Source organism: Streptosporangium sp. NPDC000239 (assembly GCF_040300765.1).
Classification (GTDB): domain Bacteria; phylum Actinomycetota; class Actinomycetes; order Streptosporangiales; family Streptosporangiaceae; genus Streptosporangium.
In genome coordinates this window covers 1-111,807 of record NZ_JBEPEI010000021.1, presented here as the reverse complement: position 1 = coordinate 111,807, position 111,807 = coordinate 1, and the positions used below count along the sequence as shown (strand labels likewise).

At 70.3% G+C, this 111,807-nt stretch carries 109 protein-coding genes, 4 tRNA genes, 1 pseudogene and 1 riboswitch (1 of these 115 only partly in view); of the genes and pseudogenes, 42 read left to right on the top strand and 72 right to left on the bottom strand.

Annotation, left to right across the window (positions count from 1 at the left end; translation table 11 throughout):
• From ABT340_RS35675 to ABT340_RS35640, 8 genes are all read right to left on the bottom strand, one after another.
• Window positions 1-573, bottom strand: partial view of a DUF2637 domain-containing protein gene (locus ABT340_RS35675; RefSeq protein WP_352015317.1) — the 5' portion only. 555 nt of this gene lie to the left of the window's left edge; 573 of the gene's 1,128 nt are visible here — the first part of the coding sequence; the start codon lies at window positions 571-573; the stop codon falls past the left edge of the window.
• Window positions 574-658: 85 nt separating this feature from the next.
• Window positions 659-835 carry a hypothetical protein gene (locus ABT340_RS35670; protein ID WP_352015316.1) on the bottom strand — a complete coding sequence of 59 codons (177 nt, stop codon included), beginning with the start codon at window positions 833-835 and terminating at the stop codon, window positions 659-661.
• 64 nt (window positions 836-899) lie between these two features.
• Window positions 900-1,202, bottom strand: a complete 303-nt coding sequence (locus ABT340_RS35665) for an HU family DNA-binding protein (RefSeq protein ID WP_352015315.1) — start codon at window positions 1,200-1,202, stop codon at window positions 900-902.
• 211 nt (window positions 1,203-1,413) lie between these two features.
• Window positions 1,414-1,821, bottom strand: coding sequence for a RapZ C-terminal domain-containing protein (locus tag ABT340_RS35660; protein WP_352015314.1), 408 nt, complete (start codon window positions 1,819-1,821; stop codon window positions 1,414-1,416).
• Window positions 1,818-2,030 carry a hypothetical protein gene (locus tag ABT340_RS35655; RefSeq protein ID WP_352015313.1) on the bottom strand — a complete coding sequence of 71 codons (213 nt, stop codon included), beginning with the start codon at window positions 2,028-2,030 and terminating at the stop codon, window positions 1,818-1,820. Before ABT340_RS35655 ends, ABT340_RS35660 begins: the two co-directional genes overlap by 4 nt.
• Entirely contained in the window at window positions 2,027-2,215 is a 189-nt protein-coding gene (locus ABT340_RS35650; RefSeq protein WP_352015312.1) for a hypothetical protein, read from the bottom strand. Before ABT340_RS35650 ends, ABT340_RS35655 begins: the two co-directional genes overlap by 4 nt.
• A complete protein-coding gene (locus tag ABT340_RS35645) occupies window positions 2,212-2,475 on the bottom strand; it encodes a hypothetical protein (protein WP_352015311.1) in 264 nt (87 codons plus the stop codon). Before ABT340_RS35645 ends, ABT340_RS35650 begins: the two co-directional genes overlap by 4 nt.
• 80 nt (window positions 2,476-2,555) lie before the next feature.
• The gene (locus ABT340_RS35640; protein WP_352015310.1) at window positions 2,556-2,747 is read right to left on the bottom strand and encodes a helix-turn-helix domain-containing protein; all 192 of its coding nucleotides are present in this window, start codon (window positions 2,745-2,747) and stop codon (window positions 2,556-2,558) included.
• Window positions 2,748-2,909: 162 nt separating this feature from the next.
• Here ABT340_RS35640 and ABT340_RS35635 point away from each other — a divergent pair, with 162 nt between their 5' ends.
• Together ABT340_RS35635 and ABT340_RS35630 are read left to right on the top strand one after the other, a co-directional pair.
• Window positions 2,910-3,725: a GntR family transcriptional regulator gene (locus ABT340_RS35635; RefSeq protein WP_352015309.1), complete on the top strand. Its 816-nt coding sequence runs from the start codon at window positions 2,910-2,912 to the stop codon at window positions 3,723-3,725.
• Between the two features lie 134 nt (window positions 3,726-3,859).
• Window positions 3,860-4,948 (top strand): hypothetical protein, encoded by a 1,089-nt coding sequence (locus tag ABT340_RS35630; RefSeq protein ID WP_352015308.1) that lies wholly within the window; start codon window positions 3,860-3,862, stop codon window positions 4,946-4,948.
• A gap of 83 nt (window positions 4,949-5,031) precedes the next feature.
• Here the strand turns inward: ABT340_RS35630 and ABT340_RS35625 are convergent, their stop codons facing one another.
• Window positions 5,032-5,247 (bottom strand): hypothetical protein, encoded by a 216-nt coding sequence (locus tag ABT340_RS35625; protein ID WP_352015307.1) that lies wholly within the window; start codon window positions 5,245-5,247, stop codon window positions 5,032-5,034.
• Window positions 5,248-5,344: 97 nt separating this feature from the next.
• Between ABT340_RS35625 and ABT340_RS35620 the strand changes: the two genes are divergently transcribed.
• Together ABT340_RS35620 and ABT340_RS35615 are read left to right on the top strand one after the other, a co-directional pair.
• On the top strand, window positions 5,345-5,581 hold the full coding sequence (locus ABT340_RS35620; RefSeq protein WP_352015306.1) for a GntR family transcriptional regulator: 237 nt from the start codon (window positions 5,345-5,347) through the stop codon (window positions 5,579-5,581).
• Window positions 5,582-5,878: 297 nt separating this feature from the next.
• The gene (locus ABT340_RS35615; RefSeq protein ID WP_352015305.1) at window positions 5,879-6,292 is read left to right on the top strand and encodes a GntR family transcriptional regulator; all 414 of its coding nucleotides are present in this window, start codon (window positions 5,879-5,881) and stop codon (window positions 6,290-6,292) included.
• Between the two features lie 126 nt (window positions 6,293-6,418).
• Here ABT340_RS35615 and ABT340_RS35610 read toward each other — a convergent pair.
• Window positions 6,419-6,494: transfer RNA gene (locus tag ABT340_RS35610), tRNA-Lys, on the bottom strand.
• A gap of 116 nt (window positions 6,495-6,610) precedes the next feature.
• Here ABT340_RS35610 and ABT340_RS35605 point away from each other — a divergent pair.
• On the top strand, window positions 6,611-7,252 hold the full coding sequence (locus tag ABT340_RS35605) for a 3'-5' exonuclease (RefSeq protein WP_352015304.1): 642 nt from the start codon (window positions 6,611-6,613) through the stop codon (window positions 7,250-7,252).
• On the opposite strand, the gene ABT340_RS35600 is transcribed toward ABT340_RS35605, so the two are convergent.
• Window positions 7,243-8,400 carry an acyl-CoA dehydrogenase family protein gene (locus ABT340_RS35600; protein WP_352015303.1) on the bottom strand — a complete coding sequence of 386 codons (1,158 nt, stop codon included), beginning with the start codon at window positions 8,398-8,400 and terminating at the stop codon, window positions 7,243-7,245. The two genes, ABT340_RS35605 and ABT340_RS35600, sit on opposite strands and share 10 nt — an antisense overlap.
• Before the next feature lie 120 nt (window positions 8,401-8,520).
• Here ABT340_RS35600 and ABT340_RS35595 point away from each other — a divergent pair, with 120 nt between their 5' ends.
• Entirely contained in the window at window positions 8,521-8,991 is a 471-nt protein-coding gene (locus ABT340_RS35595; RefSeq protein WP_352015302.1) for a PspC domain-containing protein, read from the top strand.
• Between the two features lies 1 nt (window position 8,992).
• Here the strand turns inward: ABT340_RS35595 and ABT340_RS35590 are convergent, their stop codons facing one another.
• Window positions 8,993-10,228 (bottom strand): MFS transporter, encoded by a 1,236-nt coding sequence (locus tag ABT340_RS35590; protein ID WP_352015301.1) that lies wholly within the window; start codon window positions 10,226-10,228, stop codon window positions 8,993-8,995.
• A gap of 219 nt (window positions 10,229-10,447) precedes the next feature.
• The gene (locus tag ABT340_RS35585; protein WP_386191984.1) at window positions 10,448-10,798 is read right to left on the bottom strand and encodes a metallopeptidase family protein; all 351 of its coding nucleotides are present in this window, start codon (window positions 10,796-10,798) and stop codon (window positions 10,448-10,450) included.
• 34 nt (window positions 10,799-10,832) lie between these two features.
• On the opposite strand from ABT340_RS35585, the gene ABT340_RS35580 reads away from it, so the two are divergent.
• The 5 genes from ABT340_RS35580 to ABT340_RS35560 all read left to right on the top strand — a co-directional run bounded on the left by ABT340_RS35580 (window position 10,833) and on the right by ABT340_RS35560 (window position 13,565).
• A complete protein-coding gene (locus ABT340_RS35580) occupies window positions 10,833-12,353 on the top strand; it encodes a metallophosphoesterase family protein (protein WP_352015299.1) in 1,521 nt (506 codons plus the stop codon).
• A 92-nt stretch (window positions 12,354-12,445) separates the two neighbouring features.
• Window positions 12,446-12,518 (top strand) — tRNA-Glu (locus ABT340_RS35575).
• Between the two features lie 108 nt (window positions 12,519-12,626).
• Window positions 12,627-12,701: transfer RNA gene (locus ABT340_RS35570), tRNA-Asp, on the top strand.
• 28 nt (window positions 12,702-12,729) lie between these two features.
• Window positions 12,730-12,803, top strand: a tRNA-Phe gene (locus ABT340_RS35565).
• 228 nt (window positions 12,804-13,031) lie between these two features.
• Window positions 13,032-13,565, top strand: coding sequence for a hypothetical protein (locus ABT340_RS35560; protein WP_352015298.1), 534 nt, complete (start codon window positions 13,032-13,034; stop codon window positions 13,563-13,565).
• A gap of 76 nt (window positions 13,566-13,641) precedes the next feature.
• On the opposite strand, the gene ABT340_RS35555 is transcribed toward ABT340_RS35560, so the two are convergent.
• The 8 genes and pseudogenes from ABT340_RS35555 to ABT340_RS35520 all read right to left on the bottom strand — a co-directional run bounded on the left by ABT340_RS35555 (window position 13,642) and on the right by ABT340_RS35520 (window position 26,234).
• Complete coding sequence (locus tag ABT340_RS35555; RefSeq protein WP_352015297.1) at window positions 13,642-14,805, bottom strand: acyltransferase family protein; 1,164 nt, start codon at window positions 14,803-14,805, stop codon at window positions 13,642-13,644.
• On the bottom strand, window positions 14,798-15,538 hold the full coding sequence (locus ABT340_RS35550) for an alpha/beta hydrolase (RefSeq protein WP_352015296.1): 741 nt from the start codon (window positions 15,536-15,538) through the stop codon (window positions 14,798-14,800). The genes ABT340_RS35555 and ABT340_RS35550 overlap by 8 nt, the downstream gene beginning before the upstream one ends.
• Window positions 15,539-15,696: 158 nt before the next feature.
• A pseudogene (locus tag ABT340_RS35545) lies at window positions 15,697-15,890 on the bottom strand (response regulator transcription factor); the annotation flags it as partial.
• 115 nt (window positions 15,891-16,005) lie between these two features.
• Window positions 16,006-17,334 (bottom strand): sensor histidine kinase, encoded by a 1,329-nt coding sequence (locus ABT340_RS35540; protein ID WP_352015295.1) that lies wholly within the window; start codon window positions 17,332-17,334, stop codon window positions 16,006-16,008.
• Window positions 17,335-17,762: 428 nt separating this feature from the next.
• Window positions 17,763-18,575, bottom strand: coding sequence for an SDR family NAD(P)-dependent oxidoreductase (locus ABT340_RS35535; protein WP_352015294.1), 813 nt, complete (start codon window positions 18,573-18,575; stop codon window positions 17,763-17,765).
• Window positions 18,576-18,702: 127 nt separating this feature from the next.
• Window positions 18,703-19,041, bottom strand: coding sequence for an ArsR/SmtB family transcription factor (locus ABT340_RS35530; RefSeq protein WP_352015293.1), 339 nt, complete (start codon window positions 19,039-19,041; stop codon window positions 18,703-18,705).
• Window positions 19,038-19,487 (bottom strand): SRPBCC domain-containing protein, encoded by a 450-nt coding sequence (locus tag ABT340_RS35525; RefSeq protein ID WP_352015292.1) that lies wholly within the window; start codon window positions 19,485-19,487, stop codon window positions 19,038-19,040. The genes ABT340_RS35530 and ABT340_RS35525 overlap by 4 nt, the downstream gene beginning before the upstream one ends.
• A gap of 267 nt (window positions 19,488-19,754) precedes the next feature.
• A complete protein-coding gene (locus tag ABT340_RS35520; RefSeq protein WP_352015291.1) occupies window positions 19,755-26,234 on the bottom strand; it encodes a metallophosphoesterase in 6,480 nt (2,159 codons plus the stop codon).
• 410 nt (window positions 26,235-26,644) lie between these two features.
• Here ABT340_RS35520 and ABT340_RS35515 point away from each other — a divergent pair, with 410 nt between their 5' ends.
• Complete coding sequence (locus ABT340_RS35515; protein ID WP_352015290.1) at window positions 26,645-27,250, top strand: DUF1707 SHOCT-like domain-containing protein; 606 nt, start codon at window positions 26,645-26,647, stop codon at window positions 27,248-27,250.
• Window positions 27,251-27,265: 15 nt separating this feature from the next.
• On the opposite strand, the gene ABT340_RS35510 is transcribed toward ABT340_RS35515, so the two are convergent.
• Together ABT340_RS35510 and ABT340_RS35505 are read right to left on the bottom strand one after the other, a co-directional pair.
• Window positions 27,266-28,018, bottom strand: a complete 753-nt coding sequence (locus tag ABT340_RS35510; protein ID WP_352015289.1) for an SDR family NAD(P)-dependent oxidoreductase — start codon at window positions 28,016-28,018, stop codon at window positions 27,266-27,268.
• A 69-nt stretch (window positions 28,019-28,087) separates the two neighbouring features.
• Window positions 28,088-28,924, bottom strand: coding sequence for a helix-turn-helix transcriptional regulator (locus ABT340_RS35505; RefSeq protein ID WP_352015288.1), 837 nt, complete (start codon window positions 28,922-28,924; stop codon window positions 28,088-28,090).
• A 40-nt stretch (window positions 28,925-28,964) separates the two neighbouring features.
• Here ABT340_RS35505 and ABT340_RS35500 point away from each other — a divergent pair, with 40 nt between their 5' ends.
• The gene (locus ABT340_RS35500) at window positions 28,965-29,546 is read left to right on the top strand and encodes a TetR/AcrR family transcriptional regulator (RefSeq protein WP_352015287.1); all 582 of its coding nucleotides are present in this window, start codon (window positions 28,965-28,967) and stop codon (window positions 29,544-29,546) included.
• A gap of 3 nt (window positions 29,547-29,549) precedes the next feature.
• Here ABT340_RS35500 and ABT340_RS35495 read toward each other — a convergent pair whose 3' ends face one another.
• Genes ABT340_RS35495 through ABT340_RS35460 form a run of 8 tightly spaced genes read right to left on the bottom strand, consistent with a single transcriptional unit; the run spans window position 29,550 to window position 37,459 of the window.
• A complete protein-coding gene (locus ABT340_RS35495) occupies window positions 29,550-30,395 on the bottom strand; it encodes a hypothetical protein (RefSeq protein WP_352015286.1) in 846 nt (281 codons plus the stop codon).
• Window positions 30,396-30,418: 23 nt separating this feature from the next.
• Window positions 30,419-31,390 (bottom strand): acetamidase/formamidase family protein, encoded by a 972-nt coding sequence (locus tag ABT340_RS35490; protein WP_352015285.1) that lies wholly within the window; start codon window positions 31,388-31,390, stop codon window positions 30,419-30,421.
• On the bottom strand, window positions 31,383-32,213 hold the full coding sequence (locus ABT340_RS35485; RefSeq protein ID WP_352015284.1) for a carbon-nitrogen hydrolase family protein: 831 nt from the start codon (window positions 32,211-32,213) through the stop codon (window positions 31,383-31,385). Before ABT340_RS35485 ends, ABT340_RS35490 begins: the two co-directional genes overlap by 8 nt.
• A 36-nt stretch (window positions 32,214-32,249) precedes the next feature.
• On the bottom strand, window positions 32,250-33,053 hold the full coding sequence (locus ABT340_RS35480) for an ABC transporter ATP-binding protein (RefSeq protein ID WP_352015283.1): 804 nt from the start codon (window positions 33,051-33,053) through the stop codon (window positions 32,250-32,252).
• Window positions 33,050-33,994, bottom strand: coding sequence for an ABC transporter ATP-binding protein (locus tag ABT340_RS35475; RefSeq protein WP_352015282.1), 945 nt, complete (start codon window positions 33,992-33,994; stop codon window positions 33,050-33,052). Before ABT340_RS35475 ends, ABT340_RS35480 begins: the two co-directional genes overlap by 4 nt.
• A complete protein-coding gene (locus tag ABT340_RS35470) occupies window positions 33,991-34,851 on the bottom strand; it encodes an ABC transporter permease (RefSeq protein ID WP_352015281.1) in 861 nt (286 codons plus the stop codon). Before ABT340_RS35470 ends, ABT340_RS35475 begins: the two co-directional genes overlap by 4 nt.
• Window positions 34,848-35,810: an ABC transporter permease gene (locus tag ABT340_RS35465; protein WP_352015280.1), complete on the bottom strand. Its 963-nt coding sequence runs from the start codon at window positions 35,808-35,810 to the stop codon at window positions 34,848-34,850. The genes ABT340_RS35470 and ABT340_RS35465 overlap by 4 nt, the downstream gene beginning before the upstream one ends.
• Window positions 35,810-37,459 (bottom strand): ABC transporter substrate-binding protein, encoded by a 1,650-nt coding sequence (locus ABT340_RS35460; RefSeq protein ID WP_352015279.1) that lies wholly within the window; start codon window positions 37,457-37,459, stop codon window positions 35,810-35,812. Before ABT340_RS35460 ends, ABT340_RS35465 begins: the two co-directional genes overlap by 1 nt.
• Window positions 37,460-37,682: 223 nt before the next feature.
• On the opposite strand from ABT340_RS35460, the gene ABT340_RS35455 reads away from it, so the two are divergent.
• A complete protein-coding gene (locus ABT340_RS35455) occupies window positions 37,683-38,372 on the top strand; it encodes a GntR family transcriptional regulator (RefSeq protein ID WP_352015278.1) in 690 nt (229 codons plus the stop codon).
• Here the strand turns inward: ABT340_RS35455 and ABT340_RS35450 are convergent.
• From ABT340_RS35450 to ABT340_RS35440, 3 genes are read right to left on the bottom strand one after another with little or no spacing between them, the layout of a single operon-like run.
• Window positions 38,357-39,007: a response regulator gene (locus tag ABT340_RS35450; RefSeq protein WP_352015277.1), complete on the bottom strand. Its 651-nt coding sequence runs from the start codon at window positions 39,005-39,007 to the stop codon at window positions 38,357-38,359. The genes ABT340_RS35455 and ABT340_RS35450 overlap by 16 nt on opposite strands.
• Window positions 38,998-40,080, bottom strand: coding sequence for a sensor histidine kinase (locus ABT340_RS35445; protein ID WP_352015276.1), 1,083 nt, complete (start codon window positions 40,078-40,080; stop codon window positions 38,998-39,000). Before ABT340_RS35445 ends, ABT340_RS35450 begins: the two co-directional genes overlap by 10 nt.
• Window positions 40,064-40,681 (bottom strand): DedA family protein, encoded by a 618-nt coding sequence (locus ABT340_RS35440; RefSeq protein ID WP_352015275.1) that lies wholly within the window; start codon window positions 40,679-40,681, stop codon window positions 40,064-40,066. Before ABT340_RS35440 ends, ABT340_RS35445 begins: the two co-directional genes overlap by 17 nt.
• A 150-nt stretch (window positions 40,682-40,831) precedes the next feature.
• On the opposite strand from ABT340_RS35440, the gene ABT340_RS35435 reads away from it, so the two are divergent.
• Window positions 40,832-43,168, top strand: a complete 2,337-nt coding sequence (locus tag ABT340_RS35435; RefSeq protein WP_352015274.1) for a M28 family peptidase — start codon at window positions 40,832-40,834, stop codon at window positions 43,166-43,168.
• Here the strand turns inward: ABT340_RS35435 and ABT340_RS35430 are convergent.
• A complete protein-coding gene (locus ABT340_RS35430) occupies window positions 43,133-44,014 on the bottom strand; it encodes a LysR family transcriptional regulator (RefSeq protein WP_352015273.1) in 882 nt (293 codons plus the stop codon). The two genes, ABT340_RS35435 and ABT340_RS35430, sit on opposite strands and share 36 nt — an antisense overlap.
• A 101-nt stretch (window positions 44,015-44,115) precedes the next feature.
• Here ABT340_RS35430 and ABT340_RS35425 point away from each other — a divergent pair, with 101 nt between their 5' ends.
• Window positions 44,116-45,345 (top strand): MFS transporter, encoded by a 1,230-nt coding sequence (locus ABT340_RS35425; RefSeq protein WP_352015272.1) that lies wholly within the window; start codon window positions 44,116-44,118, stop codon window positions 45,343-45,345.
• Here the strand turns inward: ABT340_RS35425 and ABT340_RS35420 are convergent.
• Complete coding sequence (locus ABT340_RS35420) at window positions 45,271-46,677, bottom strand: MFS transporter (RefSeq protein ID WP_352015271.1); 1,407 nt, start codon at window positions 46,675-46,677, stop codon at window positions 45,271-45,273. The two genes, ABT340_RS35425 and ABT340_RS35420, sit on opposite strands and share 75 nt — an antisense overlap.
• Window positions 46,678-46,738: 61 nt before the next feature.
• Here ABT340_RS35420 and ABT340_RS35415 point away from each other — a divergent pair, with 61 nt between their 5' ends.
• Window positions 46,739-47,500, top strand: a complete 762-nt coding sequence (locus ABT340_RS35415) for an ArsR/SmtB family transcription factor (RefSeq protein WP_352015270.1) — start codon at window positions 46,739-46,741, stop codon at window positions 47,498-47,500.
• Between the two features lie 52 nt (window positions 47,501-47,552).
• Here the strand turns inward: ABT340_RS35415 and ABT340_RS35410 are convergent, their stop codons facing one another.
• Entirely contained in the window at window positions 47,553-48,293 is a 741-nt protein-coding gene (locus ABT340_RS35410; protein WP_352015269.1) for an HAD family hydrolase, read from the bottom strand.
• Window positions 48,294-48,584: 291 nt separating this feature from the next.
• Between ABT340_RS35410 and ABT340_RS35405 the strand changes: the two genes are divergently transcribed.
• Window positions 48,585-49,610 carry a hypothetical protein gene (locus tag ABT340_RS35405; RefSeq protein ID WP_352015268.1) on the top strand — a complete coding sequence of 342 codons (1,026 nt, stop codon included), beginning with the start codon at window positions 48,585-48,587 and terminating at the stop codon, window positions 49,608-49,610.
• An 83-nt stretch (window positions 49,611-49,693) separates the two neighbouring features.
• Window positions 49,694-51,613 carry a glycoside hydrolase family 15 protein gene (locus ABT340_RS35400; RefSeq protein ID WP_352015267.1) on the top strand — a complete coding sequence of 640 codons (1,920 nt, stop codon included), beginning with the start codon at window positions 49,694-49,696 and terminating at the stop codon, window positions 51,611-51,613.
• Between the two features lie 55 nt (window positions 51,614-51,668).
• Here the strand turns inward: ABT340_RS35400 and ABT340_RS35395 are convergent, their stop codons facing one another.
• The 5 genes from ABT340_RS35395 to ABT340_RS35375 form a co-directional block, all read right to left on the bottom strand.
• Window positions 51,669-52,514, bottom strand: coding sequence for a universal stress protein (locus ABT340_RS35395; RefSeq protein ID WP_352015266.1), 846 nt, complete (start codon window positions 52,512-52,514; stop codon window positions 51,669-51,671).
• Window positions 52,515-52,648: 134 nt separating this feature from the next.
• Window positions 52,649-53,467: a signal peptidase I gene (lepB, locus tag ABT340_RS35390; RefSeq protein WP_352015265.1), complete on the bottom strand. Its 819-nt coding sequence runs from the start codon at window positions 53,465-53,467 to the stop codon at window positions 52,649-52,651.
• A 379-nt stretch (window positions 53,468-53,846) separates the two neighbouring features.
• Complete coding sequence (locus tag ABT340_RS35385) at window positions 53,847-54,077, bottom strand: hypothetical protein (protein ID WP_352015264.1); 231 nt, start codon at window positions 54,075-54,077, stop codon at window positions 53,847-53,849.
• Between the two features lie 444 nt (window positions 54,078-54,521).
• On the bottom strand, window positions 54,522-55,280 hold the full coding sequence (locus ABT340_RS35380; RefSeq protein ID WP_352015263.1) for a phosphatase PAP2 family protein: 759 nt from the start codon (window positions 55,278-55,280) through the stop codon (window positions 54,522-54,524).
• A 135-nt stretch (window positions 55,281-55,415) separates the two neighbouring features.
• A complete protein-coding gene (locus tag ABT340_RS35375; protein WP_352015262.1) occupies window positions 55,416-55,799 on the bottom strand; it encodes a hypothetical protein in 384 nt (127 codons plus the stop codon).
• 171 nt (window positions 55,800-55,970) lie between these two features.
• Here ABT340_RS35375 and ABT340_RS35370 point away from each other — a divergent pair, with 171 nt between their 5' ends.
• Together ABT340_RS35370 and ABT340_RS35365 are read left to right on the top strand one after the other, a co-directional pair.
• Complete coding sequence (locus tag ABT340_RS35370) at window positions 55,971-57,038, top strand: quinone-dependent dihydroorotate dehydrogenase (RefSeq protein ID WP_352015261.1); 1,068 nt, start codon at window positions 55,971-55,973, stop codon at window positions 57,036-57,038.
• Window positions 57,039-57,080: 42 nt separating this feature from the next.
• Window positions 57,081-57,284, top strand: a complete 204-nt coding sequence (locus ABT340_RS35365) for a heavy-metal-associated domain-containing protein (protein WP_352015259.1) — start codon at window positions 57,081-57,083, stop codon at window positions 57,282-57,284.
• 220 nt (window positions 57,285-57,504) lie between these two features.
• Here the strand turns inward: ABT340_RS35365 and ABT340_RS35360 are convergent, their stop codons facing one another.
• The 4 genes from ABT340_RS35360 to ABT340_RS35345 all read right to left on the bottom strand — a co-directional run bounded on the left by ABT340_RS35360 (window position 57,505) and on the right by ABT340_RS35345 (window position 61,592).
• On the bottom strand, window positions 57,505-59,163 hold the full coding sequence (locus ABT340_RS35360; RefSeq protein ID WP_352015258.1) for a beta-N-acetylhexosaminidase: 1,659 nt from the start codon (window positions 59,161-59,163) through the stop codon (window positions 57,505-57,507).
• A 35-nt stretch (window positions 59,164-59,198) separates the two neighbouring features.
• Window positions 59,199-60,068: an N-acetylmuramoyl-L-alanine amidase gene (locus ABT340_RS35355; RefSeq protein WP_502992573.1), complete on the bottom strand. Its 870-nt coding sequence runs from the start codon at window positions 60,066-60,068 to the stop codon at window positions 59,199-59,201.
• 71 nt (window positions 60,069-60,139) lie between these two features.
• On the bottom strand, window positions 60,140-60,388 hold the full coding sequence (locus tag ABT340_RS35350; RefSeq protein ID WP_352015256.1) for a hypothetical protein: 249 nt from the start codon (window positions 60,386-60,388) through the stop codon (window positions 60,140-60,142).
• Window positions 60,389-60,506: 118 nt separating this feature from the next.
• Window positions 60,507-61,592 (bottom strand): LacI family DNA-binding transcriptional regulator, encoded by a 1,086-nt coding sequence (locus tag ABT340_RS35345; RefSeq protein ID WP_352015255.1) that lies wholly within the window; start codon window positions 61,590-61,592, stop codon window positions 60,507-60,509.
• Between the two features lie 200 nt (window positions 61,593-61,792).
• Here ABT340_RS35345 and ABT340_RS35340 point away from each other — a divergent pair, with 200 nt between their 5' ends.
• Window positions 61,793-62,488, top strand: coding sequence for a TetR/AcrR family transcriptional regulator (locus ABT340_RS35340; protein ID WP_352015254.1), 696 nt, complete (start codon window positions 61,793-61,795; stop codon window positions 62,486-62,488).
• Window positions 62,489-62,718: 230 nt separating this feature from the next.
• Here ABT340_RS35340 and bldC read toward each other — a convergent pair whose 3' ends face one another.
• Both bldC and ABT340_RS35330 read right to left on the bottom strand, forming a co-directional pair.
• Window positions 62,719-62,922, bottom strand: coding sequence for a developmental transcriptional regulator BldC (bldC, locus tag ABT340_RS35335; RefSeq protein ID WP_013133571.1), 204 nt, complete (start codon window positions 62,920-62,922; stop codon window positions 62,719-62,721).
• A gap of 322 nt (window positions 62,923-63,244) precedes the next feature.
• Window positions 63,245-64,102: a DUF8083 family protein gene (locus tag ABT340_RS35330; protein WP_352015253.1), complete on the bottom strand. Its 858-nt coding sequence runs from the start codon at window positions 64,100-64,102 to the stop codon at window positions 63,245-63,247.
• Window positions 64,103-64,288: 186 nt separating this feature from the next.
• Here ABT340_RS35330 and ABT340_RS35325 point away from each other — a divergent pair, with 186 nt between their 5' ends.
• Window positions 64,289-65,392: a Leu/Phe/Val dehydrogenase gene (locus ABT340_RS35325; RefSeq protein WP_352015252.1), complete on the top strand. Its 1,104-nt coding sequence runs from the start codon at window positions 64,289-64,291 to the stop codon at window positions 65,390-65,392.
• Window positions 65,393-65,542: 150 nt separating this feature from the next.
• Window positions 65,543-65,776 (top strand): DUF3073 domain-containing protein, encoded by a 234-nt coding sequence (locus ABT340_RS35320; RefSeq protein ID WP_352015251.1) that lies wholly within the window; start codon window positions 65,543-65,545, stop codon window positions 65,774-65,776.
• A gap of 182 nt (window positions 65,777-65,958) precedes the next feature.
• Here the strand turns inward: ABT340_RS35320 and purM are convergent, their stop codons facing one another.
• Window positions 65,959-66,984 carry a phosphoribosylformylglycinamidine cyclo-ligase gene (gene purM / locus ABT340_RS35315; RefSeq protein ID WP_352015250.1) on the bottom strand — a complete coding sequence of 342 codons (1,026 nt, stop codon included), beginning with the start codon at window positions 66,982-66,984 and terminating at the stop codon, window positions 65,959-65,961.
• A gap of 37 nt (window positions 66,985-67,021) precedes the next feature.
• The gene (purF, locus tag ABT340_RS35310; RefSeq protein WP_352015249.1) at window positions 67,022-68,458 is read right to left on the bottom strand and encodes an amidophosphoribosyltransferase; all 1,437 of its coding nucleotides are present in this window, start codon (window positions 68,456-68,458) and stop codon (window positions 67,022-67,024) included.
• A 719-nt stretch (window positions 68,459-69,177) separates the two neighbouring features.
• Here purF and ABT340_RS35305 point away from each other — a divergent pair.
• Window positions 69,178-69,921, top strand: coding sequence for a DUF4190 domain-containing protein (locus ABT340_RS35305; protein WP_352015248.1), 744 nt, complete (start codon window positions 69,178-69,180; stop codon window positions 69,919-69,921).
• A gap of 259 nt (window positions 69,922-70,180) precedes the next feature.
• Here ABT340_RS35305 and ABT340_RS35300 read toward each other — a convergent pair whose 3' ends face one another.
• Window positions 70,181-70,627: a sterol carrier family protein gene (locus tag ABT340_RS35300; RefSeq protein WP_352015247.1), complete on the bottom strand. Its 447-nt coding sequence runs from the start codon at window positions 70,625-70,627 to the stop codon at window positions 70,181-70,183.
• A gap of 136 nt (window positions 70,628-70,763) precedes the next feature.
• Here ABT340_RS35300 and ABT340_RS35295 point away from each other — a divergent pair, with 136 nt between their 5' ends.
• On the top strand, window positions 70,764-72,869 hold the full coding sequence (locus ABT340_RS35295; RefSeq protein WP_352015246.1) for a PhoX family protein: 2,106 nt from the start codon (window positions 70,764-70,766) through the stop codon (window positions 72,867-72,869).
• A gap of 62 nt (window positions 72,870-72,931) precedes the next feature.
• Here ABT340_RS35295 and ABT340_RS35290 read toward each other — a convergent pair whose 3' ends face one another.
• Window positions 72,932-74,371: an MFS transporter gene (locus ABT340_RS35290; RefSeq protein ID WP_352015245.1), complete on the bottom strand. Its 1,440-nt coding sequence runs from the start codon at window positions 74,369-74,371 to the stop codon at window positions 72,932-72,934.
• An 82-nt stretch (window positions 74,372-74,453) separates the two neighbouring features.
• Here ABT340_RS35290 and ABT340_RS35285 point away from each other — a divergent pair, with 82 nt between their 5' ends.
• Both ABT340_RS35285 and ABT340_RS35280 read left to right on the top strand, forming a co-directional pair.
• Complete coding sequence (locus tag ABT340_RS35285) at window positions 74,454-75,122, top strand: TetR family transcriptional regulator (RefSeq protein ID WP_352015372.1); 669 nt, start codon at window positions 74,454-74,456, stop codon at window positions 75,120-75,122.
• Between the two features lie 155 nt (window positions 75,123-75,277).
• Window positions 75,278-76,144 (top strand): collagen-like domain-containing protein, encoded by an 867-nt coding sequence (locus ABT340_RS35280; RefSeq protein WP_352015244.1) that lies wholly within the window; start codon window positions 75,278-75,280, stop codon window positions 76,142-76,144.
• A gap of 450 nt (window positions 76,145-76,594) precedes the next feature.
• On the opposite strand, the gene ABT340_RS35275 is transcribed toward ABT340_RS35280, so the two are convergent.
• Both ABT340_RS35275 and ABT340_RS35270 read right to left on the bottom strand, forming a co-directional pair.
• Window positions 76,595-76,753, bottom strand: a complete 159-nt coding sequence (locus ABT340_RS35275; RefSeq protein ID WP_352015243.1) for a hypothetical protein — start codon at window positions 76,751-76,753, stop codon at window positions 76,595-76,597.
• Window positions 76,750-77,118 (bottom strand): hypothetical protein, encoded by a 369-nt coding sequence (locus tag ABT340_RS35270; protein WP_352015242.1) that lies wholly within the window; start codon window positions 77,116-77,118, stop codon window positions 76,750-76,752. Before ABT340_RS35270 ends, ABT340_RS35275 begins: the two co-directional genes overlap by 4 nt.
• Window positions 77,119-77,184: 66 nt before the next feature.
• Between ABT340_RS35270 and ABT340_RS35265 the strand changes: the two genes are divergently transcribed.
• Together ABT340_RS35265 and ABT340_RS35260 are read left to right on the top strand one after the other, a co-directional pair.
• Complete coding sequence (locus tag ABT340_RS35265) at window positions 77,185-77,802, top strand: TetR family transcriptional regulator C-terminal domain-containing protein (RefSeq protein WP_352015241.1); 618 nt, start codon at window positions 77,185-77,187, stop codon at window positions 77,800-77,802.
• Between the two features lie 105 nt (window positions 77,803-77,907).
• The gene (locus ABT340_RS35260; RefSeq protein ID WP_352015240.1) at window positions 77,908-78,033 is read left to right on the top strand and encodes a hypothetical protein; all 126 of its coding nucleotides are present in this window, start codon (window positions 77,908-77,910) and stop codon (window positions 78,031-78,033) included.
• A gap of 97 nt (window positions 78,034-78,130) precedes the next feature.
• On the opposite strand, the gene purL is transcribed toward ABT340_RS35260, so the two are convergent.
• From purL to purS, 4 genes are all read right to left on the bottom strand, one after another.
• Window positions 78,131-80,416: a phosphoribosylformylglycinamidine synthase subunit PurL gene (purL, locus tag ABT340_RS35255; RefSeq protein WP_502992571.1), complete on the bottom strand. Its 2,286-nt coding sequence runs from the start codon at window positions 80,414-80,416 to the stop codon at window positions 78,131-78,133.
• Window positions 80,413-81,096, bottom strand: coding sequence for a phosphoribosylformylglycinamidine synthase subunit PurQ (gene purQ, locus ABT340_RS35250; RefSeq protein WP_352015239.1), 684 nt, complete (start codon window positions 81,094-81,096; stop codon window positions 80,413-80,415). Before purQ ends, purL begins: the two co-directional genes overlap by 4 nt.
• A 173-nt stretch (window positions 81,097-81,269) precedes the next feature.
• On the bottom strand, window positions 81,270-81,788 hold the full coding sequence (locus ABT340_RS35245) for an ATP-binding protein (protein ID WP_352015238.1): 519 nt from the start codon (window positions 81,786-81,788) through the stop codon (window positions 81,270-81,272).
• Between the two features lie 537 nt (window positions 81,789-82,325).
• Window positions 82,326-82,571 (bottom strand): phosphoribosylformylglycinamidine synthase subunit PurS, encoded by a 246-nt coding sequence (gene purS / locus ABT340_RS35240; RefSeq protein ID WP_352015237.1) that lies wholly within the window; start codon window positions 82,569-82,571, stop codon window positions 82,326-82,328.
• A 345-nt stretch (window positions 82,572-82,916) separates the two neighbouring features.
• On the opposite strand from purS, the gene pdhA reads away from it, so the two are divergent.
• The 4 genes from pdhA to ABT340_RS35220 all read left to right on the top strand — a co-directional run bounded on the left by pdhA (window position 82,917) and on the right by ABT340_RS35220 (window position 88,743).
• Window positions 82,917-84,008 (top strand): pyruvate dehydrogenase (acetyl-transferring) E1 component subunit alpha, encoded by a 1,092-nt coding sequence (pdhA, locus tag ABT340_RS35235; protein ID WP_352015236.1) that lies wholly within the window; start codon window positions 82,917-82,919, stop codon window positions 84,006-84,008.
• On the top strand, window positions 84,005-84,988 hold the full coding sequence (locus ABT340_RS35230) for an alpha-ketoacid dehydrogenase subunit beta (protein WP_352015235.1): 984 nt from the start codon (window positions 84,005-84,007) through the stop codon (window positions 84,986-84,988). The genes pdhA and ABT340_RS35230 overlap by 4 nt, the downstream gene beginning before the upstream one ends.
• A 12-nt stretch (window positions 84,989-85,000) precedes the next feature.
• Window positions 85,001-86,371 carry a dihydrolipoamide acetyltransferase family protein gene (locus tag ABT340_RS35225; protein WP_352015234.1) on the top strand — a complete coding sequence of 457 codons (1,371 nt, stop codon included), beginning with the start codon at window positions 85,001-85,003 and terminating at the stop codon, window positions 86,369-86,371.
• A gap of 464 nt (window positions 86,372-86,835) precedes the next feature.
• Window positions 86,836-88,743 (top strand): ABC transporter ATP-binding protein, encoded by a 1,908-nt coding sequence (locus ABT340_RS35220; RefSeq protein ID WP_352015233.1) that lies wholly within the window; start codon window positions 86,836-86,838, stop codon window positions 88,741-88,743.
• A 110-nt stretch (window positions 88,744-88,853) separates the two neighbouring features.
• On the opposite strand, the gene ABT340_RS35215 is transcribed toward ABT340_RS35220, so the two are convergent.
• Complete coding sequence (locus ABT340_RS35215) at window positions 88,854-89,141, bottom strand: hypothetical protein (RefSeq protein ID WP_352015232.1); 288 nt, start codon at window positions 89,139-89,141, stop codon at window positions 88,854-88,856.
• Between the two features lie 267 nt (window positions 89,142-89,408).
• Between ABT340_RS35215 and ABT340_RS35210 the strand changes: the two genes are divergently transcribed.
• Window positions 89,409-89,702: a Dabb family protein gene (locus tag ABT340_RS35210; protein ID WP_352015231.1), complete on the top strand. Its 294-nt coding sequence runs from the start codon at window positions 89,409-89,411 to the stop codon at window positions 89,700-89,702.
• Here ABT340_RS35210 and ABT340_RS35205 read toward each other — a convergent pair.
• From ABT340_RS35205 to ABT340_RS35195, 3 genes are all read right to left on the bottom strand, one after another.
• Window positions 89,692-90,918, bottom strand: coding sequence for an adenylosuccinate synthetase (locus ABT340_RS35205; RefSeq protein ID WP_352015230.1), 1,227 nt, complete (start codon window positions 90,916-90,918; stop codon window positions 89,692-89,694). The genes ABT340_RS35210 and ABT340_RS35205 overlap by 11 nt on opposite strands.
• A gap of 11 nt (window positions 90,919-90,929) precedes the next feature.
• A complete protein-coding gene (locus tag ABT340_RS35200) occupies window positions 90,930-91,877 on the bottom strand; it encodes a hypothetical protein (protein WP_352015229.1) in 948 nt (315 codons plus the stop codon).
• Window positions 91,878-91,968: 91 nt separating this feature from the next.
• Window positions 91,969-92,502, bottom strand: a complete 534-nt coding sequence (locus tag ABT340_RS35195) for a TetR/AcrR family transcriptional regulator (protein WP_352015228.1) — start codon at window positions 92,500-92,502, stop codon at window positions 91,969-91,971.
• Between the two features lie 94 nt (window positions 92,503-92,596).
• On the opposite strand from ABT340_RS35195, the gene ABT340_RS35190 reads away from it, so the two are divergent.
• Window positions 92,597-93,493 carry an LLM class F420-dependent oxidoreductase gene (locus ABT340_RS35190; RefSeq protein ID WP_352015227.1) on the top strand — a complete coding sequence of 299 codons (897 nt, stop codon included), beginning with the start codon at window positions 92,597-92,599 and terminating at the stop codon, window positions 93,491-93,493.
• 6 nt (window positions 93,494-93,499) lie between these two features.
• On the opposite strand, the gene ABT340_RS35185 is transcribed toward ABT340_RS35190, so the two are convergent.
• From ABT340_RS35185 to ABT340_RS35175, 3 genes are all read right to left on the bottom strand, one after another.
• A complete protein-coding gene (locus tag ABT340_RS35185; protein WP_352015226.1) occupies window positions 93,500-94,462 on the bottom strand; it encodes a lipopolysaccharide kinase InaA family protein in 963 nt (320 codons plus the stop codon).
• Window positions 94,459-95,199, bottom strand: coding sequence for an NUDIX hydrolase (locus ABT340_RS35180; protein WP_352015225.1), 741 nt, complete (start codon window positions 95,197-95,199; stop codon window positions 94,459-94,461). The genes ABT340_RS35185 and ABT340_RS35180 overlap by 4 nt, the downstream gene beginning before the upstream one ends.
• A gap of 116 nt (window positions 95,200-95,315) precedes the next feature.
• Window positions 95,316-97,139: an acyl-CoA dehydrogenase gene (locus tag ABT340_RS35175; protein WP_352015224.1), complete on the bottom strand. Its 1,824-nt coding sequence runs from the start codon at window positions 97,137-97,139 to the stop codon at window positions 95,316-95,318.
• Between the two features lie 225 nt (window positions 97,140-97,364).
• Between ABT340_RS35175 and ABT340_RS35170 the strand changes: the two genes are divergently transcribed.
• From ABT340_RS35170 to ABT340_RS35160, 3 genes are all read left to right on the top strand, one after another.
• Window positions 97,365-98,180, top strand: a complete 816-nt coding sequence (locus ABT340_RS35170) for a class I SAM-dependent methyltransferase (RefSeq protein WP_352015223.1) — start codon at window positions 97,365-97,367, stop codon at window positions 98,178-98,180.
• Window positions 98,177-98,243: riboswitch (guanidine-III (ykkC-III) riboswitch) on the top strand. (Overlaps the previous gene by 4 nt.)
• Before the next feature lie 11 nt (window positions 98,244-98,254).
• The gene (locus ABT340_RS35165; RefSeq protein WP_352015222.1) at window positions 98,255-98,578 is read left to right on the top strand and encodes a DMT family transporter; all 324 of its coding nucleotides are present in this window, start codon (window positions 98,255-98,257) and stop codon (window positions 98,576-98,578) included.
• A 74-nt stretch (window positions 98,579-98,652) separates the two neighbouring features.
• Complete coding sequence (locus tag ABT340_RS35160; protein ID WP_352015221.1) at window positions 98,653-99,006, top strand: VOC family protein; 354 nt, start codon at window positions 98,653-98,655, stop codon at window positions 99,004-99,006.
• A gap of 69 nt (window positions 99,007-99,075) precedes the next feature.
• Here ABT340_RS35160 and ABT340_RS35155 read toward each other — a convergent pair whose 3' ends face one another.
• Complete coding sequence (locus tag ABT340_RS35155) at window positions 99,076-99,546, bottom strand: hypothetical protein (RefSeq protein ID WP_352015220.1); 471 nt, start codon at window positions 99,544-99,546, stop codon at window positions 99,076-99,078.
• 193 nt (window positions 99,547-99,739) lie between these two features.
• Between ABT340_RS35155 and ABT340_RS35150 the strand changes: the two genes are divergently transcribed.
• Window positions 99,740-100,033, top strand: coding sequence for a hypothetical protein (locus ABT340_RS35150; protein WP_352015219.1), 294 nt, complete (start codon window positions 99,740-99,742; stop codon window positions 100,031-100,033).
• A 129-nt stretch (window positions 100,034-100,162) separates the two neighbouring features.
• Window positions 100,163-100,624 carry a GNAT family N-acetyltransferase gene (locus ABT340_RS35145; RefSeq protein ID WP_352015218.1) on the top strand — a complete coding sequence of 154 codons (462 nt, stop codon included), beginning with the start codon at window positions 100,163-100,165 and terminating at the stop codon, window positions 100,622-100,624.
• 20 nt (window positions 100,625-100,644) lie between these two features.
• Here ABT340_RS35145 and ABT340_RS35140 read toward each other — a convergent pair whose 3' ends face one another.
• The 4 genes from ABT340_RS35140 to ABT340_RS35125 form a co-directional block, all read right to left on the bottom strand.
• Window positions 100,645-101,370 (bottom strand): PadR family transcriptional regulator, encoded by a 726-nt coding sequence (locus ABT340_RS35140; protein ID WP_352015217.1) that lies wholly within the window; start codon window positions 101,368-101,370, stop codon window positions 100,645-100,647.
• A gap of 48 nt (window positions 101,371-101,418) precedes the next feature.
• Window positions 101,419-103,449 (bottom strand): molybdopterin-containing oxidoreductase family protein, encoded by a 2,031-nt coding sequence (locus tag ABT340_RS35135; protein ID WP_352015216.1) that lies wholly within the window; start codon window positions 103,447-103,449, stop codon window positions 101,419-101,421.
• A 60-nt stretch (window positions 103,450-103,509) separates the two neighbouring features.
• Complete coding sequence (locus tag ABT340_RS35130; RefSeq protein WP_352015215.1) at window positions 103,510-105,069, bottom strand: M28 family peptidase; 1,560 nt, start codon at window positions 105,067-105,069, stop codon at window positions 103,510-103,512.
• Window positions 105,070-105,422: 353 nt separating this feature from the next.
• On the bottom strand, window positions 105,423-105,860 hold the full coding sequence (locus tag ABT340_RS35125) for an RpiB/LacA/LacB family sugar-phosphate isomerase (protein ID WP_352015214.1): 438 nt from the start codon (window positions 105,858-105,860) through the stop codon (window positions 105,423-105,425).
• 73 nt (window positions 105,861-105,933) lie between these two features.
• On the opposite strand from ABT340_RS35125, the gene ABT340_RS35120 reads away from it, so the two are divergent.
• Entirely contained in the window at window positions 105,934-108,360 is a 2,427-nt protein-coding gene (locus tag ABT340_RS35120; protein ID WP_352015213.1) for a lysylphosphatidylglycerol synthase transmembrane domain-containing protein, read from the top strand.
• A gap of 4 nt (window positions 108,361-108,364) precedes the next feature.
• Here ABT340_RS35120 and mgrA read toward each other — a convergent pair whose 3' ends face one another.
• Together mgrA and ABT340_RS35110 are read right to left on the bottom strand one after the other, a co-directional pair.
• Window positions 108,365-109,393, bottom strand: coding sequence for an L-glyceraldehyde 3-phosphate reductase (gene mgrA, locus ABT340_RS35115; RefSeq protein WP_352015212.1), 1,029 nt, complete (start codon window positions 109,391-109,393; stop codon window positions 108,365-108,367).
• A complete protein-coding gene (locus ABT340_RS35110) occupies window positions 109,390-111,468 on the bottom strand; it encodes a S9 family peptidase (protein WP_352015211.1) in 2,079 nt (692 codons plus the stop codon). Before ABT340_RS35110 ends, mgrA begins: the two co-directional genes overlap by 4 nt.
• Window positions 111,469-111,807: the final 339 nt, after the last annotated feature.

The following is a 111,807-nucleotide window of genomic DNA, read 5'->3' as shown; positions in this document are numbered from 1 at the left end:
CTTCACCAGGACGTCGGTCCCCGGGACCGTGGCGAACGAGCCGAGTCCGTGCAGGTGGTTGATGGTGTAGCTGCTGACCGTGAACAGCGTCACCACGCCCAGGCAGTAGACCCGCGGCCACCGCTGGTGGCGCAGCACCACAGCGCCGACGAGGGCCAGGACGATCAGACCGTCCGGGGCGAACGGGTAGAGGAACGCGCCGGTGGGGTCGAAGTGGGCAGCCGTCGCGGCGTCCCGGTGCGCGGTCCAGGACCCGCGGAACGCCACGGCGACCACGGCCGCCAGGAGGAGGGCGAGCACGATGGCGATCCGGCGGGCCGTGGCGTTCTGGACCACCGGGATGGAGGTGGTCCGGGCCGGAGGCGCCGACGGTTCGGGGAGGGGTTCGGCGATCGGCCCGGGGGCCGGGCGGGTGGGCTCGACCGGGCGGTCGGCGGTGCGGGCCCGGCCGGTCAGGCGCGCCCAGGGGGAGGGGCGCGGATCGGCCTCGGCGGGGTGGTCCAGGGTGGGCGTGTCGTGGTCGTCGGCGCGCTCGGTGGGCGTCGCCTCGGCGGTGTCCGCGGCGTGCTCCATGATCGTTCTCCTGCTGGTCGGTAGGTCGGGTGAGTCGAGGAGACGCGGTCCGGGCCGCGGTGAAGTCGCGGCCCGGACCGGCGGGTCAGTCCGGGAGGACGTGGCAGTCGAGGGCGTGGGACTGGGCGTTGCCGTACGTGCCGTATTCGCCCTCCCTTCCGCATCCCGTGCAGTCGTAGTGGCCGTACACGCTTCCGATGCCGTCCCGCTCCCAGCGGACTTCGGCAGTGCCGGGGGTGTTCCAGCGCATGACGTCTTTCATGGGTGGTCCTTTCAGGTCCGGGCGCACCCGGCCGGCTAGGCCGGGCGCGACCCGCAACAGGCGGTCAGGCGGGGGCGAGGGCGGTGGAGCGGCTCTCCTTGACGAGGTCCTTGAAGTCGGAGCCCGGCCGGAATCTGGGCGCCCAGGACTCGGCGACCTTGATCTCGGCGCCGTTCTGCGGGTTCCTCGCGGTGCGGGCGGGCTTGTGCACCGCCTCGAACGAGCCGAAGCCGGTGATGGCGACCTTGTCGCCGGTGGCCGTCGCCAGCTGCACGGCATCGAGGATCCCGCCGAGGACCTGGGCGACGACGTCCTTGGTGACGCCGGTGTGCTCGGAGACGGTGTAGATGAGCTCGCGCTTGTTCATGTCTTCTCCTCAGAGATGGCCGGAGGCTTGAGCGTCCGGGGAGCGTCTGCTCCGGGCACCCGCCCAGCCGGGGGAGGCTGGGCGAGCACCCGCACAGTGCGCTACTCGGCCTCGTCGTCGGAGGTGTCGTCCTGCGTGGCGGGCTGCTGGATCATGGCGCTGTCCAGGGCGTTCTGGGCGGTGATGAGGGCGGCGAGCCGCTCGGCGGGCGTCATCGCGCTGCCTCCCTCTGGATCAGGGGGCGGTGGACGTCCCGGTGGGTGACGGCGGCGGTGATGTGGATTCGCCTGAGGACGGCGGCCACTGCCTCGGCGAGCGCGACGCTGCGGTGGCGTCCGCCGACGCAGCCGATGGCGATCTGCACGGGCCGTCGCCTGTCGGGGGCGTCGAGCGCAACCCGCAGGCCGAGCGCGGCGGAGGCGAGGCCGCGGACGCCGGAGATCGCGCCGCGTGTGGCAAGGACGTGCTCCTGGACCGCCTTGTCGAGGCCGGTCATCTGCCGCATCGCGGGGTCGACGTGGGGGTCGCGGAGGGAGGTGCGGACGTCCCATGTCAGGTCCGCCTGGGGTGGGGCGTCGTGGCCGTAGCCGAAGCTCACGATTTCGACCTCGGGGGTCACTGCTGCCCCCTTCCGGCGATCTCCAGCCAGCGCTCGTCGTGGGCCGTCGTGATGTAGTCCCTCAGCTCGTCGTCGGAGAGGGAGGCGTCGCGGGTGCTTTCCCGCTCCTGCGGGTCGTCGCTGCCGCACTCGTCGCACTCGTCGATGTGCTCGATCAGCTGGGCGCGGGTCTTCTCGTTGACGTCGAAGTCCGGGGGGAGGGTGGTCACTGGTTGCCGCCCTTCGTGCAGGCGCGGTCGCGGCAGATGCCGAATCGCTTGCCGTGCTGGCAGCGGGGGTCGGCGGCGAGCATGGCGTCGTAGGCGTCGCGGACGCTCTGCGGTTCGCCGGGCTGGGCGATGGCGGTGGTGGTGATCTTGCCCGCGTTGCGGAGGCGGTTGAGGGAGGCGTTCACGCGGCGACCGCCAGACCGGCGAGCAGCCCGTCAAGCGCGTCACGAACCTGCGCGGCCTGGGCGAGGGTGATCTCGCTGGGGATGGTGGTGAGGTCGAGGAGGGTGCCGTCGTCCTCGCGGTGGCTGAGGAGGAGGGTGCCGACGGGGGTGGGGATGGGGCGGAGGCAGAGTTGGTCGGTGTGGTGGCCGCCGTCGGCGTGGTGGGTGCACCACGGCTGATGGCTGCGGGAAGCGGAGATGAGCGCGGTACGCTGGTCCACAGGTCTTCCTTCCTGGTAGGCAGGTTGGGGTGGCTTAGGGCTCGTCCGGCGTTGCAGTCGCCGAGGCGGGCCTGCCCCGTTTAGGGGGTAGGGGCATCGTCGTTCAGTAGCCCTTCGACGTCGGCGGCGCGGAATCTTTGGAGTCGTCCGCCAGGCGTGGGGACCGCCTTGAGTGCGCCGGTCTTGGCCCACCGCTGGATCGTGCGCGGGGCGACGCGGTATACGGCGGCAACTTCTTTCACCGTGAGCAGCGGCTCCGGGACTGTGGGCATGTGAGACCTCCTTTCAGGCATGGCGGAACGAATCGGACACAGGAGTCGTCAGGCGAAGCTGCCTGCGTCGAGCGATTTGTTTGAACAAAAAGAATGTTGCACGACGGGAGGGGGCTGTCAATATGATTGAACAAATAGGCGCGGCAGGAGAGAGAGGGAGACATGGCCCCGAGGGAGCGATACCGGGAGATAGCAGACGACCTGCGCAAACGCATCCGCGAAGGGGAGTGGCCACCCGGCCAGAGGATCCCCAAGACGATCGCGCTCAGCGCTGAGTACCAGGCGGCTCGGGGGTCCATCTCTCGGGCAATCGATGAGCTGGAGGCCGAAGGGATACTCCTCTCGACTCCCCGCAGGGGCACCTTCGTCCTGGCGCAGAGACCTCGCCGTCGCGTCTCGCGCGTCCCCCGTGTGTACAGGCGACGCCTTGCCGGATACTCGTTCGGCGCCACCGCCCCTGGTGAGGTCTGGGTCAACCACATCCCTCCGTTCCGAAGCCTCGAGCCCATCCCGGCCCGCGCCGCAGAGCTCCTCGATGTCGCTCCGGGAACGCTCGTGTTGCGACGCCGGCGAGTCACCTCGCCGGAGGGGGAGCCGCCGTTTGGCCTTTCGGACTCCTGGATTCACCCGGAGGTCGCTGCGGAGGCGCCCAAGGTGGCCGAGCAGGGGGCGCCAGGCGGCTATTTGGACGCGATTGAGGCAGTGGGACATGGTCCGCTTGCCTGGCAGGAGATCACCCGGGCACGAACACCAGACAAGGAGGAGGCTTCTCTGCTGGGGATTCCGGCCGAGTTGCCGGTGGTGGAGATTTGCCGAGTCGCCGTCTCGGCGAGCACAGAGCGGCCGGTCGAGGTGACCATGACGGTCGTCCCAGCCGATCGCATCGAAGTCGTGGCCACGGTGGAGCGGGACGCTTCGGCGCGGTACGAGGTGTTGTCCCCTCCAGGGGGACGGCCAGACCACGGCAAGGAACCGTAATCCGCGTCTGCGACGCTGCCCAACGCCCTTCGACAGGGCCCTGATGACTGCAACGTCAGCGGCCCTGTGAACTACCTGCCTACCAGGAGAACCATGGGAGTGACCCGTGCTGCCCACCCAGGCGGCGACGTCCAATGACCGAGGAGATTCCGGCCAGGAGGCCGCCGACCTCCGCACAGCTCTACGCCGACGCCGTCTGGGACGCCGACCCCAACGACTTGGCCCAGGCCGAGCTGGCGATGGCGTTGTGCTACGCCAACCACGCCCACAAGGCGCCGTATGACCGCGCCTGGGTGACGAACGAGCGGCTCATGCAGCAGTGCAAGATTCGTTCCACGAGCACGGTCGGGCGGGTGAGGGACTCCCTCGTCGAGAAGGGGTGGCTCATCCCGCTGGATCCCAAGACGTTCATGCCCCTGACCGAGGCGGAGCGGCGGGACTTCCAGCGGAAGCGCAAGACCATCCCGTACCGTCTCGCCATTCCTCCGGCTTCTTCGATGGTCGAAGCAGCTTGTTCGATCACCGAAGAAGCGACTACTTCGACTGACGAAGTAGCTGACCCTCCGACTACTTCGCTCATCGAAACGACTACTTCGATGAGCGAATCTCACTACTTCGATGATCGATACCTACCCTCTTATTACCCTCTTCAGGACCCTCTCTCTTCTCTCAGCGCGCCAGAGCGAAAGATCATGAAGGCCGTCACGGCAACGATCGAGGAGACGAGAGAGATCATTTCCCTGATGGAGGACGAAGCCCTCAAGAAGGGCAACCCCATCGGCAACCTCGAACGCTACGTCGACACCGTGGCGGCCAACGACCACCTGCCTAGCTGGCTCGCCCGCGTTCGCGCCGTCCGGCGCGCGGCGGCCCCGACGCCAACCCCGCCGCCCTACGCCGAAGTTCACGCCCGCCAAGCCGACACCCGCGCCAGCGGCGCCTCACGGGACGAGGAACTGACGGACCGCGAGAAGGCCATCGCCCACGCTCGCGGCCGAGTCGGCCACAGCGCGCCCAAGGCCCGCCTGGCCATACCCGAACAGGCCGAGCCTGCGGAAGTCGCCGAGGCCCGCGCCGAGCTCGCCCAGTCCGGCGACTTCGACCGGTGGCTGGACGCCGCCGCCCACAGGCTCGGCAAGGACGCCCCACCCAACGAAGTAGTGATCCTCGCCGCGACCCTCCGCCGAACCGCGACCGCAGCCCTTGCCGGGGGAGCGCCATGACCCGATCGGGCGCAAAAAGGGCGGCCCCGCACCTCCCCTCCGAAGGGTGCGGGGCCGCCGTCCCCAACTCGACCTGATCGAGGTCAGGCCTGGCCGGGGGGCTTCATGGGGCGGGCGCAGTCGATCGCCTTCTTGAACTCGGCGAGGTCAAGGCGGATGCCCACCCGCCGGGCGAGCTCGCGCTCGTCGCCGCCCACCGACCGCAGAGCCGCCTGCCGGATGGCGTCCAGCTGCTCGGTGGGGGCGACGCCACGCGCCACCGCCCGGGCGTGCAGCCGGTCCAGCTCCTCAGGGGTCACGGGGTGACCGTACGTGACCCTATCTATACCTGTCCATAGACAGGGGCAGCTATCCATCTCTATGAGTGCACGTCACTGGCTACGTACCGTCAGGGACGTGGAGTATGACCCGACCCTGCCGAAGTGGACCCAGATCTACGAGGTCGTCCGCGGACGCATCGAGTCCGGGGAGTACCCACCCAGGAGCCTCGTCAGTGAGGTCAAGCTGGAGGCCGAGTTCGAGGTGACGCGGACCACGATCCGCAAGGTCACCCGGCAGTTGCGCGAGGACGGGCTGATCGTCACCCGGCCGTCCTTGGGAAGCTTCGTCGCCGACCAAGCCGCCGAGGAGTGAACCGCCGGCCAGTCCGGCGCGTCCCATAGTCCATTGCGCGGCGAAGGCCCGCTCCCTGCCGGGGGCGGGCCTTTTCGTGCGGGTGGACGGCTCCGCGTCGGCGCGCGGCGCGGGCCGTCCGACACCCGGGCGTGGTGCTCCTGGGCACGCTCGGGCGGGACCAGGGTGGCCACCCGCCGCGACGGCGCGCGGCAGGGTGAAGGGCACACGGTAACTCTTGTGCGCTTGTCAGTACAAGAGTACGAACGCTCTTAGTCACATAAGGAGGTGCGCACGTACGGACCTACCCTCAAGATCGTGATCGACCACGCCTCCTACACGCCCGTCTACCGGCAGCTCGCCGAGATCCTCAGGCAGCGCATCGCCTCCGGAGACCTCGCCCCGGGGGAGGCGCTGCCGAGCGAGACGCAGCTGATGCAGGAGTTCGGGATCGCCAGGATCACGGTCCGCGAGGCGATGAAGGCGTTGCGGGCGGAGGGGCTCGTCATCACCGCCCGGCGCCGGGGGTCGTACGTGCGCGGAGAGGGGGAGAGGGTGCCCGTGATCGTGCAGGGGACGGTGGACGTCAGCGCGCGGATGCCGACGCCGCAGGAGCGTCAGGAGCTGGGAATCCCGGAGGGGGTGCCGCTGCTGGTGGTCGAACGGGAGGGTCAGGAGCCGGAGTTGCTGCCGGCCGATCGGGTGGTGGTGAGGATGTCGGAGGGGACGTGACACCCCCGGCTTCCGCGTAGTTGCGCACAGCTCCGCGAGGTTCCGCGACCTCTCAAGCTGTCAACTTATGCTGTCACGCGTCCCCACCTGGCGATCTCCGAGAGGGAGTTTCGCCAGGTGGGGGACTGGTAGGGCGCCTGGGACTCGAACCCAGAACCTACGGATTAAAAGTCCGCAGCTCTAACCATTGAGCTAACGCCCCGCTTGAGACAGCGTACCGAGGATAGTGTCCACCAACGTCCGTTGCCAGGCCCGGAAGGGGCGGTGGTTGGACGAACCGTGTGTGGACGGGGGTAGGTGGATCATACAGTGGCACTCATGACGAGCTCGGGGCTTGAGTCCGCCGGAGGGGTCCGCGTGTCCTCCCGGCAAGGGTATGTCGTGGTCGACGTGGAGACCACGGGGTTCTCCCCGGCGAAGGGCGACCAGATCTGTGAGATCGCCCTCGTCTCCCTGAGCACCGAGGGCGAGGTCCTCGACGAGTGGCACTCGCTGGTCAACCCACGCAGGACGACCGGGGCCGTGCACGTGCACGGGATCACCGAGGCGATGGTCGCGCGGGCGCCGGTGATCGAGGAGGTGCTCGACGACGTCTGGCAGCGGGTCGCCGGGCGTGTCCTGGTGGCTCACAACACCTCCTTCGACCTCCGGTTCCTCCGGGTTCTGCCGGAAAGTCACTGGCTGACCGAGACCCTGTGCACGCAGAAGCTCGCCCCGGACTTCCTCTCCGAGGGGAAGTGGACCCTGGCCGCCTGCTGTGAACGGGCGGGCATACCGCTCTCCGGCGCCCACGCCGCGCTGGCCGACGCCAGGGCCACCGCCGAGCTGCTCCGCTTCTACATGCGCCAGGGCGTCTCCTGGCAGGAGAAACTGGCCAGGGCCGCACGGACTCCCCTCTGGCGCCCCAGCGGCAGGCCGCAACGCCCCGCACTCGGCCGACGACTCCAAGGTCAGCGGTAGGCGGGAATCCCGGTCAGGGCCTCGCCCAGGACGAGAGTGTGGATCTCCTGGGTGCCCTCGTAGGTCAGCACGCTCTCCAGGTTGTTCATGTGCCTGATCACGGGATACTCCAGCGTGATGCCGTTGCCGCCCAGGATCGAGCGCGCCTGACGGGCGATGTCCAGCGCGGCGCGGACGTTGGCGAGCTTGCCGAAGCTGACCTGCCGGGGGGTGAGGGTGCCCGCGTCCTTCAGCCGGCCCAGGTGGAGCGCGGTGAGCTGGGCCTGGCCGAGACCGACGTACATCCAGGCGAGCTTCTCCTGGGTCATCTGGAAGGCCCCGATGGGCTTGCCGAACTGGACACGGGTCTTCGAGTAGTCGACGGCGGCCTCCAGGCAGGCGCGAGCCGCCCCCACGACGCCCCACAGGATGCCGAAACGCGCCTCCGACAGGCACGAAAGCGGCCCCTTCAACCCCCGCACCCCGGGCAGTACGGCTGACGCGGGAAGACGGACGTCGTCGAGATACAGGGAGGAGGTCACCGAGGCCCTCAGGGACATCTTCCTGTGGATCTCAGGGGCGGAGAACCCGGGAGTGCCGGTGGGGACGACGAAGCCGCGGACGCCGTCCTCCGTCTGGGCCCAGACCACCGCGACGTCGGCGACGGAGCCGTTGGTGATCCACATCTTGGAGCCGTTGAGGACCCAGTCGCCCGAAGGGTCCTGCTTGGCATGGGTGCGCATCCCGGCGGGGTCGGAGCCGTGGTCGGGCTCGGTGAGGCCGAAGCAGCCGATCGCCTCGCCGGAGGCCATCCTGGGCAGCCACTCCTCCTTCTGCTCCGCGGAGCCGTACTTCCAGATGGGGAACATGGCCAGCGAGCCCTGCACGGAGACGAACGAGCGCAGCCCCGAGTCTCCCGCCTCAAGCTCCCGGCAGGCGACGCCGTAGGAGACGGCGTCCAGGCCCGCGCAGCCGTACCCGTCCAGGTGCATGCCGAGCAGGCCGAGCGAGCCGAGGAGCGGTGCCAGTTCGCGGGCGGGGAAGACCGCCTCCTCGAACCACTCGCCCACGTGGGGGAGCACCTTGTCCGCGACGAACTCACCGGTGGTGTCACGGATGAGCCGCTGTTCCTCGGAGAATGCGTCGTCGACGCGCAGGAGATCGTCCATGAGGTGTTCCTCTCTCGTCGGCCCCTGTCAGGGTATTGATGGCGTCTCAGGAAGGATGTCAGGGTCCTCCCAGGGGGAATCCCGATGTGAGCGATGTCCCTTCAGGGGCATTCTGAAGACATGAACGAAAACGAGTTCTCAAGCGTCAAGAAGCTCCGCAGGACCAGGAACGGGCGCGTCATCGCGGGTGTGGCCTCCGGGCTCGGACACTACGTCGGAGTCGACCCCAACATCATCCGCGCGGCCCTGGCCGTCGCCTCCTTCTTCGGTGGTCTCGGCGTCGGGATCTACGCGGTCGGCTGGCTGCTGCTGCCCGAGGAGGGCAAGGACTCCTCGATCCTGCAGGACCTGGTCGCCAAGAACAAGGACAACCCGGTGTGGCTGGACGCCAAGGCCAAGGCCGAGCAGGGGTGGGCGAAGGCCGAGAACTGGAGCAGGAACGCCGGTCACAACGGCTCCTACCAGGCTCCGCACCAGCAGGCCCCCTACCAGCAGGCCCCGCAGTACCCCACCCACCAGGACCCGGTCGCTCCCTACCCCACCCCCGGTACGGCCCAGCGAGACAACGGCGGCCCCGCCCCTCAGGCGTGAGTCAGGCGGACGTCTCCGTGCGAGCCATCTCGATGATCTCCTGGCGGGATCGGACCCAGAGCACGGCCAGCGCGGCCGCCAGAAGGAGACCGGCCGCGCCGGCCAGTGCCACCACGACCTCAGGGCCGAGTCTGTCGGCGGCGGCACCGCCCACCAGGATGCCGACGCCCTGTGACGCGAGCAGGCCCGAGTGCACGAGCCCGAAGGCCAGAGCCCGCCGTTCGGCGGGGACACACTGCACGAACGCGGCGTTCGCTGCGAGCTGGTAGGCCCCGCCGACCCCCGACAGGAACCACAGGACCAGCACCACGACCAGCGGCGGCCGTACGGCACAGGCGATCAGTGGCGCACAGGTCAGCATCGCCAGCCAGCCCATCAGACGCAGCCGGCTCGACGGGGTGACGTATCGGCCGAAGAGGAAGGCGCCGACGACCGTCCCGGTGGGCATCGCGGCCATCAGCAGGCCCGCGACGAAGGAGATCCGTTCCGGATCGTCGGTCAGCGTCGCGGCGTAGGGGGTGGCGATCCCCTCAGGAAGCACGTAGAAGCCACACAACCAGGCGAACATGACGAGCGTACGCAGTCGTCCGTCGCCGAAGACGAGTCTGGTGCCCGCACGGGTCATGGTCCACATCGAGGGCGAGGCCGTGTCGTCGCGGACGGGCGCGGGGCGGCGCCGTATGCCGGAGACCAGGATCAACGCCGAGGCCAGATAGGTCGCCGCGTCCAGAGCCAGCGCCCGGTACGGTCCCATACCCATGATCAGGGCGCCGCCGAGGGCGAAGCCCAGCATCTGGGCCCCCTGGTTGGTCATGTTCTGCAGGGCGGAACCCACGACGTAGCGGTCGCCCTCAAGGATCTCGGGTAACAGCGCGGCCCTGGCGGCGGAGAACGGGGCGCTGAGCAGCACCACGCAGAAGACCAGGGCGCACAGCGCCGCGAACGGTGTGCCGGGGATCGCCATGAGCGCGACCAGGAGTGCTCTGAGCAGGTCGCATACGATCATGATGTGTCGCCGGGCGTGCCGGTCGGCGAGTGCCGAGAGCAGCGGCCCGCCGATGATCGGGGGAAGGTAGGTCAGGGCATAGACCGAAGCCGTCGCCAGAGGCGACTCCGTGCGCTGGAAGACCAGCACGGACAACGCGACTCGGGAGAGCTGGTCACCCAGGAGGGAAAGCCCCTGGGCCATCCAGAGCGCGCGAAACTCTCCGATGGCGATTATCTCGCCATATGTCACTTGGGCTTCGGTGGGGCGGCGGTGCCGCCCGGGTAGCCGACCGGGCCGGGTGGCCGCCATATGACTCCGCTGGGCTGCAAGCACATTGACTGTGGGTGGTCAGTATGTAACCTACGGTGCCCGTTGAAGCGCCGTTGCGCAACCGAAAGCGACGAAGCCCATGCACAGCGTGGCGAAATATCATGATATTTCCCCGCATGGGAGGTTGTGTCGTTTCGATCACCAGCCGAGGTCGTGCAGCCTGTCGTCGTCGATACCGAAGTGATGGCCCACCTCATGGAGCACGGTGATGCGGACCTCGTTCACCACGTCACTTTCGGACTTACATATAGAAAGTATGGAGTTACGGTAGATCTCAATGCGGTCGGGTAGTACTCCTGCGTACCAGTCCCCGCGTTCGGTGAGTGGAATCCCGGTGTACAGCCCAAGAAGATCGGGTTCGGGCGGATCGTCCACAACCACCACGACCACGTTGTTCATCACTCTCGTCAGTTCGGGAGGAATCGTGTCCAGAGCCTCGGCCACGAGCTCCTCGAACCTTTCTCGCGAGACTTCGATCACACCCGCCATTGTGCCCCCGGTTTCCGGGTAGAGGGCGGAGCGGATGGATCTCAGCAAGCTCAGAAGCCTCACAAAGCGGGCCCAGGGAGGGCTTCGCAGCCTCGCCGTGGGGCGCGTCACGCGCGGCGCGGCGGTCGTCGCGGTGTCCATCGCCTCGGCCTGGCTCGGCATCATGCTCGGTGGCCCCGTACGCGCCAATGTCGGCCCCGTGGAACTCGGTATGACGGCGGAGCCGTCCTGGACGGGGGAGACCGTCCTCGACGCGCATCCGTTCGGAACGCTGCTGTTCGACACCCACGACGCGCCGGTCGGCCTGCGCGTCACCCTGGAGAACATCAACACCAGCAGGGTCGCCATGATCCTGGACAACCCGCGGATGTCCTCCCACCTGCCCAGCATGATGGAGAAGGAGTTGCGTGAGGGGGTCAGGACCCTGGTTGTCAGGGCTCTGGTGTGCGGCCTCGCGGGTGGCCTGCTCGGCTCGCTGATCGTCTTCCGCAGGCCGGGCCCCGCGCTGGCGGGCCTGCTGAGCGCCACGGTCGCCATCGCGGGTACGGGCGCGGCCGTCGCGCTGACCTTCCACCCGAGGGCGGTGGTCGAGCCGAAGTACACCGGCCTGCTCGCCGGGGCGCCCTCGCTGGTCGGTGACGCCGAGTCGATCGTGACGCGGTTCGAGTCGTACCGGACCCAGCTCGCCAAGCTGGTCAACAACGTCTCCCAGCTCTACGACACGGTCTCGGCCCTGCCGCTGTACGACTCCGACCCCGCCTCGATCAGGATCCTCCACGTCTCGGACATCCACCTCAATCCGATCGCCTGGAACGTCATCCGCTCGCTCACCGAGCAGTTCAAGATCGACGCGGTCGTGGACACCGGTGACCTGACCGACCATGGGACGGGCCCCGAGGACAAGTTCGCCGAGGAGATCGGCCGGCTCGGCCTGCCGTACGTGTTCGTCAGGGGTAACCACGACTCCGGTTCGACCCAGAAGGCGGTCGCGAAGCAGAAGGGCGCCGTCGTCCTCGACGACAAGGTCAAGACCGTGGCCGGGCTGCGCATCTACGGGCTCGGCGACCCCCGGTTCACCCCGGACAAGTCCGTTTCCGTCGACTCGGACCTGGAGGCGCTTGCGGCCACCGGGCGTGAGCACGCCGCCAGGCTCGCCCTGGAGAGCAAGCCCGTCGACCTCGTCGCCGTGCACGACCCGACGATCGCCAGGCAGTTCTCCGGCCGGACGCCCATGATTCTCGCGGGACACTCCCACGAGAGATCGACCGAACTGCTGCCCTCCGGTACCCGGCTGCTCGTCCAGGGTTCCACGGGCGGGGCGGGTCTACGGGCCCTGGAACACGACGAACCGACCCCCGTCGCGGCCTCGGTGCTGTACTTCGATCGCAAGTCACACCGCCTGCGGGCCTGGGACGACATCACCCTGGGAGGGCTGGGAGAGCAATCCGTCCAGATCGAGCGTCACGTCGAGAGCGCCCCTGGCCGTACAATTTCTCCTGGGCCGACTGTTTCCCCGTCTCCAACGGGGGCGACCGTCGGCGCCACGCCGCCTTAGCCGGAACGCCGCTTTGGCATCGGGGTCAAAAGTCCCCTATGCTTCAGAGGTCTCCAGCGGAAGACGGCAACGGAGCGGGACGCCAGTTCCGAGCCCCCATCGTCTAGTGGCCTAGGACACCGCCCTTTCAAGGCGGCGACACGGGTTCGAATCCCGTTGGGGGCACCTGCTGAGCGAAAGCTCACCGGGGAAACGGCAGGTCGAAGACCTCCGAAGAACTGGTAAGCTAAGCAAGGCAAGAAAGACGGAAGCGAAAACTTCCGACAAAAGCAAGGTCCTGTAGAGCAGTTTGGAGTGCTCGCCACCCTGTCAAGGTGGAGGTCGCGGGTTCAAGTCCCGTCAGGACCGCTCTGGTAGGTGTTCGATCCACCACCGAGGTCAGGTAGCTCAGTTGGTACGAGCGTCCGCCTGAAAAGCGGAAGGTCGGCAGTTCGACCCTGCCCCTGACCACAGCAACTGAGCAGTAGGGAAGCCCCGAACGAAATCGTTCGGGGCTTTTTTGATCTCGGCGGCAGCAAGTCGCCGCCCTCCGTTTCAGGTTCGTTCATGGCGCGCTGACGTGCGTGTGGTTATTTCCCTGGTCAGAGGCGAAAGGTTCGGGCCGGGGCACGACGTTGCCCAGGGCGCTTCGGACGGTTCGCGCCGTTGACACCGCGCGGGACTTCCATGTGTGGTCCCGTGATCACCGGCATGACCACGGTTGCGGTTCACCCGCGCTGCGTTGAGGAGCGTGAAGGCCACTGTGTCTGCCACACGTTCTCGGAAGACACACGGACAGCGCGTGACCGGCCCGCCGGATTGGAACGTGGTTCGGCGCAGGAGGCCGTCAGGGGCTTGATGGCCAAGGGGTTCGTGGAGATTCGTGCCGTCAGCCACCTGGCGGAGCGCGCGTTGGCCGATGGGGAGACCGATACGGCGCTGAGGCACCTGGAACACATGCGCATGATCGCTGACGTGTGTCACAACCTGCCGGGCGATTTTCTGCCCAAGAGGCGCGAGGTCCGCGAGCGGAAGGCCGTCAAGAGCCTCCGATTCCACTTACGGGAACTCGATCCCGACGATCGTGTGCCCAGTGGATCGCGGGGCACCTGGAAAGCCAGAGGTTCGACCACGTTCGCGTTCTCTGCGATCGGATCAAATGGAGGCATGCTCGGTATACGAGCGCCGACAGGCCCTCAAGAATGTCCATCAAGACGGCTGTGCAAGCCCTGATGTGTCTACCGAACTGGGGCGACTCCAGCCGCAGGGGCCTTTCGTGGCACAGCGTCACAAACATGCGAAGACCGCGTCAAGCTGATCGCGACACTCTGGCATTTAACCGCTTCGCCGCTGCCCCCGCCAGGGCGAGCAGCCCTCCGAACACCGGCAGCCAGCCCAGGCGCTCCGGCAGCCAGGAGAGGTGGGCGGGCGGGGTGAGCAGTCCCGGGACGGCGCCGAAGCGGAGTGCGGCCAGGGCGGTCACGGCAGCCACCGTCAGGTGCCAGAGGAAGATCGTCATAGCGGACAGGTTGAGCAGCGCCACCGCGGCCCAGAGCCGGGGCCTGCGCATCAGCCGCCCCAGCGGCCCGTGCGCCAGCAGCGCCAGCCCCACCTGGGCGAGCCCGAAGGCGACGGCGGCGAGCGTGGGCGGGCTGAGGTTCGAGACCCTCGCCCCCGGCACGCCCACCATGCTCGCGGGATAGCCGAACCCGGCCACCAGGACCGCCGCCCCGGCCGCCCCTCCGGCCAGCAGCGCCACCGCCGTCCGCCGGGAGGCGAGCCCGCCGCCCGCCCAGCCCACCCCCAGCATGTACGGCACCAGCCACCCGGCCGCGAGGTTCACCCACCCCAGCCAGGCCGGCCCGCCCAGGCCGAACCTGACCGCGTCCACCACGAGCACCACCGCGGCCGCCGAGGCGGCGGTGACGCCCGGCCGCAGTCTCAGCAGCAGGGGAGTGGCGGCGGTGAGCGCCGCGAAGACCGCCAGGAACCAGATCGGCCCGAGCGCCGGGAGCGCCAGCGCCCTGACCGTCGCGTACGGCGCGCCGTGCAGCGCCAGCCCCGCCGCGATCCCTGCCCAGACCAGCAGGAGCGGGCCCACCGGCCGCAGCAGCCGCCCCATCCTGGCCCGCACCCACGCCGGACCCACCGTCCGCGCCGGTCCCGCCGTCTCCGCCCGCGCCCGATCACCCGCAGTCCGCAGGCTCCGTGCCGCGGCGTACCCGCCCACGAAGAAGAACACCGCCAGCGTCTGCAACACCCACGACAGCGGCGCGAGCTCCGGCATGAACGCGAGCGGGCTGGAGACGGCGACCGTCCCCCGGGGCCCGGGCACCCACGCCGTGACGAGCCAGTGCCCCAGCACCACTCCGGCGATCGCCAGCGCCCGCAGCGCGTCCACCCCCCGGTCCCGCCCCGGCGGCGTCATCGCCTCGACCCGCGCCGCCGTACGGCGCCCGGCCGGGTCACGCATGGGACACCTCGGCGGTCCGCCCGAGGGCGATCAGGGTGAGGTTGCGCAGGGACTCGCCGCCGGGGGCGAGATAGTCGCTGTGCCCGGCGGCGCCGGCCGCGAACACCCGGGAACCGTAGCCGGGCTCGGCGGGATCGCGGCCGAAGCCCAGCGGGCCGAGCTTGATCTTGGGGATGTCGCGCGTCCAGTCCTCCGTGCCGCTGCCCGCCCAGAGGGGGACCCCGCCCAGTTCGGCCGCCGAGGAGATGCCGAGCCCGGGGCTGCCGAACACGGCCAGGTTGTCCGCCCGGATCCCCGGCGCGGCCTTGGCGCACACCACCGACCCGTAGCTGTGGCACAGCAGGCTGACTCGCTTGCCGCGGAGCGTCTCGTTCACGTAGCGCCGCAGCGCCGGGGCGCCCTTCTCCGCGGCCCAGCCGGTGGCGGACTCCAGGCTGACGGTCGCCGGGCTGTCGTACCCGAGCCAGGCGACCACGGCCAGCCGGGCTGCCGGATCCAGTTCCCGCGCCTGGGCGAGCACCGCCCGCGCCCCGCCTCCGGGGGTGCTGTACGGCTTGGCCCGCCCGCCGTCGAAGGTGGCGGGCGTGGTGTCAGCGCCGGGGACGATGACGGCCACGTGCTCCGCCGTACTGAGATCGCCGTAGACCTGGATGATCCGGTCACCCTGCGGCGAGGGGACGGCCAGGTAGGTGAGCGCTGCGGCGGTGGCGACGGCGAGCGAGGAGCGGAGCACGGAGGCCTCCTGTCCGGTTCGGGGGAACGAGACAGGACGCTACGAATCAAGATCGGTAACTCGCGTCACACCGCGGTGCTCACCTTCACATCACCCCCCGGAGGGAGGAAGGCGGCGCCGTCCCGGGGAGCGGGGCGTGGGACGGTCCCCTGGGGATCTCACTCGCCGGGGCGGACCGGTCCGGACTCGCAGGCGTACACGATCGCCTGGGCCCGGTCGCGCAGGTTCAGCTTGGTCAGGATCGGCCGATGTGGGTCTTGACCGTCTGCTCCGAGAGTACGAGCTCCTCGGCGATCTCCTGGTTGGAGCGGCCCCTGGCGATGGGGACGAGCACCTCGGTCTCGTGTTCGGTGACGCGCTCGACAGCCTCCCGCCCGTTCACCGCCTCGATGTCGGACCGGGCGTCCAGGAACACGGTGAAGCCGGTTCTGACCATGCCCTGGTCTCGGTGATGAGCACCCTGATCGTCATGTTTCCTCAGCGATCGGAAGTATCGCGGTGACCGCGAAGCCCTTTCCCGTCGGTCCCGCCCACACGCTCCCGCCGAGCATGGCGGCCCGTTCCCGCATCCCGATCAGGCCGTGTCCCGTGTGCTTCTCGCGCCCCGCCTTCGCCGCCTCCGCGGCGGCGCGGTCCCCGCCGTCGTCCGCCACGTGGATGTTCAGCTCGTCGCCCGAGCGGTGGATCCTCACCGTGACGGCCGAGCCGGGCGCGTGCCGCATGGCGTTGCTGAGCGACTCCTGCACGATCCGGTAGGCCGACAGATTCACCGCGGTGGGCAGGTCGAGCAGGTCGCCGCCCAGCTTGAGCTCCACGGAGAGCCCCGCGGAGCGCGCGGTGGCGGCGAGCTCCTCCAGGCGGCCCAGGCCCGGCTGCGGCGCGGTGTCCGTACGCCCGTCCCCGTCGCGTAGCACGCCCAGCACGCGGCGCATCTCGGTCATGGCGGCCAGCGAGAGCGCGCGGATCTCGCCGAGCCCCTCCTCCAGCAGCCGCGCGTCCTCCCGCGCCTGCAGCGGTATGGCCTCCGCCTGGATGGCGATCACCGACATGTGGTGCGCCACCACGTCGTGCAGCTCCCGGGCGATCCTGGCCCGTTCCTCCAGGACGGCCTGCCCGGCCAGCGCCTGCTCGCTGCGCCGTTCCTCCTCGGCCAGCCGCCCGGCGGCCGTCCTCCTGGCCTGGACGTTGTAGCCGAACAGGACGGTGACGGTCACCATGGCGATGCCGATGAACGTCACGCCGGGCAGGCTGGGGTCGGATTGGATGCCGAGGATCCACAGGGCGGCAGCCGAGATCATCCACACACCGATGATGACGTGCCGCTCGCAGCGGACCGCGACCGCGTAGACCACCAGCAGGTACATGATCACGGCGTCGGCGGAGAAGGCCGCCTCCAGGTCCTGGCCGCGGGTGACGATCCCCCAGGGAATCAGCACCACCGCGAGCCGCCAGGCCATCAGCGGCCAGCGGTCGCGCAGCGCCAGCGGCAGCGAGGAGGTCAGGGCGATGAACGCGATCTCTCCCTCGTCCAGAGGCGTCGCCATATACAGCGACTCGTGCCTCATGAGCGCCTGCACGGAGCGGAACAGGATGAAGGCCAGTACGAGATCGACGACGAGGACCAGGTTGATCGTGCGGAACGGCAGCAGACTCAGAAACCCCGGCACGCGGGGGGTCAGCCACCGGGGGCGGGGGTGCGACGGACCGGCCCTGCCGGTCCACACGGCTGCGGTGAGCGCGCGGCCCAGCCGGGCGACGGGCCGCAGCCGCGCCCGCTGGGCGGGGGGAGAAGCCATCCGGCCAGTCTATGGAGACCGCCAATCACCCAGATCACACCATGGAGGGATCTTTCGCCTCACCCCGGTGGGCCGGATCACGCCAGTTGGAACCGGCGGAGCGTTGCGACCTGGCGGGTAGGGTTCCCCGGACCAAGCTTGTCGGCACCAGTCGAGGAGTTCCCATGCCGGACGTCTGGGGCGTTGAGCCGTTCAACCGCCGGTTGCGCTCTGGCGACGGCTTCTCCGGCTGAGATGGGTAAGTGCGTGCGCCTACCGAGTGCTGCCGACGTTCAAGACGGTTGGACGGCGGTGATCCGGACGCCTGACCGCCCGTAGGGGCAGGTCACGACCACCGGGAAGCCCGCGTCGGCGACGGCCTGGGCGTTGGGCGGAACGCCCAGGAGGTGCGGGGAACGAAGTCGTCGGGTTGATCGGATGCGGCGGTCTCAGTCGACAAGTGCGCCGGCGGTCAGGTTGGCGATCGTTCCGGTCATGGCTCCGGCTCGGTCCGAAGCCAGGAACGCGGCCGTCTCCGCGATCTCGGAGAGCGTGGGCAGTCTCTTCAGAAGCGTTCCCTGCGCCATCGCTCCGCTTTCGAGCAGCTCCTGGACCGACTGCCCGGCCGCCGTCGCGGCTTGCTCGAAGAGGTCCTTGGTGTGGGAACCCGCCGCGGGCGCGTCGACGGCGGCGTGTGGACGGATGCCGATCACCCGGACGTTGCCCGGCGCCAGTTCCGCGGCCAGAACCCGGGAGAAGGCCTCCTTGCCCGCCGCGCTCACGGCGTGCCCCAGGATGCCGCCCACAGCCAGCTTGGAACCCGGCTCGGACAGCGTCAGGATGACGCCGGGTCGCTCGCGACCCATGTGCCGTGCCACAGCCTTGCTCGTGATGAACAGCGCCCGCAGATAGCCGTCGATCGGCCGCATGAACTCCTCCAGCGAGAGGTCCGCCAGCGAGGTCCCCTGGTCGTGCGGGACACTCACGGCGTTGACGGCGATGTCGATGCCGCCGGCCGTCGCCGCGACCGTGTCGGCGTGCTTCTCGACCGCCTGTTGGTCGAGAACGTCGACCTGCGCGGTCTCGACCGCTCCGCCCGTGGTGGCGATGTCACGTGCCACGGCGTCGAGCCTCTCCTGTGTCCGTCCGGCGATGAACACCCTCGCGCCTTCCCTGGCGAACACCCGGGCGATCGCGCCGCCGATGGCGCCCCCGCCCCCATAGATGACAGCGTTCCTGTCGCCGAGCAGCGATCCACTCATGTTTGTCCCCCAAAGGTGGTTGATTCTTCGGACGGTTACACGGGCTCGATGGCACACCGGCACCGTCGGTTCAGGCGTCCGGGACGGAGATCACCGCCACCGGCACACGGGTACGTCGATCTGTTGGTCAGTCGTTTTTCTGGCGCTGGATCTGTTCCGCGATGCGCTTGATGCGGTTCAGCCGTACATCCCAGGTTCTGCCGACCTCGTTCAGCTGCCGTACGGCACGGGCGAGCTGTGCCTCGTCGACTTCGTAGCGTCGCTCGCGGCCCATCGGTGTCGCGCGCACGAGGCCCGCGCGATCGAGGACGTTCAGATGCTTGGTGACCGCCTGGCGCGAGATCGGGAGACGATCGCTCAGGCTGGTCGGCGTACCGACGCCTTCCGCGAGCAGCAGGTCGAGCAGACGGCGCCTGATCGGGTCGCCGATCGCCGACCAGAGTTCGTCGTCGACGGCGACGGTCATCGCGCCACCACGGAAGAGGCGTAGCTCCGCAGGAGGGGAAGGAAGGTGTCCCAGCCGTGCTCGTGTTCGTGGAAGGCCTTCTCAAGCACGGCGGCCTCCCAGCCCTTCTCCCGCCAGCCGCTCTCGGTCAGGTGCAGAATCGTGCCGTCGCCGGAGGGTTCGAGCTCGAAGGTGATCAGAAGGGAGTTGCCCGCATCGGGTAGCTGTCCGTCAGGAGCGACCCAGCGCATCGCGAACCTGCGGGGCGGGTCCACGTCGACCACCGTGATCGACTCGACCACGTCGGGGACGTCCCACACCAGTTCGCCGACGGCGCCTGGCTCGGGCTCGAACGACGCGTCGTCGGACCACCACATCTTGATGTGCTCGGGACGACTCACCACATCGAACACGACCTCCGGCGCCGCGTCGATGTGGATCTCACGCTCCAGCTTTCCGAACTCCACCACGGACCTCCAATAGGCAACCATCGGTTGCGCATTAACCTAGTGGTCGTATCAGTGATGCGCAACCTTGTGTTGCGTGTAGACCGTGGGGTCGGCGGAGAGGGCGTTATGGGCACGACCGGTCGGGGCGCGGCCCATGTCCGGACGGAGGGTGAGGCCGTACGGGGAGGTCTGGTCGCGGCGTCGCCCTGATGCGCCATGGCGCCCGCAGCCGAGAAGGCTGCGGGCGCCATGGGCTTTCGGGTCGTCGGAGAGGCCGGGGCCTTCTTACGGGTTGACCTTCACCTGGACCGCCGGGGCCGTGCCGATCCGGACGTCCAGGACGATCGACTTGCCGGCGCGGAGGGCGGCGCGGGCCTCGTCGCGGAGGTTGAGCTTCAGGTCCCGGGTCTTGCCGGGCTGGAGCGTGACCTTCTTGTCGTCGACAGGACGGCCGCCGTGGGAGACGGTGACATCCTCCTGGCACTTGCCCTTGCCCGTGCAGATCAGGGTGATCGTCACCTGGGCGGGGGCGTTCCCCTGCGTCTTGACCGTGGCGGTGACGGTGTCGTGGAGCACCCTCATCCCCGTGGGCTCGGGTACCCGGGACAGGAGCGGGGCGACGTAACGCTTCGTGTCACCGGAGGTGTTGAGCGCGAGGGTCGTCCCGTCCGGCTGGTTCAGGAGCACGGTCAGCGTCGCGTTGCCCTGCTCGTCGAGGCGGGCCTCCCCGAGATAGGCGATGTCGCCTCCGGCCGGAGCCGACGCGGGGGCGCCGGCCTTCAGCAGGAGGAACGACAGCTGCTTGGCCGCCGTGGCGGCCCCCGCTGACACCGTCACCGTGACGGTGCCGTTGTCGTTCACGACCGCCTGGTGGCGGATGCCGTCGGTCTCGGTGGCCTTGGCCGCCGCCGCTGGGACCACGGTGGTGAACGCGACGGTCCGCGCCGAGGCCGCGGACTCCGCCGAAGCCGCCGCGGCAGGCGTCGCGGTCTCCTCCGTGGCGGGGTTCTCGGCGGCAGGGCTCGCAGGTTCCGGCGCGGTGGCGGGTGCCGTCAGGGCGGCGCGCAGGACCGGTCGGCCGAGGCCGGTGTCCCACCGCCAGACCTTCTCCAGGTCCCACCCGATCGACGCGTAGGTGGCCGGGTCGGCGGCCTGCGCGACGGTGACGGTGGTGCCGTTGAAGCTCTCCAGCGCGGTGGAGCCGATGCTCTGCACCGACGCGACCAGGGTCTCGACGGCGAGGTTGTGCTCGACGGTCGGCGCGCCCCCGTTCAGGGTGCGGGCGACGATCCGGTGGGCCCATCCGGTCGCGGTCACCGTCGGGTTGAGCGCGACGTTGTTCCGGATGGTGGTGCCGGTGTAGGCGTAGCCGCTGATGCCGGCCGCGGCCTCGCTCTTCGGTACGGTCACCGCGCCGGTGGCGTAGTTCCGCTCGGTGAGGCTGCCGCCGCTCGCGGAGCACTGGGCGGCGCCGCCGGCGATGCCGACGAGTCCGCCCGCGTACTTGCCGCCGGTCGTCGAGACGGTCGTCGCCGACCACGAGTCGCGCAGCACGCCGCAGCTGTAGCCGACGATGCCGCCGACCGTGGTGGCGCCGACGATCGAGCCGCTGGTGGCGACCCGCTCAACGGTGCCGTCGAGACGGTCGGCCAGCGGGCCCACGTTCCCCGTGGTGGCGTTCACCGAGGCCCCGGCGAGGGTCAGGTCGTGCACCTTGCCGGTGACGGAGGTGAACAGGCCGCCGACGGAGGAGGTGTAACCGCTCAGGGTGTGGCCCGCCCCGTCCAGTTCGCCGGTGAACGCGGGGGTGATCGGGGCGACGCCGGTCAGGTCGAGGTCCGCGGCGAGCCGGAACCTCTCCGCCGGGTGGGCGGCGATCTGACCCAGGTCGGCCGCCTGCCGTACGAGGTAGAAGCCGTCGGTGTCCCGCGCCAGAGCCGGGCCCGTGGGCTCGGGCTCGGAGACGGCGGGGACGTCCTCGGGTACGGCGCGCAGTACGGGCCGCCTGCCGTCCTCGTCCCACTTCCAGACCGTGGTGAGGTCGAAGCCGAGCTTGCCGGTCCAGAAGTCCTGGCTGCGGGCCTCGTCCCTGGTCGCGGTGGCGCCGTTGAGCGTCGCCGGACCGATCGTGGTCTCCTGCTGCGTGGTGGCCTGGAGGGTCTCGACCGCCCAGTTCCCCTCAAGCGTGGCGACGTTGTTCGCCAGCACCCGGCCCAGGAAGCGGTGCGCCCAGGACGGCGCGGTGACGGTCGGGTTGAGCGCGATCGAGTTCCGGATCGTGGTGCCGGTGTAGCCGTACCCGGCCACGCCTCCGTCGTTGCGGCCGTCGGCGAGGACGGCACCCGTGGCGAAGGCCCGCTCGGTGAGCGATCCCGCCAGCGCGACGCCGATGACCCCGCCCGCCTCGGTGGACAGCGCGTGCACGTCCGCCGTGGAGTAGACGTCACGGACGACGCCCTGGGAGTCGCCGAGCAGACCGCCGACCCGCGAGGCCCCGGTCACCGAGCCGGAGACCCACACACGCTCGACGGTGCCGGTGCTCGCGCCCGCCAGGATGCCCGCGCGCGCGGTGGTTCCGGTCACCTTGGCACCGACGATCGCGAGGTCGTGGACGTTTCCGGACACCTGAGTGAACAGGCCGCCGGTCGAGGTCAGGCCCTTGATCGTGTGGCCCGCGCCGTCCAGCTCACCGGTGAACGCGCCCGGCAGGGTGGTGAACGGCTTTCCGCTCAGGTCGATGTCGGCGCCGAGCACGTAGTCATACGAGAGGTGCGTACCGATCTGGGCGAGGTCGTCGGCGCTCTTGACGATGTGGAAGCCCCTGTCGTCCTTCGGCAGCTGGGGCGCCTCACCGGCCTGCAGCGTCTCGGGCGCCACCTTCAGGGTCGGCCGCGCGCCGGTCTCGTTCCACTGCCAGACGTTGGTGAAGTCCCAGCCGCGCGCCTCGTAGAAGGACTGCTTGCGGAGCTCGGCGGGGGGGACGACGTTGCCCCTCTGGTTGCCCGCCGCGGGCGGGTCGGTCAGCGTCTGCCCGCTGATCGGTACGGCCCGGCTGACGTGGTTGTCCTCCAGCGAGGCCGTCTGCCCGGCGAGCACGCGGCCGAGGATGGCGTGCGCGTAGCTGGTGCCGGAGACGTTCGAGTTCAGCGCGACCGAGTGGCTGATCTCGGTCGCGTCGTACCCGTAGGCCGCGATGCCGCCCGCCGACGCTCCGGCCGAGGTGACCGAGCCGGTGGCCAGCACGTTCTGGGTGACGGAGCCGCCCATGGCGACGCCGACGACGCCGCCGACGTACTGGGCCGCGGCCTTGACGTTCACCGTCGAGACGCTGTCGCGGACGATGCCGAACTGGTGACCGGTGATGCCGCCGACATAGCTCGCGGCGGTCAGCGACCCGTCGGCACGGACCCGCTCGATCGTGCCGTGGTTGATGTCGGCGACGAGACCGGCCGGGGTGCGGTCGGTGGTCGCCTCGCCGTTGACGACCAGGTTCACGATCGTGCCGTGGTTGTCGGCGAACAGGCCGGGCCCCTGGCCGGGGATCGCGGACAGGCCGGAGACGGTGTGCCCGGCGCCGTCGAACACGCCGGTGAAGGCGATCGTGCGGCCGATCTGGGAACGGCCGAGGCCGCTCAGGTTCAGGTCGCCGGCGAGCCTGTAGTGCCCGGCCGGGTCGTTGTCGATCTTCGCCAGGTCGTCGGCGGAGTCGATCAGGTAGGGGGTCTGGGCGGTGCCGTCGCCGGCCAGGCCCTCGCGCAGGGTCACGGCGGGCCGCAGTGGTTTGCCGGACTTCAGCGAGTCCCAGACGAACAGCCTGACGGTCGAGCTCGGCGCGACCGCGAGCGGCTTGTCGAAACTGATGTACTGCTCACGGCCGGTGTGGTTGAGCGTGACGTCGGCCGAGCGCACGTCGATCATCTTCTGCTGCGAGGCGTCGTACGTCGCGGCCATGACGGTCAGCCTGTCGAGGCTGCCCGGGGAGGAGATGAGTCCGACGCCGTCCAGCTCACGGTTCCTGATCTCGGCGGAGGAGACCTTCCAGGTGCCCTGCGGCTTGGTGACGGTGAAGTCGTCGACCACCCGGCCGTCGATCTTGTACGCCGTCAGTCGCAGGCCCGCGTCGGTGGCCGTCAGGACACCGCCCATCTGGACGTCCTCGTCGTCGACCTTGTCGTCCCACCAGTGCTTCGCGTTCTCGTAGAACTTGGGGCCGGAGGAGCCCATCGTCACGAAGGTGGTGCCCTCGGCCGTCTCCTCCGGCGTTTTGGCCAGCCGGCCCTCGTAGATCGTCGAGCGCTTGTAGACGTGGTCGTGAGCGCCGATGTACATGTCGACGCCGAGCTGGTCGAGGACGCGCGTGACCTTCTCGCGGTCGATGTCCATGCCCGCGTCGGCCCCGTGGCGGCCGCCGTAGTAGGAGAAGTGCCCGAGGGCGACGTTCCACTTCTTGTCCGAGGCCCGGACGTCCTTCACCAGCCAGGCGAGCTGGTCGTCGAGACGGGCGGTGGAGCTGAGGACGGAGAAGTGGATCTGCCCGCGGTCGAACGAGTAGTTGGCCTCGCCCACGGCGCCGTTCTTGGGCAGCGCGAACATGTTGGTGAAGACTGAGGCGGGCTCGACGGCGACCGAGTTGTAGTCGGGGTCCTCGTAGGTCTCGTGGTTGCCCTTGACGGCCGCGTACTGCGTGTCGAGGCCGGACAGGAGCGCGTCGTTGATCTCGCTCCACATCCTGGTGCGGCCGCCGTCCTCGACGAGGTCGCCGAGCTGCATGACGGTGCCGCCGCCGGGAGCCTTGGCCTTCAGCTGGTCGAGGACCTTGCCCGGCAGCTTGAGGCTGTCGGCGTTGCTGTCGGGGACCTGGACGTCGCCGAGGATGTAGACGGGCTCGCTGTCGGTCCCGCCCGCGAGGAACCGGCCCTTGACGTCCGTCCAGGCGGCCGTGTCGGCGGCCTTCGGAGCGGCGCCGTTCCTGGTGACGCCGAGGCGGTACCGGTAGGACGCGCCGACCTTCAGGCCGGTGAGTCGGAACTCGTGGGAGCGCAGCGTCTGGCCCGTGACGGAGTGCTGGAACTTGGGCTCGTCGTTGCCGACGGTCGACGTCTCGTACGGGCTGTCGCCGGTCGAGGTGAGGACCTGGGCCCTGGACCAGTCGTCGCCGCCCTCCGGCAGGACCTGCGCGTAGACGCGCTGGATGTCCCGGTCGGTCGTGACGGCGATGCCCGCCGTGCCGGGCTCGGCGCCCACGGCCACGTTGTTGGTGAAGCGGAACACGCCCGCCGGGTCCTGCGTCCTCTGGTCGATCTGGATCCGGCGCAGCTCGGCGTTGGTGTTGCCCTTGTCGTCGGTCGCCTTCACGACGACGAACGTGTCGTCGTAGGAGCGGATCTGGAAGGCGCCGTCCTTGACCGGGACCTGGCCCGCGGAGTCCCACACCTCAAGGGCGGTGGTCGGCTGCCCGCCGGAGTCGTCGGTCGCGCTCACCTGCGGCAGCGTGACGGCCTGGCCGTACCGGGCGGTCGCGGGCACGTCGGCGACGGTGATCTGCGGGGCGTAGTTCGCGCCGCTCGTCGTCTCGCCGATCCAGATCGGGGCGGAGACCAGGAAGTTGCCGTCGGCCTGGTCGGCGCGGACGTAGTAGAAGTCGCCGTTCTTGACGTCCAGTTTCTTCTTCAGCGTCAGGTCGTTGCCGCTCAGCCTGCCGAAGTCGTGGGCGACCTTCCCGCCGTTGGTGATCAGCTGGGCGCCGGTGAAGGAGTCCTTGGCGTCGGGGTCCCTCAGCTGGAGCTCGGCGTCCAGGGTGGTGGTGCCCGCGGGCAGGATCGAGCCCATCAGCTTGCCGTTGCCGCCGAAGGCGAGGACGGCGTTGACGTCTCCGGTGGAGTACGTGCTGCGGTCGCGCATCGCCGCGTAGAGGTCGTCCAGGCTCCTGCCCCTGGCCCAGATGCCGGTGATCGACGGGTTGCTCGTGACCCAGGTGGCGGAGTGCTCGTCGCCGTTCCAGACCGGGGACAGGTGCCAGCCCGCGTCAAGGGCCTTCTGGAACTCCCTGGCCTGGTCCGGGGACTTGACCTCGATCAGCTCCATGCGTTCGTCGGCGGTCCTGTCCAGGCCCTTGAAGCCGAAGAACTCGCCCTTGCCCGTGGGCGAGGGGTGGTTGAACTGGCCGATCGCGTTCGGGTCCTGCTTGAGGCGGGCGAGGTAGGTGAAGTAGTCGTACTTCATGTCGCCGACGCCGAAGCCGTTGGCGAACCCGTCGACGGTGCCCTTCTCCGTGGCCCTGGCCGTCGCGTGCCAGCTGGTGTTGAAGAGGTTGATGTGGCCGGTGCCGTCGTACCAGGTGTTCTCGATGGCGGGGGCCACGGTGAGCTCGGTCTGGGACGCGTTGAACTTGTCCGCCAGCTCGTGCAGGGCGCGCCACTCGTCCGAGTCGGCGTCCCGCCAGTCCTTGATGAAGTCGTCGCCGTTGCGGATGTCCCACATCACGTCGTGCTCGGTGAGGGCGAAGAAGTCCGCGTCCGTCTTGTCGCGCACGTAGGTGAACGCCGCGCTCGGGTTCTCGGCTCCGTCGCTCATTCCGGTGTGCGCGTGGAACTCACCGGTGTACAGGGACTTGCCGAGGTAGGTCGGCCGGTTCTCGGTCGCCGAGGCCGCCGGGGCCGCCGAGGCCGGGGAGGCCGGCGCGGCGACGAGTGCGCCGGCCGTGAGTGCGATCGCGGTGATCGCACCGGGCCAGGCAGGGGGTCGTGGTGCGCTGCTGCGCGTCATGTTTCTGCCGTTTCAGGTGATTCGAGTGTGCTGATCACAGAAATCACGGCGGGTGGAACGGCTCACTGCGCGTGCGTGTAGTGAAGGTGAACGATCAACAAATCCCGACAATGATCACATTTTGGATCTATCAGACAAGGCGCCCAACGGGCTTGTTCGGTGATCAGACGGGCGGCGCTCCGGTCACGTCCGGTCGGCGGCCGCGCGCGGAGACCGCCATGACCGACCGGCCCGCGACGGCGCACGCGCACCGCCTCCCGAGTGCCGTGAACGGCAGGCCGGACCGGTCCGGTGACCTGCGCCGTAACCTTCAGCCGCCGGGCTCGGGGTGACGGGGTGCGAGCCGGTACGGAGACCCGGCCCCTTTTACGCGCTCTCTGTCGTGATAAATGAGAACTATCGTGACTTTCATGGAAAACTTCCCTCAGCGCAGGGACCCCCAGACGTCGAACCTGCGCGCCTCGGACAGCAACAGGGAGCAGGTCTCCGCCCTGCTCGGTGAGGCCCTGAGCACCGGTCAGCTGGCCTACGAGGAGTACTCCGAACGCCTGGACAGGCTCTACCAGGCCAAGACGGTTGGGGAACTTGAGGTTCTCACCAGCGATCTGCAGGTCGAGCGGCACCGTCCGGCCACGAGCCCGGTGTCCTACGTCCCGGGCACGAACTCAGAACCCGAGAACGTCATCGCCATCTTCGGCGGCGCCGACCGCAAGGGCCGCTGGCGGGTACGGCGGCGCATCAGGGGTCTGGCCCTTTTCGGCGGGATGCGGTTCGACATGACCGACGCCGAGTTCGAGGCGAAGGAGATCGAGATCACGATCAACGCCGTCTTCGGCGGGGCCGAGATCATCGTGCCCGAGGGGGTGGAGGTGCGCTGCCAGGGTGTGGGCATCTTCGGCGGCTTCGACGTGCACGGCGGCCCGGACATCGACCCGTCGGCGCCGGTGGTCGTGGTGAAGGGCCTGGCGCTGTTCGGCGGCGTGAGCGGCAAGGCCAAGCGCAGGAAGGACCGCTGAGCCCGGGAGCGGGACTCACAGCACCGGTGCGGGGGTGGAGTTGACGAGGCCGCCGTCGACGAGGATGTCCTGGCCGTTGACGTAGGACGCCTCGCCGGAGGTGAGGAAGGCGACCACGGCGGCGACCTCCTCGGCGGTGCCGACGCGTCCGGCGGCGATGGAGGCCGCGAGGGAGGCCCGGGCCTCGGCGGAGACCTCGGTGCGGAACGCCGGGGTGTCGATGGTGCCCGGGCTCACGGAGTTGACCCGGATGCGCCGTGGCGCCAGCTCGGCCGCGAGGGTCCGGGTCAGATTGTGCGCCGCGGCCTTGGCCGCCGAGTAGAGGGCCGTGCCGGGCGTTCCACGGTGCAGGGCGAACGACGCGTTGATCACGATCGATCCCCCGTCGGACAGCAGGGGAAGCGTCTTCTGGACGGTGAAGAACACCGCCTTGAGGTTGATGTCCACGACGCGGTGGAACTCGGCCTCGGTGACGTCGCCGAAGGGCTGGAAGGCGCCGACGCCCGCGTTGGCGAACACCACGTCCAGCCCGCCGTACCGGTCGTGGACGGTCGAGGCCAGTGTGTCCAGGTCGGCGAGGTTCGCCGCGTCGCCGGCCACCCCGAACGCCCGGTCGCCGAGGCTCGCCACGGCGGCGTCCAGCCGTACCCTGTCACGGCCTGTGACGACGACCTGGGCTCCTTCGGCGAGCAGCCGGTGCGCGGTGGCCAGGCCCATGCCGCTGGTACCGCCGGTGATCAGTGCGACTTTTCCCGAGAACCGTGTCATGGGTCCAGCGTGCCGGTACGGCGCGCGGGCATACAGTGCGCGCCTGTCGTGGGTGTGGTACCACCAGGTTCAGGCCGTGCGGGTCAGGGCGGCGAGACGCTCGCCGGTGCCGGGGCGGGGGTCGTACAGCACGAGGTTCAGGCCGGGGCGGTCGGCGACCGTCAGGGTCGTCGCGTCGAAGAACAGCTCACCGGCCCGGGGGTGGCGCAGGGCGTTGACGGCCTGGGCCGGGACGCCCACCTCGTGGCGTTCCCACAGTTCGGCGAAGTCGGGGCTGACGACGCCGAGGTCGGCGACCACCCGCTCGAATCCGGCGTCGCCGGGGAAACGCGCCCAGTCGGCGCGGTAGGCGGCCACGACGGCGGGGGCGGCCGAGACCCACGTCTCGCGCATGGCGAGATAGCGGGGGCTGGTGAAGAAGGTGACCAGGCAGTTGTGGGCGGCCCCCTCGGCGAAGCCGAACACGCTCCGCGCCGTCTCGTTGAACGCCAGCACGTCCCAGTTTCTGTCCCGCAGCACCGCGGGCCGTCCCTCCCACCCGTCGAGCAGGCGCCGCAGCTCGGGGGTGACCTCGCTCGCGGGCGTCCGCCCGGCGGGCGGCGGATTGAGACCGGCCAGGGAGTAGAGGTGGGCCCGTTCGGGTTCGCCCAGGCGCAGCGCCCCGGCGATCGCGTCGAGCACGCCGGTCGAGACGGTGATGTCGCGGCCCTGTTCGAGCCAGGTGTACCAGGAGACCCCGACCCCGGCCAGCAGCGCCACCTCCTCGCGCCGCAGCCCCGGGGTCCGGCGCCGTCCGGCCGTGGGGATGCCGACGTCGCCGGGGGTGAGCCGGGCCCGGCGGGCGCGCAGGAAGTCACGGAGCCGTTCGCGCCGCCGGGTGGAGTCGCCGATCGCCTCGATGGTCATGTCCCCACGATAGCCACAGGGATCGACTATTGTTAGTCAGGTGGCTGACTCAAAGAAATCGGCGGGCAAGCGGCGGCAGCTGATGGTCGCCGCCGCCCAGGTCCTGCACCGGCAGGGCGTGGAGCGCACCACCATCGCCGACATCGCCAACGCCGCCGACGTCCCCGTCGGGAACGTGTACTACTACTTCAAGACCAAGGACGCGCTGGTCCAGGCGGCCCTGGCCGAGCACGCCGGGCACCTGGCGGGACTCACCGACGAACTCGACAGGCTCCCCGACCCGCGCGAGCGCCTCAAGGCCCTGGTCGGCGGCTGGATCGGCCAGCGCGACGTCGCGGCCCGCTACGGCTGCCCGACCGGGACCCTGGCCGTCGAGCTGGACAAACGCGAGGACGGGGGCATGGACGTCGAGGCGGGCAGGGTCATCCGGCTGCTGCTCGACTGGGCCGAGCGGCAGTTCCGCGAACTGGGCGCCCCCGATCCGGACGGCCTGGCGCTCACGCTCGTCGGCGCCTACCAGGGCATGTCGCTGCTGACCAACGCCCTGCGCGACCCGGAGATCATGGTCCGCGAGGGAAACCGCCTCCTGGACTGGCTCGACTCCCTGCCCGGCGACTCCTGAGGCTCAGCGGCTCGGGGCGCGGGCGTCGGCGGTCAGGACATGGGTGAAGAAGTTCTTCACCCGGCCGAACAGGGAGGGGCCGTGGTGCCCGACACCGGGGACCACGTCGTACCGTACGGCCAGGCCGTGCCGTTCGAGGCTGTGTTTCAGGGCGAGCATCCGCCGGGTGCGGGGAACTCCCTCGTCGTTCACCCCCGGAATCCACGCCGGATGCCCGGTGCGGACGCGGATGGCCCTGGTCTGGGTGTCCTCGGCGCCGATCAGCAGGTGGACGGCCGTCTCGCGCAGCGCGGAGGGGTCGACCCGCCTGCCCAGTGTCTCCAGGGTGCCACCGATCCCCGCGGGCCAGGGCAGGCTCTCGTCGAGCAGCGTGACCGCCCCCGGCGCCCCGATCGTCACCGCGCGCACCCGCTCCGGGTGCAGGTAGAGGAACCGGTGGGCGAAGTGGCCGCCTCCGGAGAAGCCGAACAGCAGGAAACGCCGGCTGTCGACACGGTAGGTGCCGGTGACCTCCTCGACCATGGCGAGCAGGATCAGGTCGAAGCGGATGTCGCCGTGCCTGAGGTACTTGTAGCCGTCGAACTCGCCGGGGTCCGGGATGCCGACCGGGAAGAGGGGGACCAGCACGACGCAGTCGTTGGCCTCGGCGAAGTCGGCGAAGGCGTCCCGGTAGGTCTGGACGTCCCGCTCGGTTCCGTGGACCAGGACCGCCAGCGAGTAGACCTTCCCGGAGTCGGCGCTGTAGTCCTCGGGGACGTGCAGGCAGTAGGAGAAACGCTGGTCGTACTGCGAGGCGTACATCGGTGTGCGGCCGATGTCGTAGATGGAGAGGGCGCGTGGTCGGTGCATGTTCACTCGTCTCGGGACGACGCTCAGGACGACGGTTCCGGCAGGGGGGTGGGCAGGGAGTATCGCGGGACCGCCACGTGGACGGACGACCAGCCCCCGTGGACGCACTGGTTCACGGTGACCTCGGCGACCGCTCCGAGCAGGTGGTGGGCCTCGGCGGGACGGTAACCGTACTCGGCGGTCAGCCTGTGGTGGAGCTCGCGCATCGCCGCCCGCAGGTTGGCGGTGACGTCGGTCCCGTGGGCGCATCCGACGGTGCCGATGTGCCCGGGGCCGTCGAGGTGGGGAGTGCCCATCGCGGTCCCCGCTCCGGGGAGCAGGTCCACGGTCACGGTGACGTCGGCGTTGGTCTCCAGCGCGGTGCCGGTGATCTCCGCGTCGCCCATGAGGGCGTGCACGTCCCCGAGGGACAGCAACCCGCCCACCACCTCGACCGGTATGACGAGCACGCTGCCCGTCCGCAGCGCCTGGCAGTCCATGTTGCCACCGCACCGGGGGTGGGACAGCAGCGAGGGGAAGGCCTCTCCAGAGGGTGCGAGACCGAGTGAGCCGACCATCGGGCGCGTCGGAAGGACGAGCGGGCCGAGCGAGGTCGGGAACGACACGGTGTCGCCGTCGATAGGGCAGACACGGGTGTCGCCGAGCGGCGCGTCCAGTTCGTCGTCACGGTGGATCAGGGTCACCGCGTACGGCGCGACCGTGCCCAGCCGGATGTCGCGGATCGTGACGGCCAGGGCGTCGCCGGGCCGCGCGCCACGGATCGCGACCGGACCGGCGACGGGGTTGAAGGCGCCGATCAGGTCGAGAAGGTCGGATTCGGCGGGGAAACGCTGGTCGGTGGAGACGACCTGGTTGGAGAAGCAATCGAGGGTCTCGAAGACCAGCGTGGCGCCGTCGCCGACCTCGACCACCGGGGTGAGGGCCTGGTCGTAGGAGAAATGGTGCAGGTTCCTCGGCACCCGCACCGCCGTGGGACCGGTCGTGAGGTCAGCCATCGGCCCGCTCCCGTGCCACCGGACGGTCGTACACGGCGGGGGCCGTCTCGTTCGGCGCGTTCAGCGCGGCACGTGCCCGGCCGAGCGTGGCGGGGTCGAGATCCACGGTGACGAACTCCGTCCCCTCCTCGGCGCGGGCCAGGACCCGGCCCCAGGGGTCGACCGCCATGGACTGGCCGAAGGCCGCGAAACCGTCGTCCCCAACCCCCTCCTGAGCCGGGGCCAGGACGTAGCAGAGGTTCTCGATCGCCCGGGCGCGCAGCAGCGGCTCCCAGTGCGCGGCACCGGTGAGGGCGGAGAAGTTGGACGGCACACACAACACGTCGGCACCGGAACGCGCCAGCGAACGGTACAGCTCGGGGAAACGCAGGTCGTAGCAGATCGACAGGCCGAAGGAGAGCCCCCGGTAGTCCACGGTCACCAGATGGTCGCCGGGGGTGGTGTACTCGCCCTCGTCCTCGGTCACCTCGGCCGTCGCCAGCCGGAACAGGTGAACCTTGCGGTACTCGGCCACGATCCGGCCCGTTGGCCCGACGAAGACCGCGGCGTTGTACGGCCTGGCCTCCTCGCCGGAGGCCAGCCACATTCCGCCGACCAGTACGGCCAGCCCGCGCGCCGCCGCCGCGGAGCGCAGACGTGACAGCGTCGGGCCGTCGCGCTCCTCGACGAGACCGGGTGACGGAGCGCCCCGGTAGGCGCAGGCCTCGGGCAACAGGAGCAGTTCCGCTCCCGCGTCCGCGGCGCGGTCGAGTGTGGCGGCCATCCGGTCGAGGTTGGCGTCCCTGTCGGGCCCGGAGGACATCTGGGCCAGGGCGACTCGCATGGGTCTCCGTTCTTCGTTTCTGGGGCTTGTGGGCGCTCAGCCGCGGTCGAGGGCCGGGGTGGCCGCGAGCAGCGCGCGGGTGTAGGGGTGGGCGGGCTCCCGCGTCACCTGCGAGGCAGGCCCCTGCTCCACGATCCGGCCGTCGTGCATCACCGCGACGTGGTCGGCGACGTGTACGGCGGTGGCCAGGTCGTGGGTGATGAGCAGGACACCGAGCTCCCGGCTCTCCCGCAGGTCGTCGAGCAGCTTGAGCACGCTGGCCCGTACCGAGACGTCCAGCATGGAGACCGGCTCGTCGGCGATGAGATAGTCGGGGTCGAGGACGAGACCACCGGCGATGGCGACACGCTGGCGCTGCCCGCCGGACAGCTCGAACGGGCGGCGGTCGAGGAAGGACTCGACCGGGGTGAGGCCGACCGCGGTCAGCGCGGCCCGGACCCGTTCCTCCCGCTCCGCCCTGGGCACCCCGTGCACGACCAGCCCTTCGGCGACGATGTCCCTGACCCGCTGGCGGGGGCTGAGGGACTCGTAGGGATCCTGGAAGATCATCTGGACGCGGCGGCGGAAGGCCTTGAGGTCCCGGCCGCGTAGCGTGGCGACGTCCACGCCGTCCACGCTCACCCGGCCCTCGGTGAGGTCCTGCACCCGGGCCATGCACCGGGCGAGTGTGCTCTTGCCCGACCCCGACTCCCCGACCAGCGCCACGACGCTGCCCTTGGCCAATGAGAGCCGTACCCCGTCGACCGCGAACGAGCCCGGTGACGGGCGGCGCAGCAGCACGTCGGCCAGCGGCCTGCGGCCGCCGTACCTGACACGGACGTCCTCGGCGACCAGGCTCATGCGTCCACCTCCACCAGGTGACAGGCGCAGGAACGGCCGCCGCCCAGGTCCCGTGGCGGCGGGGGGCTCTCCGCGCACCGGTCGAGTGAACTCGTGCAGCGCGGTTGGAAGGCACAGCCGGTCAGCGGCAGGTCGAGCCGGGGCGGCACGCCGGGAATCGAGGTCAGCGGGCGCCGCGCGGTCAGGTCGGGGGTGGCCTCGACCAGGCGCCGGGTGTACGGGTGGAGTGGCCTGCGCACGAGGTCGGCGCAGGCCGCGTGTTCCACGACGGAGCCGGCGTACATGACGGCGGCCCGGTCGCAGATGCGCGGGACCAGGGCGAGGTCGTGGGTGACGAGCACCACGGCGAGCCCGAGCGAGTCGCTCAGCTCCCGCAGCAGGGCGACGATCTGGTCCTGCACGATCACGTCGAGCGCCGTGGTCGGCTCGTCGGCCAGCAGGACCTTCGGCTCGCAGGCCAGCGCGAGGGCGATGACGGCCCGCTGCCGTTGGCCGCCGGACAGCTCGTGCGGGTAGCGGGAGGCGACGCCCTCGGGCAGGCCGACCCGTTCGAGCACCTCAAGGGCGCGCAGCCTGCCCTCCCGCCTGCCGCCGCCGTGGATGCGGACGGCCTCGGCGATCTGGGCGCCGACCCGGCGCACCGGGTTGAGCGCGTTCATGGCGCCCTGGAAGACCATCGCGATGTCGGTCCAGCGATGTGGCCGCATCGAGGCCTCACCACCGGCCAGGATGTCCTCGCCGTCGAGCAGCACCTGGCCGGAGACGACGGTCCCGGCGGGCAGCAGCCCCATCATGGCCAGCATTGTGGTGGTTTTGCCGCACCCGGACTCGCCGACGAGCGCCAGCCGTTCCCCCGGTTCGAGGTCGAGGCTGACCGACCGTACGGCACGCGCGCCCGAGGGGAATCCGACGACCAGGTCACGCACGCTGAGCAGGCTCATCGGGGCACCACCTTGAAGTACTCGCGGGCCAGGTGCGCGACCCTGAGCCGGGGGTTGAGCGTGTCCTCGATCGACTGGGACACCCAGTAGCAGCACATGACGACGAGCGAGACGGCGACACCTGGCGGGGCGAAGGCCCACCAGGCCCCCTGCGTCATCGCCGTCCGCTGGAACGCGAAACGGATCATGGTTCCCCAGGTGACGGTTTCCGGGTCGCCGAGCCCGAGGAAGGTCAGCGCGGTCTCGGTGAAGATCGCCAGGGCGATGGTGAGCGCGGCCATCGCGCTCAGCAGCGGCGCGAGCTGCGGCAGGAGGTGGCGGCCGATCACCCTCAGGTGGCTCGCGCCCAGTCCGCGGATCCGCTGGACGTAAGGACGGTTCCTGAGGGAGGAGGTCTCGGCCCGCACCACCCTGGCCGTCGAGGTCCACAGCAGCAGCGCGATCACCACGACGAGATGGCCGATGCTGCTGCCCCACACGGCCGCGATGACGATGCCGAGCGGCAGGGCGGGAATCACGATGGCGTAGTCGGTGATCCGCATGAGCAGTGTGTCGACCCAGCCGCCGAAGTACCCCGCGGTCACCCCGACGCAGCCGCCGACCAGTACGGCGACCAGGGCCGCGGCGGCGCCGATGAACAACGTCGGCCGCGTGCCGTACAGCAGGAGGCTGAGCACGTCGTGGCCGCCGTCGTCGAGCCCGAGCGGGTGCGCGGGGCCGGGCGGGGCGAAGACCGCTCCGACCTGCCGCCCCGGATCGTACGGCGCCAGCCACCCGGCCAGCAGGGCGGCCAGTGTCAGCAGGACGAGGACGGCGACGCCGACGGTGGCCCGTGGGTTGGCGCGCAGGAGTCTCATCGGGCCACCCTCGGGTCGAGCCGGACGTAGAGCAGGTCGGCCAGCAGGTTGAGCGTGACCACCGAGACGGTGAGCACGAGGAACACCCCCTGGAGCATCGGATAGTCGCGTTGCACCACCGCCTCGTACATCGCCCGGCCGACGCCGGGCCAGGAGAAGACCGTCTCCACGAGGATCGACCCGCCGATGAGGCTGCCGAGGGAGAGGGCGACGAGTGTGATGACGGGCAGCATCGCGTTCGGCAGCACGTGCCTGGCCAACGTGCGCATCGGACCGGCGCCGAGCGCCCTGGCGGTCAGCACGTGATCGTCACCCAGGGTCTCCAGCATGGAGGAGCGCACCACGAGCGTGTACTGCCCGAAGACGATGAGCGCGATGGTCAGCGCGGGCAGGACCATGTGGGCGGCCACGTCGGCGAGCTGTTCGCCCCAGGTCGGGTCGACCAGGAACTCGTCGCGCATGCCCTGCGCGGGCAGGTCGGAGCCCAGCAGCAGGATGAGCAGCAGCCCCAGGAAGTGGGTCGGGACCGAGTAGAAGGCGATGGCGGTGTTGGTGCTGAGCCTGTCGACCCAGCCGCCCCGGTACCACGCGGCGAGCGCGCCGCTGACCAGGCCGAGCGCGAGCGCCAGGAGCAGGCCGATCGTGATGAGCGGCAGCGTGTTGGCGAAGGCCTCCGCCAGGCGGCCGGCGACCGGTTCCTGGGTGGCGAAGGAGACGCCCAGGTCTCCGTGGGCCAGACGGCCGAGATAGATCCAGTACTGGTCCCAGAGCGGCTGGTCGAGGCCGAACTGCCTGCGCAGCGCCGCGCTCAGCTCCGGCGAACCGCCCGGAACCCGGGACAGGTTCGCCACGGCGTCCCCGGGCAGCACGCGGAACAGGAGGAAGTTCAGCGTCACCACCACGTAGATGGTCACCAGGGTCGTCAGCAGACGCCTGATCAGGTGGCCGGTGCGTGACATCAGGGGGCGGCCGTCGCCGACAGCAGGCCGTAACGGGACTGCGAGTCGAGGATGCCGAGCGGCGAGTCGCCGAACCCGCTCCACTTCTTGCTGTGCCCCTCCACGACGTCGTCGTAGTGGGTGACGATGTACGGCCGGGCCTCGTAGACCATCTTCTGCATCCGCCAGACGATCTCCCTGCGGTCGGCGTCGTCCACGGTGCTCGCCTGCTGGTCGTACAGCTTGTCGTAGTCCTTGTCGCAGTAGGCGGTGTCGTTCCAGCTGCCCCACTGCCCGCAGGTCATGCCGTTGAGCAGGAAGTCGGGGTCGCGCTGCGCGATCCAGCCCCACTGGGCCAGGGTGAACTGCTCGTACTTCTTGTCGGGCCCGGTCAGCTGGTCGAAGGCGGTGGCGTTGTCGGCCTGTCTGGGTTTGAGCTGCACGCCGATCTTCCTGAAGTCCTCGCTGACGATCTGCAGGGCCCGCTCACCCTCGCCGCCCTCGACGTCCGGGATGATCACCTCGTACGACATGGGCGCGCCGTCGGCGACCCGGACGCCGTCGGGGCCGGGCCGGTGGCCCGCCTCGTCGAGCAGCGCCGCCGCCTTGGTCAGGTCGAAGCCCAGGGGCCGGACCGAGGGGTCGTACCAGTCGCCGCTGGCCGGAGGCACGATGGAGCTGCCCGGTGTGCCGTACCCGAGGTAGGCGACCTCGATGATCCGCTTGCGGTCGACGGCGTGCTCGAACGCCTCGCGCACCTTCGGGTCGCGCAGTTCGGGGTGGGCCTTCTGGTTCGGGCTCTGGTTGATGATGAGGTCGTGGAAGCGGAAGCCCGCCCTGCGTGACACCGTGAAGCCCGCCTGCTCGACCGGCTTGACCGCGGTGATCGGCAGTGGTGCCGCGTAGTCGATCTGGCCGGTCTTGAGGGCGTTGACCATGGCGTCGGGGCTGCTGAAGAACTGCAGGCCGAAACCGCCGGGCTTGGGGCGGTCGCCGTACCAGTTGGGATTGGGCTCCATCAGCGCGATCTGGTCCTTGGCGTACTTGCTCAGCCGGAACGGTCCGCCCGCGACCAGCGGCGCGGGGTTGGGGGTCTGCTTGAGCTGCATCCCGTCGCCGGTCGCGTACTTCTCCCACACGTGGGCCGGGAGCACGGGGACCTTCACCAGGCGGCCGAGCACGTTGGCGGTCGGCTTCTCATAGGTGATCACGACCCGCTCGGGCGTGGGAGCCGAGGCGCTCCTGACGTTCTTGACCGAGGCGGCCTCCGAGGCGGTCGGCCCCTCGCGGTACTTCACGATGGTGTTGACGGTGAAGGCGACGTCGGCGGCGGTGAGGGGGGTGCCGTCCGACCACTTCGCGCCGGGGCGCAGGTCGAAGGTCCAGGTGAGCTTGTCCTCGCTGGAGGTCCACGACTTCGCCAGGTCGCCCTCGAAGGAACCGGAACCGGTGTACTGGACAAGAAACGGGTAGTTGTAGCGGAAGATCATCGCGCAGGTCGTGCCGATGGACGCGAACGGATTGGTCGAGTTGCAGGTGAACGTCGTGCCGATCCGCAACACGGCGCCGCTCTTTCCCGCGGCCCGCGCCCCGGCGTCCGAGCCGCCGGAACATCCTGCGGCCAGCAGGCCTACCAGCGTCAACGCGGTGAGCTTAGTCTGGGGTTTCACCGTCTTGCCTTCCTTCCCTGTCACCCGCGAAACCTGCTCGTCACGCCGCGTTCCTGGCGTGGGCCGGGCTCGCCCCGACGGTGGGCCATGTCGGCCGTGGGAGATCACCGGGGCTCGTTCTGGGGGATGGGTATGCAGTATATCGGTCGTCCTTTTCCTGACAAGGCCTTGCTTTCAGGGACAAGTGCTCGCCGGAGAGAGGGGTAGCCGATATATTGCTGCTGTGCCCCTGCCCCATGTGAAGTCAGACCGGCGCTACACGAGCGCCCAGCAGTTCGCCTACGAGGAGCTGCGCGCCTGGATCCTCAACGGGGTCCTGCAGCCGGACGAGACCGTGCGTGACGTCGAGATCGCGGAGTTCCTCGGGGTCAGCCGGACCCCCGTCCGCGAGGCCCTCATCCGGCTCGGCCAGGAAGGGCTCGTCGAGGCCAGCGCCAGCCGCATGACCCGGGTCGCCCCCCTGCCCCTCGACCGGGCCTCACATCTGTTCCAGGTGGGCGCGACCCTCGACGCCCTGGCCGCCGAACTGGCCGCGCCGCACATGACGGAGTCCGACCTGCACCTCATGCGGGGGCTGCTGGACACGCTGAACCAGACCACCGCTCCCGACCGGCTGAGCGCGCTCGACGAGGAGTTCCACCGTGTCTACTACCGCAGGGCGGCCAACCCGGTCCTGATCGAGACGCTCGACTCCATCGACGAACAACTCCGCCGGATAGAGCGCCATATCTGGGGCTACGTCCGGGTGCACGAGGAGGCATACGAGGAACACCGCGTCCTGCTGGAGGCACTCGGCGCGGGAGACGCCACGGGGGCGGCCGCCGCGGCGCGCCACAACTGGCACCGCTCCTGGCAGCGCATCGACGAGTTGCTCAAACCCGCGTCGGCCGAGGCCGCTCAGGAGCCGAGATAGCGCAGCACGGCCAGGACCCGTCGGCTGTAACCGGTGGTGTGTGACAGCTCAAGCTTGTCGAACAGGGCGTTGACGTGCTTCTCGACCGCGCTCTGCGACACGTGCAGCGTCTGCGCGATCGAGGCGTTGGTCAGCCCCTGCGCCATCAGCTCGACCACCTGCCGCTCCCGGGCGGTCAGCCGGGTCAGCGGGTCGGCGTGGCTGGTGCGGGCGAGCAACTGCCGTACCACCTCGGGGTCGAAGGCCGTCCCCCCGGCTCCGACCCGGTCGAGTGCCTCAAGGAAGTCGCTCACCTGGGCCACCCGGTCCTTGAGCAGGTAGCCGACCCCGGAGATGTCGCCGCTCATCAGCTCGGTCGCGTACTTCTTCTCCACGTACTGCGACAGCACCAGCACCCTGACGTCCGGCCGGAGCCGCCTGATCTCCAGGGCCGCGCGCAGGCCCTCGTCGGTGTGCGTCGGCGGCATCCGGACGTCGGCCACCACCACGTCGAGCTCCGCTCCGGCCTCGGAGACGGCCTCGACCAGGGCCTCGCCGTCGCCCACGGCGGCGAGCACCTCGTGCCCCTCCTCGGCCAGCAGCCGGACCAGGCCCTCCCTGAGCAGGGTCGAGTCCTCGGCCAGGATCACCCGCATGGCAGCTCCGCCGTGATCACGGTCGGCCCGCCGTCCGGGCTGGTCACGGTGAGACGGCCGTCGAGCGCGGCCACCCGGCCCGCCAGTCCGGACAGACCGTCCCCCGTCGCGTCGGCGCCACCGGCGCCGTTGTCCTCCACACGCACGAGGACCATCGTGCCCTGTTCGCGGACCTCGACGGTGACCAGGTCCGCCCCCGAGTGCTTGTCGGCGTTGGTCACCGCCTCGCTGACCACGAAGTAGGCCGCCGTCTCGACCGTCCTGGGCAGCCGTTCCGGCGGCTCACCGACGACCTTGACCGGGACCCCGGCGCGTTCGGCGACCCCGGCCAGCGCCTCGGCGAACCCCAGCGAGTCGAGTGCCGAAGGATAGACCCGCCAGGCCACCTCGCGAAGCTCGGTCAGCGCCTGCTGGGCCTGCTCGTGCAGCTGTTCGAGCAGCTCGGGCCGTCCCCTGCGGGCCCGTCCCGCCAGCATCGACAGCGCGACCAGCCGCTGCTGCACCCCGTCGTGCAGGTCACGTTCGATCCTGCGCCGCTCGGAGTCGACCGCCGCCAGCGCCCCCGCCCTGCTCTCGGTCAGCTCGGTGATCCTGCGCCGCAGCGCCTCGGTCGGGTCGGGGGCGAGCATCCGTACGGCCAGCCGCCGTTCGAGCACGTCCGCCCCCACCAGGCCGGACAGGTGCAGGAAGAGCAGGAAGACCCCCGCCAGGCCGATGTAGGCGATCAGCGGCGGGGCCGGCGGCATGCCGTCGAACGGCAGGCCCCTTCCCCATGTCCAGGCCAGGACGGCGGCCGTGACCGTGCCGTACCCGAGCAGGAGGACCACCAGGCCGCCGAGCACGCCGACCGGCACCCTCGCCGCGAGGTAGCCCAACTCACCCCCGCCCTGGGGGGAGAGGTCGAGACCGAGCCGCCGGACTTCGAGCGCGGCCAGCCGCCGGGCCGCCGCCCGCGCCCAGGGGCGCCCCGCGAACGGCAGCGCCACCAGGACGAAGACCAGGCCGAGCAGGGCGGTGAACGCGCCGAGGGTCACCGCCCCGAGCAGCCGCAGCCCCCTAACGACGGCTCGCATGCCGCCCCTTGTACCGTTCGTTCAGCCTGAGGCCCACGAAGACGACCACGGCCAGCGCGACCACGGCGATCACCACGTTGGTGCCCACGCCGACGTAGGCCTCGACCAGGGACCAGTTCTCCCCGAGGAGGTAGCCGGCCAGCACGAAGATGGTGTTCCAGATGAGGCTGCCCGCGGCGGTCAGCGCCGTGAAGACACCCAGCGGCATGCGTTCGACCCCGGCCGGGATCGAGATCATGCTGCGGAAGATCGGGATCATCCTGCCGAAGAACACGGTCTTGCGGCCGTGCTTGAGGAACCACGCCTCGGTCTTGTCGATGTCGGAGACCTTCAGCAGCGGAATGCGGGCGGCCAGGGCCAGGGTGCGTTCACGGCCGAGCAGCGCGCCGATCCAGTACAGCGCCAGCGCGCCGACCACCGAGCCCGTCGTGGTCCACAGCAGTACGGCCGGCAGACTCATCTCCCCCTGGGAGGAGGCGAAGCCCGCCAGCGGCAGGATCACCTCGCTCGGGATGGGAGGAAAGAGGTTCTCCATCGCCACCGCGAACCCGGCCCCCGGGGCGCCGAGGCTTTCCATCAGTGCTACCAGCCAATCCGTCATGCCCAGAAGGTTACGAAGGTCGGGATATGGTCACCATGAGGTTCGTGACCGTTTCCGGTTGTGGAAAACCACACCTGTGGAAAACCACAGCGAGGTTCGGGCAGGCGCCTCATGTCGCGGAGCCGTCGGCCGTACCTATCGTCGCCGACCGTGTTCAAGAAGATGTTCAAGAAGACGGCGTTCGCGGGGCCGGCGGCCCTCGTCGTCCTGGTGGCGGTGGTCGTGCTGTCCGCGATGGCCGACAGCACCATGCAGCCCCTGCCCGCCTCCGCCCCCGCCGGGGAGTTCAGCGCGCGGCGCGCCCTGGACCACCTGAGGGAGTTCGCCGCCGAGCCACGGCCCATCGGAAGTCCGGCGGGTGACCGGGCCAGGGACTACCTGGTGGGACGGCTGCGGGCCGAGGGTCTCCAGGTCGAGGTGCAGCGGGCCGTCGGAGCCCGCCCGGCCTCCGGGCTGGCGACGTTCGGCCAGGTCGACAACATCGTGGGCAGGCTTCCCGGGACCGACCCGACGGGTACGGTGCTCATCGCCGCCCACTACGACTCGGCGGCGATGGGCCCCGGCGCCTCCGACGACGGCGCGGCGGTGGCCGCGATGATCGAGACGGTCAGGGCACTGCGCACGGGAACCGGTCTCCGCAATGACGTCGTGCTGCTGATGTCGGACGGTGAGGAGGACGGCGTTCTCGGCGCCGAGGCGTTCGTCAGGCGGCATCCGCTCGGCCGTGCGGGCGGGGTGCTGCTGAACTGGGAGGCCAGGGGAGTGCGCGGCCCCTCACTGATGTTCGAGACCTCACGGAACAACGCCCGGCTGGTCGAGACGTTCGCCGACGCCGTCCCCGCCCCGCGCGGTGACTCCTCCATGGTCGAGATGTACCGGCTGCTGCCCAACAACACCGACTTCACCCCGCTGACCGGGGCCGGGTTCACCGGCATGAACTTCGCCTACATCAGGGGCTCCTCGCTCTACCACACCGCGGCGGACTCCGTCGCGAACCTCGACCCCGGCAGCCTGCAGCACCACGGCTCCACCATGCTGGCGCTGACCCGCGCCCTGGGCGGCGCCGACCTGCGGACGCTGACCTCCGACCACGACGTCACCTACTTCCGCGCCCTCGGCGTCATGATCACCTACCCGGGCACGGCCGTCCCGCCCCTGGCGGCGCTGGCCGTACTGGCGGTCGCGGGCCTGGTGGTCCTCGGCCGGGTACGGCGACTGCTCACCCTTCCCCGGCTGGCGGTCGCGACGGTCTCGGCGGTCCTGCCGCTGCTCGCCTCGGTCGCCATGGCCCAGGGGCTGTGGGAACTGCTGGTCGGCCTGCGGCCCGAGTACGACACGATGGGCGGACTTCTGCACCGCCCGCAGGCCTTCGAGGCGGCGATCGCGGCCATGTCCGCGCTGGCGGTGCTCTGCTGGTACCTGCCGCTGCGCCGCAGGCTCGGCCCGGCCGCGCTGTCGGCGGCCGTGCTGGTCTGGACGGCCGGGCTGGGCGCGCTGTGCGCCTGGTTCGCCCCGGGAGCGGCCTTCCTGTTCACCCTGCCCGCGCTGCTGGGCGCGCTCGGCGCGCTGGCGGCGTCCGTGACCGGAGCGCCGGCCTGGGTACGGGCGGTCGCGACGACACTGGGGCCGGTCACGGCCGCCGCGGTGCTGCCCTCCCTGGCCTGGAACGCCTTCGACGGGATGGGCCTGGCGCTCGGCGGGGTGGGCGCCCTGGTGCTGGCGCTGTTCTGGCTGGGCGTCGCGCCGCTCGTCGAACTGTTCCAGCCCGGCCCCGCCGTACTCCCGAGGCGTGTGCCGGTGACGGCGGCCGTCCTGGCCGTCTGCCTGGTCGGCGCGGGGCTGGCCGTGGACGGGTTCGACGCCGAGCGGCCACGCCGTACGCACCTGGCCTATGTCATGGACGCCGACACCCGCGTCGCGCACTGGGCCAGCGCGGACCCCGAACCCGCCGGGTGGACCAGGCGGTACGTCTCGGCGCGTGCCGTTGACGGGCTGCCGCCCGGCTACGCGCGGGGGTCGCTGTGGACGGGCACCGCCCCGGCGATCAGGGCCGACGGCCCGAGGGTCGTCGTGTCCTCCTACGACGGCGGCACACTCACGATGCGCGTGACAGCGGGCCGGGGAGCCCGTTCGGTGACGCTGCGGCTGGACCGGCCGATCACCTGGGCGGGTGTGTCCGCGGGCCGGTTCGGCCAGGCGGGCGTCCAGGTCACCGGTACGCGCACCGGCACCTGGCCGGGTGAGATCCGCTTCCGCGGCATCCCCTCCCAGGGGGTCAGGGTCACCGTACGGCTGTCGCCCGCCGAGCGGGTCCGTGTCATCGCGATCTCCGAGAGCGACGGCCTGTCCGCGGTGCCCGGCTTCGTGCCCCGGCCCCCGGGACTGGTCGCGGCGACCAGGGAGGACGGTGACCTCGTCGCGGTCACCCGGGGGTACACGCTGCGCCGCGGCTCACACGGCGAGGGCGTCGCCGAGGGCGCGCAGTGAGGCGGTCTCGTTGTCGCGGTGCCGGACGAACGTCAGTGCGGAGTCCGGCAGGCCGGTGACGGGGACGAAGGCGATGTCGGGGCGGCCGTGGTAGCGGGCGCTCGGCGCGCAGAGCAGCATCGCCCCCCGGCCGGCGGCGATCAGCGTCAGCGCCTCCTGCAGGGTGCTGACCCCGGGCCCCCGGGGCACGGGCCTGCCGCCGGGGGTGACGGCGGGCACCTGCAGGTCGCGCCAGTAGCGCGGGGCGGGTTCCGCGATGTCGACGAGCACGCAGTCGGCGAGTTCCTCGGCGGAGACCGACTCCCGGCCCGCGAAGGGGTGGCGGCCGGAGACCACCAGGGTCATCGGCTCCTTGGAGAAGAGCGGCCCCGCGACCAGGTCGGGCTCCCTGACCGGGGCCGGGACGACGGCCCCGTCGACCTCGCCCCGGCGCACGCCGCCGAACGGGTCGGCCAACGGGTACTCCACGGTCTCGACCTCGCAGGCGGGGTGCCGGTCCTCGAAGGCCCTGATCGCCGTCATGACCTGCTCGTTCAGGAAGCCGGAGAAGCCGATCCGCACGACCCCCTCGACGCCGCGCGCCCCGGTCCTGGCGCGCTCGACGCTCTGCCGCAGGGCGTCGTAGGCCGGACGCAGGTCCGTCAGGAAACGCTCGCCGAGCGGGGTGAGCCGTACCCGGCGGCTGGTGCGTTCGAGGAGGCGGGCGCCGATCCTGCGCTCCAGCGAACGCAGGAGCTGGCTGACCCGTCCCTGGGAGACGCGCAGCCGTTCCGCGGCGTGCCCGAAGTGCAGCTCCTCACTCAGCGTGAGGAAGCACTCAAGCTCTCTCATCTCCAGCTCAGGCACCGCGCGTCCCCAAATCGATTAGCCCGGTTAATGTAAGGATGCGATCTTCGTCGTTGTTCCCGGCCCGGCGGCGGCACAGGCTTGGCGGCATGTTCACAACGATGCGAACCCCGGTGAGGACCGGGAACTGGACCGCCGTCGTCGCCGTCGCCCTGGGCACCTTCTCCGTCGTCACGACCGAGATGCTGCCGGTCGGGCTGCTCACCGCGATGAGCGCGGAACTCGGCGTCTCCGCGGGTACGGCGGGCCTGGTGGTGACGGTCCCCGGCCTCGTCGGTGCGATCGTGGCACCGGTGCTCGTGGTGGCCGTCGGCGGGCTCGACCGGCGGCGGGTGCTGGTCGCGCTGGCGGCGCTGCTGGCCGTGGCCAACCTGCTCTCGGCGCTGGCCCCGGTGTTCGCCGTCATGCTGGCCGCCCGCGTCCTGGTGGGGCTGTCCATCGGCGGCTTCTGGGCGGTCGCGGCGGGGCTGGGGGCACGGCTGGCGCCGGAGCGGGCGGGGACGGCCACCTCGCTGATCTTCAGCGGGGTCTCCCTGGCCTCCGTGCTCGGGGTGCCCTCGGGGACGTTCGCCGGTGAACTCGTGGGCTGGCGCCCGGCGTTCGCCGCGCTCGGGGTGCTCGCGCTGGTCCTGCTGGTCGCGCTGGTCCTGACGCTGCCGCCGCTGCCCGCCCTCGGGACGGTCAGGGCGCGGGAACTGCCCGGCCTGCTCCGCAACGCCCGGCTACGGCTCGGCCTGGTCGTCGTCCTGCTGATGGTGACCGGCCACTTCGCGGCCTACACCTACGTCAGGCCCGTCCTTGAGCAGGTCTCCGGCGTCGGCCCCGGCCTCGTCGGCACCCTGCTCCTGGTGTACGGCCTGGCCGGGGTGATGGGGAACTTCGTCGCCGGGGCCGTCGTCGTGCGGGCCCGGTACGGCACGGTCCTGGCCGTGGCCGGGCTGCTCGGCGTCTGCATGTTCGCGCTCCCGCTCGCCGGTGAGACGCGGGCCGCGGTCGTGGTCTCGCTGGCGGCGTGGGGGCTGGCCTACGGAGGGGTCTCGGTCAGCATGCAGACGTGGGTGCTCACGGCGGCGCCGAAGACCCCGGAGGCGGGGTCGGCGCTGTTCGTCGCCGTCTTCAACGCGGCCATCTCCCTGGGCGCGTTGCTCGGCGGCCGGGTCGTCGACACCGTCGCGGTCTCCGGCGTCATGTGGGCGGGGGGAGCGTTCGCGCTCCTGGCCGTGCCGGTGGTGGTGCTCGCCGTACGGCGCCGCGGTTCACAGGGGGACCGGGACGCGGTTGGCGCGCCAGGACATCAGGGCCAGGAACGCCCCGGCGAAGAAGGCGCCTGAGGCGATCAGGGCGGCGGTGTGGAGGCCGGGGACCAGCGGCGCGGATGTCGCGGTGAGGGTGCTGAACAGGGCGACGCCGACGGAGTTGCCGATCTGCCTGGCGACGTTGAACACCGCCGAGGCGACACCCGCGTTGGCGTCCGGCGCGGCCTGCACGATCGCGGCGGTCGCGGCCGGGACGGTGGTCGGGGTGGCCAGACCCGTGGCGACCAGGGCGAAGAGCAACTGCCAGTAGGGGGTGTCGGGACCGGCGACCAGCCAGCCGAGGAAGCCGAACGCGCCGAGCAGCAGCGCCCCGGCCATCGGGGCGTGGGGGCCGTGGCGCGCGGTGAGGCGGCCGGAGAGCGGGGCGGCGAACACCGCCATGCACACGGTCGGCAGCAGCGCGATCCCGGTGCCGAGGGCGCCGTAGCCGCGCTCGTTCTGGAAGTACAGCGTGGACAGGTAGAGCATCCCGTAGTAGCCGAGGTTGAGCAGCACCCCGACCGCCGCGGCCGGGGAGAAACCGGGGGAGCGGAAGAGCGAGGGCGGCAGCAGGGGAGCGGAGCCGGGGGTGGCCTCAAGACGCCGTTCGACCAGGACGAACAGGACGAGCGCCACGATCCCCACCCCGCAGGCCGCGAGCACTGTCGGTGACGTCCAGCCCTGGGTACCGGCCTCGTTGAGCATGCCCGCGAGCGCCGTCAGGCCGACGACGCCCAGGACCTGACCGACGGGGTCGAGTCCACGACCCGAGGCGCGGGCGGCCGGGGCCGGGACGTGCCTCAGGGTGAGCCACACGGCGAGCAGCGCGACCGGCACGTTGATCCAGAACGCGGCCTGCCAGTTCAGCCCGGCCACGAAGAGACCGCCGACCAGGGGGCCGGCGGCGAAGGCGACCCCGGCGACGCCGGCCCACACCCCCAGGGCTCTGGCCCGGGTCGCCCGCCCGGGGTAGGCGGCGGCCAGCAGCGCCAGCGACGTCGGCACCAGCAGCGCCCCGCCGACGCCCTGGAGCATCCTCGACGCGATCAGCGTCACGGAGGTCGTGGCGAACCCGCAGCCGAGGGAGGCGACGGTGAAGACGCCGAGGCCGGTCAGGAAGACCCCGCGGTGCCCGAGCCGGTCACCGAGGCCGCCGCCGAGGAGCAGCAGGCCCGCGAAGACCGTGCTGTAGCCGTCCACGACCCAGGCCGTGGTCGAGGCGTCGGCGTGCACGGACTCCCTGATGGTGGGGACCGCGACGGTGACGACGGTGACGTCGAGCATGACCAGGAAGTAGCCGAGGCTCAGTGCGATGAGCGGGGGCCAGACCAGCCGCTCGACAGGGGCCCGGCGGTCGGTTGTACGCATGACCGCATGGTCGTCCCGGGTCACTTAGTCATCCGTCTAACCGTTGATGTACGTTCGCGCCGTGGAGCACCCACGACGTGACCCGGACATCGCCCGCGCGGCGCGCCTGATCGCCAGCGCCTCCCGCGCCCACATGCTCAAGGCGCTCTCCGGCGGCCGTCCGCTGGCCGCGAGCGTCCTGGCCGAGGAGGCCGGGGTCACCCCGGCCACCGCGAGCGTGCACCTGCGGCGGCTCACCGAAGCCGGTCTGGTCGTCGGTGAGCAGCGCGGGCGGCATCACTACTACCGCCTGGCGAGCGCCGAGGTCTCCACGGCGCTTGAGGCGCTGGCGGTCATCGCCCCGGCCGCCCCGGCCCCCGTCGCCTCGCTGCGGGTCAGCAGCAGGGAGAACGCCCTGCGCAGGTCGCGCACCTGCTACGACCACCTCGCCGGGTCGCTCGGTGTCGGGCTCATGGAGACCTTCGTCAGCCAGGGGCTGCTCACCGGGACGCCGAAGGCCGAGGAGGACGGCCGGGGGCCCGACCTGCCCGCCGCCTACGGCCGGGCCCTGGAGTACCACCTGACCGGGAAGGGCGGGGAGGTCTTCGGCCGTTTCGGCGTCGACGTCGCCCGCCTGAGCACCAGGCGGCGCCCGGTCGTGCGCTACTGCGTCGACTGGAGCGAGCGGCGCCACCACCTCGCGGGAGGGCTGGGGGCGGCGCTCACCGGCCGCTTCTTCACCCTCGACTGGCTGCGGTACGGCGTCTCGCCCCGGGTCGTCCACCTCACCGAGACGGGCAGGCGGGGGCTGGCGGACACCTTCTCCTTCGAGGCGCCCGCCTGAGGCGCTGGAGATCGCCGCGAGGAACGGCTCCGCCGAGCCGGCCCCTGACCCGTCACCCGGCCGCGCCGCCGTACGGCTGACCGAACCCGAGCAGGGCGGGCAGCTCCTCCAGGGACCGTACGGCGGGCAGCCCGGCGGGCACCGGGGCGCCCGCCCGGTTCAGCCAGACGCCGTACAGCCCGGCGGCGTTCGCCGCGGCGGCGTCCACGTCGTGCCTGTCACCGACGTAGGCCACCCGCCCGGGCGGCAGCCCGAGCACCGCACAGGCCGCGTGGAAGATCTCCGCCCGTGGCTTGGCGACGCCGACCTCGCTCGACGCGACCAGCACGGGCAGCGCCGTACCCAGCCCGATCCTGCGGAGCTTGTCACGCTGCTGGGCGGCGTCCCCGTTGGTCAGGACCCCGAGCCGCGGCCGGACGGCCTCCCCGGCCAGTACGGCCAGGCAGGGCGCGACGTCGGGGAAGGCACGCCAGGCGGCCTCGTAGTGCCGCAGGTAGCCCGCGAACCAGGTGTCCGCCTCGGTGTCGTCCCAGGACCCCAGGCCGAGCTCGGCGAAGAGAGTGGTCACGCGCAGGCGGCGCTGTCCGGTGAAGGTGAGCTCACCGGCGAGGTAACGGTCCATGGCATGGTGTTCGAGCTCCGACCAGCGCCGCCGCGCCGCCTCGTGGTCGACGTCCGCCCCCGCGACCCCTGTGAGAGCCGCGGTGAAGGCCGTGGTCGCGGCTGTGTCGTGGTCGAGCAGCGTGCCGTCGAGGTCGAACAGGAGCCCCTCGACGTTCCGGTTCCGTGTCACGTGGCCGCACCGTATCCGATCATCCACGGCCGTGCACGGGGCGGTCATCCCGAATCACCCGTGGTGAACGCGCCAGGTCCCGAAGGCATGTGCTTTCGCTTTCCGCGCCGTCACTTTTCCCTCAGACCGTTTTCCCCGCGTGGTACGCCGGATCCCTCGATTACCCGGCCCGGATTCTCCAACGAATCTCTCCATAAAGTCATATTTCTGGTATGTCATATGGACCGTTGATCACGACTTTTGTGTTTTTCGATCACGTTGGCAATCGTGAAGTGCTAAAAAGGGCCTTCTATGAGAATCTTCCGGCGCCGGAAAGGCGGACGATCTGCCGGAGACGCCTTCGTCGTCGGGCGTCTCTGGAACGACATCGCCCTTGACGCCGCCGTCGAGGCGGTCGAGGAAGGCTATCTGAACGCGGGACTCGTCCTCCTCGGGGAGACCCACGGTGACCCGGAGTTACGTTCCCTGCGGCTCGACGCGCTCAGCCGCGCCGCGGTCGGCAGGAGCCAGGGCATCGCCGAACTGCTCGCCGGGTCCCGTGACCGGGCCGACATCCTGCTCTGGCTCGGCCGTACGGTCATCGACGAGGCGTGGGTCATCCGGGGCGGAGGCTTCTCCGGGGAGGCGGGTGAGGACCGGTTCAAGATGTTCTTCGCCACCCTGTCCGGCGCCCACGAACCGCTCATGGAGGCGGCGAGACTGCGTCCGTACGACCCCGTGCCGTGGGAGTCCATGATCTGGTTCGCCCTGGGCATGCAGTTCGACCGGGCCGAGGAGGACGAGATCTGGGAGGAGACCGTCTCCCGTTCCGCCACGCTCTTCTCCGCCCACTGGGCCCGGATTCAGGCGCTTTCCGAGAAGTGGGGCGGTTCCCACGAGGAGATGTTCTCCCACGCCCGGGAAGCGGCGGCGTTCGCGCCCCGGGGAAATCCGCTCACCGCGATGCTGGCGCTGGCGCACCTGGAGTATCTACGCGCCGAGGAACGCCGTCTCGTGGTCGAGAACAAGATGATGGCCTACATGAAGTTCAGCATGCGGTATTTCTCCGAGCGGGTCGTCGGAGAACTGAAGGACGCCGAACGCCGCTGGACGGCCTACGCCACCGCGCACCCCCGCGACTTCGAGGCCCACCATCTGTTCGGGGCCGTCTTCGTCCGTGAGGCGAGCACCCACGACCTCGCGGCCAGACACCTCAGGCAGGTCGGCAACCGGGTCGGGCGCGGCGCCCCGTGGAGCTACCTCGGCGACCCCGCCGAGGAGTTCGCCGCCGCGCTGCGCAGGCTCAGGATCTCCCTGCCCGGACCCCGCGACGACTGAGGGGCGACCTTTCTCACCTGCGTTTTCGTGCCTAGAGTGGAAGGAGACGACCGGCTCGCGGCAGGTCGGGAAGGCGGGATCCGATGACGGTGAACCCCCTGACAGGTGTGCTCCGCGACTGCTCTCCGTTCCCGCCGATCGCGGACTACGCGTTCCTGTCCGACTGCGAGACGACCGCCCTGGTCGCGCCGAGCGGGAACGTCGAATGGCTGTGCCTGCCACGGATCGACTCGCCCAGCGTGTTCGCCGCCATCCTGGACCGGGACGCCGGGGGCTTCCGCCTCGGCCCCGCCGACATCAGGGTTCCCGCGGCACGCCGCTACCTGCCGGGAACCATGGTCCTGGAGACGAGCTGGGGCACCCCGACCGGCTGGATCGTCGTGCGCGACCTGCTGGTCGTCGGCCCGTGGCACCACGACGACGAGCTGTCCCACACCCACCGCAGGGCGCCGACCGACTACGACGCCAGCCACGTCCTGCTGCGCACGGTGCGCTGCGTCAGCGGGGAGGCGCAGGTCACCCTGGACTGCGAACCCATGTTCGGCTACGGCCGCACCCCCGGCCGCTGGTCCTACACCGACCGGGGCTACCACCAGGGCGTCGCCAGGGCCGAGGGGGAGTCCCTCGAACTGAGGCTCACCACCGACATGCGGCTGGGCTTCGAGGCGACGCGGGCCACGGCGCGCACCCTCCTGAAGGAGGGCGACACCCGCTTCTGCGCGCTGACCTGGACCGCCCACGAGCCGCCCTACACCTTCGACGAGGCGTACGGCAGGCTCGTGTGGACCGCGCACCACTGGCAGCACTGGCTGGCCAGGGGAGACTTCCCCGACCACCCGTGGCGGAGCTTCCTCGAACGCAGCGCCCTCACCCTCAAGGGCCTGACCTTCGCCCCGAGCGGCGCCCTGGTCGCGGCGGCGACCACCTCCCTGCCGGAGACACCCGGCGGCGACCGCAACTGGGACTACCGCTACAGCTGGATCAGGGACTCGACCTTCGCCCTGTGGGGCCTGTACACGCTGGGCTTCGACTGGGAGGCCGACGACTTCTTCTGGTTCATCGCCGACGTCGCGGAACGCGACGAGGAACTGCAGGTCATGTACGGCGTCGACGGAGAACGCGTCCTCACCGAGCACGTCCTGGACGACCTTGAGGGCTACGAGGGCTCCCGGCCGGTCCGGGTCGGCAACGCCGCCTACGACCACCGGCAGAACGACGTCTGGGGAGCCGTCCTCGACTCCTTCTACATCCACACCCGCTCCAGGGACCGCCTCGACGAGCGGATCTGGCCGGTGCTGCGGCGGCAGGTCGAGTCCGCGATCAGATACTGGCGCGAGCCCGACCGGGGCATCTGGGAGGTACGCGGCGAGCCACGGCACTTCACCAGCTCGAAGGTCATGTGCTGGGTCGCCGTGGACAGGGGGGTACGGCTGGCCAGGCTCCGCCAGGACACGGCCCTGGTCGCCCGCTGGAGGCGGATCGCCGACGAGATCCACGCCGACGTGTGCGCCAACGGCGTCAGCGAGCGGGGGGTCTTCAGGCAGCACTACGACTCCGACACCCTGGACGCCTCACTCCTGCTCATCCCGCTGGTCGGCTTCCTGCCGCCGGACGACCCCAGGGTCCGCGACACGGTGCTCGCCATCGCCGACGAGCTGACCGTGGACGACCTGGTGCTGCGTTACCTGCCCAAGGAGACCGACGACGGCCTCACCGGTGAGGAGGGGACCTTCACGATCTGCTCGTTCTGGCTGGTCTCGGCCCTGACCGAGATCGGGGAGCACCGCAGGGCGCGCAGGCTCTGCGAGAAGGTGCTCTCCTTCGCCAGCCCGCTCGGCCTCTACGCCGAGGAGATCGACCCGCTCAGCGGACGTCACCTGGGGAACTTCCCCCAGGCCTTCACCCACCTGGCCCTCATCAACGCGGTCATCCACATCATCAGGGCGGAACGCGGCAGGTTCGGCGGCCGTACGTGGCGCAACCCGGCGACCGACCCCCTGTGAACCCGGCCGCCGGGCCGCGCTCGGAACGCCGGGGAGACGCCGGGCGGGCCCGGCGCTACCGCGAGGCGCTGAGCGGCCGGTGGGAGGGGGCCACGACGACCGGGCAGGGCGCCCCGCGCAGCAACGCCTGGCAGAGCACGCCGAGCGGCAGCTCGGCCGGGTCGTCCCAGCCACGGTCCCCGACGACCACCAGGTCCGCGTCCTGGGCCGCCCGCTGGAGGGCCGCGACGTGGGCGTCGTCCACGACGGTCGTCTCCACGTTCACCTGGCCGTATCTCTCCTCAAGGATCGAGACGGCCCGCCGGAAGCCGACCATGTACTCCCGGGTGTCCCGCGCCTCCTCGGGGATCAGGCAGATCGCCCGCAGTGACGCCTTGCGCAGCCACGCCTGTTCGAACGCCAGCCGCAGCTCCAGCCGCTCAAGGGCGGTCGCGTCGACCCCGACGACCACCAGGTTCGTCGGAGGGCCGGGCCGTTCCCCGACGACGGCGACCGGGCAGTAGGCGTGCGCGGCGAGCTGTACGGCCGTCGAGCCGATCCGCAGCTCCGCGAAGCCGCCTGAGCCACGCCTGCCGACCACCAGCAGGTCGGCGGCGCCGGACTCGCTCATCAGGACGACGGACGGCGACCCCAGGTCGAGTGAGGTCCTGACCTCGATCCGGGGAGCCAGCCGCCGCGCCAGGTCGACGCCCTTGTCGAGCACCTGACTGCCGAGGCGTTGCACCGTCTCCATGCTGGCCAGCGGCACCGGAGTTCCCTGGGACCACTGCCAGGCGTGGCAGACGACCAACGGGGCGAAACGCAGCCGGGCCTCCTCGGCGGCCCACCTGAGCGCCCGTTCACTCGCCTCGGAACCGTCGTATCCGGCGACCACAGGCCGCTGGTCGGCGTTGTACTGCATCGCGCTGCCTCCCCCATGTCCCCTGTTTCCATCCTTGTCGTACTTCGCTGACCAGGGGGAACACCACGCCGTAAAACCTCCCCCACGGCCTGGCGGGGGAATCGGGGGTTACCGGAGGGGGCCTACCGGGGGAGTCAGCGGCGGCGGCGCAGCCGTCTGCGGGTGCGCAGGCGGACGAGGGGCACCGCGACCGCGGCGCCGAGCAGCAGCGGAGCCCCGGAACCGAGGGCGGCCGTCGCCTTCAGCGCGGACTGGGAGAAGGTGTCGGGGATGGAGATGACGTCGGCGTGCGAGAACGGCCAGACGATCACGAAGGCGCGGCCGATCACATGGTCGATCGGGATGGCGCCGCCACCGGGGTCACCCTGGTGGGCGCGCGAGTCGGACGAGACCATCCGGTGGTCGCCCATCACCCACAGCCGCCCGGGCGGGACGGTGATCTCGAACGGCGTCACCGAGGGCTTGTTGCCCGGGAACAGGTAGGCCTTCTCGTCGAGGGGGACACCGTTGACCGTGACACGGTCCTGGCCGTCACAGCACTTCACCTTGTCACCGGGGACGCCGATGACCCGCTTGATGAAGTCCTTCTCCGTGGGGACCAGGCCGAAGAGGGAGCCGACCCAGTTGAGGGCGCCGGTGACAGGGTTCGAGGGCTCCTCGAACTCGACCTCGTCCGGCCAGGAGTCGACGCCGCCGGAGAAGACCACCACGTCACCGCGCTCGATGTCACGCACCCGGTAGACGAGCTTGTTGACCAGGACCCGGTCGTTGATCTGGAGCGTGTTCTCCATCGATCCGGACGGGATGTAGAACGCCTGGACGATGAAGGTCTTGATCAGCAGGGCCAGCAGAAGGGCGACCACGATCATGATGGGCAACTCCCGCCAGAGAGAGCCCTTCTTCTTGTCGCTGCCCCTGGCCGGCTGTTCCACGTCCTCCGCGACCACGTGCACCCCGTCCCGGCCGCCCGGCCTTCAATGGTTTCTCGCTGATGAGCCTAGATCATGCCTACTTCCGACGCTTCGCGTCGAGGCGATCCCGCCTCTGAGTACCCAGGAGAGGCGCTCCCGACACCGTCCGTGAAGTGAGGAACGCCCACGTGTGACGCCGGTCAGGGTCTCTCCCACGAGGAACCGGACCACCGCCGTCCCCGTGTTCTGGCCGGGACGAGCGGTCTGGCCGTGTGTACGGCCGGGAGCACCACCGAAGCGCTACCGGGGTGTTCCAGGGCACTGCTGAAACACCGCGGGGCACCGTGGGGGCACTACCGAAGCACTACCGGGGCCGGCACGTCACGGCCGCCAGGCCGTACGAGGCGTTCGAGCACGCGGCTCAGGCGCTCGCCATCGCCGTCTCGGGCACCGGGCGCTGCGCGACAGGCTCGGGAGCGGGGGCGGCGGGCAGGGTGGCCGAGGTGACCACGGGGGCGGCCTTCTGCGCGGCCGGGCAGGAGCAGTAACCGTTGGTGACGATCAGACGTCCCCGCTGCGGGGTGTAGTCACGGGAGTCCGTGGTGAGAAGAACACCCGTGCAGGTATTGCAGACAATCGGCTGACGATCCATGGGACGGCTTCCTTTCCGAGGGTTAGCCGTCGAACCCTAGATGTCCGGCCGGCTGCTGGTTCCTTGCTGGAAAATACTTAATCTTCCATTAAGGATTTCTATCCTACTTCGTAGCTTAAAGTAGCCCAATGCGCACAGATCGTGATATTGGGTGATTTTTCTTGATCTTATCCATGTGTCACGAACCCTGCGATGGCCATTGTGGGCTTTCGAAGGACCAGTGTGGGGGATCGAGCGGTGTGACTCTGGCAACAAACCTTTTTGCCTTCATCATCCATGTCGCCCCCCGGCTTTGAGCGGAAAATTCAGTAAACGGTGGCATATCACTAGATTGACGGCACCCATTGCTGATCTTTGTCAGAATCTGTGGCGACGTTTCCTCAGGTGAGAGCCATCGGAAGAAGATCACGACATTCGAACCCGGGGCCGGCACCACCGTGACGGTTACTCGCGGTCACCCCGGGAGAACGCCTCCGGCTCGACCCCCTCGACGTACGGCTCCGCGGGCCTGCGCCCCTCCTCCCGCCGCCACCGTTCGAACCCCGCCGTCGTCCCTGCGGTCACCACGACCCCCAGCGCGAGCCCCGCGACCACGTCGCTGAACCAGTGGACGCCGAGGGCGACCCGCGTGTACGCCACGAAGACCGCCGACACCGCCGCGAGGGTCCAGGCGGCGGCCCTGGACGCCGGTCCCCTCAGCCGGGGCAGCAGCATCAGCACGAGCACGCTCGCCCCCGTGGCCGCCGCCATCGCGTGCCCGGAGGGGAACGACCACCCCGGCGCCCAGGAGACCGGGTCCGGCAGGACGGGCCTGGCCCGGTTGACGATCTCCTTGATCAACACGTTCAGCACACCGCTGGCCGCGATCGTGACGACCGCCCAGACCGCCGGGCGGCGCGCTCCCCGGTACCACGCCCAGGCCGCGGCGGCGACCACGAGCACGCGCCAGGTGTTGGGGCCCAGGATGTCGGTCCACGCCCCGAGAAGACGCGCGTAGCCGGGGTCGGCCAGCACATAGGCGTGCAATCCGGTGGCGATCGCCTCGTCGAGGTCGTTCAGCGGCTCGAAGGAGATCAGCACGAGCACGAGCAACAGGACGAACGGCACCGAGAACAGTGCCACGGCCCCGACCGCGAACGTCAGCCGCATCCCCAGGCGGCGGTCGGAATCCTGACGGCTGCGCTCTCCGAGTGTCCTGGCCATCATCCATCGCTACCCGAAAGGGGACGGATATGCCAGGGATTCGACCCGCACGGGGCGGGAACGGCGTGCCACCGGCGCTGCGGGGCCCGGCCGTCCCGATCAGAGATCCTCAGACAGGGACTCCCGGAACGCTCTTCAAGCGGCGTTCCTGCTCTCCCGCCGGGTGGTCCAGCGCAGCACGTCACAGTGCCGCCGCTCGGCCTCGGCCAGGGCCGACTCGTCGAGGTAGGAGTCGAGCACCGCGCGTAACTGCGGCATCTGCTCGGCCACGTCGGCCCACGCCTGGGCGGGCTCGTCCCAGCCGAGTTCGATCAGCGCGTCCAGGTGCGCGGCGTAGGCCGTCCACCACTGGCGGCTCAGCTCGGCCAGGAACCCGCTCAGGCCACCGAACTCTTGCTCGATGTCCGCCTCCCACCACGGAGGGACCGTGGTGTCACCGGTCTCCGCCATGTCCCTGAGCACGATGTGCACCAGGGCGCGGCGCCTGCGGATGATGGTCGAACGTGACAGGATGCTCATGTCCACACCCTGCCGCCCCCAGTTTGCCGAACGCTTAACGATCTGTTGACGGCAATATACGGTGCCCGCGGAGCCCGCGACGCGGGAGCATCCTCGCCTGAGGACGACTCCGACCCCGTACGGCATGGCCGGGGCGGGCCGCGTCCCGCCGGGGGACTACCCTGATCGGTGATGTATCGAATCGTGTTCACGCAGGTCCTCAGCCGCATCGACCCGGAGGACATCCACCACCTGACGGTCGGCGGGTTGCGCCTGCTGTCGGCGGCCCCCGTGGTCAAGCGGCTCGTCCACCGCAGGCTCGCCCCACGCGACCCCGCCCTGCGGGTGCAGGCCTTCGGCGTGCACTTCCCCAGCCCCTTCGGGCTGGCGGCGGGGTTCGACAAGGACGCCAGGTGCGTCGAGGCCATGTCCGCGCTCGGCTTCGGCCACGTCGAGGTCGGTACGATCACCGCGCACGCCCAGCCGGGCAACGCCAGGCCCAGGCTGTTCCGCCTGGTCAGGGAGCGGGCGATCATCAACAGGATGGGCTTCAACAACGCCGGTGCCGCCGCCGCGGCCAAGGCCCTCGGCAGGACCCGCGGGGTCCCCGTCGTGGTCGGCGTCAACATCGGCAAGACCAAGGTCGTGCCCGAGTCCCAGGCCGCGGACGACTACGTGTCCAGCGCCAAGGAACTCGCCCCGCTGGCCGACTACCTGGTGGTCAACGTCAGTTCGCCCAACACCCCGGGCCTGCGTGACCTGCAGGCCGTCGAACTGCTGCGCCCCCTGCTGCGGGCGGTCAAGGAGGTCGCCGACGGCACGCCGAGGCGCACCCCGCTGCTCGTCAAGATCGCACCGGACCTGGCCGACGAGGACGTGGACGCCGTCGCCGACCTGGCCCTCGAACTCGGGCTCGACGGCGTCATCGCCACCAACACCACGATCAGCCGCCAGGGCGTGAGCAGCACCGAGACGGGCGGCCTCTCCGGACGTCCGCTGCGGGCCCGTTCGCTTGAGGTGCTGCGCAGGCTCAGGGCACGGGTCGGCGACCGCCTCGTGCTGGTCTCCGTCGGCGGCGTCGAGGGCGTCGACGACGTCTGGGAGCGCCTGCTGGCCGGGGCGACCCTGGTGCAGGGCTACACCGGCATGATCTACGAGGGGCCGCTGTGGGCCTGGCGGATCAACCGCGACCTGTCCCGGCGCCTGCGGAGGCACGGTGTCACGGATGTGCGCCAGATCATCGGCCGCACCGCGGGCTGAGGTAATACCCTGGGAGGGTAAACCTCGACACCTGGAGGCGTGATGAGCCTGAGCACATACACCGTCACCGGCATGACCTGCGGCCACTGCGTGAGTTCGGTCAAGGAGGAGGTCGGTGAGGTCCCCGGCGTGACCGGCGTCGAGGTCGACCTGGCCAGCGGCCGGGTCGACGTCTCCGGTGAGACCCTCGACGACGCCGCCATCCGCGCCGCCATCGAGGAGGCCGGCTACAAGGTGGCGGGCTGACCGCCCGCCCGTTTCTCGTACGGCACGCCCCCCGGCGCCACCCGCCGACCCCGGCGCGCCCCGCACCCCACGCCCCCCGGCCGTCCGGCCCTCCCGCCGCGACGTCCACGACCACCCCGGGGAGCCCGTGACCCCGGCCGCCACGGGAGACGATCTCCCGCGAGGGCCGTGACCCTCACACCGGGGACCAGACCGTGGTCCCCGGTGCGGGGCTGTACCGTCACATGCTCGGCCGGGTCGAGTCGGCGTCGTGGGTCATGCCCTCAAGGCGCTTCATGACGTCCTCGGCGTTGACGAAGCCGGGGCGGTGGCGGCGCGGACCGGCGCCGCCGAGCTGCCACGGGCGCGGCCCGGACAGGGGGCGATACTCGACGCCGAGCGCGTCCAGCCTGCGCAGGTGCCGTTCGAGCCGCGCGTCGAAGTCGGCCCCGGGAGTGCCCGACCAGGCGACCTCGGCCAGCGCGCAACCCCTGGGCCACGCCCGGTAGTCGAGCGCCCTGGCGTCGGGCAACCGCTCGCTCCACAGCTGGAACTGCGCCCCGATCACGTGCTCCCGCTGCGCGTCCGTCCACGACGACGGCACCGGCTCGTAGGCCACGACGTCGCCGACGGTGATGGTCTCGCCGATGGCCAGCGGCTCCTCCTCGGAGGCCGCCTCCGCGTAGTCGAAGTACAGCGGGAAGACCGAGGTCTGCACCACGTCGTGCCCGGCCTGCGCGGCCCGCTGCGCCACGCCGGGGCCACGCCAGGGCATCACGATCGTGTCGGGCCGCAGCATGCCGCTGACGAAGGCCTCGTCCCACACCACGGCCCTGCTGCCCCGCTCGGCCAGCACGTCCGCGAGCCTGCGCAGGAACCATGCGTGCAGGTCGCCCACGTTCTCCAGGCCGAGCTCCGCCTGGAAGGCGACGATCTCGGGGGAGGCGGCCCAGTCGTCGAGCACGCACTCGTCCCCGCCGATGTGCACGTACGGTGTCTCGCCGAGTGCCCCCAGGATCTCGTCGATGACGACGGTCAGGAAGTCGACGGTCGACGGGAGCGGGGACAGGATGGCGGTCGAGATGCCCCAGCGGTCGAGCACGGTGAACGGCTCGGGGGTCCTGCCGCCGGTCGCCCGCGCGTCGAGCTCGGGGTAGGCCGCCAGGATCGCGCAGGCGTGCCCCGGCACGTCGATCTCGGGCACGACCGTCACGGCCCGCGCGCGGGCGTACCCGGAGATCTCCGCGAGGTCGTCCAGCGTGTAGTACCCGCCGTGCGGCACCTCGTCGTAGACCGGGGCGTCCTCGTGGTGCCCGACGATCGTACGCGGCCGGTGCGAGCCGACCTCGTGCAGCCGGGGGTAGGCCCGGCTCTCGACCCGCCACCCCTGGTCGTCTACCAGGTGCAGGTGGAGCCGGTTCAGCTTGTGGACCGCCATGAGGTCGATCATCCTGAGCACCTCCCGCTTGGGCAGGAAGTGCCGCGCGAGGTCCAGGTGTGCCCCGCGCCACGCCAGGCGCGGCGCGTCCCGCACGGTGACACCGGGAACGGTCCAGCCCTCACCCCCGGCCTCAACGGGAGCCGCGCGGAAGGCCGCGTCGGGCAGCAGCTGCCGCAGCGTCTGGCCCGCGTAGAACGCCCCCTGGCGGTCGCCGGCCGCGATCCGCACCCCCCGGCCCGTCACCTCAAGCGTGTAGGCCTCGTGGCCGAGCGCGGCGTCGTGCTCGACCGTGACCGCCCCGGCCTCTCCCGCCCCCGCGGGCCTCAGGTCGAGCACGGACAGTGCCAGCCGTACGGCCCCGGCCAGGTCGGCGGGGCCCGCGACGGGAGCCCCCGGGGAGAGCTCGAACGAGTCGGTGGAGGTTTCGAAGGCGACAGGACGTGGCAACGGCGCATTCATGCTTCAGATCATGTCAAATCGAACATGATCGCGCATTACTTGAGATAGTTCTGCAGCCCGTTGGCAAGGGCGAGGGCGGCCTTCTGGCGGAACGCCGGGCTCTGGAGATTCGCCGCGTCCCCCGCGTTGCGCATGTTGCCGCACTCGATGAAGATCTTCGGCACCGTGGAGAGGTTCAGGCCGCCCAGGTCGTTGCGGAAGTCGAGGGCCTTGCTGCCGATGTAGGTGGAGTAGGGCGTCCCGGTGCCCGCCTTGTAGGCGTTCCGTACGTCGATGCCGAGCTTCCTGGACGCCCCGACCACCGGGTCGACCGGTCCGTTGATCTTCTTCGGCATGATGATGTGGAAGCCGTGGTCGCCCGCGGACGCCCCGTCGGCGTGGATGGAGATCGCCGCGTCGGCGTGGGCCTTGTTGCCGACCGCGGCCCGCTCGGTGATGCACGGCCCGAAGCCCGAGTTGTTCTGCCGGGTGAGCTTGACCGTCGCGCCCCTGCTCTTGAGGATCTTGGCCAGCCGCTGGGAGACGTCCCAGGTGAAGGCCGCCTCGGTGTAACCGTTGTTGGTCTCGGTGCCGGTGGTGTCGCAGGCCTTCTTCTGGGTCAGAACGTCGACCTGCTTGTTGATCTCCGCAGGGTGCCGGTAGTTCTGCCCGTTGTGGCCGGGGTCGATGACCACGACCTTGCCCTTCAGCGGGTCCGCGGGAACGCTCCCGCCCGTCGCCGGGGTCTCAGGAGCCGGGGTCGCCGTCCGCTCCGACAGCGCGGAGGCGGGTGAGGCCGTACCGGAGGCGGGGCCGCCGTTCTGCGCCGGGGCCGCGCCGGTGCCGCCCGTGGTGCCGCCACAGGCGGCGACGCCAAGGCCGCACAGAGCAAGAGTGGCCGCGAGTGCTTTGCTGGTCACGCTCATCCTCCTCGAAGGAACCGTCAACCACCCAACCTACGTGGCCCGGGACCGTTACCTCGCCGAGACCCCGGCGGTCACCAGACCCGCTCTCCCGTCTCCTGCCTCTGCAGCAGCGCGGCGAGTTCTCTGGCGTCGTCCGCGTCCAGTCCGAGGACCACACGCGGACGGCCCCATGGATGGTCGATCGAATGGGCCACGTAGCTCGCGACGGACTCGGCGCCCGTGTCCTCGCCGCGCCCTCTGGTGGCCCGCCAGTGCGCCCATGCCCGCTCAAGCTCGGCGGCCGCCCGTTGGGCACACGAAATCAGCTCAGGATCACGCATTGCTACCCCCTCGTCACATCGCAGTCAACACCCGCGTGTCTTCGCGACATCGAGGGTTGACCTGCTTTTGACGGGGACTTGGGGCCCGCCTGGACCTGTAACGCTCCAGGCAGGCTCCCTACGGCAGCGCGGGGCCCGTGCTGCGCCGTACGACGAGCTTGGGAGTGATCTCGCGCAGCCGCGCGACCTTGCCCGGGTCGCCGATCCGGTCGCTCAGCAGCGCCGCCGCGGAGCGCCCCATCGCCCTGCGGGGCTGGTCGACGGTCGTCAGCGAGATCGGTTGGGTCCCGGCGAGGTGGACATTGTCGTATCCCACGACCGACAGGTCCTCGGGCACCCGCAGGCCGAGCTCGGCGGCGGCGGCGAGTACCCCGATCGCCACCGTGTCGTTCGCGGCGAAGATCGCGGTGGGACGGGGGTCGCGGGTAAGCAGCCTGCGCGCCGCCTCCGCCCCGCCCTCCTCGGTGCACTCGCCCTGCTCGACCATGATGTACGGCGCCAGCGCGTGCCTGCGCATCGCGACCAGGTAGCCCTCGCACCGGAAGCGGCCCGAGGAGAATCGGGTGCCCTCGATGTGGGCGATCCTGCGGTGGCCGAGTTCCACGAGGTGGTCGATGGCCAGCCGCGCCCCGAGCTGGTCGTCGTCCACGACGATGTCCACACCGCCCAGCTCGATGTCACGCTCGCCGACCACGACCGTCGGCGTGTAGCCGGTGGCCTCGACGAGCGTCTCGCTGGTCGGCGCGATGCCGAGCAGGACGAGGCCGTCGACGCGCAGTTCGAGGAACGCCTCGACCGCCTCGTCCTCGAAGGCCGGGTCCCACTGGCTGTTGCCGATGAGCAGCCGCAGGCCGTCGCCGTGCAGGCTCTCCTGCAGGCCGTCGAGGAACTCGGCGTAGAAGGGGTTGTGCAGGTCGGCGACGAGCGCCCCGACCAGGTGGGTGCGGCCCTCGACGAGGCTGCGGGCGACCGCGTTCGGCCGGTATCCGAGCTCTCTGGCCGCCTGGAGCACCGCCTGCCTCCGGTGCTCGCTGACGTGCGGCGATCCGCGCAGCACGAGCGAGACCAGTGATTTGGAGACACCGGCGCGCTCGGCCACGTTGCGGATCGTGGGCCGTGGACGCGGCCCCGCGCCGTCCTGTAGGACGGGGTCGGCGAACTCGCGCGCTCGGGTGACGGTGGTGTTGACCGGTGGTCCTGACATGGCTCTCCCCCGGGAAGTGGTGGATGGGCACCTGTCACTCAAAACGATCGAGTTACGAATCGGGTACGGCCTGAAGGCTGTTTCCTGGATCTTTCCCCCCACTCCGGTCACCCAGATGGCGGCTCACCACGGCGAAAGCCCAGAAAACGACTCTTGTTTCTCCCCGCCACCCCTTGATCGGCTCGGCTAGTGTGCGGGACGTGGGTTCGATATCCGGGGCCGAGGAACGGGAACGGGACAGACCCGCGGGGCGGGGCGCGCGTCCCGCACGGCGCAGGCTCAGCGTCGACCGGCGGCGTGAGGAACTCGTGGCGGCGGCCCTTGAGCTGTTCGGCGCGCGCGACGCGGAGGACGTCTCCATCGACGACGTCGCCGCGGCCGCGGGCACGTCGCGGGCGCTGGTCTACCACTACTTCGGCGGCAAACAGGAGCTCTACGTGGCCGCGCTACGCAGCGCGGCGGACCAACTTGAGGCGCGGCTGCAGCCGAGCGAGAACGGCGGCCCGGTCGAGCGGCTCGCCGTGGGGCTGGAACGCTACTTCGACTTCGTCGAGGAACGCGCCGCAGGCTTCGCGGCGCTGGTCAGAGGCGGCCCCGCCAACCGCAGCGGCGAGGTCGGCGAGATCGTCGACGGGGTACGGCACCGCCTGCTGGGCCTGGTGATGAGGCTGTTGCGGGTCGAGGAACCCGGACCCGTCCTGCGGGTCACGCTGCGTTCGTGGATCGCCTCGGTCGAGACGGCGGCCCTCGACTGGCTGGAGTACCGCGACGTCGACCGGCGGGTGGTCGAGCGCATACTGGTCGACCACATGGTGGCCACGCTCGGCGTGGCGGCCGGTCACGACCCGAGGGTCGTGCCGTTGCTGGAGAACCTGGTCTCCGAACACGCACCGTGACCGGCTCGGAAGATCACCGGGCGGGCCGTGGGTTACGGAGCGTGCGGACGGAGTGTGGGGGCCGGGGCAGGGGTGGGACCAGGCTTCGGGGCCGCGTGGCCGTACGGGACGATGTGGGGCGGCGCCGGGCGGGCGACGCCGCATCCCACATAACCCGTTTGGCCTCACGCGCTCACGAATCCGACGTGAGCGCGCGCTGGATCCCCCCTAGGTCCGTGACGGCCCCCGTCTTACTCCGAGCGCTGTTGCGGAATCCCCGCCAGCAGCGCGCGAACCTCGGTTTCCCGGTAGCGGCGGTGTCCGCCGAGTGTGCGAATGGACGTTAGCTTCCCGGCCTTCGCCCACCGGGTGACGGTCTTGGGATCGACCCGGAACATGGTTGCGACCTCCGCCGGGGTGAGCAGCGGCTCTGCCTCGGGTGTACGAGCTGACATTTGTGCGGCCTCTCCTCCATGTGGACCGGCGACAGCGATCCTGCGACTTGACGCTTGTCACGGATGTTGTCCCCCTATGGCCCCTTGCGTGCGGCTGTTCGGGCCATATGCGGCATCACCCGATGTGACCATACAGCCACGTAGAGCGATTGGCGAGCCTTTGAGTGGCTCATCTCTCTTGTGCACCTGTTGTTGTCACGCTCGGTGATTCTAGCGACACGTTTCGTGGTATCGCAGTGAAAACGGCAAACTACTCAGTTCGTAGACGTGTCACCGGTCATCGACGAACCTACTTATGCAGGTCAGAGGGATGATTTGCGACTCAGTTTGCTGATTCGAGAAGTTGTATTGATCTCCAGCGGAGGATCACGCGCTGGTACATGGCGTAGGCCAACTCTTCCTCGCCGTTCTCCAGACCTGTCAGCGCGGCGGCGATCTCCGCGACCGACTGGTCGGCCTGGAGCTTGTCGTCGCCCATCAGGTGGACGATGCCGCCGTAGTCGAGTTCCACGAGCGAGTGCGGGTGGAACTCCTCAAGCCAGCGGGCGATCTCCTCCACCTCGGCGGCGACCGCGACCTCGCCGACCTGCCTGCGGATGATCTGCAGGGCGCGGGCGCAGCGCCGTCTGGCGTGGGCCATGGACGTCACGTAGATGAGGTTCCTCGTGGTGGTCGTGCCCTCGGGGTCTCCCTCTCCTTCGAGCACGAGCCAGCGCTCGTTGCCGTCGAAGGGGACGAACCACGACGTGGGAACGTGCCAGGTCGAGGTACGGATATGGGTGCGCAACGCGGCGGCCCCGCCACGGCGCTTGAACTTGTCGAAGTCGTCGGCCGTCTGCTCGGCGACGGAGATCGGTACGAACCGCTCCATCAGCCTCACGGGGGTCGAACCACGGAAGCGGGAGAAGGCCAGCCACGATCTCAGCCGGCTCTGCCACGGGCAGACGTAGAGGACGTCCTCGACACGCCTGAGGTAGGCGTTGGGGCTCTCCTGGGCGGGAGCGGGGGACGGGGGCACCCCCAGGAGACGCCGTACGGCCTCGCCGTGCTCGGCGTGGAGCGCGCCCGCGCGGCGAGGCCGGTCGGTGGCCTCGGCGTAGGCGGCCCAGGATGAGCGTTCCGGCGGGGCGAACGCGGTCAGCGGTTCGTAGACACGGAGGTACGCGGCATAGGGCAGCACGTCCGCATCGTGTCACGAAGGGCAGGCCGTTGTCCGGTGCCGCCGTCGTGAGGAGTTCCGTCGTCCATGGTGTCTCGGCTGGTGAGACCCAGGGGGCGCGATCGCGGCTCGTTACATGGTTCTGGCTACGCTGAGGGTGATCTCCGCCGCAACGGAGCGGCGGACGGACGACCGGGAGCCACCACCGTGACCGACGTCTTCGGGCTGTCCCACAAGGACACCAGCCCAGCGAACAGCCAGGCCAGGCACGAGCAGGTCGTGTTCTGCTCCGACGAGCGCAGCGGCCTGCGAGCCATCATCGCCATCCACAACACCGCCCTCGGCCCCGCCCTGGGCGGCACCAGGTTCTACCCCTACGACAGCGAGCAGGCGGCCCTGACCGACGTGCTCAACCTCTCCCGGGCGATGGCCTACAAGAACGCCCTGGCCGGTCTCGATCTCGGCGGCGGTAAGGCCGTCATCATCGGAGACCCCGCCCTCGACAAGAACGAGGCCATGCTGCGCGCCTACGGCAGGTTCGTGCAGTCCCTCGGCGGCCGTTACTTCACGGCCTGCGACGTCGGCACCTACAGCGAGGACATGGACCTCGTGGCCCGCGAGAGCTCCTACGTGACCGGCCGCACACTGGCCAACGGCGGGGCGGGCGACTCCTCGATCCTGACCGCCTACGGCGTGTTCCAGGGCATGCGGGCCGCCGTCGAGCACGTCCACGGCACGTCGGAACTGCGTGGCAGGAGGGTCGGTGTCGAGGGCGTCGGCAAGGTCGGCCACCGCCTGGTCGACCACCTCGTCGAGGCCGGGGCCGAGGTCGTGGTCTGCGACGTCAGCGAGCGGGCCGTCGAGCGGGTCCGCGCCAGGCACCCGCAGGTCGAGGTGGTCGCCGACCAGGTCGCGCTGACCGGTGCGGACATCGACGTCTACGCGCCGTGCGCCCTGGGCGGGGCACTCGACGACGAGACGGTGGCCAGGCTGCGAGCCAAGATCGTGTGCGGCGGGGCGAACAACCAGCTCGCGCACCCGGGGGTGGAGAAGGAGCTCGCCGACCGCGGCATCCTCTACGCGCCCGACTACGTGGTCAACTCCGGCGGCGTCATCCAGGTGGCCGACGAGATCCACGGGTTCGACATGGGCCGCGCGAAGGCAAAGGCCACCCAGATCTTCGACACGACTCTCAAGATCTTCGTGACGGCGGACGAGGATGGCGTCCCTCCGGCGGTCGCAGCCGATAGGCTAGCGGAGCGCAGAATGTCGGAAGTCGGGCGAATTAGGGGCATTTGGCTGGGCCGCTAGCCCATCACGCCCATACGGCGTACCGAGCCGGGCGTAAAACGGGTACGGTTGTAGTCGAACGAGAGCTGACGCCTCAAGTCAGGTGGCGTCAGTGCGTGGTGCGTTAGCGACGAGGGGTCGGGCACGACCCCACACGAGGGGGTCGAGCCAATGGGGCGCGGCCGAGCAAAGGCCAAGCAGGTCAAGGTTGCTCGCCAGCTGAAGTACAACAGCGGTGGCACTGATCTTGAGCGTCTTCGCGACGAGCTCGGAGTCAGAGACGACTCCAACCACAATGACGACGCCAACGACTCCTATGACGAACTGGCTGAGCGGTACGCCGATTACGCCGATGACTACGGCTCCGGAGACGACCGTGAAGACGGGACGTCCGGCCGGCGTTAGGCGGCTTCACTTCGAATACGAGTGAGAGACACCCGGAGGCCGAAAGACCACCGGGTGTTCTCTCCCTGCGTCTTTTCCCGACAGCGCTCCGGCTCCCGGAGCGCTGTTCGGTGTTTTCACGGAGGCGTTCCGGACGCCGAGACGCCCCGGGTGGCCATCCACCCGGGGCTCGCCGTACACGGCTAGCGGTAACGCGCGACACCCGTGCCGGGGACGACCTCGCCGAGCACCCAGGCGGGCAGGCCGCGCGCCTTGAGCAGCGCCAGGGCCGGATCGACGGCCTCCGGCGCGACGATCGCGGCCATGCCGACCCCGAGGTTGAAGGTGCGGTCCATGTCGGCCTGCGCGATCTTCCCATGCCCGGCGAGCAGCCCGAAGACCGCGGGCGGGGTCCAGGAGGAGCGGTCGAGCAGGGCGTCGAGCGTCGGCGGCAGGGAACGGGACAGGTTGCCCTCAAGGCCGCCGCCGGTGATGTGCGCGTAGGCGTGGACCTCCGTCGCACGGGTCAGCTCAAGGCAGTCCAGGGCGTAGATCCTGGTCGGCTCCAGAAGTTCCTCACCGAGCGTGCGGCCGAGCTCGGCGAACTGGTCGTCGAGCGAAAGACCGGCCTGCGCGATGACGTGCCGTACCAGGGAGTAGCCGTTGGAGTGCACGCCGGAGGAGGCCAGCGCCAGCACCACGTCACCCTCGCGGACCCGGTCACGGCCGAGCAGTTCGTCGCCCTCGACCACACCGGTCGCCGCGCCCGCCAGGTCGTACTCGTCGGCGCCCATGGCGCCCGGGTGCTCGGCCGTCTCACCGCCGACGAGGGCACAGCCCGCCAGGCGGCAACCCTCCGCGACACCGCCGACGATCTCGGCGATCCGCTCGGGGACGACCTTGCCGCAGGCGATGTAGTCGGTCATGAAGAGCGGCTCCGCACCGCAGACCACCAGGTCGTCCACGACCATGCCGACCAGGTCGATGCCGATCGTGTCGTGCTTGCCGAGGCGCTGGGCCAACATGACCTTGGTGCCGACCCCGTCGGTCGAGGTGGTCAGCAGCGGACGCCGGTAACCGAGCAGCGCCGAGGCGTCGAACAGACCGGCGAAGCCGCTGGCGTCGTCGACCACCTCGGGCCGTCGCGCCCGCGCGACCTTCGCCTTCATCAGCTCGACGGCGCGTTCGCCCGCGTCGATGTCCACACCGGCGGCGGCGTAACTGGTCATGCGGTCTCCGAGGTGTTCTGCGGGATCACAGACAGGATCACAGCTTGGCTTCCAGGACGTACTTGCCGACGTTGTCCTGGTCGATGGCGATGGGATAGACGCCGTCGAAACAGGCCCGGCAGAGCCGTTCAGCGGGGATCGTGGTCGCCTCGGTCAGCCCCTCGATCGAGATGTAACCGAGGGAGTCGGCGCCCAGGGAGGCACGGATCTCCTCGACGCTGAGCGAACCGGCGATCAGCTCGGCCCGCGTCGCGAAGTCGATGCCGTAGAAGCACGGCCAGGCGACCGGCGGGGAGGAGATGCGGACGTGGACCTCCCTGGCCCCCGCCTCGCGCAGCATCTTGACGATCGCCCGCTGGGTGTTGCCGCGCACGATGGAGTCGTCGACCACGACCAGACGCTTGCCCGCGACGACCTCCTTCAGCGGGTTGAGCTTCAGCCGGATGCCGAGCTGGCGGATCGTCTGGGACGGCTGGATGAACGTGCGGCCGACGTAGGAGTTCTTGACCAGGCCCTGGCCGTACGGGATGCCGCTCGCCTCGGCGTAGCCGACGGCGGCGGGGGTGCCGGACTCGGGCGTCGGGATGACCAGGTCGGCCTCGACGGGGTGCTCACGGGCCAGCACCCGGCCGACCTCGACGCGGGTGCTCTGCACGCTGCGCCCGGCGATCGTGGTGTCGGGACGGGCCAGGTAGACGTACTCGAACAGGCAGCCCTTGGGCTCGGGGAGCGCGAACTTGCGCGAACGCACACCCCGCTCGTCGATGGTGATCAGCTCGCCCGGCTCGATCTCGCGGACGAAGGTCGCGCCCACGATGTCCAGCGCGGCGGTCTCCGAGGCGACGACCCAGCCGCGTTCGAGACGGCCGAGCACCAGCGGGCGGATGCCCTGCGGGTCACGGGCGGCGTAGAGGGTGCGCTCGTCCATGAAGACGAGCGAGTATGCCCCCTTGACCTGCGGGAACAGTTCCGCGGCGGCGTCCTCGATGGGCTGGCTGCGGTCCTGGGCGAGCAGTGAGGCGAGCACCTCGGTGTCGGTCGTCGCCCTGGTCGAGCCGGGGGCGAGCCGCTGGGAGAGCTCGGGGGTGTTGATCAGGTTTCCGTTGTGGGCGAGCGCGAGGCCGCCCTCCTCGGTCGAGCTCAGCGTCGGCTGGGCGTTCTCCCAGACGCTCGACCCGGTGGTCGAGTAGCGGCAGTGCCCGATCGCCAGGTGGCCGCGGAGGGTGCCGAGGATCGACTCGTCGAAGACCTGGGCGACAAGGCCCATGTCCTTGTAGACGAGGATGCGGCTTCCCTCACTGACCGCGATGCCCGCGGACTCCTGCCCGCGGTGCTGCAGCGCGTACAGCCCGTAGTAGGTGAGTTTGGAGACTTCCTCCCCGGGTGCCCAGACGCCGAAGACGCCGCACGCGTCTTTCGGAGGCCGGTCACGGGGGTCAAGGTCATGGCTCAGCTGGCCGTCGCCCTTCAGCACATGCTTCAGTCTAGGTCGGCTTCCTCGTTGCTCGAACCCGGGGGCCTTCTCCGCCGTCTGCCGCACCGTTGCCGAACAATCGTCAGTGTTTTGCCGTGTCGGCCTGTTTCACGGCAAAGAGCCGGGGGAGTGTGGGGTATCCGGCATCCCTACACGTCGGGAGAGTGGACGTGACAACACCTGAGGACCCGAACCAGCCTGATCCGCGGCGGGAACAGCGGGACCGGTGGCCAGACGGGGAGCCCGAGGAGGCGTCGGGCCGGGAGCACCCGACGGCCCCGGGAGAGGAGGAACCGGAGCCGCGTTCTCCCGAGCCCAGGCGGCCGATTCCCGAGGAGCCGGAGCCGTGGTCTCCAGAACCGCGCGGGCCGGTGCCCCGGGAGCCGGGAGCCCCGGAACCGGGGCTGCCCGGTCCTGGAGTGCCCAGTCCGGGAACGCCGGGACCCGGTCCTGGAGTGCCGAGCCCGGGAACGCCGGGAGTGCCCGGTCCTGGAGTGCCGGGGGCGCCGGAACCCGGGGCGCCGGGGCGATGGGAGAGGCCGCCGGGGGAGCCGATCTCCACGCCGGACGAACCGGTGACACCGCGTCATCCCGACCTGCCGACCGCTCCCGAGGTCCCGGAACCCCTCCAGACCGACCCCGGCTCAGACAGGGGCCCAGAGAGAGGCCCAGAGAGAGGCCCGGACAGGGGCTCGGACAGGGGCTCGGACGCCACCGAGGTGTTCCAGTATCCCGAGCCCGGCCGGTACGGAGGCATCCCCGGCGCCAGTCCCTACGGAGGTCAGGGCGCCCAGGGCCAGGGCGCTCCGTACGGCGGAGCGAGCGGAGGGGCATCGCCGTACGGCCAGCAGGCCGCCGGCCACCGGGGAGGCCAGGAGGGACCGTACGGTGAGGAACACCGGGAAAGCGGTCAGGCGGGGCCGTACGGACAGGAGTACCCGGGAGCCGGACAAGAGAGACCGTACGGACAGGAACGCCCGGGAGCCGGACAGGAAGGGCCGTACGGGCAGCATCCGGGGGCCGGTCGGGAAGGGGCGTACGGGCAGGAGCAGCCCTACCAGCCGCCGCTCACGCCGGGGGGACCGGGCTATCCGGGGGCGCCGCCGTACCAGGGGGGTTACCAGAGCCCTTACCAGAAGCCGCGGGGCGGCGGGCTCGGCACGGCGTCGCTCGTGCTGGGCATCGCGAGCATCTTCCTGCTCGTGGTGTGCGGCCTCGGCGTGCTGACGGCCATCGCCGGACTGGTCATCGGCATCGTCGCCTTCGTGAAGGACTCCAACCGGGGGCGCGCCGTCGGAGGCATCGTGCTGAGCGTGTTGGCGCTGATCATCGCTGTGGTGTTCCTGACGTGGTTCTACAGCACGGTCGGTGACTGCATGGACCTGCCGCCCGGCCTGCAGCAGCGCTGTGTCGAGGAGCGGCTGGGCGTACAGGTCCAGAGCGCGCCACAGTGGCGGTCGTAGGTGATGGCCGCAGCGGCTCCACAACGGTCCCATCGTGGCTCACGATGACTCTCGTAGCGGCCCCGCGATGGCCCCACTGTGGCCCATGGTGGCCGACCGTAGTGGCGGCCTGCGGTGGTGGGTGGGCGCGGGGGCGGTCGTGAGGGGCTCCGGGTGGTCCTACGGCGTGGCGGGCGACGAGAAGGAGACGACCTCGGTCAGCCGCACGCCGTGCTCGGGGTGGTTCTACGGTGTGGCGGGCGAGGCCTTCAGGTGGTGTCTAGGCGACGGGCAGGTGGGCGGAGAGGTCTGCCCGGCTTCCACTCGCCGTGACCCTGCCCTCCTCCTCGGCCCGCTCCCAGGTCAGCCGCCCGGTGGCCAGTTCGAGCCAGGTGAGCGCGTCGGTCTCGATCACGTTCGGCGGGGTGCCCCGGGTGTGCCGGGGCCCCTCGACGCACTGCACCGCGGCGTACGGCGGGACCCGCACCTCGACGGTCCGTCCCGGAGCCGCCGTGGCCAGCCGGTCGAGCAGGTGCCGTACGGCGAAGCGGGCGGCCTCCCGCTCGGGGCGCAGGCCCAGGTCGTAGGCCCGCAGCACCACGGTGACGCAGGCCCGCAGCAACTCGGCGGTCGTCTCCCCGCCGTCGTAGGCGGGCTCGCCGAGCGCGACGAGCTGGGCGTCGAGGGCGGCGTGGACCTTGGCGGGATCCGGCTTGTGAGGAGGCACGTTCCCATCATCCCCCGGCTCGGGGTGGGGATCGCGACACACGCTTCACCGGGTGGGCAGACGTCGTTCACTCCGGATTCCCCCGGCCCTCGTAACGTCCAGCCGAACCGGTCGCACCACAACCTTGGAGGCCCCCGTGGCGAACGTGTCACCGCGCAGAGCGCTCCCCCTGCTGGCCAACCCTCACGGGGGTGGACGCAGCGCGCTGACCTGCTGGTTCCGCTGCGGCAACCAGTGCGCTCACGACGTCCAGAACACCAGCGAGAACACCTACTTCGGTGACGTGGTCGCCGAGGTCGTCTCCCGCCGCGGGGTGCTGCGCGCGGGCACCCTCGGCGCGCTCGCGATCGGCGCCGTCGCGACGGGCGCGGCCCCGGCCCTGGCCGCTCCCGGCCCCGACGACGCGGCGCAGGCCTTCGGTCCCGGCCACGGCGGCCCGGGAGGCCACGGGGGTCACGGTGGCGGCAGGCTCACCTTCACCGCGGTCCCGCCGAACACCGACGACAGGGTGACGGTTCCCGAGGGCTACGAGACGGCGCCGGTGGTGCGCTGGGGTGACCCGGTGCTGCCCGACGCGCCCGCCTTCGACTTCGAGAACCAGAGCGCGGACGCGCAGGCCAAGCAGTTCGGCTACAACAACGACTTCGTCACCTTCTTCCCGCTGGGCGGCCACCGTGGCCTGCTCTGGGTCAACCACGAGTACACCGACGAGAACCTGATGTTCCGCGGTTACACCAACGGTGACGCCGCGACCGAGGAGCAGATCAGGATCGCGCTGGCCGCGCACGGCGGCTCGGTGGTCGAGATCGAGCGGGTCGGCGGGACGGGGCAGTGGCGGCTCGTCACCCGGGGACGCCGCCGCTACAACCGCCGGATCACCGCGCTGACCCCGATGCGCTTCACCGGTCCCGCCGCGGGCGGCGACCTGCTGAAGACCGCGGCCGACCCGGCGGGCACCACCCCGGTCGGCACGCTCAACAACTGCGCCGGCGGCACGACCCCGTGGGGGACGGTGCTGAGCGGCGAGGAGAACTTCAACCAGTACTTCGTCAACGGCAACGGCGTCCCCGAGGCCCAGAAGCCCTACCTCTCCCGGTACGGCGTGAGCCCCACGACCGGCGTCCCGGCGGGCAACCGCAGGTTCGACCGGGTCGAGGAGCGTTTCGACCTGGCCAAGCACCCCAACGAGGTCAACAGGTTCGGGTGGATCGTGGAGATCGACCCGTTCGACCCCACCTCGACCCCGATCAAGCGCACCGCCCTGGGCAGGCTCGCCCACGAGGGCGCGACGACCACCCTGGCCAGGGACGGCCGGGTCGTGGCCTACATGGGGGACGACTCCCGGTTCGAGTACGTCTACAAGTTCGTCTCGAAGAGGCGCTACATCCCCGGCTTCGACCGGCACAACCGGACGCTGCTCGACGAGGGCACGCTGTACGTCGCGAAGTTCACCGGGGACAGCCCGGCCAAGGAGATCGACGGCAGCGGCAAGCTGCCCTCAGACGGAAGCTTCGACGGCTCCGGGCAGTGGATTCCGCTGGTGACCGGCGGCATCTCGCACGTGCCCGGCATGACGGCCCAGGAGGTCCTTGTCTACACCCGGTCCGCGGCGGACAAGGTCGGCGCGACCAAGATGGACCGTCCCGAGGACGTGGAGCGCAACCCGGTCACCGGTGGCGTCTACGTGGCGCTGACCAACAACGCCAACCGGACCCCCGCGCAGGTGGACGAGGCCAACCCGCGTCCGGCCAACAAGCACGGCCACATCCTGGAGATCACGGAGCGGCGCGACGACGCGGGCGCCACGACCTTCTCCTGGTCGCTGCCGCTGGTCTGCGGTGACCCGAACGACCCGGCGACCTACTTCGCCGGGTTCGACAAGACGAAGGTCTCGCCGATCTCCTGCCCGGACAACGTCGCCTTCGACGGCGACGGCAACCTGTGGATCTCCACCGACGGCAACCAGCTCGGCGCCCACGACGGCCTGTTCGTCATGCCGGTCCGCGGTCCCGAGCGCGGCCACCTCAAGCAGTTCCTGAGCGTCCCGGTCGGCGCGGAGACCTGTGGTCCCCTGGTCAGCCCCGACCAGCGCAGTGTCTTCACGGCCGTCCAGCACCCCGGGGAGACCAACGGCGCCACCCCGGAGGCGCCGAGCAGCCACTGGCCGGACGGGGGCACCAGCCAGCCCCGCCCCGCCGTGGTGGTCACCTGGCACAGGAGGGGCGGGAAGATCGGCTCCTGACCCGATGATCCCGGTGCCGCCCGCGCCCATCTGGGCGGGGTCGCGGGCAGCACCGTACTTCCTCATCCCTGCGCCATCGCCGGTACGGCCTCCGCGGGCCTGTCCCCGTCCCGCCCCGAGCGGGACCGGCGCAGGGAGAACAGGCTGACCGGCACCCCGACCAGCACGATGAGCGCCGCGATCACCAGGGTCGTCCGGTAGGCGTCGAGGAAGGCCGTCAGCGGGCCCGCGCCGTCCGCGAGGAACGCCGTCTGCCTGCCGTTCAGGATGGCCCCGAGGATCGTGACGCCGAGCAGGCCGAAGACCTCCCGGGAGACGTTCAGCACGCCCGCGGCGATTCCGGCGCGGTCCGCGGGGAGCATGCCCAGAACGACCGTGGTGACCGGGACGAGCAGGCCGCCGCCGAGGCCGTACAGCAGGAACCACGGCAGCAGGTCGCCGAAGGTGCCTCCCTCGCCGACGAAGGAGATCCCGAAGACCGCCCCGGCCATCACGAGGAGTCCGGCCGCCACGGTCGGCGCGGTGCCGATCAGCTGGCTGATCCGGGCGGACAGGGCGGCGGACACCGCCATCACCAGGGCCATCGGCACGAAGGAGGCCCCGGCCTCAAGGGGGGAGAAACCCAGCGCGTTCTGCAGGTAGAGCGCGGTGAAGAAGTAGATCCCGAACACGCCGAACGCCCACAGCCCGATCGAGAGCATGCCGCCGCTGACCACCCGTGACCTGAACACCGACAGGTCGATCATCGGCTCCCGGCTCCGGCGCTCGATGACGACGAACGCGATCGCGAAGGCGACGGCCAGCCCGAACGCGCCGAGGATCTCCGGTGAGGTCCAACCGGCCCGGCCGCCCTCGATGAGTCCGTAGGTCAGGGCGAACATCGCCAGGCTCGACGTGGCCAGGCCGGGGATGTCCAGGCTGTGCCGTACGCGGCCGTCGGGGGTGTCCCTGATCGCCCAGAGGGTCAGGCCGACGGTCACCAGCCCGACGGGCACGTTGATCAGGTAGATCCAGCCCCACCGCCAGTTCTCACTGATGAAACCGCCGGTCAACGGCCCGAGGGCCAGGGCGAGCGCGCCGACGGAGCTCCACAGGCCGATGGCGGTCGCACGTTCCCTGGCGTCGGGGAAGACCGACCTGATCAGGGCGAGCGCGGTCGGGGTCAGCAGGGCGGCGCCGACGCCCTGGGCCGCCCTGGCGGCGATCAGGAGGCCGCCGGTGGTGGCCAGTCCGGCGGCGAGGGAGGCCAGGGTGAAGACGCTCAGCCCGAGCACGAAGATCCTTCGTCGGCCGAGGATGTCGGCCAGCCGCCCTCCGGCCAGCATCAGTCCGGCGAACACCAGGATGTAGCTGCTGACGATCCACTCAAGTCCGGACAGGCTCAGCCCGAGGTCCCGCTGGATCGTCGGCAGCGCGACGTTCACCACGTTGTTGTCGAGGTAGGTCATGAACGTCCCGAGCGAGATCGCCCCCAACGCCCACCACCGGCGGTCAGTCGTCACGTCAACTCCTATACGGCGTACTTATACGTTGTACATGTACATCGCATAGTTGAGCTTGTACGGCGTATAGTTGTCAACCGTGATGGGAAAACTGACCCGGGACGCCGTCATCGACCAGGCGCTGCGCATCGGTGACGCCGAAGGGCTCCAGGCGGTCACGATCAGGCGGCTCGCCCAGGACCTGGGTGTCACTCCCATGGCCCTGTACTGGCATTTCAAGAACAAGGAGCAGCTGACCGTCGGCATGGGCGACCACCTGATGCGCGGCTTCGCGACCCAGGAGGACGCCACGGGACCGTGGAACGAGCGGCTGCGCGGCCTCGTCGCGGACCTGGTCGGCATCCTGCGACGGCACACGTGCGCCGCCTCCGTGCTGGAGGAGGTGGACCAGATGGAGGTGCCGAGCTTCCTGCGGGTGTGGGACACCGCGCTCGGCCTGATCAACCAGGCCGGGTTCACCTACGAGGAGAGCTGCCTGGTCGCCAGATACCTCCTGAAGGGCGCGATCGCCCTCGCCGGAGGGGAGGCGCGCGACCGGCGCCGTCCGTCGGACCACGAGGCGGCCGAGGCCAAGCGGATCAAACGGCTCAGCCTGCAGTCGCTGCCCCGCGAGTCCTACCCGCACCTCGTGGAGATGGCCACCCCGCTCGTCGACGGCTGTTCGGCCGAGGTCTACGACACCTTCGGGGTCGACCTGCTGATCGGCGGCGTCGAGGTCATGGCGGCCCGCCGTGCGGCACGCCCGTTGTGAGATGCCTCCGCACCCCTGACCTGGCGTTCGGTACGGCGAAGCGGGAGTGATGCGAAAACGTGATGATTAGCGTGACAACGAATGGAACGGTCTAAGCGTGTCCTAAATGACCCCTTCCAACACACCAGTAACTGGTGTAGCAGAGAGGAAGCCCTGTGGCTTTCAAGGTGCCGGGCGCCCGCACGCTTAGTGTCGTGGCCGTCGGAGTGCTGGCCGGAACCATGCTCACCGTGGGCGGCAGCGCCGTCGCAGCGACGGCCGGTTCCGAGATTCACGCCTGTGTGAACAAGAAGACGCGTTACGCGCGCATCGTGAACCCGTCCGCCGTGTGCAGGCCCACCGAGATCCGAGTGACCTGGGGTGACGGCAACAACGTCAGCCAGGGCATCGCCAGCTCCGGCCCTCGTGGCGCGCAGGGCGCCCCGGGCAAGGACGGCGCCCAGGGCCCGGCCGGTCCGCAGGGCCCCAAGGGCGAGCAGGGCCTGCCGGGCAAGCAGGGCCCGGCGGGTCCGCAGGGCCCCAAGGGTGCTGAGGGTCCGCAGGGTGCTCCCGGCAAGGATGGCAAGGACGGCGCGGACGGCAAGCCCGGTGCCCAGGGCCCCAAGGGAGATCAGGGTCCGGCAGGCCCTCAGGGCAAGCAGGGTCCGCAGGGCCCGGCCGGTGAGGACGGCAAGCCCGGTGCCAAGGGTGAGAAGGGTGACCAGGGTCCTCAGGGCCCCGCGGGCCCGCAGGGTCCCCAGGGCCAGAAGGGCGAGAAGGGTGAGCCCGGTTCCGGCGGCGCCGGTACCCTGAACACCTACACCGCCCAGTTCAGCTTCGGCGGTGGCGGCTATGGCAGCAATTCCAAGACCGTGACCTGCGACTCGGGCAAGGCCACCGGCGGCGGCTACAGCCTCGGGAGCGGAAGCGGCTCGGCCCAGATCTACGCGAGCGCTCCCAACGCCGGCAGCGGCGCCCCGACCGGCTGGACCGTGTCCGGCAAGAACGCCAGCGGCACCATCTATGTGATCTGCCTCTCCTGATCCAGGAGAGCTCGACGGGAAGGGCTCCGCGTAGCGGATGGCCCTTCCTCGGCCCCCGCCGTACGAATGGCAGGGCCAGGTGGGTCGCGTGAGGACGGAGTCGGGACACCCGGCCTCACGCGACCCACGGACAGAAGGGGCGCGACCCGCGCCCCACGCAGGACCAGGAAGGCTCCTCCCCGGCCGCACTCCGGGAGGGGCCTTTCTCGTTCCCGCCTTGGACGGCTCCCGCCTTGGACGGCTCCCGCCTTGGACGGCTCCCACGCCTGGAACTCTCATGCCTGGAAAGGCTCCACGCTCAGAAACCTCCACGCCTGGACCTTCACGCCGGAAAGCCCCGCGCCTGGAAACCCCCGCGCCTGGAAACCCCCGTGTCCGGAAACGCTCCGCGCTCGGCAGGCCTCGGCTCCCGGTAGGCCCACGCTCGCGAGTACCCCCGTGCCTCGCGTGTCATCGGTCGCGGTCGCGGGGGCCGCTCCGCCCGGCCATCCGCCAGATGATCACCATGCCCACCGCGAGGACGACCAGGGCGACGGCCACGATGATCCCCTTGACGATGAAGTCGTGCAGCAGGTGGTCGAGCAGTTCCGAGCCCCCGTCTCCGCTCACCGGTCGTCCCTTCCGTACCGCTCGTCCCCGAAGCGCCGACTGCCCTCGGAGGGCCGGTCATCCCGAAGGCGTTGGTCGTCCTCGAAGGGCCGGTCGTTCCTGGGGCGTTGCCCGTCATCCAGGTACCGGGCCGCGAACCGGACCGCCTCACCGGCGAGCCGTCCACGGGAACCTCCCCGCCCGGGCCGTGCGGTGGCACGGGTTTCGAGGTAGCCGGCGGCGGCCTCGGCGTATCGGCGGACCTGGGCACCCCTGCCCCGGCGCTTGAGCGTGACGGCGACGCCGAACGCGATCAGGGCGACCACCACGAGCCCTCCCACGATCAGGCCGAATCTGACGAGCATCAGGGTCAGCACCGTTTGCACGGCTCCTCCTTCGATTTATCACAGGTGTGATAAATCGAAGGTATCACAGGTGTGATAAAAAGAGGTGTGCCCAAGCAGGTCGATCCGGTCGCCCGTCGTGCCGACGTCGTGGACGCGCTGTTCAGAGTCGTCTTCAGGGACGGTCTGCAGGCGGCCTCCCTGCGCGCGGTCGCGGACGAGGCCGGGCTGAACATCGGCTCCCTGCGGCACTACTTCGCCAACCAGCAGGAGCTGATGGGCTTCGCCATGCGGTCCATGCTCGACCGGGTCGAGGGACGGCTGCTGCGCCGCATCGACGAGGTGGGGGACCTGGAGGCTCTTACCGGAGAGCAGCGGCGCCGGCTCTCCCTGAACCTGTTCGCCGAACTGCTGCCCCTCGACGAGGCCCGCCGCGCCGAGGCCGCGGTCTTCGTCGACTTCGTCACCGCGGCCAGGACCCACCCCGCGATCGACGCCGATCTCGCCCGTGAGGCCGCGGCGGGGATGCGGGCCCTCGTCCGGCGCGTTCTCCGGCGCGCGATCGACACCGGGACCCTGCGGCCCGGCCTGGACCTCGACATCGAGATCGAGCGGCTGAGCTCCCTGCTCGACGGCCTCAGCCTGAACACCGTCCTGTATCCCGACCTGCTCTCGCCCGAGATCTGCCTCGACGTTCTGCGGGCACACCTGGACAGCCTCGCCTGACGGTGGCCGACAGGGGAGCCGATTGTCTCTCCCCGGACACGAGGAGCGAGGTTACAGTCACGGTGAGTACGTCATGCCGGGAGCCCCGCGAGAAGGGAAACCTCCATGGGAAAGCACGAGGGCAAGCCCGTCGAGGAGAAGGACTTCGTACCGTCGCTGACCAGGCAGCAGGCAGAGACCCGGACCAGACCGGGCAGGCACGAGAGGCCGGAGCCGGAGCAGGAGCGGTGACCGGCACGGCGGGTCCCCGGCCACGGGGGCGCGGGGGACCGTGAGAAACGCCGTCGGGGGGCACGGCCCGCGAGCCGTACCCCCCGACGGGGATGGATCAGCCGAAGATGGCCGGGAGGGTCGAGGTGTGGGTCTCCCGCAGCTCGGTGGCCGGGATCTCCAGGACGTTCTCCACGACCAGCGCGTCACCGCCGGTGAGGCCCAGGCACTGACAGGGCACGTCGTTGGCGGCGCACAGCTCGGCGAAGGCCTCGAACGACTCCGGGGCGACCGTCACCAGCGCGCGGGCCGACGACTCGCTGAACAGGGCGACGAAGGCGTCGTCGTCCGGCAGGGTGACCGTCGCGCCGACCCCCTGGGCGAGGACCGACTCGGCCAGGGCGATCGCAAGACCGCCGTCGGACAGGTCGTGGGAGCCGGTCAGCAGGCCGCGTGAGGCGGCCTCGGTGAGGACCAGGGCGAGGGCGCGCTCGGCCTCCAGGTCGGCCTTCGGCGGCAGGCCGCCCAGGTGACCGTGGACCACGTGCGCCCACTCGGAGCCGCCGAACTCCTCCTCGGTCTCGCCGAGCAGCAGAACCTTCTGGCCGGGGGCGGTGAAGCCGCTGCGGACCCGGTTCGCCACGTCGTCGATCACACCGAGCACGCCGACGACCGGGGTCGGGTGGATCGCGGTGGAGCCCGTCTGGTTGTAGAAGGAGACGTTTCCGCCGGTCACTGGCACTCCGAGGGCCTTGCAGGCGTCGGCGAGACCCCGGGTGGCCTCGGCGAACTGCCACATGACCTCGGGGTCCTCGGGGGAGCCGAAGTTGAGGCAGTTGGTCACCGCGAGCGGGGTCGCCCCGGTCACCGCGACGTTGCGATAGGCCTCGGCCAGCGCGAGCTGCGCGCCCGCGTACGGGTCGAGCCTGGCGTAGCGGCCGTTGCCGTCCGTGGCGAGCGCGATGCCCCTGGTCGTCTCCTCGGCGCCGGGCATGACCTCGCTGATGCGCAGCACCCCGGCGTCGGCGGGCTGGGCCAGCACGGTGTTGCCCCGGACGTAGCGGTCGTACTGGGAGGTGACCCACTCCTTCGAGGCCAGGTTCGGCGAGCCGAGCAGCCGCAGCAGCGCGGCGCGCAGGTCCTCGGAGCGGGCCAGGCGGGAGGGGACGTCGGCGTTCAGGGCGGCCTGCCCGGCGGGCTCGTGGAAGGGCCGCTCGTAGACGGGGCCCTCGTCGGCCGCGGTGCCCGGCGGGATGTCCACGATGGTCTCGCCGTGCCAGGTCATCACCAGGCGTCCGCCGTCGGTGACCTCGCCGATCACGGTCGCCGGGATGTCCCACTTGGCGCAGATCGCCATGAAGGCATCGATGTCGTCGGGGGTGACGACCGCCATCATGCGTTCCTGCGACTCGCTCATCAGGATCTCCTCGGGCCGCAGCGACGGATCGCGCAGCGGGACGAGGTCCAGCCTGACGTCCATGCCGCCGGTGCCCTTGGCCGCGAGCTCGGTGGTCGCGCACGAGACACCGGCCGCGCCGAGGTCCTGGATGCCCACGACGACGTCCGCCTGGTACAGCTCAAGGCAGCACTCGATCAGGAGCTTCTCCATGAACGGGTCGCCGACCTGGACGCTGGGGCGCTTGGCCTGCGACTCGTCCTCGAAGGTGGCCGAGGCCAGGACGGAGGCGCCGCCGATGCCGTCGGGGCCGGTCAGCGCGCCGAAGAGCACGACCTTGTTGCCCGGCCCGGGAGCGGTGGCCAGCTTGATCTGGTCCTTGCGGAGCAGGCCGACGCACAGCGCGTTGACCAGCGGGTTGCCGATGTAGCAGGGGTCGAAGACGACCTCGCCGCCGATGTTGGGCAGCCCGAGGCAGTTGCCGTAGTGGCTGATGCCCTCGACCACGCCGGGCAGCACCCGCCGCGTGTCGTGGGCGTCGGCGCCGCCGAAGCGCAGGGCGTCCATGACCGCGATCGGCCTGGCGCCCATCGACATGATGTCGCGCACGATGCCGCCGACACCGGTCGCCGCGCCCTGGTGCGGTTCGACGTAGGACGGGTGGTTGTGCGACTCGATCTTGAAGGTGGCCGCCCAGCCGTCGCCGACGTCCACGACGCCGGCGTTCTCCCCCATACCGACCAGCAGGGCCTCCGACTTGGGGGCCTTGGTGCCGAACTGGCGCAGGTGCACCTTGGAGGACTTGTAGGAGCAGTGCTCGCTCCACATGACGCTGTAGATGGCCAGCTCGGAGCTGGTCGGCCTGCGGCCGAGGATCTCGCGGACCCGGTCGTACTCGTCGAGCTTCATGCCCAGCTCGGCGTACGGCTGCCGCTCGTCGGGGGTGTCCTGGGCCCGCTTGACGGTGTCCAGAACCGCCTCGGGGCGCGGGGTCTCGTGCTCGCTCACAGGTTCACCAGCTTCTTCAGGATGGAGGTGAAGAAGCCCCGGCCGTCGGTGCTCGGGGCTCCGGTGAGGTCTTCGACCGCGTGCTCGGGGTGCGGCATGAGGCCGACGACGTTGCCCGCCTCGTTCCTGATGCCCGCGATGTCGTTCAGCGAGCCGTTCGGATTGCCCCCGACATAGCGGAAGACGACCTGCCCGTTGGCCTCAAGGGCACCGAGGGTCTCCTGGTCGGCCACGTAACGGCCCTCGCCGTGCTTGATCGGCAGCACGATCTCCTGGCCCTCGGCGAAGTCGGAGGTCCAGGGGGTCGCGGTGCTCTCGACCCTGATGCCCTGGTCACGGCAGATGTAGTGCAGCCCCGCGTTGCGCATCAGCGCGCCGGGCAGCAGGTGGGCCTCGCAGAGGATCTGGAAGCCGTTGCAGGTGCCCAGAACAGGAAGCCCGGCCCTGGCCGCCGGGATCAGCTCCTCCATCAGGGGCGCGAACCTGGAGATGGCTCCGCACCGGAGGTAGTCCCCGTAGGAGAACCCACCGGGCAGGAAGACCGCGTCCACTCCCTTGAGATCAGGGTCGGCGTGCCACAGCGGAACGGCCTCGCCGCCCGCGTGACGTACGGCACGCGCCGCGTCCTGATCGTCAAGAGTCCCGGGAAAAGTGACGACGCCCACGCGGGCAGCACTCATGACAGCGTTCCCCTCCACAAACGAGCGCCGCGCCGGCGTCTCTCACGGTGGACAGCGGTCTGCGGCGGTGCGCCCAGGCTATCCGTTCCCGACAAGCGGGTCACACGCGCAGGTCGCCGGGCCGTACGGCATGGCCTTCTCAGTCATGTGACCTGGTGAAACTGTGGGGTCTCTCACACCGCGGCGAGGACGCGGTCCTCGCGGGGCAGCCCGACGCGCACGCGGTTGTCACACATGAGCCCCTCGCGCACGAGGCCCTCGCACGCGAGGCTCTCGCGCAGCAGGAGGGCGTCGTCGTCCCAGTCGAGGTGCTTGCGCAGGTGCACGGTCGTGCCCCGGCCCGGCGTGACGCCGAAGGAGATCTCGTCGACCACGGCCTGCATGATCAGGATGCCCCGGCCGTTCTCCGTGTCGCCCGGAGGGTAGTGCTCGGGGAGCCGGGCCAGGCCCTGCCCCCTGTCGATGATCTGGACGTCACAACGGCCGTAGCCGATCGCGACCTCGACCTCGTAGCGGTTGGCGGGGCCCCCGTGGCGTACGGCATTGGCACACGCCTCGGTGACCGCGAGCAGGATGTCGGACACGCAGCTTTCGGTGACGCCGAGTGAGCGAAGCGAGTCGCCAAGGGCTCTGCGGACCATCGGTATGCCGACGGCCTCTCTCGGCAGAGCCAGCGAGAACTCGATATCCACCGGACCCCCTTCCCGGGCCAGACGTCACCCTGTCAAGGTTTCCCCGCGGAATCCGGGCTAACCGCAAAATAACCTTAATGTTATTTAGTGTTGGTCAAGCTGTGGGATTACGGCAGGTCCAGAAAGTGATCTACCTGGGCGTAAGGGATCTACCCCTGAGATAAGGGGCGTTCCGGGATCTGTGTGGATCTTCGCCGTGTAGGCCACAGTCCAGGGTCACTGCTTCGACGCCCGATGACAGCCACCCCGAACCCACGACGCCAAAAGGTACGGGTTACCGGCGCCGTGTGCGAGGAGTTTCGGCTTGGGCGCGTCGGTGTCTGGACCGAGGAACGCAGGAGCGAAGCGACGGAGAGACGAGGGAAGGCACCGACCCGAAGCGCCCAAGCCCGCGCCGCCGCCAGGCGGCGCAAAGAACCCGGCTTGGGCGCGCCGACGCTTGGACTGAGGAGCGAAGGAGCGAAGCGGATGAGCGACGAGGGAAAGCGTTGGCTCGAAGCGCCCAAGCCCGCGACGCCGCCAGGCGGAGCAAAGAGCCTACGCCTCGGCGGTGACCGTGTAGTCCTCGATGACGGTGTTGGCCAGCAGGGTCTCGGCCATCTTCCTGACCTCGGCCAGGGCGGCCTCGTCGGCGGGGCCGTCGATCTCGACCTCGAACCGCTTGCCCTGCCGTACCGCGGAGACGCCGGAGAAGCCGAGCCGCGGCAGCGCGCGGGCGATGGCCTGGCCCTGCGCGTCGAGAATCTCGGGCTTCAGCATGACGTCGACGATGACGCGCGCCACGGTGTTCCTCCTGGTCGCTGCGGGGACGGTTAGGCGCCTCAAGAGTAACGGGCTCCGCCGGACGTTTGGTCCCGGGGCCCGGGTGGCCGCGGGACGGGCACGTTCCACACGACGAACCGGTCCGTGCGCCGAGGGAGCGGTCCATGCGAGGGTGAGAGGGGTGATCCGGCGGGAACAAGGGGCGAGATGGATGTCGGGGCAGGTCTTGCGCACAGGTATGTGACCTCTGCCACGATGTCCACAAACGCATACGAACCACCACCAGTCGGATCGGATGCGCTGCTAACCGGCCGGACAGCGGTGGTGAACCCACCTCCCAAGGCCCTGAGCACACAGGAGTGGCACGTGACAGCCGAGGCCCCTCGTGGTGCGCAAGCACCTGCGGAGCTCGTCCAGTTGCTGACCCCGGAGGGGGAACGGGTCGAGCATCCCGACTACGACATCGACCTGACCCCGGAGGAGATCCGCGGTCTCTACCGGGACCTGGTCCTGGTGCGCCGCGTCGACCTGGAAGCGGTCGCCCTGCAGCGCCAGGGCGAACTCGGCCTGTGGGCCTCCCTGCTCGGCCAGGAGGCCGCGCAGATCGGCTCCGGACGGGCGCTCGCCGCGACGGACATGGTCTTCCCCACCTACCGTGAGCACGGCGTCGCCTGGTGCCGGGGGGTCGACCCGGTCAACCTCCTGGGCATGTTCCGCGGGGTCAACCACGGCGGCTGGGACCCGGCTGAGCACAACTTCCACCTCTACACGATCGTCATCGGCAGCCAGACCCTGCACGCCGTCGGCTACGCCATGGGTGTGCAGCGCGACGGCGCGGAGAACGCGACGCTGGTCTACTTCGGCGACGGCGCCACCTCCCAGGGCGACGTGAACGAGTCGTTCATCTGGGCGTCGGTCTTCAACGCCCCCGTGGTCTTCTTCTGCCAGAACAACCAGTGGGCCATCTCGGAGCCGCTGGAGAAGCAGACCCGCATCCCGCTGTACCGCAGGGCCAGCGGCTTCGGCTTCCCCGGTGTCCGGGTGGACGGCAACGACGTCTTCGCCTGCCTGGCGGTCACCCGCAAGGCCCTGGCCGACGTGCGTTCCGGCCAGGGACCCACCCTCATCGAGGCCTTCACCTACCGGATGGGCGCCCACACCACCTCCGACGACCCGACCCGCTACCGCGTGGCCAGCGAGCTTGAGGCGTGGAAGCTCAAGGACCCGATCGAGCGGGTCCGCGCCTACATGTTCAAGAACGAGATCGCCGACCAGGAATTCTTCGACGCGATCGACGCCGAGGCCGACGAGCTGGGCAAGGACGTCCGCAGGCGTTGTCTGGCCCTGCCGGACCCCGAGCCACTGGCGATCTTCGACCACGTGTACGCGGAGCCGCACCGGCTGATGGAGGAGGAGCGCGCGGAGTTCGCCGCCTACCTGGAGGGGTTCGAGGGATGACGAGTCTCACGCTGGCCAAGGCCCTCAACGAGGGCATGCGCAAGGCCATGGAGGACGACCCCAAGGTTCTGATCATGGGTGAGGACGTCGGCAAGCTCGGCGGTGTCTTCCGCGTCACGGACGGCCTGCAGAAGGACTTCGGCGAGCAGCGGGTCATCGACACCCCGCTGGCCGAGTCCGGCATCATCGGCACGGCGATCGGACTCGCGCTCAGGGGCTACCGCCCGGTCTGCGAGATCCAGTTCGACGGTTTCGTCTTCCCGGCGGCCGACCAGATCATCACCCAGCTCGCCAAGATGCCGCTGCGCTCGCTGGGCAAGCTGAAGCTGCCCGTCGTGGTGCGCATCCCCTGTGGCGGCGGCATCGGCGCGGTCGAGCACCACAGCGAGTCGCCGGAGGCCTACTTCACCCACACCGGTGGCCTGCGGGTCGTGGCCTGCTCCAACCCCGTCGACGGCTACACCATGATCCAGCAGGCGATCAGGAGCGACGACCCGGTCGTCTTCTTCGAGCCCAAGCGGCGCTACTGGGAGAAGGCCGAGGTGGACACCGCCTCCTCCGCCGCCGACTGGACCCCCTTCGACCAGGCCAGGATCGTACGGCAGGGCGGCGACGTGACGCTGCTGGCCTACGGCCCGATGGTGAAGACCTGCCTTGAGGTCGCGACGGCGGCCGAGGAGGACGGCAGGTCCGTCGAGGTGGTCGACCTGCGCTCGCTCAACCCGCTCGACGTGGACCGGGTCGTGGAGTCGGTGCGCCGTACCGGGCGGTGCGTCGTGGTCCACGAGGCGCCCGTCTACAACGGGTTCGGCGCCGAGATCGCCGCCAGGGTCACCGAGAGGTGCTTCTACAACCTGGAGGCCCCGGTGCTGCGCGTCGGCGGGCCCTCGACCCCCTACCCGCCCTCAAGGCTGGAGGACCACTACCTCCCGGATCTGGACCGGGTCCTCGAAGCCGTCGACCGCGTGTTCGCGTTCTAGAGGGGAGACGACGTGAAGGAGTTCAAGCTCCCCGACGTGGGGGAGGGCCTGCTTGAGGCCGAGATCGTCCGCTGGCACGTCAAGCCCGGCGATCCGGTCAAGGTCAACCAGATCATCGTGGAGATCGAGACGGCCAAGGCCATCGTCGAGCTGCCCTCGCCGTACGAGGGGGTGATCGCCGCGCTGCTGGCCGAGGAGGGGCAGACCGTCGACGTCGGCAAGCCGATCATCACCGTCGACGACGGCTCGGGTCCTCCGGAGACACCGGCCGGGACCCCCGCCGAGGACATGGTCCCCACGATCCCCAAGCCGGAGCGGCAGCCCGTGCTGGTCGGCTACGGCGTCAAGCCGGGTACGGCCAAGCGCAGGCCCCGCAAGTCCGCCGCTCCGGCGGCCACCGCCCCGGCTCCCGCTCCGGCGGCCGTCGAGGCTCCGGCTCCGGCGGCTCCGGTACGGCAGGCTGAGCCCGCTGCCGCGCCCGCTGGGCCTGCCGCGCCCGCCGGGTCCGGTGCCGCGCGGGGCGCGGTGCTGGCCAAGCCCCCGGTGCGCAAGCTCGCCAAGGACCTCGGTGTCGACCTGGGCACGCTCACCGGGACGGGCCCGAACGGGAGCATCACCCGGGAGGACGTCCACGCCGCGGTCGCCGCGCCCGGGCGTGGCGCGACGGCCGTGGCGCAGGGACCCGACGAGGAGCGCATCCCCATCAAGGGAGTGCGCAGGGCGACCGCGCAGGCCATGGTGTCCTCGGCGTTCACCGCGCCGCACGTCACCGAGTTCCTCCAGGTGGACGTGACCGGGACGATGGAGGCCGTCAGGCGGCTGCGGCTGCTCGACGACTTCGCCGAGGTCAAGGTCTCGCCGCTGCTGCTGGTGGCCAAGGCGATGCTGGTCGCGGCCCGTCGCTACCCGATGGTCAACTCCTCCTGGGACGAGGCGAACCAGGAGATCGTGGTCAAGCACCGGGTGAACCTGGGCATCGCCGCGGCGACCCCGCGCGGCCTGATCGTGCCCAACGTCAAGGACGCCCACGCGCTGTCGCTGCCCGACCTCGCCCGCGCCCTGGGGGCGCTGGTCGAGACCGCGCGGGCGGGCCGTACCCAGCCCGCCGACATGTCGGGCGGCACGATCACGATCACGAACGTGGGCGTGTTCGGGGTGGACGCCGGGACCCCGATCCTCAACCCGGGCGAGTCGGCGATCCTGGCCTTCGGGCAGATCAGGGACCTGCCCTGGGTGGTCGACGGGCAGATCGTGCCCAGGAAGGTGTGCACGCTCGCGCTGTCGTTCGACCACCGGATCGTGGACGGCGAACTGGGCTCGCTCTTCCTGCGCGACGTGGGCGCCATGCTGGAGGACCCGCTGCGCATGCTCGCCTGGGGCTGAGCCCCCGCACCGGCCCGACGGGCCCGTCCCCTCACGGGGGCGGGCCCGTCCCCTTTTACCCGGCGTTTGCGGCGCCGCCGTTTCCGTGGCCTTTCCCGGGGCGTTTCGATTGACACGTGAAGCCCGCGGACCGGTCCGTGGCGACCGGGCTCCCGTGCGGGTCGATGACCTTTCTGTGAACCCGGTGTTCCGCTTCTCCCTGATTTCGGGGAAGGGGCTTTGCCGTACGGCGTGCTCCGTGGGGCCGTTTTGACCTGTGGTGATGTTCCCCTTGGGGTGGCCGGTGGCGCGTCCGAGGATGTCATGACATATCCGGTTAAAACGTTATCCATTCATCGGGGATTTAGTGGTTAATGCATATATCGGTGCTAGTGTCGTGATTTGGAGATTCGCGAAAGGTTCCACCAGAAGGGAAAGCAAATGAGACTCGAAAAGCTCTTCCCGGCCGGCGGTGCCCCGCTCGCGTGGGGCGGCTGCCGACGCCGTCGCTGCGGATGCGGTGGCCGGGGCTGGCGCCGTGGTGGCTGGGGCTGGGGCGGCTGGTGGTGGTAGTTCCCTCAGCGACGAACCGGCGGGTAACCCGCCGGTTCTCCTTTTCCACCCCCGCACGTCCTCCGGACGACCCCCCACCGGCCCCTTTCGTCTCCATCAGGGAGGCCTTCGGGCGGTTCTGGCCGCACACCCGGGGGGTCCGCAGGCTGTTCGTGGCCGGGGTGCTGCTGGCGATCGTGGCGGCCCTCTGTGAGATCGGGGCGATCCGGCTCTTCGGCCGCATCACCGACGAGGTCCTCGCGGGACAGAACCTGGACGCCTTCTGGGAGCCCGCCTTCGTCTGGCTCGGCCTGATGGTCGTCGCCGGGCTGGCCTCCTTCCTCGGTTCCTACGCCACCGCCGTCGGCGGCGAGCGCTTCCTGCTGCGCCTGCGGGACCGGGTGTTCGCGCACATGCAGACCCTGACCCCCGACTTCTTCGACCGGCGCAGGCTCGGCGACCTGATGGCCAGGCTCACCGACGACGTCGAGGCCATCGAGGAACTGGTCGGCTCCGGTGTGGTCAGGATTCTCACGACGACCGTCAGCGTGTTCTTCTTCGCCGGGGCCGCCCTGCTGACCCGCTGGGACCTGGCGCTGGTGACGTTCGCGATGGTCCCGGCGTTCCTGGTCGTCTCCAAACTCTTCGCCTCGCGCCTCAGGACGGCCGCCGCGCGTGAGCGGCTCAGCAACGGCGTCATGAACGGCGTCATCGAGGAGGGCCTGGCCAACCAGGCGCTGGTGCAGGCCTTCAACCGGCAGGGCACCGAGGCGCGGCGGCTGCACACCCAGGGGCGCGCCTGGATGAGGGCCAACGTGACCCAGGCCAGGCTCTCCGCGCTGTACGGGCCGGTCGTCCAGATCATCGAGACCGTCTGCCTGCTCGTCGTCATCGGGGTCGGCGCGTGGGAGATCACGGCGGGCCGCCTCACGATCGGCGGGCTGCTCGCCTTCGCGGCCTACCTCGCCTACCTCTACCCGGCGGTCCAGGGGCTCGGGCAACTCGCGCTGACCGTCTCCCAGGCGGCGGCGGGCTCCGACCGGGTGATCGAGATCCTGCGGATCCGGCCCCGGGTCACCGATTCCGCCGGGGCCGTACCGCCCGCCGCGCCGCCACGGGGACGGATCGACTTCGCCGACGTCGGCTTCACCTATCCGGGCAGGTCGACTCCCACGCTGCGGCACCTGACCTTCCACGCGGAACCGGGCGAACTGGTCGTGTGCGTCGGCCCGAGCGGCGCGGGCAAGTCGACCGTGGCCAAACTCCTGCTGCGCTTCCACGACCCGGCCGAGGGGCGTGTCCTGCTCGACGGCGTGGACATCAGGGACATTCCTCGTACGGCGCTGCGTGAGGCCGTGACCGTTCTGCAGCAGGAGAACCTGCTCTTCTCCGGCACCGTACGCGACAACATCGCCTACGGCCGTCCCGGCTGCGGGATGGACGAGATCGTCAGGGCCGCCGTCATGGCCGGGGCGCACGAGTTCGTCGAGCGGCTCCCGGCGAGGTACGACACCCAGGTCGGGCAGCGAGGCAGGCTGCTGTCCGGTGGCCAGCGCCAGCGCCTGGCCATCGCCAGGGCGATCCTGCGTGACGCCCCGGTGCTCGTCCTCGACGAGCCGATGACCGGCCTGGACCCGGAGACCGCCGCCCGGGTCATGGAGCCGCTCGGCCGTCTCATGGCGGGCCGTACGACCATCCTGCTCACCCATGACCTGCGGTTCGTCCCGGGGACGGCCCGCACGGTCGTGCTCGGTGCCGCTCCGGGGCGGACGCGGACCAGGTTCGGTCGTACGGCATGGCGAACCCGCCCCCGGATGGGGACGGGTCCACTCAGGGGCTGACCGGTCCTCTCATTCCCGAATTCCGGCGAGGCCGAGGGAAGTCACCGATTCACGCGAGGCGTTTCCCGATGGGTTTCCCTAAGCCGGAACGGGATGAAACGCGACCGCCGTCACCATCCCCAGTCGTCGTCCCATCCCCAGTTGCTCCACCGCCAGCCGCCGCGCCAGCCGCAGCCGCCTCGCCAGCCACAGCGACTCCGCCACCCGCAGCCGCACCGGCAGCAGCGCCGCCGGCAGCAGCCCGCGGTGAGGAATCCGGCCGAGACGGACGTCTGGACGGCCGGGACCGCCGCTGTGGGCGTGGTCGTGGCCTCCGCCGGGCCGGCGATGAGGACTCCGGCAAGGAGCCCCGCGCCCATGGTGCTCGCGAAGAGCGAGGCAGCAGTCTTCGATCCCATGCGATCCTCCGGTTTCACGGGAAGACGATTTCGCCTTCCTGGGCTCGAACACCCCAAACATCGCAGGAGACGCACCTACCACGACACCGCAAAGCACTTATAGTTTGGCAAAGGCGCACAGATCTGTATAAATAATAAATAAATGGCATATATCGGAGCATTTCGGGCGAGGGGGAGTCGCCGCGCCGAATACCGCGGGACGCCCCGCGCTCGTCCCGCGTAAAGGGCGGCCGTACGCTTACTGGGCATCCGACCGAAGGGGAGATCATGTTCCGTCATGTCGTGCTGTTCACCTGGGCCGAGGGGACGACCGAGGAGCAGAAGGCGACGGTCAAGACCGAGCTTCGCAGGCTGACGGAGATCATCCCGGAGATCCGCGCCTACACGCTGGGGGCCGACGCGGGTGTGAACCCCGGCAACCACGAGTTCGCCATCGTCGCGGACTTCGACAACGCCGACGACTTCCTGGTCTACCGGGACCACCCGGAGCACCAGGCGGTGATCGCCAAGCACATCAAGCCCATCGTGGCCTCCCGCGCCGCCGTACAGTTCACGATCTGACCCACGCGCGTTTGTCGGCCGAGGTCGGGCCCCAGGAGCCGAGCCACACCGGCACTCCGAGGGCCTCCTCGACCGCCCCCGGCCAGTCGTCGACACCGTCCACGTAGTGGGGACGGGCCCGCAGCAGCCGTTCCGTTAGCCTCGCCTGCCCGTCGAGGTCGCCCGCCGTACCCACGGGTGGCTCGCCGATGTCGTAGGAGACGCACATCCGCGAGACCGGCACGTCCAGGTGGGTGAGCGCGAGCGCGTCCGCCCCGCCGGTGACCGCCAGCGCGTAGCGGTGCGCGACCGTGTCGAAGTGCCCGACCCTGAACGGCCCCTGCCACGGCCCCGTCCCGTTGTGCCGCTCGGGCACCCGCAGCGTCCGGTCCTCGGTGACCAGGGGCCCGGGACCGTGCCTGGGCGTGTGGGAACGCAGCACCCCGAGCCGTACGGCACCCGCCCCGCCGAGCAGTTCGAGGGCGTTCGCGAAGGTCGTCGTGCTCCAGGTCGTGTACGGGTGGAAGCCGTGCCACTCGTCGAGCAGCACGCCCTGGGCCCCCTCGAAGACGACCGGTCCCTCGCGCAGCAGGGCCGCGAGCCGCGCGGGGCCGGTGAGGGTCACCCGCTCGGCGAACGCCCGGTAGGCCGCGACGCAGTCCTCGACCGGGGGAAGCTCCGTCGCCACCGGCCCGGCCACCCACCAGGTCTCCTCGACCTCCCGGCGCAGCGCGCGCAGCTTGCGGGCCAGCCGTACCGGGGCGGCGCAGTCACCCACGGTCGGCGCGAGGCCCGGATGCGCCAGGGCGTAGGAGACGGTCTCCCCGACGCCCATCCCGCACGACCCGTGCCGGTCCTCGCCGCGCGCCAGCTCCCTGGCCCGCCCGGCCGCCACGTGGTACGGCGTCGCGAGCAGGGCGTCCCGGTCCACGGTGAGCAGCCCGAACGGGTCGGGCACCCCGAGGCGGGCCAGGTTCGCCGCCTCGGAGGCCAGGGCGAGCGGGTCCACGATCGTGAAGCGTGAAAGGTGGGTCGGCACGCCCCGGAACGTCCCCGCCCCGAACTGGGCGAAGGTGTGGTGCCGCCCGTCGGGCAGGACGACGTTGTGCGCCGCCTGCCCGCCACCGTTGAAGCGGACGACCGCCCGCACCGGCTCCTGTGAGCAGAGCCAGTCCACGACGGTCCCCTTGCCCGCGTCGCCGTACCCGAGGTCGGCGACGATCACGTGTTCGCGCACGCCCGTACCCCTCACAGCCGGATCACGCCGCTGGCGCCCGGCTCCTCGGGCACCGCGAGCGTCCGCCGGTCGAGACGGGCCAGCGCCCTGCCCACGGCCTGGCCGGCCTCCGAGCCCATCTCGTCGAGGTCGTCCAGCCCCTCGTCCAGGTCGATGGCGTCCTCGCCGAGGCCGACGGTGAGCGCGATGGTCTCGCAGACCGCGTCCAGGTCGTCCAGTTCGAGGACGTTCTGACCGAGCAGGTCGCGCCAGGCGGCCAGCACCTGGCCGTCCCCGGCGTAGCTCGCCCCGGCGGGCAGGATGTAGTAGACGTGGTAGGCCCTGGTCAGCTCGGCGACGATGTCCTTCGTCGTGATGTCCCGCAGCGGGGAGTCGCCGATCACCTGGCGGACCTGACGGCGGCTGACCTTCGGGTAGGGCAGTTCGTCGCCGATGATGAACAGGTAGCCCTTGCGCCCTCGCCTCTCGAAGCAGTCGATCGAGGTGTGCCTGGCCATGAAGTACATCGCCAGCTCGTAGGACTCGGTCTTCTGGCCGCCGCCCCCGCCTTCGAGCAGGATCTTGCCGAGGTCCTCGTCCATCCGGTTGTCGGACTCGAACTGGCCGATCTGGAGCGGGGCGCGGTCGCAGGTCGCGTCGCCGATCGCGCCGAAGAGGATCTGCGGGTCGGTGGCGTAGCCCTTGCGCATCAGCAGGCCCAGCAGGTCGGGCAGCTTGGTCTGGAGCGTACGGGGGACCCCGCCCATCGAGCCGGTCACGTCGAACAGGACGGCGATGGCGAGGCTGTCGGGGTGCTCGTCGGAGTCACGGCTCTCGCGGGCGGCGACGCCGTACGGGTCGAGGTCCTCGTGCGTGGCGCGCGCGCCGCTGTCGCTGTAGGCGAAGGCGCTGGTGCCCTTGGCGGCGCGGTAGCTCGCGGCGGCGGAGTAGACGTCGGTCGACCAGATTCCGCTTCCCATGTGGGTCCCCTTGGTTGTTCTCAGGTTGAGTTAATCTCATTATGAGAATAACAATGGGCCGCGTCAACCCGCGAGGTCCGTCACGGGAGGGTCAGCGTCTGAGGCCGTCGAGGATGACGGTGGTGAGGTGGTCGTCCGCGCGGGCGCCGGGGCGGCAGACGGCCACGTTGAGCAGGCCGACGACCTCGCCGGGCGGGATGTCGCCGCGCAGTGTCCCCTCCTCCTGGGCGCCCCTGGCCAGCCGTTCGAGCAGGGCGTTGAGGTCGCGTTCGAGCCGCGCCAGCTCGGGGTTGGCGGTCGTCTCGGGCGACAGGGCCTTGATCAGCGCCAGGGGGAGCCCGGCGCAGTGCTCGACGACCAGGCGCAGGGACTGCCAGCACGGCCTGTCGCCGGTCATGCCCTCGGCGGTCACGGTCTCGCCGAAGGTCATGAGACGGCGCAGCGCGTCAAGGGCGATGTCCTCGACCAGGGCCTGCCGGTCGGGGAAGTGGCGGTAGAGGGTGCCGACCCCCAGTCCCGCCGCGCGGGCGATCTCCTCCATCGAGACGGCGGCGCCGCGTTCGGCGAACAGGCCGAGCGCGGTCGTGACGATGAGTTCGCGGTTGCGTCGCGCGTCGGCTCGCACGGCCCGTCCTTCCTGAGTTAACCGGAATCCCGGCCTCAGGTTAATGTACCGTGGTCTTTCGGAACCGGAAGATCCGCTTCACTTTGGGGGATTCGTGCGAAGAGGCCTCTACATCAGCGGCATCGGGCTGAGCCTGGACGCGATGATCGGACAGGTGCGGGAGGCGGCCGACGCCGGACTCGACAGCGCCTTCCTCAGCCAGCTCACCTCGTGGGACGCGCTCGCCGTCCTGGCGATCGCCGCGCGTGAGGTGCCCGGCGTCGACCTGGGAACGGCGGTCGTGCAGACCTACCCCAGGCATCCGCTCGCACTGGCCGGACAGGCGCTCACCGTGCAGGCCGCCGGCGGCGACCGCCTCACCCTCGGTGTCGGGCCGAGCCACCGGCAGATCATCGAGGGACAGTTCGGCTACTCCTACGACAGGCCCGCCCGGCACATCAGGGAGTACCTGTCGGTGCTGCGGCCGTTGCTGCGCGGGGAGGCCGTCGACCACCACGGGGAGACCGTCTCCGCCTCGGGGCGGGTGGACGTGCCCGGCGCGAAGGCGCCCTCGGTGCTGCTTTCGGCGCTCGGTCCGGTCATGCTGCGCGTCGCCGGAGAGCTCGCGGACGGCACGGTGACCGTGTGGACGGGGCCCGAGGCGATCGCCGACCACGTCAGGCCCGCGATCACCCGCGCGGCCGAGGAGGCGGGACGGCCCGCCCCCAGGGTCGTGGCCGCGGTGATGGCGAGCGTCACCGCCGACCCCGAGGGGATCAGGCGCGGGGTGGCCGAGCGGGTCGGGTTCGCCGCCCAACTCCCCAGCTACCGGGCAATGCTCGATCGGCAGGGCAAGTCGGGCGTCCACGAGACGGTCCTGGCGGGCGACGAGGAGAGCGTGGCGCGGGCCGTACGGCGATACGCCGACGCCGGGACGACGGAGCTGCTGGTGAACCCGCTCGGCGACGAGCGCGAACGGGCCAGGACCGTCGAACTGTTCGCCTCGGTCTGAGGGATCTCAGAGGTTCAGCGGACGGTAGGTCCTGGGACCGTAGAGATCGTCGAGCAAATCGTCGAGCTCACCCAGCAGCCGCCAGGCGTCCCGGGGCGGCGCGACCAGGCTGCCCCGCACGAAACGGCCGATCGCACCGGGCGCCCGGTCCCCCATGAGGGCGGCGACGCAGCGGGTGGCGAGCCTGATGTCCAGGGTCTCGGTCGCGGGCGCCCCGGTGAGGACCTCCGGCGGGTAGTCGTCACGGTGCCTGGCGACCAGGGCCGTCAACGGGCTGCCGAGCGGGACCGACTGGCTCCAGTCGACGAGCACCAGACCGTGGTCGATCGGGTGGACCAGGACGTGGTGGCCGAACACCGCGCCGTGCACCACCCCGGCGCGGTGCGCCGCCCCGATCGCGACCAGCAGCCGCCGCCAGATCCACGCCGCGTCCCTCGGGTCGAGTACCGGCCGCCGCCGCGCGATCTCCGCCAGGCTCACGAACCCGTCGGGGACCCGGCTGATCACGTTCGCCCGCCGCCGCGCGTCGCCGGAGCCGTGCCGGAGGGAGTCGACCAGCCGGGGCACGTACGGCAGCAGCGTCGGATCGCCCTCCCGTTCGATCGTCCTGAGCGCCTGCGCCTCGCGCCGCATGAGGTCGTTGTCCGCGGGACCGCGCGGGATCTTGAGCAGGGCGCCGGGGGCGCAGTCGTACAGCAGGGCGGTCGCGCCCTCGTGGAGCAGCCGCCCGACGTGGTGGGTTCCGACCACCGTTCCGGCCAGGTCGTCCGTGGGGGTGTGTCCGGTGTGCTCGGCCCACAGGCTCGCCAGCCTGGCGAACGCCCCGGCGGCCTCGGCACCCGGCGTCAGGTCGGGGTGCAGCAGCCGGGCCAGTCTCCGGTACGTCCGCCGTGGTGTCGGCCCGCCGAACAGGTCCGCGGGGACGCGGGCGGCGGAGACCAGCGCGATCGCCTCGGCCGGGGTGGTCATCGGGTGCCCTCCTGCTCGGCGGGCCGCAGCAGGGCGGGGTGCAGCAGGCGGGCGTCCCCGGCGCGGTAGAGCTTGGCACGTGGCCCGCCCCGGGAGCCGCCGCTCACCGTGCTGTGCCCGGTGGCCTCGACGAACCCGGGCACGGAGAGGACCTTGCGGTGGAAGTTGCCCGCGTGCAGCGGGACGCCCCACACCGTCTCGTAGACGCCGCGCAGTTCGGAGATCGTGAACGTCTCCCCGGTGAACGTCGTGGCCAGCGGCGTGTACTCCAGCTTGGCCCGCGCCCGTTCGAGGCCGTCGGCGAGGACGCGCGCGTGGTCGAAGGCCAGCTCCGGCGGGCGCGAGACCGGGTGCCAGGCGGCGGAGGCCGCGTCGGAGCCCGCCCTGGGGTCGGGAAGATCGGGGGCGAAGGCGAGGTAGGAGATCGAGACGACCCGCATCCTCGGGTCCCGGTCCGGGCTTCCGTAGCTGGCCAGCTGTTCGATGTGGACGCGGGGGGCGAGCCCGGTCTCCTCGGCCAGTTCCCGCCTGGCCGCCTCGGGCAGGTCCTCGCCCGGCCTGATGAACCCTCCCGGCAGTGCCCAGCGTCCCTGCTGGGGAGGGCGGCCCCGCTCGACCAGCAGCACGTGCAGCACACCCGCGCGGATGGTCAGCGCGACCACGTCCACCGTCACGGCGACCGGGGGATAGTCCCTGGGGTCGTACTCCGCCAGGAACGCCGATTCCTTCTCGTCCACGACACACCCTTCCCGGGTCAAGATAATCTCATAATGAGAATAACTCGGTTCCGGGGTGATCGCGCACACGGAAGAGGGCCGTCCCGGAAACGGGACGACCCTCCACGGCCGGGTGGTCAGAACGCCTCTTCGGACAGCTCCATCAGGCTCTGGTCGGTTTCGGTCAGCACGCGGCGCTCGGCGGCCAGCCGGGGCAGGACGGTCTTGGCGAAGAACGACGCCGCGGCCACCTTGCCCTCGTAGAACGCCTGGTCCCTGCCGGGGGAGCCGAGCGCGGCCAGCGCCACCTCGGCCTGGCGCAGCAGCAGCCAGCCGATCACCAGGTCACCCAGGGAGAGCAGGAACCGGGTGCTGTTGAGACCGACCTTGTAGACCTCCTCGGGGGTCTCCAGCGAGGTGATCGCCCAGCCGGCCATCGTGTCGGCCATGGCCTTGACCTCGTCGGCGGCCTCGTCGAGCAGCCCGCGCTCCTCCTTGAGGCGGCCGTTGCCCGCCTGGGAGGCGGCGAAGGCCTTGATGTCGCCGTACAGCGCGCCGAGCGCGGCCCCCTGGTTGCGCAGGACCTTGCGGAAGAACAGGTCCATGCCCTGGATCGCGGTCGTGCCCTCGTAGAGGGAGTCGATCTTGGCGTCCCTGATGTACTGCTCGAACGGGTAGTCCTGCAGGTAGCCGGAGCCGCCCAGGGTCTGCAGCGAGCGGGAGAGCAGCTCGTAGGACCGCTCGGACCCGACCCCCTTGACCAGCGGCAGCAGCAGGTCGTTCATCGCCTCGGCGTGCCGGTCCTCACGGCCCTCGAAGCGGGCGGCCTGCACCGCGTCCTGGTAGGTGGCCGTCAGCATCACCAGCGCCCGCATGCCCTCGGCGTACGACTTCTGGAGCATGAGCTCGCGGCGCACGTCGGGGTGGTGGACGATGGTCACGCGCGGGGCGGCCTTGTCGGTCATCTGGGTGAGGTCGGCGCCCTGCACCCTGGCCCTGGCGTATTCGAGGGCGTTCAGGTAACCGGTCGACAGGGTGGCGATGGCCTTGGTCCCCACCATCATCCGGGCGTGCTCGATGATCATGAACATCTGCTTGATGCCCTCGTGCACGTCGCCGATCAGCGTCCCGACGGCCGGGTGCCGCTCGCCGAAGGTGAGCTCGCAGGTCGTGGAGACCTTCAGGCCCATCTTCTTCTCGACGTTGGTGACGTAGACGCCGTTGCGCTCGCCCAGCTCCCCGGTCTCCAGGTCCACGTGGTACTTCGGGACCAGGAACATCGACAGGCCCTTGGTGCCGACGCCGTGCCCCTCGGGGCGGGCAAGCACGAGGTGGAAGATGTTGTCGGCCAGGTCGTGCTCGGCGCTGGTGATGAAGCGCTTGACGCCCTCGATGTGCCAGGTGCCGTCGGGCTGCCTGATCGCCTTCGTACGGCCCGCGCCCACGTCGGAGCCCGCGTCGGGCTCGGTGAGGACCATGGTCGCGCCCCAGGTCCGCTCGATGGCCAGTTCGGCGAAGCGCTTCTGGTCCTCGGTGCCGATGAGGTGCATCACGTAGGCGAAGGCGGGTCCGCTGGCGTACATCCAGACGGCCGGGTTCGCGCCGAGGATCATCTCGGCGAGCGCCCAGTTGACGCTGGGCGGCAGGCCGGGACCACCCAGTTCGGCGGGCAGGCCGATGTTGGTCCAGCCGCCCTCGCGGTAGGCGGCGAAGGACCGCTTGAAGCCCTCCGGCATCGTCACCGCGCCGGTCTCCGGGTCCAGAACGGGCGGCGTGCGGTCGCCCTCCTCGAAGGAGTCGGCCAGAACCCCCGTCGCCAGGCGGTTGACCTCGTCGAGGACGCTGCGCACGACGTCCTCGTCCATGTCCGCGTAGAGGCCGGTACCCAGGATGTCCCCGCGGCCGAACACCTCGAAGAGATTGAACTCCAGATCACGGAGGTTGCTCTTGTAGTGGCCCATGGGATCTGCTCCTTGAAACCGGGGGACCGGGCTTTTTCTCTACTCATCAGTAACCTTACCCCTGATGCTACCCGCCAGTAACCCCTAAAAACTGGAGCGGTAAGGACGTTTGTCACATTCCTCGGGGAAAGGGAGCTGTACCGGCCCGCTCGGACGAGGCCGCGCCCCCGGGCCGACACGCGGCCTTGACAGGGACGGTCGTCACCCCCGGGTTAGGCTCCTGCCATGGACGAGCGGTGGCGTGCGGACCTCGCGCTGTGGGCGATCCCCGACGAGATCGCGGCGAAGGCGCGGACCGACCCCTGGGGGCACTCGCCCGCGCGGTTCGCCGAGCGGACGGAGCGGGCGCTCGCCGAACCGCAGGGACCGACCCTGGACCGGGTCGCCGAGGCGCTGCCGCCCGGGGGCGTCCTGCTCGACGTCGGCGCGGGCACCGGGGCGGCCGGTCTCCCGCTGGCCGGGCGGATGGGAGAGCTGGTCGCGGTCGACACCTCGCCCGGCATGCTCGCCGAACTGGAGTCACGGGCCGCCGCGCTCGGGGTGCCGCTCAGGATCGTCACCGGCCGCTGGCCCGACGTCGCGCCGGTGACCCCGGTCGCCGACGTGGCGGTCTGCGCCCACGTCGTCTACAACGTGCCCGACCTGGCCGCCTTCCTCACCGAACTGTCCGGTCACGCCCGCCTCAGGGTCGTCGTCGAACTCACCGAACGCCACCCGATGACCTGGCTCAACCCCCTGTGGGCCCACTTCCACGGGATCGTCCGCCCGGACCGGCCCACGGTCCACGACGTGATCGCGGTCGCCGAGGCGCTCGGTCACCGGGTGCGGCACGAGGCGCGCCTGGCCCCGCTGTCCCGCTTCGCGACACCGGAGGGCCTGGCGGAGAGCGCCTGCAGAAGACTCTGCCTCGACCCGGGGCGGGCGGACGAGGTCGTCGCGGCGGCGATCCGGCTCGACATGTGGCCGCTTCCCCGCGAGCGGTGGTTCACCCTGTGGTGGGACACGGGAATCGGGCCGACATCGGAGGCGTTGCCCGGATAGAGCTCTCAGTCGAGACGCTCCCGGACGAGACGCGCCGTACCCGGTCCGAAAAGACGACGCTTCAGGGAGTCGTCATGGCTTGGATCCTCATTGTCGTCGCCGGTCTGTTCGAGATCGCGATGGCCTACTCGCTCAAGCTGAGCAACGGGTTCTCCTCGCTGCTGCCGAGCGTCGGAGTCGTCGTCTTCGGGGTGCTCAGCTTCGGTCTGCTCTCACTGGCCCTCAAGAACCTGGAGGTCGGTACGGCCTACGCCGTCTGGACCGGCATCGGCGCCGTGGGCACCGCCGCCCTGGGCATCGTCCTCCTGGGCGAGGACGCCTCGGCCCTGAAGATCATCTCCATCGTCCTCATCCTCGCGGGCGTCATCGGGCTCAACCTCGCGGGGGGCGGCCACTGACCGCCCCTAGGGAAACCGGTTTGACGCGATAGATGGTGTCGCGATTGGCTGAGGGCATGATTAACGTGCACTATGTGACATTCGACTGTGCCCGGCCGCACGAGCTGGCGGCCTTCTGGAGCCAGGCGACCGGCTGGGAGATCCACCCGGAGACGGAACCCGACGGCGACGAGGTCCTCGTCTGCGGGGAGCCGAACCTGCTGTTCATCAGGGTTCCCGAGGGCAAGTCGGTCAAGAACCGCGTCCACCTCGACGTCACGGGCTCCGACGGCACCACCCGCGACCAGGAGGTCGAGAGGCTGGCCGGGCTCGGCGCCACGGTCCACGACGACCGGCGCAACCCCGACGGCACCGGCTGGGTGACCATGCTGGACCCCGAGGGCAACGAGTTCTGCGTCTGCCGCGCCGACTACGAGAAGCAGTCGTGAGATCCCTGTGACGAGCGGGGCCTCCCGGGGCCTTCCACCGGTCCCGGGACGTTCCGCCGAGCCGTCCGGTCAGTGCCCGTGGGGCAGCGAGGGGCGTTCGCCGCGTCCCCTGAGCGTCAGGGCCAGGAACGCGGTGATCAGATACACCACGACGCCGCCCTGCAGCGCGTCGAACGCGGCGCCGAACACGCCCTGGTCGTCCACGATGAGCTGCACCGGATACATGAGCGCCGCCGCGCCGAGCGCGGGGTAGAGCGAGAACCGCCACGGCCTGCGCAGCGCCCACAGCCTGGCCTGCCGCGTCACCCGGTCACCCGAGCCCGGCCTGCCGACCGATCCGATCGCCGCGACCAGGGTGAACAGCGTGATCCCCAGGCAGAGTGCCCAGGTGAGGTCCGCGGCCCCCGGCAGGATCACCCCCAGGCCGAAGCTGACAGCCGCCGTCGCGCCTCCGGTCACCGCCGCCGCCCTCCAGGGGGCTCCCCGCAGGGCCGCGCCGGCGAGGGACATCTCGTCACGTCGAGTGAGTTCGTCGTTCATGTTCCCAAGACTGCCCCGCCGGCCCCCTTCTTCGCATCGGGGAGCAACCCTGATCCGTCCCCTACCCGCCGGGCGGGGCGTCGCGGCGAATGTTGAACGTTTGTTGACTGCCCCTAAGTCCCGATTTAGGATTCAATTAGGAAACTTTCCTAAAGGAAAGCTTCCTAGCCCCCCACCTTCTAGGAGATTCGTCGTGAGCTTTCGTCGTCGCGCGGTGACCCTCGCCAGTTCTGCCGCCCTCTGCCTGGGCGTTCTGGCCCTCACCCCCACCTCGGCCATGGCCGCCCCCTCCGGCTGCACCGTGCAGCAGGGATCGAACTGGGCGTCCAGCCTCTGCACCTCCGGCACGGGCCGGCACCTGGTGGTCGTGCGCGCCCAGCACTACACCGGCAACATCCTGATCACCGGCCCCTGCGTGGCCATCGGCCAGGTCTCGAAGACGACGGTCAACTGGCCGGTCACGTACGTCGGCTCGGCCGGCTGCTGAGAGCCCGCTCGGCCACTTGGCCCACGTCGGGCCGTCGACTCGAACGCCGCTCACGTCGAGGCCCGCATGTCCGTGTTGACGCCTGCCGAGGCCCGGCCCCTGAGGACCGGGCCTCGGTAGGCTCACGGCATGCCGGTGAACCCTTATCTGACCTTTCGCGTCGCGACCCTTGAGGACGTCCCGACGGTTCTGGCCCTGCTGGCCGACGACTCGACCTCCGGCGCCCAACAGGGGGAGTACGGCGAGGCCCACCGGGCGGCCTTCGAGGCCATCGACGCCGACCCGGGCAACGAGCTGATCGTCGCCGAACTGGACGGCGAGGTCGTCGGCACCATGCAGCTCACCTACATCCCGGGGATCTCCCGTGGGGGAGCGCTCAGGATGCAGATCGAGGCCGTCAGGATCGCCTCCGGCCTGCGCGGCAGAGGACTGGGCGGGCAGATGCTGCGCTGGGCCGTCGAGCGGGGCCGGGCCAGGGGGTGCGCCCTGGTCCAGCTCACCACGAACAAGGCGCGCAAGGACGCGCACCGCTTCTACGACTCCCTCGGCTTCGTCGCCTCACACGAGGGATACAAGCTCGCGCTGAGCTGAGAGGCGGGACCCCCACCGGGTCACGGGCTCACCCCGAACTGCGCGCCCACGTCGAACTGCGCGCCGACCCCGAACTCCGCGCCCATGTCGAAGCGCGGGATCGCACCGAAGCGCGGGCTCACGTCGAACGAGGGCACCGGCGGCGGAGCGGGGACAACCGAAACAGCCGCCGGGGCCGGGGTCTTGCGGAGGCGTGACGTGCGCGCGGAACGCGCGCGGAGCTGGTCGATCATCCAGCGGCACCAGGCGATGCGGTGGTTCTCGTAGCTGATGCCGTACCACAGGGTGGCGTAGTCGCCGAAGCGGCGGCTCTCGCGGCCGGGCGCGCTGGAGAAGGCCGAGCGCTCGTCCTCGTAGGTCGCCAGCCGCCGTTCGTGCTCCTCAAGCTGGATCTGGAAGAGCTTGATCAGTTCGGCCGGGTCGGCGAGCCAGGCGGCGTAGGACTTCAACAGCAGTTCGTCACGCTCGGGACGGGACTGCGGGGGCTCGATGACCCACTCGCGCAGTTCCCTCGTCCCCAGCCGGGTGATGGAGTAGATCTTCTTGCGCTGCGGGCCGGGACCCGGGACCTGCTCGAAGGTGACCAGTTCCGCCGCGACCAGCCGTTGCAGCTCAGGGTGGATCTGGCTGTGCCGGGCCGTCCAGAAACATCCCAGCGGATGTCCCATGGCGGTGGCCAGCTCGTATCCGGACCTCGGTCGGCGGGCCAGCGCTGTGAGGATCGCGTATCCGAGAGTTGAGGTCACCGCGGAAGGATCTCACGGGGCACCCCTAATGCGGCACCGTAGCTTTACCTATGTCGTCTCAGACATAACGGGCATCACCTCGACCAGATTGTCGTGATAGACGGCCCCCCTGCCCAGGTCGGCGTCGTACTCCTCGACCACCGCGTTGACCGTCGAACCCCCCGGGCTCAGCTTGCGCCAGTGCCCCTTCGTCGAGGCCACGACGCCGGGCCGTACCCGGTCGCTGATCTCGACCACGGCCTCGAAGCCGCCGACCGCGTTGAACACCCGGGCCCGCTGCCCGTCGCGCAGCCCCCTGGACGCGGCGTCCTCGGGGTTGACCACCACCCGGGGCCCCTTCGAACGGCGCAGCAGCTCGGGGTTGTTGCCGAAGGTGGTGTTCAGGAAGGTGTGCGGCGCGGGTGTGACCAGGGCCAGCGGATAGGGACCGCCCGCGGCCGAGGCCGTACGCGGCGGCACGTAGGCGGGACCGGAACCGAACTCCAGCCTCCCCGAGGCCGTGGGGAAGCCGTCGGCGAACGGGACGAACGGCCGGGGCACGTTGAGCCTGACCCAGCCCTCCTTGCGCAGCCGGTCGACCGTGATCCCGTCGAGGGAGGGATGCCCGGAGGCGAGCAGCTGCTCGGCCAGTTCGAGGTCGGAGTCGTACAGCGACGGCTCGGTGAGCCCCATGTGCCCGGCCAGACGGCGGAACGTCTCCGTCGTCGACAGGCACTCACCCGGCGGCTCGACCGCGGGCTCGTTCCACACGAGATACATGTGTCCGTATCCCGCGTGCAGGTCGGTGTGCTCGATCTGCATCGTCGCCGGAAGCACGATGTCGGCGTAGTCGACGGTGTCGGTGGGGAACTGCTCCATCACGACGGTGAACAGGTCCTCACGCGCCAGCCTCTCGCGGACACGGTTCTGGTCGGGGGTCGAGCCGACCGGGTTGGCGGCGTAGACCCACAGGCACCTGACCGACTCGTCGAGCCCGTCGGCCAGCCTGGTCATCGTGAGCCGCCTGACCGGCGCCGCCAGCAGGTCGTCACGGGTGTCGATGTTCAGGTGGATGTGGCCGCTGGTCGAGTAGGCGACCCCGCCGCCGGGATGGCGCCAGTCGCCCGTCACCGCCGGGATGGCCGCGATCGTCCGCATCGCCGTACCGCCGCCCGCGTGCCGCTGGACGCCCATCGTGGCCCTGATGCCGGTCGGCCGGGTGCGCGCGAGCCGTACGCCGAGGGAGCGGATGTCGGCCTCGGGCAGGCCGGTGATCTCCGCGACGAGGGCGGGCGGGTGACGCAGGATCTCCGCCCGGAAGTCCTCCCAGCCGTTGGTGTGCTCGGCCAGGAAGGCGTCGTCCTGCGCGCCCTCGGACAACACCACGTTCAGCAGCCCGAGCGCCAGGGCGGCGTCCGTGCCCGGCCTGATCGGCAGGTGGAGGTCGGCCTGCTCGGCGGTCCTGGTGCGGATCGGGTCGATCGCCACGACGTACGCCCCGGCCGCCCTCGCCTCCTGGACGAACCGCCACAGATGGTGGCCGCTGGTGAGGGTGTTCGTGCCCCACAGCAGGATGAGCCGCGACAGGGCGAACGTCTCGGGGTCCATCCCGCCAGGGGTGCCGTTGGTCAGCCGCAGACCGGCGTTGCCCGCGGTCGAGCAGATGTTCAGGAAATGCCGGGAGGCGCCCAGGACGTTCCAGAACCGGCGGCCCGCGACCCCCTCACAGCCCTGGATGTGGCCGAGCGTCCCGGTGCCGAGGTAGGGCCAGATCGCCTCGCCGCCGTGCTCGTCCACGATCGCGCGCAGCCGTACGGAGATCTCGTCGAGAGCCTCGTCCCAGCTGATCCGCTCGAAACGGCCCGAACCCTTGGGGCCGACCCGGCGCATGGGGTAAAGGATGCGGTCGGAGGCCCCGGCGTGTTCGAGATAGCGGTTGACCTTCACACAGAGCGCGCCGCGCGTGTAGGGCTGCTCCGGGTTGCCGCGCATCCCGACCGCCTTGCCGTCCCTGACGGTCACCACCCACGAACAGGTGTCCGGGCAGTCCAGCGGACAGGCCCCCAGGACACGCAGCTCCCCCCGCTCACCCACTGCCATGCCCAGACTCTAGCCAGGGGGGTACGGCTCGCCGGCCGTACCCCCCTTGAGGTCAGCCCGTCACCGCGACACCGCGTCCCGCCACGCGGGGGCCACGTTCATCCTGCTCGGCGCCGCTGAGGCGGTGCCGCCCGGCAGGATCTGGCTGCGGGCGTAGACGGCCGCGGCCGTCGCGATGGCACCGCTGTTCACCGCCAACGCCCTGTCGTCGATGTTGGCCAGGGTGTCGCAGGCCTGGTGGTAGCACCGGTCGTAGGCGACCCCCGCCTCACCGCCGAACGTGGCGGCCTCCTCGGCGGTCTTGATCCCCTCGGCGCCGGTGAACAACCCGCCCGCCGGGATATCGACCGCGATGAAGGGCCCGTAGTCGGACCGCCCGGTGAAGTCGGTCCCCTTGTACGGCTGGCCGACCGAGGCGTAGTACGTCTCGAACAGCTTCTCGATCTCGCCCGATCCGGCGGGACCGGCCCCGGCGCCCGTGTGGTCGGAGTCGTCGCCGTCGTAGATGCCGTAGACGAAGTTCGGCGAGGCGATCATGTCGAAGTTGAGGTACAGCCTGATCCTGGCCCTCTCCCCGGGGGAGAGCGCGGCCACGTAGTGCTGGGAGCCGAGCAGCCCCAGCTCCTCCGCCCCCCAGAAGGCGAACCTGAGCCTGTTCCTGGTCGGCGTGCCGCCCGCCCGCAGGGCCGTCTCCAGCACGGCCGCGCTGCCCGAGCCGTTGTCGTTGACGCCGGGTCCCGCCGGCACGCTGTCCAGGTGGCTGCCCAGCATGACGACCCTGCGGGAGTCGCCCCAGGGGCTCTCGGCTATCACGTTGCGGGTCTTCCTGTGCGGGTCGCCCTCGGCGGTGACGGAGAGCGTGGCCCGGGACCCCGGCGTGGCCAGCTCCTGGCCGACGGCGAAGGTGGTGCCCACGACGGGGACGCGCGTGGTCGTGTCGCCGAGCGAACCGTTCAGCGGCCCCCGCCGGTCGGCGGCCCCCTCCCCGGCCTGACCCTCGTTGAAGATGATCACACCGGAGGCGCCCGCGGCCTCCGCCAGCTCGGCCTTGACCCGGAAGCCGCACGTGCCACGCTGCACCAACGCGATGTTGCCCCGGACGAACCCCGCGAAGTCGGCGGCCTCGCACCCGGAGGTCGAACCGGGTGCCGCACTCGGCGGCAGCACCAGATCGACGGGCTGCACGGCGGCCGTGACGTTCCCCGAGCCGGAGTACGCCATGGGGACGAAGTCGGTCTGCGGCGCGTAGGACCTCGCCCCGGGGGAGACCCGGGCGAGCTTGGGCGTGCCGATGACACGGAAGAACGGGAACTCGAACTCCTGCTCGGTCACCCTGTACCCCGCGGCCCGCAGCCTGCCCGCCACGTAGTCGGCCGACTCGTCGTATCCGCGGGTTCCCGCGGCCCGGGTGCCGCCGTTGGCCGCGGCGATCCGCTGGAACGCCTCCAGGTGCCGCTTCACGGAGAGCACGTCCACGGGCGGCGAACCGACGGACGCGACGGACGCGACGGTGACCTCGGGAGCCGGTGAGGTCACGGCGGTCGCCTGGGTGCCGGGCAGGGTCACGGCCGAGGCTGTGGTGATCGCGGCCAGCAGGCCCTGGTACGCGCGTACGCGCATGCGAAACTCCTCTGACGAGAGTTGACGGAAGTGGAGCGGGGAATCCCCGTGATCGCGGCGAACAAAAAAGATCTCCGGTAACCGGATTAACCAAATTTGACAATCTTCGTCAGATCGACGGGCGGGGTGGTCCCCGGCGTCACCCGGCGGTCACGACGTCACCCGGGTAACGGCACCCGGCCGTGCGCCGTGACACGTCGCACCACGACCATCCGCTTCGCGCCCTTCCATGGCGCCACGCGGTCGCCAGAAGTGGCTAGGGTCGGGTGCGAAGGAAAAACGGGGCTGCGACGCATGATGATCAGCTTTTCAGGCCGGTGCCGGCCCGGCCGTCATCGCCGCATTCCAGCAGGTCAATTCTCAATCTCGGATAGGTACGCGATGTTCGCCACATCGGTCTCCTCCGGGCTGACGCTCCCGGCGAACCAGGCATCCAGGATCTCCCCCAGCAACGGCGCCGAGGTCAGCCTGAGACTCAACGCCAGCACGTTGGCGTCGTTCCAGCGTCTGGCCCCCTCGGCCGTCGCCGCGTCCACGCACAGGGCGGCTCGCACCCCGCGCACCTTGTTGGCCGCGATCGACGCCCCCGTGCCGGTCCAGCAGCACACGATCGCCTGGTCGGCCACCCCGGAGACGACGTCCCGCGCGGCCTGTGAGCAACACCACGCCCAGTCCGAGGGGCCTTCGGCGACGGCGCCGTACGCGATCACCGTGTGTCCTCTCGCCTCTATCTCCGACACCAGGATGGGAGCCACCCCGTCAAGACTGTCCGAGGCCAATGAGATACGCATGCCTTCGATTGTGGACACTGGAAGAGAAGATCGGTGACGCACCTGTAATGCGGAACGTGCAGAATCGCTGGCGGTGACGGAAATCAGAGAGCACGAAGAAGCGGCGCCCGTCGAAGGCACAGAGCCCGAGACGGAGCGCGATTCCGGCGTGCTCGTCGTCGAACCGCTCCTGCCGCAGCGCATCCGCAGACCATCCGATCTGCTGCGCTTCCTGGCGACCCTGCTGGGGCTCGTGGCCGTGGTCCTGCTCGCCCTCGTCGCGAAGAAGACCCTCAACGGCCTCGAAGGCGACGTCATCGACGGGACGAACCGGGCGCCCTTCCTCCTCAGCGGCCTCGTCGGCGTGCTCAGCGGCGCCACCATGCTGGGCGTGCCGACCGCCTACGCCATCGAACGCGTCCTGCACCGCGACGGCCTGCGCGTCGCGGAGGGGCTCTTCGCCGCCATCGCGGGCATGGTCCTGTCTTTCGCCCTCGGCGAGTGGATCGTCGGCGCGGGCCCGGAAGACCTGTGGCTCCTGCTGACCGGGGGCAGGCAGGGAGTCGAGCCGCTCAACACGCTGCTCACCTCGGTCATCGCCTACGTCACCGCGGTGCGCATCTCCCGAAGACCCACCTGGCGGGCGGCCCTGTGGAGCGCCGTCGCGCTCAACGCCGTCGCGCTCTTCGCCGCGACCGCGGCCACCATCCTCGGCATCGTCGTCTCCATCCTGGTCGGCCTCGCCGTCGGCTACGCCACCCTGTACGGCATCGGCAGCCCCAACACCAGGCCGCCCGGCAGCACGATCGTGGCCACCCTCGCCAAACTCGGCTTCGCCCCCGTCAGGGCGCACCGCCTCGACGACGACCACCAGAGCAGCAGGCGCTACGCCGTCGGCCTCAAGGACGGCACCCGCCTCGACGTCACCGTCCTCGACCGCGACCGCCAGGTCGCCGGGGTGCTCTACCGCATCTGGCGCCGCATCCGGCTCAACACCGAGACCCGCCGCAGGGCCATCCGCTCCCTGCGCGCCGAGCTGGAACGCGAGGCCCTGATGGCCTACGCCGCCCAAGCCGCGGGCGCCAGCATCCCCAGGCTCGTCGGCACCAGCGAGATCGGCACCGAGGCCGCGTTGCTCGCCTACGAGCACATCGAGACCCGGCCCCTCGACGACATCCCCGACGAGGAGATCGACGACAACCTGCTCGCCCAGATCTGGGAGCAGGTCCTGCTCCTGCAGGTCCAGCGGCTGGCCCACCGGCGGCTGACCGGCGACAGCATCCACGTCGACAACGAGGGCAGAGTCGTCCTCATGGACGCCCGCAGCGGCGAGATCGCCGCCGGAGACCTCCTGCTCCGCCTCGACATCGCCCAGCTGCTCACCTACCTCAGCCTCCGCGTCGGAGCCGACCGCGCCGTCGCCGCGGGCGCGGCCGTCGCGGGCCCCGACGTGCTGGCCGGTGCCCTGCCGCTGCTGCAACGGATCGCGCTCACCCGCGAGACCAGGGCCGCGCTCACCAAGAACAAGGAGCTGCTGACCGCGATCCGCGAACGGATCGTCGCCCTCGAACCCCAGGTCGAGGCCGACGAGGTCCGCCTGGAGCGCTTCCGCCCCAGAACCCTCATCACGATCATCGCCAGCGCCTTCGCCGCCTACTTCCTGGTCTACTACCTCACGCAGATCAACCTCAACATGATCACCTCCGCCAAGTGGGGCTGGACCGGGGTCGCCTTCGTCGCGGCGATGATGAGCTACGTCGCCGCCGCGCTGATGCTGCGGGGCTTCGTGCCGGAACGGCTGCCGCTCGGCCGTACGGTGCTGGTGCAGTTCGCGGGCTCCTTCGTGAAGCTGGTCGCCCCGGCGGCGGTGAGCGGCGTCGCCATCAACACCCGCTACCTGCAAAAGCGCGGCATCCCCCCGGGCCAGGCCGTCGCCAGCGTCGGAGCCTCCCAGCTCATCGGCCTGGCCTCGCACATCACACTGCTGCTGCTGTTCGCCTACATCACCGGGTCGAGCGCCGCCACGTCGTTCACCCCGTCGCGCACGCTGGTGTTCGTCCTGCTCGCCATCGCGGTCGCGGTCCTGTTCATCGTGAGCGTCCCCCGCCTGCGCAGGCTGATCACCGTACGGCTGCGCGCCCTGTTCTCCGGGGTCATCCCCCGCCTGCTGGACGTGCTCCAGTCCCCCCGGAAGATCATCGAAGGCTGCTCGGGCACCCTGCTACTGACGATCTTTTTCGTGGCCTGTCTCGACGCCTCGGTGCGGGCCTTCGGCGGATCACTCGACTTCGCGGCCGTGGCCATCGTCTTCCTCGCGGGCAACGCCATCGGCTCGGCGGCGCCGACCCCCGGAGGACTCGGCGCCGTCGAGGCCTCCCTGTCCGTCGGCCTGACCCTCTCCGGCCTGCCCGGCGAGGTCGCGACCTCGGCCGTGCTGCTGTTCAGGCTGCTGACGTTCTGGCTGCCCGTGCTTCCCGGGTGGGCCTCGTTCACCTACCTGCAGCGACACGAGGCCCTGTGACCTCTCAGGTCTCGCTGGAACGGGCCCAGCGGTTGACTCCCGACTCGACCGCGTGCCCGTCGATCGCCGCGAGCTCCTGCTCGGTGAACGACAGGTTCTCCACCGCCCGCACGTTGTCCTCAAGCTGCCTGACGCTGCTCGCGCCGACCAGCACCGAGGTGACACGCCGGTCGCGCAGCGCCCACGCCAGGGCCATCTGCGCCAGGGACTGACCGCGCGAGGCCGCGATCTCGTGCAACGTGCGGACACGTCGCATGGTCTCCTCGGTCAGCATCTCCGGGGTGAGGAAACGCCGCTGCGAGGCACGCGACCCCTCGGGGACACCGCCGAGATAGCGGTCGGTCAACATGCCCTGAGCCAGCGGGGAGAACGCGATGCAGCCGACCCCCTCCTGCTCAAGGACGTCGAGCAGCCCGTCCTCGATCCACCGGTTGAGCATCGAGTACGACGGCTGGTGGATCAGCAGCGGGGTGCCCATCTCCCGCAGGATCCGCGCCGCCCGTTCGGTCTGCTCGGGGGAGTAGGACGAGATGCCGGCGTACAGTGCCCTGCCGGACCTGACCGCCTGGTCGAGCGCGCCCATCGTCTCCTCAAGAGGAGTCTCCGGGTCGAACCTGTGGCTGTAGAAGATGTCGACGTAGTCGAGTCCCATCCGCTCCAGCGACCTGTCCAGGCTGGACAGCAGATACTTCCGCGACCCCCACTCGCCGTAGGGGCCGGGCCACATGTCGTACCCGGCCTTGGTGGAGATGACCATCTCGTCCCGGTATCCAGAGAAGTCCTCCCTGAGATGCCTGCCGAAGTTGGTCTCCGCGGCGCCGTACGGCGGGCCGTAGTTGTTGGCCAGGTCGAAGTGGGTCACCCCCAGGTCGAACGCCCGCCGCAGGATGGCCCGCTGGGTCCCGAACGACTTGTCGTCGCCGAAGTTGTGCCAGAGCCCCAGCGACACCGCGGGCAGTCTCAACCCGCTCCTGCCCACCCTGTTGTACGGCTGCCGCCCGTCGTACCGATCCGCGTCGGCCACGTAGGTCATCGCTCGACCCTGGCGGTGCCCTCGACCTTGGCGGTGTCGAGGATCCAGGCCAGGACGAAGGCCTCCTCCCGCCAGGAGTCGTACCTGCCGCTGCGACCGCCGTGCCCGGCCTCCATCTCCGTCTTCAGCAGGAAGGGACCGCCCCTGCCCACCTCGCGGAGCCGCGCGACCCACTTGGCGGGCTCGTGGTAGTAGACGCGGGTGTCGTTGAGACTGGTGATCGCGAGAATCGGAGGATAGATCTGGCCGCTCACGTTCTCGTACGGGGTGTACGACTTCATGTACTCGTACACCTCGGCGTTGTGCAGCGGGTCTCCCCACTCGTCCCACTCGATGATGGTCAGCGGCAACGACGGGTCGAGGATCGTGTTCAACGCGTCCACGAACGGCACCTCGGCCACCACACCCGCGAACGTCTCCGGCGACAGGTTGGCGATCGCACCCATGAGCAGCCCGCCGGCGGAACCGCCCCTGGCGATGATCGCGCTCGACCAGTTCTCCGCGGCGAGGTGCTTGGCGGCGGCGACGAAGTCGGTGAAGGTGTTCTTCTTCCGCTGGAACTTGCCGTCCTCGTACCAGTGACGGCCCATCTCGCCGCCGCCCCTGATGTGCGCGACGGCGAAGACGAACCCCCTGTCCAGCAGGCTGAGCCTGGCAACGGAGAACGACGGGTCGATCGAGATCTCGTAGCTGCCGTAGCCGTACAGCACGGTCGGAGCGGGCCGCTCGACGCCCTTCCTGGCCACGATCGAGATGGGGACGCGGGTGCCGTCCTCGGCGGTCGCCCACTCACGGAACTGCTCGTAGTCGGCCGGGTCGTACCCACCGAGCACGGTCTTGCGCTTCAGCAGGATCAGCTCACGCGCCCGCAGGTCGTAGTCGTAGACCGAGGGCGGAGTGATCATGCTGGTGTAGCCGAGCCGCAACCGCTCGGTGACGAACTCCGGATTCCCCGAGGGCGCCACGTCGTAGATCGGCTCAGGGAAGGAGATCTCGTACGGCTCCGCCCCCTCGGGCAGGACGCGGATGCCGGTCAGCCCGTCACGGCGCAGGTGCACGACCGTGTATCCCTGGAAGGCCTCGACGTTCAGCAGCCGGGTGTCGGCGCGGTGCTCGATCAACGGGGTCCAGTCAGCGGGGGAGTCGATCGGCGCGGTGGCCAGCTCGAAGTTCTCCGCGTTCTGGTTGTGCAGGATCAGGAAGTGGTCCCCCGCGTGGTCGAGGCCGTACTCGACACCGGTCTCCCTGGCTCTGACGAGCCGGAACTCACCGGTCGGGTTGTCGGCCTCCAGGATGTGGACCTCGCTGGTGATCTTGCTTCCCGCCGAGAGCACGAGGTAGCGCTCGCTGCGGGTCAGGCCGACGCCGATCCAGAACCGCTCGTCGTCCTCCTGGTGGACGAGCACGTCCTCCTCGGTCGAGGTGCCGATCATGTGCCGGTGGATCTGGTTGGGTCGCCAGGCGTCGTCGACGGTCGTGTAGAAGAAGGCCCTGCCGTCCGCGGACCAGGCACCGCCGTAGAAGATGCCGCTGACCTCGTCGTCGAGGAGTTCGCCCGTGGTGAGGTCCTTCACCCGCAGGGTGAACCGCTCGTCGCCGGTGAAGTTGACCGAATAGGCCAGCAGGGTCCCGTCGGGACTGACCGAACTGGCGCCGAGGGAGAAGAAGTCGCTGTCGCCGGCCAGCTCGTTGCCGTCGAGCAGGACCTGCTCACCGGGCAGCGCCTCGCCCGCCTTCAGCTCGGGAGGAGCGTCGCCGTCCGCGGCGACCCGGCACTGGATGCCGTACTGCTTGCCCTCCTCCGTCCTGGAGTAGTACCACCAGCCCTTCTTCCTGGTGGGGACGGACAGGTCCGTCTCCAGCGTCCGGCCCTTGATCTCCTGGAAGATCGTTTCCTGGAGCCCTTCGAGATGGGCGGTCGCCTGCCGGGTGTAGGCGTTCTCCGCTTCGAGGTAGGCGATCGTCTCGGGGTCGTCCTTGACCGTCAGCCACGCGTAGTCGTCGACCACGGTGTCCCCGTGGTGCACGCGCTCGCTGGGAACCTTCTTCGCCGTAGGCGGTGTCTGGCTGCTCACCCCGTCGAGTCTATGTTTTCCGTGCCAGACGTCCCGGATCAAGCCACGGGGTTCGTCGTTATGTCCCGAGCGGTCTGCGGGGACTGCTAATGTTCTGGCGTCGGCAAGGTTCGGCGCAAACCACTCCACTCACTCCGGTGATCCGGTGTGGCTTGTTCTGTGTCCGCTGACAACCCCCTCAAACCAACGGTTCCAATGATCGGTTCGCGTCGATTCGCAGAGCCACTCAGGTGCTGGTAAGTTTGAAGGGTTGCTCCGGAGACGGGGCGGTCTGAAATTCCTCGGACAGGCTTTATCGAAGAAAATGCGATCCGGTCGGATCGGTTTGACACGAAAAAG

What these genes read in the sequence shown, in the direction of transcription:
- ABT340_RS35505 (WP_352015288.1), bottom strand. Translation starts at nt 28,924, where the DNA reads ATGACCATCGAGGCGATCGGCGACTCCACCCGGCGGCGCGAACGGCTC.
- ABT340_RS35125 (WP_352015214.1), bottom strand. Translation starts at nt 105,860, where the DNA reads ATGCGTATCTCATTGGCCTCGGACAGTCTTGACGGGGTGGCTCCCATC.
- ABT340_RS35380 (WP_352015263.1), bottom strand. Translation starts at nt 55,280, where the DNA reads ATGGCCAGGACACTCGGAGAGCGCAGCCGTCAGGATTCCGACCGCCGC.
- ABT340_RS35420 (WP_352015271.1), bottom strand. Translation starts at nt 46,677, where the DNA reads ATGCGTACAACCGACCGCCGGGCCCCTGTCGAGCGGCTGGTCTGGCCC.
- ABT340_RS35155 (WP_352015220.1), bottom strand. Translation starts at nt 99,546, where the DNA reads ATGAACGACGAACTCACTCGACGTGACGAGATGTCCCTCGCCGGCGCG.
- ABT340_RS35425 (WP_352015272.1), top strand. Translation starts at nt 44,116, where the DNA reads ATGCGAACCCCGGTGAGGACCGGGAACTGGACCGCCGTCGTCGCCGTC.
- ABT340_RS35350 (WP_352015256.1), bottom strand. Translation starts at nt 60,388, where the DNA reads ATGCGTGATCCTGAGCTGATTTCGTGTGCCCAACGGGCGGCCGCCGAG.
- ABT340_RS35130 (WP_352015215.1), bottom strand. Translation starts at nt 105,069, where the DNA reads ATGCGCGTACGCGCGTACCAGGGCCTGCTGGCCGCGATCACCACAGCC.
- ABT340_RS35540 (WP_352015295.1), bottom strand. Translation starts at nt 17,334, where the DNA reads ATGGCTTCTCCCCCCGCCCAGCGGGCGCGGCTGCGGCCCGTCGCCCGG.
- ABT340_RS35405 (WP_352015268.1), top strand. Translation starts at nt 48,585, where the DNA reads ATGAGAATCTTCCGGCGCCGGAAAGGCGGACGATCTGCCGGAGACGCC.
- ABT340_RS35200 (WP_352015229.1), bottom strand. Translation starts at nt 91,877, where the DNA reads ATGGGAAGCGGAATCTGGTCGACCGACGTCTACTCCGCCGCCGCGAGC.
- ABT340_RS35355 (WP_502992573.1), bottom strand. Translation starts at nt 60,068, where the DNA reads ATGAGCGTGACCAGCAAAGCACTCGCGGCCACTCTTGCTCTGTGCGGC.
- ABT340_RS35470 (WP_352015281.1), bottom strand. Translation starts at nt 34,851, where the DNA reads ATGAGACTCCTGCGCGCCAACCCACGGGCCACCGTCGGCGTCGCCGTC.
- ABT340_RS35630 (WP_352015308.1), top strand. Translation starts at nt 3,860, where the DNA reads ATGACCGAGGAGATTCCGGCCAGGAGGCCGCCGACCTCCGCACAGCTC.
- ABT340_RS35440 (WP_352015275.1), bottom strand. Translation starts at nt 40,681, where the DNA reads ATGACGGATTGGCTGGTAGCACTGATGGAAAGCCTCGGCGCCCCGGGG.
- ABT340_RS35605 (WP_352015304.1), top strand. Translation starts at nt 6,611, where the DNA reads ATGACGAGCTCGGGGCTTGAGTCCGCCGGAGGGGTCCGCGTGTCCTCC.
- ABT340_RS35185 (WP_352015226.1), bottom strand. Translation starts at nt 94,462, where the DNA reads ATGACCACCCCGGCCGAGGCGATCGCGCTGGTCTCCGCCGCCCGCGTC.
- ABT340_RS35555 (WP_352015297.1), bottom strand. Translation starts at nt 14,805, where the DNA reads ATGCGTGACCCGGCCGGGCGCCGTACGGCGGCGCGGGTCGAGGCGATG.
- ABT340_RS35600 (WP_352015303.1), bottom strand. Translation starts at nt 8,400, where the DNA reads ATGGACGATCTCCTGCGCGTCGACGACGCATTCTCCGAGGAACAGCGG.
- ABT340_RS35510 (WP_352015289.1), bottom strand. Translation starts at nt 28,018, where the DNA reads ATGACACGGTTCTCGGGAAAAGTCGCACTGATCACCGGCGGTACCAGC.
- ABT340_RS35490 (WP_352015285.1), bottom strand. Translation starts at nt 31,390, where the DNA reads ATGGCTGACCTCACGACCGGTCCCACGGCGGTGCGGGTGCCGAGGAAC.
- ABT340_RS35165 (WP_352015222.1), top strand. Translation starts at nt 98,255, where the DNA reads ATGGCTTGGATCCTCATTGTCGTCGCCGGTCTGTTCGAGATCGCGATG.
- ABT340_RS35475 (WP_352015282.1), bottom strand. Translation starts at nt 33,994, where the DNA reads ATGAGCCTGCTCAGCGTGCGTGACCTGGTCGTCGGATTCCCCTCGGGC.
- ABT340_RS35485 (WP_352015284.1), bottom strand. Translation starts at nt 32,213, where the DNA reads ATGCGAGTCGCCCTGGCCCAGATGTCCTCCGGGCCCGACAGGGACGCC.
- ABT340_RS35495 (WP_352015286.1), bottom strand. Translation starts at nt 30,395, where the DNA reads ATGCACCGACCACGCGCCCTCTCCATCTACGACATCGGCCGCACACCG.
- ABT340_RS35595 (WP_352015302.1), top strand. Translation starts at nt 8,521, where the DNA reads ATGAACGAAAACGAGTTCTCAAGCGTCAAGAAGCTCCGCAGGACCAGG.
- ABT340_RS35530 (WP_352015293.1), bottom strand. Translation starts at nt 19,041, where the DNA reads ATGACCGTCGCCGTCGACGACGAACTCTGGTCGGCGATCGGCGACCCG.
- ABT340_RS35370 (WP_352015261.1), top strand. Translation starts at nt 55,971, where the DNA reads ATGTATCGAATCGTGTTCACGCAGGTCCTCAGCCGCATCGACCCGGAG.
- ABT340_RS35520 (WP_352015291.1), bottom strand. Translation starts at nt 26,234, where the DNA reads ATGACGCGCAGCAGCGCACCACGACCCCCTGCCTGGCCCGGTGCGATC.
- ABT340_RS35585 (WP_386191984.1), bottom strand. Translation starts at nt 10,798, where the DNA reads ATGGCGGGTGTGATCGAAGTCTCGCGAGAAAGGTTCGAGGAGCTCGTG.
- ABT340_RS35395 (WP_352015266.1), bottom strand. Translation starts at nt 52,514, where the DNA reads ATGCAGTACAACGCCGACCAGCGGCCTGTGGTCGCCGGATACGACGGT.
- ABT340_RS35450 (WP_352015277.1), bottom strand. Translation starts at nt 39,007, where the DNA reads ATGCGGGTGATCCTGGCCGAGGACTCGACCCTGCTCAGGGAGGGCCTG.
- ABT340_RS35375 (WP_352015262.1), bottom strand. Translation starts at nt 55,799, where the DNA reads ATGAGCATCCTGTCACGTTCGACCATCATCCGCAGGCGCCGCGCCCTG.
- ABT340_RS35465 (WP_352015280.1), bottom strand. Translation starts at nt 35,810, where the DNA reads ATGTCACGCACCGGCCACCTGATCAGGCGTCTGCTGACGACCCTGGTG.
- ABT340_RS35260 (WP_352015240.1), top strand. Translation starts at nt 77,908, where the DNA reads ATGGGAAAGCACGAGGGCAAGCCCGTCGAGGAGAAGGACTTCGTACCG.
- ABT340_RS35285 (WP_352015372.1), top strand. Translation starts at nt 74,454, where the DNA reads ATGGGAAAACTGACCCGGGACGCCGTCATCGACCAGGCGCTGCGCATC.
- ABT340_RS35670 (WP_352015316.1), bottom strand. Translation starts at nt 835, where the DNA reads ATGAAAGACGTCATGCGCTGGAACACCCCCGGCACTGCCGAAGTCCGC.
- ABT340_RS35345 (WP_352015255.1), bottom strand. Translation starts at nt 61,592, where the DNA reads ATGTCAGGACCACCGGTCAACACCACCGTCACCCGAGCGCGCGAGTTC.
- ABT340_RS35210 (WP_352015231.1), top strand. Translation starts at nt 89,409, where the DNA reads ATGTTCCGTCATGTCGTGCTGTTCACCTGGGCCGAGGGGACGACCGAG.
- ABT340_RS35445 (WP_352015276.1), bottom strand. Translation starts at nt 40,080, where the DNA reads ATGCGAGCCGTCGTTAGGGGGCTGCGGCTGCTCGGGGCGGTGACCCTC.
- ABT340_RS35175 (WP_352015224.1), bottom strand. Translation starts at nt 97,139, where the DNA reads ATGGGCCACTACAAGAGCAACCTCCGTGATCTGGAGTTCAATCTCTTC.
- ABT340_RS35515 (WP_352015290.1), top strand. Translation starts at nt 26,645, where the DNA reads ATGGAAAACTTCCCTCAGCGCAGGGACCCCCAGACGTCGAACCTGCGC.
- ABT340_RS35480 (WP_352015283.1), bottom strand. Translation starts at nt 33,053, where the DNA reads ATGAGCCTGGTCGCCGAGGACGTCCGTGTCAGGTACGGCGGCCGCAGG.
- ABT340_RS35230 (WP_352015235.1), top strand. Translation starts at nt 84,005, where the DNA reads ATGACGAGTCTCACGCTGGCCAAGGCCCTCAACGAGGGCATGCGCAAG.
- bldC (WP_013133571.1), bottom strand. Translation starts at nt 62,922, where the DNA reads ATGTCAGCTCGTACACCCGAGGCAGAGCCGCTGCTCACCCCGGCGGAG.
- ABT340_RS35400 (WP_352015267.1), top strand. Translation starts at nt 49,694, where the DNA reads ATGACGGTGAACCCCCTGACAGGTGTGCTCCGCGACTGCTCTCCGTTC.
- ABT340_RS35320 (WP_352015251.1), top strand. Translation starts at nt 65,543, where the DNA reads ATGGGGCGCGGCCGAGCAAAGGCCAAGCAGGTCAAGGTTGCTCGCCAG.
- ABT340_RS35360 (WP_352015258.1), bottom strand. Translation starts at nt 59,163, where the DNA reads ATGAATGCGCCGTTGCCACGTCCTGTCGCCTTCGAAACCTCCACCGAC.
- ABT340_RS35580 (WP_352015299.1), top strand. Translation starts at nt 10,833, where the DNA reads ATGGATCTCAGCAAGCTCAGAAGCCTCACAAAGCGGGCCCAGGGAGGG.
- ABT340_RS35665 (WP_352015315.1), bottom strand. Translation starts at nt 1,202, where the DNA reads ATGAACAAGCGCGAGCTCATCTACACCGTCTCCGAGCACACCGGCGTC.
- ABT340_RS35145 (WP_352015218.1), top strand. Translation starts at nt 100,163, where the DNA reads ATGCCGGTGAACCCTTATCTGACCTTTCGCGTCGCGACCCTTGAGGAC.
- ABT340_RS35635 (WP_352015309.1), top strand. Translation starts at nt 2,910, where the DNA reads ATGGCCCCGAGGGAGCGATACCGGGAGATAGCAGACGACCTGCGCAAA.
- ABT340_RS35170 (WP_352015223.1), top strand. Translation starts at nt 97,365, where the DNA reads ATGGACGAGCGGTGGCGTGCGGACCTCGCGCTGTGGGCGATCCCCGAC.
- ABT340_RS35385 (WP_352015264.1), bottom strand. Translation starts at nt 54,077, where the DNA reads ATGGATCGTCAGCCGATTGTCTGCAATACCTGCACGGGTGTTCTTCTC.
- ABT340_RS35365 (WP_352015259.1), top strand. Translation starts at nt 57,081, where the DNA reads ATGAGCCTGAGCACATACACCGTCACCGGCATGACCTGCGGCCACTGC.
- ABT340_RS35535 (WP_352015294.1), bottom strand. Translation starts at nt 18,575, where the DNA reads ATGAGTGGATCGCTGCTCGGCGACAGGAACGCTGTCATCTATGGGGGC.
- ABT340_RS35215 (WP_352015232.1), bottom strand. Translation starts at nt 89,141, where the DNA reads ATGGGATCGAAGACTGCTGCCTCGCTCTTCGCGAGCACCATGGGCGCG.
- purM (WP_352015250.1), bottom strand. Translation starts at nt 66,984, where the DNA reads ATGACCAGTTACGCCGCCGCCGGTGTGGACATCGACGCGGGCGAACGC.
- mgrA (WP_352015212.1), bottom strand. Translation starts at nt 109,393, where the DNA reads ATGACCTACGTGGCCGACGCGGATCGGTACGACGGGCGGCAGCCGTAC.
- ABT340_RS35640 (WP_352015310.1), bottom strand. Translation starts at nt 2,747, where the DNA reads ATGCCCACAGTCCCGGAGCCGCTGCTCACGGTGAAAGAAGTTGCCGCC.
- purQ (WP_352015239.1), bottom strand. Translation starts at nt 81,096, where the DNA reads ATGAGTGCTGCCCGCGTGGGCGTCGTCACTTTTCCCGGGACTCTTGAC.
- ABT340_RS35135 (WP_352015216.1), bottom strand. Translation starts at nt 103,449, where the DNA reads ATGGCAGTGGGTGAGCGGGGGGAGCTGCGTGTCCTGGGGGCCTGTCCG.